Origin of the sequence: Parabacteroides sp. PF5-6, assembly GCF_029504695.1 — a bacterium.
Classification (GTDB): domain Bacteria; phylum Bacteroidota; class Bacteroidia; order Bacteroidales; family Tannerellaceae; genus QVMG01.
Genome location: NZ_JAQFIN010000008.1, coordinates 1 through 115,343, shown reverse-complemented (window position 1 = coordinate 115,343; position 115,343 = coordinate 1). Strand labels below are relative to the sequence as shown.

The 115,343-nt window shown below is 50.8% G+C and carries 75 protein-coding genes and 5 tRNA genes (1 of these 80 running past the window's edge); 46 read left to right on the top strand and 34 right to left on the bottom strand.

What is annotated here, in order from left to right; all coding sequences use genetic code 11:
- Window positions 1-267 carry the 3' end of a VapE domain-containing protein gene (locus tag M2133_RS10885; RefSeq protein WP_277466155.1) on the top strand. 1,902 nt of this gene lie to the left of the window's left edge, so the window shows 267 of its 2,169 coding nt (coding positions 1,903-2,169); its start codon lies beyond the left edge, outside the window; the stop codon is at window positions 265-267.
- Window positions 268-531: 264 nt separating this feature from the next.
- Here M2133_RS10885 and M2133_RS10880 read toward each other — a convergent pair whose 3' ends face one another.
- Window positions 532-729, bottom strand: a complete 198-nt coding sequence (locus M2133_RS10880; protein WP_277466154.1) for a hypothetical protein — start codon at window positions 727-729, stop codon at window positions 532-534.
- A gap of 567 nt (window positions 730-1,296) precedes the next feature.
- Here M2133_RS10880 and M2133_RS10875 point away from each other — a divergent pair.
- Window positions 1,297-4,089: a T9SS type A sorting domain-containing protein gene (locus M2133_RS10875; RefSeq protein WP_277466153.1), complete on the top strand. Its 2,793-nt coding sequence runs from the start codon at window positions 1,297-1,299 to the stop codon at window positions 4,087-4,089.
- Window positions 4,090-4,935: 846 nt separating this feature from the next.
- On the opposite strand, the gene M2133_RS10870 is transcribed toward M2133_RS10875, so the two are convergent.
- Genes M2133_RS10870 through M2133_RS10860 form a run of 3 tightly spaced genes read right to left on the bottom strand, consistent with a single transcriptional unit; the run spans window position 4,936 to window position 7,579 of the window.
- Entirely contained in the window at window positions 4,936-5,964 is a 1,029-nt protein-coding gene (locus M2133_RS10870; protein WP_277466152.1) for an ABC transporter ATP-binding protein, read from the bottom strand.
- A gap of 6 nt (window positions 5,965-5,970) precedes the next feature.
- Window positions 5,971-7,005, bottom strand: coding sequence for an iron ABC transporter permease (locus M2133_RS10865; RefSeq protein WP_277466151.1), 1,035 nt, complete (start codon window positions 7,003-7,005; stop codon window positions 5,971-5,973).
- 10 nt (window positions 7,006-7,015) lie between these two features.
- A complete protein-coding gene (locus M2133_RS10860; protein WP_277466150.1) occupies window positions 7,016-7,579 on the bottom strand; it encodes an RNA polymerase sigma-70 factor in 564 nt (187 codons plus the stop codon).
- Between the two features lie 143 nt (window positions 7,580-7,722).
- Here M2133_RS10860 and M2133_RS10855 point away from each other — a divergent pair, with 143 nt between their 5' ends.
- The 3 genes from M2133_RS10855 to M2133_RS10845 all read left to right on the top strand — a co-directional run bounded on the left by M2133_RS10855 (window position 7,723) and on the right by M2133_RS10845 (window position 13,793).
- A complete protein-coding gene (locus tag M2133_RS10855) occupies window positions 7,723-8,754 on the top strand; it encodes a FecR family protein (RefSeq protein WP_277466149.1) in 1,032 nt (343 codons plus the stop codon).
- A 257-nt stretch (window positions 8,755-9,011) separates the two neighbouring features.
- Window positions 9,012-12,110 (top strand): TonB-dependent receptor, encoded by a 3,099-nt coding sequence (locus M2133_RS10850; RefSeq protein ID WP_277466148.1) that lies wholly within the window; start codon window positions 9,012-9,014, stop codon window positions 12,108-12,110.
- Between the two features lie 21 nt (window positions 12,111-12,131).
- Window positions 12,132-13,793, top strand: coding sequence for a SusD/RagB family nutrient-binding outer membrane lipoprotein (locus M2133_RS10845; RefSeq protein WP_277466147.1), 1,662 nt, complete (start codon window positions 12,132-12,134; stop codon window positions 13,791-13,793).
- A gap of 399 nt (window positions 13,794-14,192) precedes the next feature.
- Here M2133_RS10845 and M2133_RS10840 read toward each other — a convergent pair whose 3' ends face one another.
- Window positions 14,193-14,441: a hypothetical protein gene (locus M2133_RS10840; RefSeq protein WP_277466146.1), complete on the bottom strand. Its 249-nt coding sequence runs from the start codon at window positions 14,439-14,441 to the stop codon at window positions 14,193-14,195.
- A gap of 104 nt (window positions 14,442-14,545) precedes the next feature.
- On the opposite strand from M2133_RS10840, the gene M2133_RS10835 reads away from it, so the two are divergent.
- From M2133_RS10835 to M2133_RS10810, 6 genes are all read left to right on the top strand, one after another.
- Window positions 14,546-17,563: a choice-of-anchor Q domain-containing protein gene (locus tag M2133_RS10835; RefSeq protein ID WP_277466145.1), complete on the top strand. Its 3,018-nt coding sequence runs from the start codon at window positions 14,546-14,548 to the stop codon at window positions 17,561-17,563.
- Window positions 17,564-18,319: 756 nt separating this feature from the next.
- On the top strand, window positions 18,320-18,913 hold the full coding sequence (locus M2133_RS10830; protein WP_277466144.1) for an ORF6N domain-containing protein: 594 nt from the start codon (window positions 18,320-18,322) through the stop codon (window positions 18,911-18,913).
- A gap of 625 nt (window positions 18,914-19,538) precedes the next feature.
- Complete coding sequence (locus M2133_RS10825) at window positions 19,539-22,838, top strand: SusC/RagA family TonB-linked outer membrane protein (protein WP_277466143.1); 3,300 nt, start codon at window positions 19,539-19,541, stop codon at window positions 22,836-22,838.
- A 14-nt stretch (window positions 22,839-22,852) separates the two neighbouring features.
- Complete coding sequence (locus M2133_RS10820) at window positions 22,853-24,442, top strand: SusD/RagB family nutrient-binding outer membrane lipoprotein (protein WP_277466142.1); 1,590 nt, start codon at window positions 22,853-22,855, stop codon at window positions 24,440-24,442.
- Window positions 24,443-24,828: 386 nt separating this feature from the next.
- Window positions 24,829-27,804, top strand: a complete 2,976-nt coding sequence (locus M2133_RS10815) for a TonB-dependent receptor (RefSeq protein ID WP_277466141.1) — start codon at window positions 24,829-24,831, stop codon at window positions 27,802-27,804.
- 19 nt (window positions 27,805-27,823) lie between these two features.
- The gene (locus M2133_RS10810; protein ID WP_277466140.1) at window positions 27,824-29,380 is read left to right on the top strand and encodes a RagB/SusD family nutrient uptake outer membrane protein; all 1,557 of its coding nucleotides are present in this window, start codon (window positions 27,824-27,826) and stop codon (window positions 29,378-29,380) included.
- 84 nt (window positions 29,381-29,464) lie between these two features.
- On the opposite strand, the gene M2133_RS10805 is transcribed toward M2133_RS10810, so the two are convergent.
- Window positions 29,465-30,004 (bottom strand): DUF4468 domain-containing protein, encoded by a 540-nt coding sequence (locus M2133_RS10805; protein ID WP_277466139.1) that lies wholly within the window; start codon window positions 30,002-30,004, stop codon window positions 29,465-29,467.
- Window positions 30,005-30,006: 2 nt separating this feature from the next.
- Window positions 30,007-31,011, bottom strand: coding sequence for a DUF4468 domain-containing protein (locus tag M2133_RS10800; protein ID WP_277466138.1), 1,005 nt, complete (start codon window positions 31,009-31,011; stop codon window positions 30,007-30,009).
- A 208-nt stretch (window positions 31,012-31,219) separates the two neighbouring features.
- On the opposite strand from M2133_RS10800, the gene secDF reads away from it, so the two are divergent.
- The 6 genes from secDF (at window position 31,220) to hutH (ending at window position 41,130) form a co-directional block, all read left to right on the top strand.
- Window positions 31,220-34,246 carry a protein translocase subunit SecDF gene (gene secDF, locus M2133_RS10795; RefSeq protein WP_277466137.1) on the top strand — a complete coding sequence of 1,009 codons (3,027 nt, stop codon included), beginning with the start codon at window positions 31,220-31,222 and terminating at the stop codon, window positions 34,244-34,246.
- A gap of 335 nt (window positions 34,247-34,581) precedes the next feature.
- Window positions 34,582-36,591, top strand: a complete 2,010-nt coding sequence (locus M2133_RS10790) for a urocanate hydratase (RefSeq protein WP_277466136.1) — start codon at window positions 34,582-34,584, stop codon at window positions 36,589-36,591.
- A 33-nt stretch (window positions 36,592-36,624) separates the two neighbouring features.
- Window positions 36,625-37,530, top strand: coding sequence for a glutamate formimidoyltransferase (ftcD, locus tag M2133_RS10785; protein ID WP_277466135.1), 906 nt, complete (start codon window positions 36,625-36,627; stop codon window positions 37,528-37,530).
- 112 nt (window positions 37,531-37,642) lie between these two features.
- A complete protein-coding gene (gene hutI, locus M2133_RS10780) occupies window positions 37,643-38,899 on the top strand; it encodes an imidazolonepropionase (protein ID WP_277466134.1) in 1,257 nt (418 codons plus the stop codon).
- A gap of 30 nt (window positions 38,900-38,929) precedes the next feature.
- Window positions 38,930-39,553: a cyclodeaminase/cyclohydrolase family protein gene (locus M2133_RS10775; protein WP_277466133.1), complete on the top strand. Its 624-nt coding sequence runs from the start codon at window positions 38,930-38,932 to the stop codon at window positions 39,551-39,553.
- Between the two features lie 83 nt (window positions 39,554-39,636).
- Complete coding sequence (gene hutH / locus M2133_RS10770) at window positions 39,637-41,130, top strand: histidine ammonia-lyase (protein WP_277466132.1); 1,494 nt, start codon at window positions 39,637-39,639, stop codon at window positions 41,128-41,130.
- A gap of 177 nt (window positions 41,131-41,307) precedes the next feature.
- On the opposite strand, the gene M2133_RS10765 is transcribed toward hutH, so the two are convergent.
- The gene (locus tag M2133_RS10765) at window positions 41,308-42,414 is read right to left on the bottom strand and encodes an Mrp/NBP35 family ATP-binding protein (protein WP_277466131.1); all 1,107 of its coding nucleotides are present in this window, start codon (window positions 42,412-42,414) and stop codon (window positions 41,308-41,310) included.
- A gap of 16 nt (window positions 42,415-42,430) precedes the next feature.
- Window positions 42,431-43,189, bottom strand: a complete 759-nt coding sequence (trmB, locus tag M2133_RS10760) for a tRNA (guanosine(46)-N7)-methyltransferase TrmB (RefSeq protein ID WP_277466130.1) — start codon at window positions 43,187-43,189, stop codon at window positions 42,431-42,433.
- 258 nt (window positions 43,190-43,447) lie between these two features.
- Between trmB and M2133_RS10755 the strand changes: the two genes are divergently transcribed.
- Window positions 43,448-46,837 carry a GLUG motif-containing protein gene (locus M2133_RS10755; protein ID WP_277466129.1) on the top strand — a complete coding sequence of 1,130 codons (3,390 nt, stop codon included), beginning with the start codon at window positions 43,448-43,450 and terminating at the stop codon, window positions 46,835-46,837.
- 268 nt (window positions 46,838-47,105) lie between these two features.
- Complete coding sequence (locus M2133_RS10750) at window positions 47,106-48,692, top strand: hypothetical protein (RefSeq protein WP_277466128.1); 1,587 nt, start codon at window positions 47,106-47,108, stop codon at window positions 48,690-48,692.
- 101 nt (window positions 48,693-48,793) lie between these two features.
- Here M2133_RS10750 and M2133_RS10745 read toward each other — a convergent pair whose 3' ends face one another.
- A complete protein-coding gene (locus tag M2133_RS10745; protein WP_277466127.1) occupies window positions 48,794-49,177 on the bottom strand; it encodes a hypothetical protein in 384 nt (127 codons plus the stop codon).
- Between the two features lie 138 nt (window positions 49,178-49,315).
- Here M2133_RS10745 and M2133_RS10740 point away from each other — a divergent pair, with 138 nt between their 5' ends.
- Both M2133_RS10740 and M2133_RS10735 read left to right on the top strand, forming a co-directional pair.
- A complete protein-coding gene (locus tag M2133_RS10740) occupies window positions 49,316-49,906 on the top strand; it encodes a LemA family protein (RefSeq protein WP_277466126.1) in 591 nt (196 codons plus the stop codon).
- A complete protein-coding gene (locus M2133_RS10735) occupies window positions 49,906-50,862 on the top strand; it encodes a TPM domain-containing protein (RefSeq protein WP_277466125.1) in 957 nt (318 codons plus the stop codon). Before M2133_RS10740 ends, M2133_RS10735 begins: the two co-directional genes overlap by 1 nt.
- Window positions 50,863-51,476: 614 nt before the next feature.
- Here the strand turns inward: M2133_RS10735 and M2133_RS10730 are convergent.
- Window positions 51,477-52,895 carry an MFS transporter gene (locus tag M2133_RS10730; RefSeq protein WP_277466124.1) on the bottom strand — a complete coding sequence of 473 codons (1,419 nt, stop codon included), beginning with the start codon at window positions 52,893-52,895 and terminating at the stop codon, window positions 51,477-51,479.
- A 162-nt stretch (window positions 52,896-53,057) separates the two neighbouring features.
- Between M2133_RS10730 and M2133_RS10725 the strand changes: the two genes are divergently transcribed.
- The 3 genes from M2133_RS10725 to M2133_RS10715 all read left to right on the top strand — a co-directional run bounded on the left by M2133_RS10725 (window position 53,058) and on the right by M2133_RS10715 (window position 64,882).
- A complete protein-coding gene (locus M2133_RS10725; RefSeq protein ID WP_277466123.1) occupies window positions 53,058-55,757 on the top strand; it encodes a prolyl oligopeptidase family serine peptidase in 2,700 nt (899 codons plus the stop codon).
- Window positions 55,758-55,776: 19 nt separating this feature from the next.
- Entirely contained in the window at window positions 55,777-57,717 is a 1,941-nt protein-coding gene (locus tag M2133_RS10720) for an AraC family transcriptional regulator (RefSeq protein WP_277466122.1), read from the top strand.
- A 172-nt stretch (window positions 57,718-57,889) separates the two neighbouring features.
- Entirely contained in the window at window positions 57,890-64,882 is a 6,993-nt protein-coding gene (locus tag M2133_RS10715) for an Ig-like domain-containing protein (RefSeq protein ID WP_277466121.1), read from the top strand.
- A 73-nt stretch (window positions 64,883-64,955) separates the two neighbouring features.
- Here M2133_RS10715 and M2133_RS10710 read toward each other — a convergent pair whose 3' ends face one another.
- From M2133_RS10710 to M2133_RS10695, 4 genes are all read right to left on the bottom strand, one after another.
- Complete coding sequence (locus M2133_RS10710; protein WP_277466120.1) at window positions 64,956-65,933, bottom strand: HAMP domain-containing sensor histidine kinase; 978 nt, start codon at window positions 65,931-65,933, stop codon at window positions 64,956-64,958.
- Between the two features lie 3 nt (window positions 65,934-65,936).
- Window positions 65,937-66,773 (bottom strand): response regulator, encoded by an 837-nt coding sequence (locus tag M2133_RS10705; protein ID WP_277466119.1) that lies wholly within the window; start codon window positions 66,771-66,773, stop codon window positions 65,937-65,939.
- 249 nt (window positions 66,774-67,022) lie between these two features.
- Window positions 67,023-68,699 carry a S41 family peptidase gene (locus tag M2133_RS10700; protein WP_277466118.1) on the bottom strand — a complete coding sequence of 559 codons (1,677 nt, stop codon included), beginning with the start codon at window positions 68,697-68,699 and terminating at the stop codon, window positions 67,023-67,025.
- Between the two features lie 60 nt (window positions 68,700-68,759).
- Window positions 68,760-69,737, bottom strand: a complete 978-nt coding sequence (locus M2133_RS10695) for an adenosine kinase (protein WP_277466117.1) — start codon at window positions 69,735-69,737, stop codon at window positions 68,760-68,762.
- Window positions 69,738-69,842: 105 nt separating this feature from the next.
- On the opposite strand from M2133_RS10695, the gene M2133_RS10690 reads away from it, so the two are divergent.
- A tRNA-Asn gene (locus M2133_RS10690) sits at window positions 69,843-69,916 on the top strand.
- Window positions 69,917-70,002: 86 nt separating this feature from the next.
- Here M2133_RS10690 and M2133_RS10685 read toward each other — a convergent pair.
- Complete coding sequence (locus tag M2133_RS10685; RefSeq protein ID WP_277466116.1) at window positions 70,003-71,160, bottom strand: metallophosphoesterase family protein; 1,158 nt, start codon at window positions 71,158-71,160, stop codon at window positions 70,003-70,005.
- 160 nt (window positions 71,161-71,320) lie between these two features.
- On the opposite strand from M2133_RS10685, the gene M2133_RS10680 reads away from it, so the two are divergent.
- Window positions 71,321-71,394: transfer RNA gene (locus M2133_RS10680), tRNA-Asn, on the top strand.
- A 77-nt stretch (window positions 71,395-71,471) separates the two neighbouring features.
- Complete coding sequence (locus tag M2133_RS10675; protein ID WP_277466115.1) at window positions 71,472-72,155, top strand: DUF2461 domain-containing protein; 684 nt, start codon at window positions 71,472-71,474, stop codon at window positions 72,153-72,155.
- A 111-nt stretch (window positions 72,156-72,266) separates the two neighbouring features.
- Here M2133_RS10675 and M2133_RS10670 read toward each other — a convergent pair whose 3' ends face one another.
- Together M2133_RS10670 and M2133_RS10665 are read right to left on the bottom strand one after the other, a co-directional pair.
- Window positions 72,267-72,623, bottom strand: coding sequence for an HU family DNA-binding protein (locus M2133_RS10670; RefSeq protein WP_346843243.1), 357 nt, complete (start codon window positions 72,621-72,623; stop codon window positions 72,267-72,269).
- 290 nt (window positions 72,624-72,913) lie between these two features.
- Window positions 72,914-74,275 (bottom strand): TrpB-like pyridoxal phosphate-dependent enzyme, encoded by a 1,362-nt coding sequence (locus tag M2133_RS10665; RefSeq protein WP_277466113.1) that lies wholly within the window; start codon window positions 74,273-74,275, stop codon window positions 72,914-72,916.
- A gap of 152 nt (window positions 74,276-74,427) precedes the next feature.
- Here M2133_RS10665 and M2133_RS10660 point away from each other — a divergent pair, with 152 nt between their 5' ends.
- From M2133_RS10660 to M2133_RS10590, 15 genes are all read left to right on the top strand, one after another.
- Window positions 74,428-75,648 carry a hypothetical protein gene (locus M2133_RS10660; protein ID WP_277466112.1) on the top strand — a complete coding sequence of 407 codons (1,221 nt, stop codon included), beginning with the start codon at window positions 74,428-74,430 and terminating at the stop codon, window positions 75,646-75,648.
- 49 nt (window positions 75,649-75,697) lie between these two features.
- Window positions 75,698-76,912 carry a cysteine desulfurase gene (locus M2133_RS10655; protein ID WP_277466111.1) on the top strand — a complete coding sequence of 405 codons (1,215 nt, stop codon included), beginning with the start codon at window positions 75,698-75,700 and terminating at the stop codon, window positions 76,910-76,912.
- 3 nt (window positions 76,913-76,915) lie between these two features.
- Window positions 76,916-77,308, top strand: coding sequence for a VanZ family protein (locus M2133_RS10650; RefSeq protein ID WP_277466110.1), 393 nt, complete (start codon window positions 76,916-76,918; stop codon window positions 77,306-77,308).
- Between the two features lie 82 nt (window positions 77,309-77,390).
- Complete coding sequence (locus M2133_RS10645) at window positions 77,391-77,990, top strand: ribonuclease HII (RefSeq protein WP_277466109.1); 600 nt, start codon at window positions 77,391-77,393, stop codon at window positions 77,988-77,990.
- Window positions 77,991-78,230: 240 nt separating this feature from the next.
- On the top strand, window positions 78,231-80,096 hold the full coding sequence (locus M2133_RS10640; protein WP_277466108.1) for a hypothetical protein: 1,866 nt from the start codon (window positions 78,231-78,233) through the stop codon (window positions 80,094-80,096).
- 521 nt (window positions 80,097-80,617) lie between these two features.
- Window positions 80,618-81,490: a helix-turn-helix domain-containing protein gene (locus M2133_RS10635; protein WP_277466107.1), complete on the top strand. Its 873-nt coding sequence runs from the start codon at window positions 80,618-80,620 to the stop codon at window positions 81,488-81,490.
- A gap of 139 nt (window positions 81,491-81,629) precedes the next feature.
- Window positions 81,630-82,196, top strand: a complete 567-nt coding sequence (locus M2133_RS10630; protein ID WP_277466106.1) for a DUF3575 domain-containing protein — start codon at window positions 81,630-81,632, stop codon at window positions 82,194-82,196.
- Between the two features lie 22 nt (window positions 82,197-82,218).
- Window positions 82,219-83,679 carry a DUF3868 domain-containing protein gene (locus M2133_RS10625; RefSeq protein ID WP_277466105.1) on the top strand — a complete coding sequence of 487 codons (1,461 nt, stop codon included), beginning with the start codon at window positions 82,219-82,221 and terminating at the stop codon, window positions 83,677-83,679.
- Window positions 83,680-83,708: 29 nt separating this feature from the next.
- Window positions 83,709-85,415, top strand: coding sequence for an Mfa1 family fimbria major subunit (locus M2133_RS10620; protein WP_277466104.1), 1,707 nt, complete (start codon window positions 83,709-83,711; stop codon window positions 85,413-85,415).
- 79 nt (window positions 85,416-85,494) lie between these two features.
- Complete coding sequence (locus M2133_RS10615; protein WP_277466103.1) at window positions 85,495-87,123, top strand: Mfa1 family fimbria major subunit; 1,629 nt, start codon at window positions 85,495-85,497, stop codon at window positions 87,121-87,123.
- A gap of 118 nt (window positions 87,124-87,241) precedes the next feature.
- Window positions 87,242-88,819 carry an Mfa1 family fimbria major subunit gene (locus tag M2133_RS10610; RefSeq protein ID WP_277466102.1) on the top strand — a complete coding sequence of 526 codons (1,578 nt, stop codon included), beginning with the start codon at window positions 87,242-87,244 and terminating at the stop codon, window positions 88,817-88,819.
- A gap of 51 nt (window positions 88,820-88,870) precedes the next feature.
- Window positions 88,871-89,935: a FimB/Mfa2 family fimbrial subunit gene (locus M2133_RS10605; RefSeq protein ID WP_277466101.1), complete on the top strand. Its 1,065-nt coding sequence runs from the start codon at window positions 88,871-88,873 to the stop codon at window positions 89,933-89,935.
- 38 nt (window positions 89,936-89,973) lie between these two features.
- Complete coding sequence (locus M2133_RS10600) at window positions 89,974-91,539, top strand: Mfa1 family fimbria major subunit (protein ID WP_277466100.1); 1,566 nt, start codon at window positions 89,974-89,976, stop codon at window positions 91,537-91,539.
- Window positions 91,540-91,578: 39 nt separating this feature from the next.
- Window positions 91,579-93,852 (top strand): Mfa1 family fimbria major subunit, encoded by a 2,274-nt coding sequence (locus M2133_RS10595; protein ID WP_277466099.1) that lies wholly within the window; start codon window positions 91,579-91,581, stop codon window positions 93,850-93,852.
- A 96-nt stretch (window positions 93,853-93,948) separates the two neighbouring features.
- Window positions 93,949-95,757, top strand: a complete 1,809-nt coding sequence (locus M2133_RS10590; protein ID WP_277466098.1) for a fimbrillin family protein — start codon at window positions 93,949-93,951, stop codon at window positions 95,755-95,757.
- A 648-nt stretch (window positions 95,758-96,405) separates the two neighbouring features.
- On the opposite strand, the gene M2133_RS10585 is transcribed toward M2133_RS10590, so the two are convergent.
- From M2133_RS10585 to gyrB, 5 genes are read right to left on the bottom strand one after another with little or no spacing between them, the layout of a single operon-like run.
- Entirely contained in the window at window positions 96,406-96,828 is a 423-nt protein-coding gene (locus M2133_RS10585) for a SufE family protein (RefSeq protein ID WP_277466097.1), read from the bottom strand.
- Between the two features lie 11 nt (window positions 96,829-96,839).
- Window positions 96,840-97,829 carry a M28 family peptidase gene (locus tag M2133_RS10580; RefSeq protein ID WP_277466096.1) on the bottom strand — a complete coding sequence of 330 codons (990 nt, stop codon included), beginning with the start codon at window positions 97,827-97,829 and terminating at the stop codon, window positions 96,840-96,842.
- Window positions 97,830-97,859: 30 nt separating this feature from the next.
- Window positions 97,860-98,765 carry a gamma-glutamyl-gamma-aminobutyrate hydrolase family protein gene (locus M2133_RS10575; RefSeq protein ID WP_277466095.1) on the bottom strand — a complete coding sequence of 302 codons (906 nt, stop codon included), beginning with the start codon at window positions 98,763-98,765 and terminating at the stop codon, window positions 97,860-97,862.
- A 33-nt stretch (window positions 98,766-98,798) separates the two neighbouring features.
- The gene (locus M2133_RS10570) at window positions 98,799-100,634 is read right to left on the bottom strand and encodes a gamma-glutamyl-gamma-aminobutyrate hydrolase family protein (RefSeq protein ID WP_277466094.1); all 1,836 of its coding nucleotides are present in this window, start codon (window positions 100,632-100,634) and stop codon (window positions 98,799-98,801) included.
- A 12-nt stretch (window positions 100,635-100,646) separates the two neighbouring features.
- A complete protein-coding gene (gene gyrB, locus M2133_RS10565; protein WP_277466093.1) occupies window positions 100,647-102,605 on the bottom strand; it encodes a DNA topoisomerase (ATP-hydrolyzing) subunit B in 1,959 nt (652 codons plus the stop codon).
- Window positions 102,606-102,744: 139 nt separating this feature from the next.
- Here gyrB and M2133_RS10560 point away from each other — a divergent pair, with 139 nt between their 5' ends.
- Window positions 102,745-104,031, top strand: coding sequence for a Gfo/Idh/MocA family oxidoreductase (locus M2133_RS10560; protein WP_277466092.1), 1,287 nt, complete (start codon window positions 102,745-102,747; stop codon window positions 104,029-104,031).
- Window positions 104,032-104,220: 189 nt separating this feature from the next.
- Here the strand turns inward: M2133_RS10560 and M2133_RS10555 are convergent.
- The 4 genes from M2133_RS10555 to M2133_RS10540 form a co-directional block, all read right to left on the bottom strand.
- Window positions 104,221-104,295 (bottom strand) — tRNA-Glu (locus M2133_RS10555).
- Window positions 104,296-104,365: 70 nt separating this feature from the next.
- The gene (gene rpsT, locus M2133_RS10550) at window positions 104,366-104,620 is read right to left on the bottom strand and encodes a 30S ribosomal protein S20 (RefSeq protein WP_277466091.1); all 255 of its coding nucleotides are present in this window, start codon (window positions 104,618-104,620) and stop codon (window positions 104,366-104,368) included.
- Window positions 104,621-104,716: 96 nt separating this feature from the next.
- Window positions 104,717-104,791, bottom strand: a tRNA-Glu gene (locus tag M2133_RS10545).
- Window positions 104,792-104,907: 116 nt separating this feature from the next.
- The gene (locus M2133_RS10540; RefSeq protein WP_277466090.1) at window positions 104,908-105,312 is read right to left on the bottom strand and encodes a DUF2721 domain-containing protein; all 405 of its coding nucleotides are present in this window, start codon (window positions 105,310-105,312) and stop codon (window positions 104,908-104,910) included.
- A 45-nt stretch (window positions 105,313-105,357) separates the two neighbouring features.
- On the opposite strand from M2133_RS10540, the gene recO reads away from it, so the two are divergent.
- Both recO and M2133_RS10530 read left to right on the top strand, forming a co-directional pair.
- Window positions 105,358-106,083 carry a DNA repair protein RecO gene (gene recO / locus M2133_RS10535; protein ID WP_277466089.1) on the top strand — a complete coding sequence of 242 codons (726 nt, stop codon included), beginning with the start codon at window positions 105,358-105,360 and terminating at the stop codon, window positions 106,081-106,083.
- Window positions 106,084-106,188: 105 nt separating this feature from the next.
- Window positions 106,189-106,260: transfer RNA gene (locus M2133_RS10530), tRNA-Arg, on the top strand.
- 162 nt (window positions 106,261-106,422) lie between these two features.
- Here M2133_RS10530 and M2133_RS10525 read toward each other — a convergent pair.
- From M2133_RS10525 to M2133_RS10495, 7 genes are all read right to left on the bottom strand, one after another.
- A complete protein-coding gene (locus M2133_RS10525; RefSeq protein ID WP_277466088.1) occupies window positions 106,423-107,271 on the bottom strand; it encodes a PepSY-like domain-containing protein in 849 nt (282 codons plus the stop codon).
- Window positions 107,272-107,298: 27 nt separating this feature from the next.
- Complete coding sequence (locus M2133_RS10520) at window positions 107,299-107,748, bottom strand: PepSY-like domain-containing protein (protein WP_277466087.1); 450 nt, start codon at window positions 107,746-107,748, stop codon at window positions 107,299-107,301.
- Between the two features lie 110 nt (window positions 107,749-107,858).
- Window positions 107,859-109,127, bottom strand: a complete 1,269-nt coding sequence (locus tag M2133_RS10515; RefSeq protein ID WP_277466086.1) for a HAMP domain-containing sensor histidine kinase — start codon at window positions 109,125-109,127, stop codon at window positions 107,859-107,861.
- A 1-nt stretch (window position 109,128) separates the two neighbouring features.
- Window positions 109,129-109,809: a response regulator transcription factor gene (locus M2133_RS10510; protein ID WP_277466085.1), complete on the bottom strand. Its 681-nt coding sequence runs from the start codon at window positions 109,807-109,809 to the stop codon at window positions 109,129-109,131.
- Window positions 109,810-109,916: 107 nt separating this feature from the next.
- Window positions 109,917-112,676, bottom strand: a complete 2,760-nt coding sequence (locus M2133_RS10505; RefSeq protein ID WP_277466084.1) for an ATP-binding protein — start codon at window positions 112,674-112,676, stop codon at window positions 109,917-109,919.
- Between the two features lie 267 nt (window positions 112,677-112,943).
- On the bottom strand, window positions 112,944-113,321 hold the full coding sequence (locus M2133_RS10500; protein WP_277466083.1) for a winged helix DNA-binding protein: 378 nt from the start codon (window positions 113,319-113,321) through the stop codon (window positions 112,944-112,946).
- Window positions 113,322-113,328: 7 nt separating this feature from the next.
- Window positions 113,329-113,631 carry a rhodanese-like domain-containing protein gene (locus M2133_RS10495; RefSeq protein ID WP_277466082.1) on the bottom strand — a complete coding sequence of 101 codons (303 nt, stop codon included), beginning with the start codon at window positions 113,629-113,631 and terminating at the stop codon, window positions 113,329-113,331.
- Window positions 113,632-113,913: 282 nt separating this feature from the next.
- Between M2133_RS10495 and M2133_RS10490 the strand changes: the two genes are divergently transcribed.
- Entirely contained in the window at window positions 113,914-115,227 is a 1,314-nt protein-coding gene (locus M2133_RS10490; protein ID WP_277466081.1) for a TolC family protein, read from the top strand.
- Window positions 115,228-115,343: the final 116 nt, after the last annotated feature.

Here is a 115,343-nt window from a genome sequence, read left to right as displayed (position 1 = left end):
ACAGCCCAGGATCGCCAGGTATTATTGCTCACCTCCACCCAGATCCTGCAACTGCTCAACCGCAAAGCCCCCATCCTGATCACCCGCCAGGCCGTCAACCACCTGTCGGCCGTCCTGCGCCGCCACGACTTCGAGCAGGTCCGCCTGCGAAACAAACGCGTGTTCCGCGTCATCAAGATCGACGAAGAAGAGATCGACCGGCAAAAAACCGAAACCCTGCCGCCCCCCGACGCTCCCGATCCCCAATCCTACTTCCAATTCGACTGATTGATTGATTTTTGATTGATTATTTGATTATTTGATTTTTGATTGATTATTTGATTATTTGATTATTTGTCGTCCCCCTCCCTCCTTAAACGCCTTAAACGCCTTTCCCTCCTTAATCCCCTTAATCCCCTTAATCCCCTTTCCCCCCTTAATCCCTTTTTTTTAAAACTCTGCCAACCTAGCCACCCCTTTTCCTTACTTCCTTAAAAAAAGGGAGGAAAGAGGAAAATACCCTATAAGAAATCCCCTTTTTCCCCTTTCCCCTCAATTCTTTAGAAAGTTTATTTTTCGCTTGGCATGGTTGGCAGACTTCCCGAAAACTCCGGCAGCCTTTCCGAAAACCCCGGCAGCCTTTTCCCAAACTCCGGCAGCCTTTTCCCAAACCCCGCCGGCCTTTTCCGAAACTCCGGCAGCCTTTTCCGAAACTCCGCCGGCCTTTTCCGATCTTGTGAAACTTCCCATTTCCTTCCATTTGATTTGCGATATCAGTATCCTGGCTGGGGCTGACCCAAAAGTATCAGATATACTATCTCTGTGTCCTCGCCTGGTCAGGCGAGGGGGACCATCGCTTGCGATGGTGGAGTGGTTGTTTACATACATACCGTACTGAAGTACAGATTCTTGACAGAAAAGACAACCACCCCACCGCTGCAAGCAGCGGTCCCCCCCGCCTGACCAGGCGGGGACACTTAGTTCGTATATCTGATACTTTTGAGTCAACCCCAGCCGAGATAGTCCACTTGCTATTACCCTGTACCTTTCCATTCCCTTCCATCTCCCGCTTCGCGCCTACCCACTACCCACTACCCACTACCCACTACCGAAGAAAATCTCCCGATTTTCTTCTCAATTAATCATTATTGCTTTACGCTTCGCTAAGCGAACGTTGTTTCATTAACAATTAACCATTAGAATCCCACTCCCCAAAAAATCTCCCCACCCCCTTCCGAATTAACAATTAATAATTCATAATTAACAATTAACTTCCTATCTTTGTAAAAGCAGTTAAACCCTTTAATAACAACACGTATGAGACGAGAACTACACCTGGCCCTGACCCTGCTGTTCACCCTGACAGCCCTGGCCGCCACCACCCTGCCCGCCAAGGGACAGACACGAATTTATGTGAAGCAAGAAGTTGCCACTCCCGGCAATGGCTCCTCCTGGGACAATGCCTATAAAGAATTAAGAGAGGCGCTGGTAAGCGACGCTGCCCGGTCGGCAACCGCTGCGAACCCTGTCGAGATCTGGGTGGCTCAGGGGGAGTATACACCGACAGATGGCACCGACCGCAACGCCAAATTTACGATCCTAGCCAACGTCTCCGTCTACGGCGGCTTTGCCGGAACGGAAACCTCGCTTTCCGCCCGCGACTGGGTAAAGAACCAAACCACCCTCTCGGGGGATATCAGTCCCGGCAATAACGACGACTGCTACAGCGTGGTATACCTTAGCAGCGGCACGCTCGATGGCTTTCATATCACGGGGGCAAATAGCGAAGACGACGGCATCGACGGCGGCGGAGTCTGTGCCAACGGCGGCACGCTACGGAATAATACGATCTATGGCAATACAGCCACCAACGGCGGCGGAGTCTATGCCTACGGCGGCGCCACCCTGACGGGCAATACGATCTACGGCAATAAAGCCACCTACGGCGGTGGCGGAGTCGTTGCCGACGGCGCTACCCTGACCAACAATACGATCTACGGTAATACAGCCACCTCCGGCGGCGGAGTCGTTGCCGAAGGCGCCACCCTGACGGGCAATACGATCTACGGCAATACAGCCGCCTATAGCGGCGGCGGAGTCCATGCCTTCGCCACCACCCTGACCAATAATATCCTCTGGGGGAATAACATCACGGCTGGCGGTATTCAGGATCTCTACGTTGACACTCCCGCCTCCGGCTCCCATAACCTGGTCGGCGGCGTGATCGGAGGAGATGGTTTTGATGGAGTCTCGATCAACACCAACCCCCGCTTTGTCGACCCCACCAACGGCGACCTCCGCCTGCTCCCCAGTAGCCCGGCCATCGGCACCGGCAAACCCCTGGCTGACGGCACCCCTACCGATATGGGCGCTTTCCCCTATCCTGTCAAGGCCGATAAAAACGGTATCGTCTACGTCAACGCTTCCGTGACGGGTGGCAACGGCGACGGCTCCTCCTGGATTAATGCCCTGACAGACCTAAGCGATGCGCTGGTGACTAACGCCGCCCAGAAAGGCATCCGGGAGATCTGGGTGGCTAAGGGGAAGTATATGCCGAAGTATGACAGGTATGGATACATTCCTGGCGACTACCGCGAAGCCACCTTTGTGATCCCTACCGGTATCGCCCTCTACGGCGGCTTTGCCGGAGGAGAGACCTCGCTCTCCGCCCGCGACTGGATAACGAACCAAACGATCCTTTCGGGGGATATCGATCCCCACGGTGACAACGATTGTTACAATGTGGTATACCTTACTGGCGGCACCCTCGATGCCTTTCATATCACGGGGGCAAAAGACTCGGAAGGCTCCGCCATCCAAGGCGGCGGAGTCTATGCCTTCGGCGGCGCCACCCTGACCAATAATACGATCTACGGCAATACAGCCAACCACGGCGGCGGAGTCTATGCCACCGGCGGCGCCATCCTGACGGGCAATACGATCTACGGCAATACTGCCACCACCGGCGGCGGAGTCTATGGCGCCGAAGGCGCCACCCTGACCCACAATACGATCTACGCCAATACAGCCAGAAACGGCGGCGGAGTCTTTATCTACGACGGCACCGTCACCCTGACCAACAATATCCTCTGGGCAAATACAGCCGGCAAAGACAACGAAGGTGATAATCTGCACATTCTCAATGGCACCCCCTCTATCACCTATAACCTGATCGGGGATGAAAGTATTCAGGATGGACATGAAGGTGTCGGTGAGCGTATAGGCAACCTGATCGGCGCCGACAACGACCCGCTCTTTGTAAAGATCGATACCGAGAGCAATCCGAAAGTGTACGACTTCCACCTGCAAGCCGGTAGCCCCGCTATCGGCACAGGCCTCGACGGTGCCGATATGGGCGCCTATCCCTATATCCCGGCCGACCCCGCCACCTACCACCCCCTTACCCTCGAAGTGGCGCCGGGAATCCTTCTCTACGGCATCAGCGCCGGTGAACATCTGGTGAGCGATCATCTCTTCCTGCAGTTCCTGCCCGAAGACCCGACACTGGGGCCGGAGGATCTTATGCTGGTGATCGATGGCGTCGACACCCCTTTTACCGTGCCCGCCGGCGGAGCCTACTACGGTTATATCCTGCCCATCACCGCCGAACATACGATCCTGATCGCCCAACGGCGCTACAACGTGATCCTGACCCCCACCGAAGGAGTGACCTACACCCCCGGCGCCGGTACCCATCCGGTGGACTATGGCAATCCTTTTAGCTTCACCGTCACGGGAGCGTTCGATCCGGCACAGCTCCAGGTCTTCGCCAACGGCCAGGAGATCCTGCCCGATGGTTTGCGCAGCACCACACTGAGCTACACCATCGACGCCGTCACCGGACCCATCACCGTCACCCTCGAAGGCACCGGCGGGACCACCGGCAACATTGACCTTGCCACCGCCCCGATCCGCGTGATAGTTGAAAGTGGGAAGTTGAAAGTGGAAAATGAAATGTCCACCGCCATCGACGTGGCCATCTACAGCGTCACCGGCCAAAACGTGGTGCAGCTTCGTGGACTTCGAGGTTCGAAAACCATTGCTTTGGCCGCCGGGGTTTACTTTGTTCGGGCAGGACAACAAACGTGGAAAGTAATTGTTAATGATTAATTGCTTTACGCTTCGCTAAGCGAACGTTGTTTGACAATTAGAAGATAGGAGCCAGGGTAGACTATAGCGATAATACGCTGGGGTCTATCCTGGCTCTTCTTCCTGGCTCCCCCGCTGCACGCGCTTTCCAATCTTTTGAAATGTGAAGATCCCATTGTCTGAATCAGGATTATCAGGATTGAATATATTTACAAGATTAGAGGCGAGCGAAGCGAGTGTCACAGGCTTTAATCCTGCCCATTTATTCAATCCTGATAATCCTGATTCAGACAATTGATCTTCCCATTTTTTCCCATTTGAAGATTTGCGATATCAGTATCCAGGCTGGGCCTGACCCAAAAGTATCAGATATACTATCTCTGTGTCCTCGCCTGGTCAGGCGAGGGGGACCATCGCTTGCGATGGTGGAGTGGTTGTTTACACACATACCGTACTGAAGTACAGATTCTTGACAGAAAAGACAACCACCCCACCGCTGCAAGCAGCGGTCCCCCCCGCCTGACCAGGCGGGGACACTTAGTTTGTATATCTGATACTTTTGGGTCAGCCCCAGCCAAGAATGTCCATCTATTATCACCGGCACACCTTCACATCTCCTTCCATTTGATTTTGTGGAGTGCTGAAAGCGCGAAAGATTTGCTTTCGCGCCTTCAGCGCTCCGTTTTTATATGTATCCTTAACCCGGGGTGGCGAACCTCTTCAAGGTTCTGACCCCGGGCTGATGTCTAACGCGCTTTCAGCGCTCATTGTCCTTTCAGGACGATCATACACAAATCCTGACTCATTGTCCTTTCAGGACGATCATACACAAATCCTGACTCATTGTCCATCATTTAATCAGTAGAATCAGAGTTCAGAAATCTCCCGATTTTCTTCTCGTCGAAGACTTTCCAACAATTCGTGGATGCTGTGGAGGTGGATGGGGTTGCTGTTGGGGGAGGTGAGGGTGAGGTGTTGGGGGGTGTGACAGTGGATGTTGATCGTGGAGGGATCTACGGGGGAGGGTTTGTAGCCGTTGCGGATCAGGGCGTTGCCGACCCAGTAGGCGGTGGTGAAGTCGCCTTCGACGCCGATGGGTTTGTCGGGGCGTTGGGTGTTGAGCTTGCCGGTTGCCGGATCGAATACGATGCCGTCTTTTTGGAAGAACGATTCGAACGCACCGGTGAGGATCAGATCTTCGGGGCTGCCACTGGTCAATGCGCGTCCTTTCTCCAAAAGCCATAGGCGGTCGCCCATCTGGATGGCCAGGTCGAGGTCGTGGGTGGATAAGAGGATGGCTTTGTTTTGTCTGACTGCCAGCTGGCGCAAGAGGACCATCGTCTCGATGCGGCTGGTGACATCCAGGAACGCGGTGGGTTCGTCGAGGATAATGATGGGGCACTCCTGTGCCAGGGTCTTGGCAATCATGGCTTTCTGGCGCTCGCCATCGCTGAGCTCCGACACGTACGCCTGGGCTTTGTGGCCGATGCCTACCGCCTGGAGGGCTTCGTGGATGATCCGGTGATCGGTGGCTTTGAGTTGCCCGAAGAACCCGGTATAGGGATGTCGGCCTAACGACACCAGGTCGTAGACGGTGATGCCTCCCGCGTTGGTCTTCTCCGTCAGTACCACGCCCAATAAGAGGGAGAGTTGCAACGGAGAATAAGCGGTTAGCGGTTTGCCCTGGAGATGGATCTCACCCCGCAGGGGGGGCTGGAAACTACAGAGCGTACGCAAGAGGGTGGATTTGCCGGCGCCGTTCAGGCCCAACAGGCAGGTGACTTCTCCGGGCAGTACCTGCAGGTCGAGGCGTTCGTGTACCACCTTCTGCCGCCCGCCTTTCAGGGGGTAACCGATCGCCAGGGCGTTTGTTGTGATCACAGGGGTGAGGTTCATCGCGCGTTAGTTGAAGTATTGGATATTCTTACGGTTGATAATCACATAGATAATCACCGGCGCGCCCAGGATGGGGGTGACGGCATTCAACGGAAGGATCGCATTCGTGCCGGGCACGACCATCAGGACGTTGCACAACAGGGCAATGCCCGATCCGGCGAGCATGGTGACGGGCACCAACATCTTATGGTTGGACGATCCCAACATCAGGCGGGCGATATGGGGCACGGCCAGTCCGATAAACGAGATCGGTCCGCAGAAGGCGGTGGTGATCGCTGTCAACAGGCCGGTACAGATCAGGATCAATGCCCGTGTCTGTTTGACGCGGATCCCCAGGTTGGCCGCGTAGCGCTCGCCCAGGAGCAACGCGTTCAAGGGTTTGATCAATATAACGGCAAAGAACAATCCCACACAAGAGAACGCGGCAAAGCCGGGCAGTTGCTCCATCGATACGCCGGAGAAGTTACCCAGTCCCCACATGACGAAGGTATGCACCTTGTCGGCCGCCGCGTAGTAGTTGAGGATCGAGATCACGGACGAGGCCAGGTAGCCGATCATGATGCCGATGATCAGTAGCATCACATTGTTTTTTACTTTGGAAGAGAAATAGATGATCAGTCCCAACACCAGGCAGGCACCGATGAACGCGGCTAAGATGACGGTGAGGTATCCGCTGACTGCCCAGCCGGTGAGTGGCTTCAGCGACCCGCCCAGGTAGAGCATCACGATGGCCACGCCCAGGTTGGCACCATCGCTAATGCCCAGGATCGATGGGCCTGCCAGGGGATTGCGAAAGAGGGTCTGCAGGAGCAGTCCGCTGGTAGCCAGTGAGGCTCCCGCCAGTAGGGCGGTGATTGCCTGCGGCAGGCGCGCCTGTAATACGATATTCTGCCACGCCATCCGTTCGTGCCCTTTGCCCCACAGGATATCCCAGACATCCCCCGGCGGGATGGAGACCGATCCATACGCCAGGCTGCCGACAAACAAACAGACGATCAGCCCGGCCAGGAAGAGATAAAAGAGAGATGTCTTTTTCTTCATGGATGCAAAGTTACAATTTCAACAGGAATAACAATAACGGCAGGTACTCTTTCATGTCCGTCCGGAGGATCTTCAGGGCTTGGCTGATGCGGTAGGCGACGGTCTTGGAGGAGACTGCCAGGCGGTCGGCGATCTCGTTGTAGGTGAGGTTCTCAAAGCGGTTCAACAGAAATGCTTCGCGGTAGTCGGCCGGCAGGCTCTGGATGGCTTTCTCCAGGCGGTCCATCATCTCACTCTCGATATAGAGGTCGGGATCTTCAAACTGATCTTCAAACTTACGGTAGAGGCTTTCGTGTACCCGGTGTTTGATCTGCTGGTGCGACAGGCTGTTGAGGCATTTGTTCTTCACGATGGTAAACAGGAGTGACTTGACCGACATCTCGGGCACCAACGTCAGGCGGTTTTCCCAAAGCCACATCATGACGTCCTGCACAATCTCTTCGCACTCCTGTGTCTCGGTGACGTATTGCGAAGCAAAAGCGCACAGCCCTTTGTAGTAATCCGTGTATACGCGCTCGAAAGCCTGCTCACTGCCTTCTTTCAACGCGCGTATAAGTATTTCGTTTTGTATCACACTTTGTCCGCTTGGTGTTAAGTTTTGCAAAGCTACATTCTTTTCCTGTTTCTGCAAAATCCTATCGATTCGAAAAAAAAACGCTTTTCCGTTTAGTACATTCGCCGGCTGAACTGTATTACTTATAGAAAGCCCATTGAGGAATGAAAGAGATAGACGAAGAAAGAATCATCAAGTATATAAACGGCAACCTTTCGGCGCACGAGAAGGCTGCGGTAGACGAATGGCTGGCTGTTTCGCCGGAGAACGGGAAGCTGTTGGAACAGTTGTATTTCATGTTAGAGCTTACTGAGCGATTGAAAGTCATGAGAAGCGTAGATGCGGATAAGGCTTTTCTTCAGTTCAGGAAGAAGAAAGAGATTAATAAACAAAAAGAAAAGTTTAGTGGGTTTGTTTTGGGGCAGACGTTCCGCCGCCTTGCCGCCGTATTGATCCTTCCGTTATTGCTGTTGGCGGGTTATATGCTGCTGCGTGCCCCCGAGGGCGAGACGCAGTGGGTCGAGAGGATCACTCAGCGCGGCGAAGTATTGGTTTTCAATCTGCCTGACGGCTCTCGCGTATGGCTCAACGGCGGAAGCTCTTTGCGTTATGCCGATGCTTTCGGGCGGGATGACCGTAGGGTGGAGCTGACGGGTGAGAGTTACTTCGAGGTGACGCCCGATGCTGGCCGTCCTTTCATTGTCAGCGTGGGTGAGACGTATCAGGTCCGGGTATTGGGTACCTCGTTCAATGTATCGGCTTATGCCGCGGATCAGGCGATCGAGACGACCCTGGTCGAAGGGCTTGTCGATATCGAACTCTTATCGGCGAACGGGAACCCGACTGTCTGCCGGCTCGCTCCGGGCGAGAGAGCGGAGTATCAGAAACAAAAGAAGACACTTGACGTCAAAAAGGTGAATACCGCTACCGATACCGGCTGGATCGATGGCGAGATGGTATTCGACCTGGATCCGATGGAGAAGGTACTGAAAACCTTGGAGCGCCATTACAACGTGCAGTTCGACGTGAAGAGTCCCGATATCATGGAAGCCTCGATCAAAGCCCGGTTCAAGAACGAAGAACTGAGCCAGGTGTTGGAATACCTCAAGGTGGCCTCCGGCATCGAGTTCAAGTACAAACCCCTCGATAGCGGAAGCCAAGAGCGGGAGATACCGATCATAGAAATCTACAGATAAGATGTTGAACCCCTAAAAAAATCGAATGCCTATGAGAGAAGAGACCTGAAAAAACACCATACGGAAGGATATTCACATATCCTCCCGTACTCCTATCAAAAGCTATTACCAGTAGCTTCCAATCAAATTAATAACATAATTAATTGCATTACAAAAATATGAATAATAATATAACCTTAAAATTATTCCGCCCGAAAAGTTTCAAGCTTTCCCGGAGGAGAACTATTACTCTGTGCGGTATCGCACTCTTTTCGTTTATGCAACTAACGGTAGCTTACGCTGACCATTCGACTGCTTCTCCCACGAATGCCTCTCCCGCGACGCAACGCCAGCAGCAGGTAAGAACCGTTACCGGAACCGTTGTCGACAACCAGGGCGAACCGATCATCGGCGCCAATGTATTGGTTAAAGGTACGACCAACGGTACAATCACCGACTACGACGGGCACTTCAGCCTGGAAGTGCCTGCCGACGCGGTGTTGAGCTTCTCGTACATCGGCTATATCCCACAGGAAGTGGTGTATACCGGACAGACCACCTTGACGATCACCCTGACGGACGATACGCAGGCTTTGGACGAGGTCGTTGTGACTGCCCTGGGCATCAAGCGCGACCGCAAAGCGTTGGGTTACGCCATGCAGGAAGTGAAAGGCGATCAGTTGACGGAGACACGTGACGCCAACGTAGCCAACGCCCTGGCCGGTAAGATCGCCGGGGTACAGATCAACCAGAGCGGTACGGGTGTCGGTGGAGGTACGCGTATCATCATCCGCGGGAACAACTCGATCTCGGGCAACAACCAACCCTTGATCGTGGTCGACGGTGTGCCTATCGATAACTTCAGCAGTGATACCGGCGACTATTGGGGCAACTCGAAGATCGATAAGGGCTCGGGTATTTCCGATATCTCTCCCGACGATATCGAGAGCATGTCGGTATTGAAAGGTCCTGCCGCCGCGGCGCTTTACGGTAGCCGTGCCGGTAACGGGGTAGTGATGGTGACCACCAAGACCGGTGCGGCCGGCAAGGGGTTGGGCATCAACTTCAACACCAACCTGACCTTCGAAAGCCCGATGATGACGCCCGACTTCCAGAACGTCTACGGACAAGGCTCGAATGGTGCGTTCGACGCCAATATGATCGGTAGCTGGGGTCCGAAGATGGACGGTTCGTCGAGAGAGATGGCTTTGGGTTCGTTCAGCTATGCCGCTCGCAATAACGACCTGTACAGCGACTTCTTGCGTACGGGTACGAGCTGGAACAACAGCCTCGATATCAGCAAGTCGACGGAAGACATGACGTTCCGTGCGTCTGTGTCTCGCCTGGACAATAAATCCGTCGTGCCCAACAGCGGTTTCGAGCGTACCTCGATCAACCTGCGCTCGACGGCAAAGATCGCGGACTGGCTGTCGGCCGACATCAAGATCAACTATGTGAACCAACAGTCGAAGAACCGTATCTCGGTCGCTGCCGACCCGAACAATGTCTTCTACGATTACCTGTTGATGCCGCGTAGCGTGGGCTTCTCCGACTGGGATGCTTACAAAGACAACGACTGGAAACGTGCCGACGGCAAACCGGCTTCCTGGAAGACCGACCACAGTTCGGCTCCGCGCAACCCGTACTGGTCGACCGAACGCAACACCAACTCCGACAAGCGCGACCGTTACATCGGATTCGCCGCCTTAGACTTCACCTTCACCGACTGGCTGAGCCTGAAACTGCGCACCGGGATGGACAACTACACCTTCCTGTACGACTGGACCCGCGCCACCGGTAACCCCTACTGGGAAACCAACGGGAGCTATCGCGTGCAGACCGAACGTTTCAAAGAATTAAATACCGACTTCCTCTTCACCGCACAGAAGAACTGGAACCGCTTCGGCATTGTCGGTACGGTAGGTGGTAACATCATGTATCGCTCGACTTCGTTGAACAACGATTTCTCCGGCGAACTGGTGATCCCCGATTTCTATGCCATCGCCAACGGGAAAAGCCATAACGGCGACTTCTCCAGCTCACGCAAGCAGATCAACTCTTTGTATGCAACGGCTTCTATGTCATGGGATAACTTCCTGTATCTCGACCTGACCGGCCGTAACGACTGGTCGTCGACCTTACCCAAGGACAACAATTCCTATTTCTACCCCTCGGTAGGTGGTAGCTGGGTGTTCTCTCAGATGCTGAATAATATGGATGTGGATACTACTCCATTGACTTTTGGTAAACTGCGTGTTTCCTGGGCACAGGTAGGAAATGATACCGATCCGTATATGCTGCGCGACTACTACAACATCAGCTACGACATCAAAGGCGGTAGCTTCAACGCCAACAAACGCAACTGGATCGCCAACCCGAACCTGAAGAACGAAACGATCGAATCGTGGGAGCTTGGTCTCGAACTGCGGGGCTTCGACAACCGCGTCGGTCTGGATATCTCTTACTACCAAAAGAACGCCAAAGACCAGATCCTGAAGATCTCCGTTCCTTCGGCTACAGGGTATGAATACCAAATGATCAACGCCGGTAACATCCAAAACAAAGGATGGGAAGTAGCCCTGAACGCTACGCCGGTGAGAACCGCCGGTGGCTTCACCTGGGAGACGTTGGTGAACTGGTCGATGAACCGCAACAAGGTGGTTGAACTCACCGAAGGCACCGAACGTCAGATCCTGAGCGCCGACGCCGGCTTGAACTTTATGCAGATCGTTGCCGAGGTAGGTGGCGCTTATGGCGATATGTACGGCTATGGCTTCCTGCGCGACGATGCCGGCAACCGCATTATCGGTGAGAGCGGTCTTCCGTTGCGCACGAGCGAATACGTTAAACTGGGCAACAACCAGCCGAAGTGGATGTTGGGCTGGTCGAACGACTTGAGCTACAAGAACCTCTCGTTGGGCTTCCTGTTCGATATGAACTACGGGGGCGATATCTTTATGGGATCGATCCAGCAGGGTGCCCGTTTCGGTAACCTGGCGATGACACTGGAAGGACGTGACGGTATGGTCGTTCCCGGTGTGACTCAGAGTGGCGCCGCCAATACCACACAGGTAACGGCACAGGAGTATTACACCGAGATCAACGGCATCGCCGAAGCCTATATCTACGACGCGACGAACATTCGCCTGCGCGAAGTGAGCCTGGGTTATTCGCTGCCGAAGAGCCTGTTGGCCAAGACTCCCTTTGCCGGGGTGAAAGCCAGCTTTGTGGCCCGCAACCTGTTTATGATCTATCACAAAACCAAAGGATTTGATCCTGAAGCCGGATTCAGTAATTCAAGCGCGGTACAGGGAGTGGAGTTCGCTTCCATGCCGACCATGCGGAGTCTTGGGTTTAACATCAGTGTATCATTTTAATCATTAAAATAAAGGAAAGATATGAAGACAATCAAAATATTAGCCGCATGTTCCCTTTTATTGTTCGCCTCTTCAGGTTGTGACCTGACGGAGTTGAATGAGAACCCGAACAATCCGACCGCGGATGTGGATTACAATATGAACGACGCCCAATTGGCCGCTTCCCTGCGCCGAGGGATCGCCATGGAGGGCGATGACGAACAACGGGTGAAATCCCTGATGCTCGACTTCTACGCCCAGGTGGCCGATGGGGGCAACTGGAACCTGAAGAACTATTTCATGAACGACGACTGGAACAACCGTATGTTCAAACGCGTACAATCGAATATCGCCGAACTGAACATCGTCATCCGCGACCTGACGGCCAAAGGCGACGAATACCGTCACTCCATCGCCGTAGCGAAGATCTGGCGGGTCTATACCGCGGCCAGCGGCTTCGACTATTTCGGTCCGATCCCTTTGCCCAAGTATTCCGAGGTGGAAGCCAACCCGCCCTATATGTCGGTTAAGGACGGTTACGCCGAGTTCTTCCGCGAACTGGAAGAGGCGGTCAGCCTGTTGGATCAGTCAAGTGTGAACGCGATCTTTCTGGATAACTCATCGGATATCGTTTTTGGCAACAATGCCGCCAAATGGCGTAAGTTCGCCAACTCCCTGCGCCTGCGGTATGCCCTGCGCCTGTCGGAGGTCGATGCGACGACCTCTGCCGCCGAAGCAGCGAAAGCCATCGCTTCGGGTGTGATGGACGATCGTAGCGATGCCGCCAAACTGCCGCCCAAGGCGAATGGCGACTGGGGTGCCGACTACAACTACACCATGTTCCAGATCACCTGGGGAGGCCCGCTCTTGATGACCTCTTCGTTCGAGAAATTGGTGACGGGTATCGGAGGGATCGACTTCCCGACCACGATCGTCAACAAACGCAAAGGACTCACCGATACGCCCACGCCGCTCTCGTCGGTTCATCCCGACAAGGTCGACCCGCGCGCGACGATCATGTTCGACCCCGCCTATAAATCGGGCGACTGGAAAGGTATGCCTTACGGCTTGTCGTCCACCGCTTTTGGTACGGGCGAATACGAAAGTATCTTGTATTCCGAGTTCGGTTACATCATCCATAACGGCGCGCCCTACAAGAGCCGCCCCTACGATGTGTTCCTCTACGAAGAAGTATGCTTCCTCAAAGCCGAAGCGATGCACCGTGGGTTCGTCGCCGGCGATGCCAAGAGCGAATACGAAAAAGGTGTCTATGCCTCGTTTGAGACCTGGGGCGCCCAGGGAGCCGATCAGTATCTGGCCTCTACGCAGAAGAACCTCGCCGGCACAAGCGCCAACTTTGCCGATCTGTCGGGCGAAGGCAATACCGTGCTGGAGAAGATCATCACCCAGAAATACCTGGCTGCCTTCCCCGATGTGGCCCTGGAATCGTGGAACGACAAACGTCGCCTGAACCTGCCGCGTATGGATGTGGCGATCTACCGCGACGAAGCGCTCTATAGCCAGAGCAATACGAATATCAAAGACCCGGCGAACTTCATCAAGCGCATCCAGTATCCGCAGGCTGAAATCGCCAACAACACAACCGAATACAACAAAGGCGTCGGCCTCTTAGGCGGAAAAGACGTGGTCAACACCAACATCTGGTGGGACAACAACGCCAACTATTGCACTTCAGTGAAATAAGAAGCTTGTTTTTTTTGGGGGGGAACGTCCTATAAAGGACGATTGCTTTGAAGAGGTGCCCTTTCGGGGGGGCCTCTTCTTTTTTTTGGGAAAGGGCTAAGGGGTAAGGGGTAAGGGGCTTAAGGGGCTTAAGGGGCTTAAGGGGCTTAAGGGGCTTAAGGGAAGCTGCTAAGCCATTATTCCCCTTAAACCCCTTAAACCCCTTACCTGCCGGCTTTTTCCAAAAGGCCGGCAGCCTTTTGCAAAACTCCGGCGGCCTTTTGCAAAACCCTGCCGGCCTTTTTTTACTCTATTTCTTTATCTTTTTTACGGAGTTTTTGCTGGATTTCTTTGTTGTATGCTTCCCCCCGAGCAACCAGGTATTCGAACATAAGTGTATCGCCTTCTAATAGCCAACCTTCATATTCCCAGCCAGTTTTCCAAGTCTTTGGTCTCTTGTGCGTTCAGGTATTCTTTTCCTTCCGGATCGCTATTTAATAGATGATCGTAGATCACCTTGTCGTCGATTTTTTCAGCTTCCTGGGATAAAAGGTTTTCGATATACCTTTTCAGGTTGGTGCCTTGCTTTGCCGCCATGATCGATAGGGAGCGAAAAGTATTTTCGTTCATCTCTATCAGTTTCTTTTTCTTTAGTGTTGTCGTACTCATCGTTGCAAATATATAAAATATATATGATATATCTCCCCCTTCCCTCCGAACATTCCCCCTCTTTTTTTGTTACCTTTGCAGTAAACCCATAAAAAACAAGACGTATGACACAGAAACTACACCTTATCCTGACCCTATGCCTCCTGGGCCTAACCCTTAGTCTGCCCGCTTTCGCTGCCCCGGCGGCGGATGTGATTTATGTGAAACATAATGCTACGGGCACCCCCCAAAATGGTAAAACCTGGGAGACAGCCTATACGGATTTAGCCGAGGTGCTCAACAACCTCGCCGCCGATGCCGCCCCCGTCGAGATCTGGGTGGCTACGGGCACGTATAAACCAACAGATGGCACCGACCGCTACGCCACCTTTACAATCCCCACAGGCATCACCGTCTATGGCGGCTTTGCCGGAACGGAAACCTCACTCGACGCCCGCGACTGGACAACGAACCCCACCACCCTCTCGGGGGATATCAATCCCACCACTGACGACGATTGCTACCATGTGGTACACCTTACCGGCGGCACGCTCGATGGGTTTTATATCACGGGGGCAAATGCCGGGCGCTCCTCCACCCAAGGCGCCGGAGTCTGGGCCGAAGGCGGTACGCTACGGAATAATACGATCTACGGCAATTCAGCCGGCGGCGGCTCCGGCGGCGGAGTCTATGCCGGAGGCGGCACCATCCTGACGGGCAATACGATCTACGACAATGAAGCCGCCCAAGGCGGCGGAGTCTATGCCCTCGGCGGCGCCACCCTGACGGGCAATACGATCTACGGCAATGAAGCCGCCCTCGGCGGCGGAGTCTATGCCCTCGGCGGCGCCACCCTGACGGGTAATACAATCTACGCTAATACCGCCAGCTACGGCGGCGGAGTCTTTATCTACAACGGCACCCCCACCCTAACCCACAATATCCTCTGGGCAAATACAGCCGAATACGAAGGTGCTAATCTGAGCATTAACAATGGCACCACCCCCGCTATAACCTATAACCTGATTGGGGATGATGAAGATAAGTTGTCCACCTACAAAACGAACGGCAACCTGATCGGCACCACCAAAGCTATCAACCCCCGCTTTGTAAAGATCGATACCCAGAGCGATCCGAAAGTGTACGACTTCCGCCTCACCCCTTATAGCCCCTGTATCGGTACCGGCAGACCCCTGGATGACGGCACCCCTACCGATATGGGCGCTTACCCCTACCAGGCCAAGGCCGATGAAAACGGTATCGTCTATGTGATCTCTGCCGATGCCGTCGATACCGATACGGAAGACTATGCCGGCGACGGCTCCTCCTGGGCCAACGGCACAAACCTGTCGGAAGCCCTCCGCTATGCCGCCGATCCCGACAATGAAGTCTCCCAGATCTGGGTGGCCAAAGGCAGCTACATCCCAAAATACAAACTCGACAACGGCCAACCCCTCTCCGAGCGCGACCGCACCTTTGTGATCCCGCCGGGTGTCAAGGTCTATGGCGGCTTTGCCGGAACGGGAACCTCACTCAACGCCCGCGACTGGGTAACGAACGTCACGATCCTCTCGGGGGAGATTGGCGATCCTGACGATAACACCGACAACTGCTACCACGTGGTGGTTATGGCGTTGCAGCTTGCTGATGTCGATGTCAAAGCTGATGTCGAAGCTGAGACCGCCACCCTCGACGGCTTTAGCGTTACCGGGGGAATGGCAGATGCGAATAATAGTATATTGGTGAACGGAACCGCTATCTCCCGGAATATCGGCGGCGGAGTCTTAGCCTACACCGCCATCCTGACCAACAATACGATCTCTGGCAATACAGCCGGATACGGCGCTGGTGTCTTCGCCTCAGGCACCACCCTAAGCAATAATACAATCTACGACAATACAGCCACCACCAACGGCGGCGGAGTCTATGCCAACTCCGCCATCCTGACCAACAATACGATCTACGGCAATACAGCCGACGAAGCCAACGGCGGCGGAGTCTATTCCATCGACGGCGCCACCCTAAATAATAATATCCTCTGGGGAAATGAGGTTGGGAATGCTGAAGGTGCTAAGGATCTATACGTTAAAAGCTATAGCACCGCCTCCGGCTCCCATAACCTGATCGGCTTCCTGCCCGAGAGGGGAGGTAAATATACGGGCACAGACGACCTGATCGGTGAAGATATCGACCCGCTCTTTGTCGATGCCACTAACGGCGACTTCCGCCTGCAGGAAGGTAGCCCCTTGGTCGACGCGGGAGATAACGCGGCTTATGGATCTACCTATCCCACCACCGACGCCGCCGGTAACCCCCGCTTCAAAGGTGCCCGGATCGATATCGGTGCCTATGAATATCAATCGGCCGACGACCTCACCTACCACCCCCTTACCCTCGAAGTGGCGCCGGGTATCCTCCTCTACGGCATCAGCGCCGGTGAGCATCTGGTGAGCGATCATCTCTTCCTGCAGTTCCTGCCCGAAGATCCGGCACTGGGGCCGGAGGATCTTATGCTGGTGATCGATGGCGTAGACACACCTTTTACCGTGCCGGCCGGCGGAGCGTACTACGGCTATATCCTGCCGATCACCGCCGAACATACGATCCTGATCGCCCAACGGCGCTACAATGTGATCCTGACCCCCACCGAAGGAGTGACCTACACCCCTGCCGCCGGTACCCACTCCGTGCCCTATGGCGAAGCGTTTAGCTTTGCCCTTACGGGTGACTTCGATCCGGCATTGATCCAGGTCTATGCCAACGACCAGGAGATAAGCCCAAACAACAGCCCCCAAAGCCCCACCAACCTCCCCCAAGGGGAGGCGCTGCGAAGCGAAGCGCTTCGGGTGGGGGCTTCCCTTTCCTACACCATCGACCGTGTCACCGGGCCGGTCACTGTCACCCTCGAAGGCTATACCACGTCGAATGCCTCGCTGACGCATGGCATTCGCCTGGCAATTGACAATGGACAATTGACAATTGACAATGAAATGGCTAACGCCGTCGACGTGGCGGTCTACAGCGTCACCGGCCAAAACGTGGCGCAGCTTCGTGGACTTCGGGGTTCGAAAACAGTGGCTTTGGCCGCGGGTGTCTATTTCGTTCGGGCAGGGTCACAAACGTGGAAAGTGGTGGTTAATTGATAATGATTAATGATTAATGGTTAATTGTTAATTGTTAATTTTTAATTGAGAAAGGGCCAGGGTAGACTTAGCGATAATACGCAGGGGGCTATCCTGGCTCTTCTTCCCATTTTTTCCCATTTGAAGATTTGCGATATCAGTATCCTGGCTCGGGGTTGACCCCAAAGTATAAGATATACTATCTCTGTGTCCTCGCCTGGTCAGGCGAGGGGGACCATCGCTTGCGATGGTGGAGTGGTTGTTTACACACATACCGTACTGAAGTACAGATTCTTGACAGAAAAGACAACCACCCCACCGCTGCAAGCAGCGGTCCCCCCCGCCTGACCAGGCGGGGACACTTAGTTCGTATATCTGATACTTTTGAGTCAACCCCGGGGACCACGGCTTGCCGTGGTGGAGCAGTTTGATCTTCTGACAAATGATAAACACCTATCTCATACAAAATTAGGATAAGGATCAAACTGCTCCACCACCGGCTCCGCCGGCGATCCCCCTCTTCTTATCCAAGAAGAGGAGCCAAGATAGTCCACTTGCTATTACCCTGTACCTTCAAATTTTCTTCCATTCCCCGCTTCGCGCCTACTAACTACCAACTACCCACTACTAACTCCCGAAGAAAATCTCCCGATTTTCTTCTCCCTCCCCCCTCTTGAACTTCAACCCGTGCGCATACCCTTATGGAAAAACAAGCCAAATGGCTTGGTTATTAGACTTTTATTCCCTATCTTTAGCCCCACGCAAACGATAAGAACTATGAAACCGCTATTGACCGGCTCCGGCTACTCTTCCATTCAACAGCAGATCTATGAGATCCGCAATCAGCGGGTGATGCTTGATTTTGATCTGGCGGCGATCTATCAGGTGGAAACCCGAACATTGAAGCAGGCCGTCAGACGTAACCTCGACCGTTTCCCCGATGACTTCATGTTTAGATTGTCGAAAGAAGAAGCAAACAGACTGATACACATAGGGGTATCACAAAATGTGATACCTGCCGGATACAATCCCGGTGGGGCAGAGATCTTTGCTTTTTCGGAGCTCGGCGTAGCGATGCTGTCCAGTGTGTTGCGGAGCGGAACGGCTATAAAAATGAATATCTCCATTATGCGTGCCTTTGTCGCCGTGCGTCAACAGCTGACGACCCCGCCGGTCGATCGATACACCGAGCTACAGGCCGACCTTACGGCACTCAAAACCTATATCGAAGAAGTCTTTACCGACTACAATGATATCAACGAAGACACCCGGATACAACTCGAGCTGATCAACGAATCCCTCGCCGAGCTACAGGCCGATCGGAAGCTTACCAGTACCCCTCGGCGCCCGATAGGCTACACGACTCGCTAATCTATGGCGTTGATACTCACTACGCGCGCTTTCTAATCTTCACATCTCCTTCCATTCCCCGCTCCGCGCCTGAGGTTCCTAAAGCTGGGGCTGACCCAAAAGTATAAGATATACTGTCTCTGTGTCCTCGCCTGGTCAGGCGAGGGGGACCATCGCTTGCGATGGTGGAGTGGTTGTTTACACACATACCGTACTGAAGTACAGATTCTTGACAGAAAAGACAACCACCCCACCGCTGCAAGCAGCGGTCCCCCCCGCCTGACCAGGCGGGGACACTTAGTTCGTATATCTGATACTTTTGAGTCAACCCCGGGGACCGCTGCTTGCAGCGGTGGAGTGGTTGTTCCTATTTAGGAATTTATTGGTATATAGCCACCTTACAAAGACAACCTCTCCACCACCGCAAGCGGCGGTCCCCCTCTCCTGTCCAGGAGAGGAGCTTAGATACTACTGGTTAATATGCAAAACCTGACTCATAGCAGATCATTTAATCAGCAAAATCAGAGTTCAGAAATCTTCAAATAGTATTCGATTTGAATTTCTTTCCGAAGAAAATCTTTACCGGTTCAAACGGTGGCGGCAAGAGAAAAAATGTTATTTTTGTCCATGAAAAGACCTGTTACGGATGAGGAGAAACGCCGCCATAGTTGTACTGACGATTTGTCTGGCCTTTGTGTTTAATGCTGTTCATGCTCAAAAGGCATCGTTGACGATCAGCGTTTATAACCGGCCGGTTTCGGAGATCCTGGAGATGATCGAGAAGCAGACCTCTTTTTTGTTTGTGTATGATGCCCAACGGGTGGATGTGAGTTACCGGTTTACCCTGCATGTGCAGGAGAAGAGCCTGTTTGATGTCTTGCACTATTTGTTTTCGGATACGCATATCACGTTTACGGTGATCAATAAGCAGATTATCCTCAGCCGCAAGGAGACGGTCGAGCCCGATCGGCAGGCGATTGTGTTGGGAACGGTCACCGACGACCAGGGCATTCCGGTGATCGGCGCCAATATCGTGATCCGGGGCACCTCCCTGGGTACGACTACGGATGTGTTGGGCAATTTCAAATTGAAGGTGCCGCTCGACTCTACCTTACAGATCTCTTATATCGGATACCATCCGCAGCAACTGCTCTATACGGGGCAACAGGTGTTGAAGATCACATTGATCGAAGATATCTGGAACCTCGACGAGATCGTGGTCACCGCCTTGGGTATCCGCAAGCGGGAGGCTTCGCTGACGTATGCTTCGCAGGCGTTGACCGGCGTGGATATCGCGCGGGTGCGGTCGCAGCACCTGATGAACAGCCTGAGTGGCAAGATCACGGGGGTACAGATCAACCGCAGCTCGGCGGGTCTGGGTGGCTCGGCCCGGGTGATTATCCGCGGCAGCCGGTCGATCAACGGGAACAATCAGCCCCTGTACGTGATCGACGGGGTGCCGACGCTCAATACGAGCAACGAGCAGGCCAACTCCGCCATCGGGGGCACGGCCAATGCCGCCAACCGCGACGGGGGCGATGGCATCTCGAACCTCAACCCCGACGATATCGAGAATATGACGATCCTCAAAGGCGCTTCGGCCTCGGCGCTCTACGGCTCGCAGGCTGCCAACGGGGTGATCCTGATCACGACCAAGAGCGGGAAGGCTGGGGTGAAACGGGTGGAGTACTCCTCGAACCTGTTGATCGACCGGGTGACCCATCTGCCGGCGTTTCAAAACGACTATGGCCGGGCGGAGGGATCGACCCATAGCTGGGGCGACCGGCGCGAGGGACCGGCGTCGGATAACCTGAAAGACTTTTTCCAGACCGGCATAAGCGCCCACAACGCCCTCTCTTTCTCTTCCGGCAATGAGAAGATGCAAGCGTACTTCTCGTATGCCAACCAAACGATCCGCGGCATTATCGACGACAGCCATATCAAGAAGCATAATATCACGTTCCGCGAGAAGACGACCCTGTTCGACGACCGCCTGTCGCTGGACGGCAGTGTGAACCTGGTCGTGCAAAACACGAAAAACAAACCGACCTCGGGCGGGATCTATATGAATCCGTTGTATGGCCTGTACACCTTCCCGCGCGGCGTCGATCTCTCGCCTTACAAGAAACAATACGAGGTGTTCGATCCGGAACGGAATATGGGGGTGCAAAACTGGTTTACCGAGATCAACGACTACGATCAGAATCCCTACTGGCTCACCCACCGGATGCAGAGCAACGATAAGCGCTTCCGTGTCATCGGCTCGCTTACGGCGGCGATCAAGGTGAACGATCACCTGGTCGTGCAGGCCCGCGGCAGTATCGACCATATCGATGACGCGTTCCAGCAGAAGATCTACGCCAGCACCTCGCCGGGCATCGCGGGCACCAACGGGCGTTATATCGACTACAACTACCAGGAGACGCTGATCTACGGCGATATCATGGCTACCTGGAACCGGTCGTGGGGCGATTTCGATCTGCAGGCGGTGGTGGGGTCGACGCTCTCGGACAACCGGGTCTCTTCCTTGCGGTTGGACTCGAAGACCGCCTCTTTGTATTATCCGAATGTCTTTACGATCGCCAATATCCAGATGTCGAGCAGCGCGTTTATCGACGAGCGCAACGACGACCGGCGGCAGCTTCAGTCGGTCTTTGCCACGTTCCTGGCGGGCTACAAAGAGAAGATCTATCTGGATGTCTCGGCGCGCAACGACTGGTCGTCGACCCTGGCGTTTACCCAAAGCCGCAAGACCGGTTATTTCTATCCCTCCGTGGGGCTGGCCTGGATCATGCATCATACGTTCGACCTGCCCGAATGGGTCTCGTTCGGCAAGCTGCGCGCCTCGTGGAGCCAGGTGGGTAATGATATCCCTTTGTTTGTGAGCACCACCGTATCGCATATCGGGGCGGGCGGCTCTTTGTTGCCCAGCGATATCGCTCCTTTCGGCGACCTGAAGCCGGAGATGAGCTCCTCGGTGGAGGTGGGCACGGAGTGGCGGTTGCTGGCCAACCGGCTGTCGTTTGATTTCACCTTTTACCAGACCAATACCCGCAACCAGTTGTTTACCTTGCCTTCGTCGGCCGGGGCGACCCATAAGTATTACGCGGTGAACGCGGGCAATATCCGCAACCGGGGGCTGGAGATCTCGCTGAGCGGCAGCCCGGTGGTGACGAACCGGTTCGTGTGGCGGTCGGCCTTGAACTATTCGAAGAACACAAACCGGGTCAAGGCCTTGCATAAAGATCTACCGGCGTTTGTCTATGGCGATGAGGGTTTCTCGTCGAGCTACTCCATGCGCCTGGTCGAAGGCGGATCGTTCGGAGATATCTATGGGAAAGCTTTCGACCGCGACCCGGTGAATGGGGAGATCAAATACGGGAGCGACGGCATACCGGTGGTGATCGGCGACGGGAATACGATCCGGGTGGGCAACTGCAATCCGGACTTCCTGTTGGGCTGGCATAATGTGTTTTCGTACCGCGATTTCTCTTTCAGCTTCTTGTTGGACGGCCGCTTCGGCGGGAGTATGTTGTCGCAGACCCAGGCGGTCCTCGATCAGAAAGGGGTATCGAAGCGTACGGGTGAGGCTCGCCTGAAAGGCTATGTCGAGCTCGAAGGGCGTAAGATCGAACAGGTGAAAGACTTCTTCGAGCAGATCGGCGGACGGAGCGGTGCGACGGAATACTATATGTACGACGCGACCCATATCCGCTTGCGGGAGCTCTCGATCGGGTACAGCCTGCCCAAGAAGTGGATGGAGAAAACAAAGTACCTGCAGCAGGTACAAATCGCGCTGATCGGGCGTAACCTCTTTTTTCTGTACAAAGACGCGCCGTTCGATCCGGATGTGGTCTTGTCGACAGAGAATAACAACCAGGGGATCGAGGTGTTCGGCATGCCTTCTACCCGGAGTATGGGATTGAATCTGAAAGTCACACTCTAAACACATTGAACGAGATGAAAAGATTATGGGTGGTGGTTTCCGCGGTGGTGCTGGGTGGTCTCTTCCCGGCTTGTACCGGCAAGTTCGAGGAGTATAATAGCGATAAGACCGGCTTTACCAATGAGCAGCAGGAATATGATTTCAACAAATACGGCATCCCGTTGCAGGTCGTGCAGCAAGGGATCTACTTCAACCACGACTGGGGCGGAGGCAAGAACTGGCCGTTTCAGGTGATCCAAAACCTGAACGCGGATATGTTCTCGGGGTATATGCATAGCTACAACCCTTTTGTGGCGGGGTTGAGCAATACGGTGTACAACCTGAACGACGGCTGGAACGGTACCGCCTGGGAATATACCTACGGCTATATCCTGACGGAGGTGAAGAAGGCTGAAGACTTGAACCGGGAAGACCTGCCGGCGTTCTACGCGGTGACGAAGATCCTGAAGGTCGAACTGATGCACCGCATAACCGATTATTACGGGCCGATCATCTACACCACGTTTGGCGAATCGATCACCGGCACGGAGCCCGACTCGCAGCAAGAGGCCTATTACGCGTTCTTCGCCGACCTGGACGAGGCCATCCGCCTGCTGCAGGACTATGCGGCGGAGGATGGCTTTGCCAAATTTGATATCCTGATGCACGAAGACAAACGCAACTACCGGCAATGGATGAAGTTTGCCAACTCCTTGCGCCTGCGCCTGGCCCTGCGCATCTCTATGGCCGATCCGGCTAAGGCACGGCAGGAAGCCCTCAAAGCGTATCAATCCGGCCAGGGCGGTTTCCTCGAAGAGGAGAACGACCGGGTGGCCGTCTCTACCGTAGGCACCGGCTATTCCAACCCGCTGGGCGAGATCAATAAGGCGTGGAAAGAAGCTTCGATGAACGCTTCGATGGAATCGATCCTGACGGGTTATGGCGATCCCCGCATCTCCCGCTTTTTCGAACCGGCCACGGGCGAAGGTTATGCCGGTGAGTACCGGGGCATCCGGCAAGGCACAGGCTTTAATCATACCAAGTATATCAACCATTCGCGGTTGACCATCAAGCAGAGTACGGAGGCGGTATTGATGACCGCCGCCGAGGTCTGGTTCCTGCGCGCGGAGGCGGCCCTGCGCGGCTGGTCGACCGAAGGGGTGGAGAGCTGCTACCGCAAAGGCGTGGAGTCGTCGTTCATCCAATGGGGCGTAGGCGATGTGGCGGAGTATCTGGCGAATGAGAATACCGCCGCCGACTATATCGATACCTTTACACCGGAATACAATATCAAAGCCCGCTGCCGGGTCTCCCCCCGTTGGGACGCGACAGCTTCGGCGGAAGAACAACTGGAACGGATCATCACCCAGAAATGGATCGCCATGTTTCCCGAAGGCTGCGAAGCCTGGGCCGAACAACGGCGTACGGGCTATCCGCGCCTCTTCCCCGTGATGATCAATAAAAGCGAAGGAACCATCGATAGCGAAATCATGATCCGCCGCCTGAACTTCCCCGTCGGCATCAAAACATCCAACCCCACCCAGTACGACACCCTCTGCCGCAAGCTGGGCGGCCCCGATCACGGCGGTACCCGCCTGTGGTGGGATACCGGACGGAATTTTTAGGGAAGAATCCACCCGCCCCTTCCGCGAATGTCTAAATTAATAGACCGATTTAAGTAGACAGAGGGGTTTCGGTTTTGTTCTGTTCTCGGCGTGTTTCAGGCAGAAGAAATAGATTTTCGAAAAGAAATGAAACTAAACGTTGTAGATTCGGAATAATTATTTACCTTTGCGATGACGTGATTATCGGTCGTTTTTTGTTAACTAAAAGAAGATTGAATCTAATAATGAGTAAAATAAAGTCATTGTAGTTTTTCCTTGATAGATAACGTTTTACTGCGTTGAGGCGGCGAAGCCGTCGAGATGGAGTGAAACGCTGGTGTATAAGCTATAGTGAATAATCCTTTTGTGAATTGTTTAATTTATTTGTAACCTTAAATGTTATTGTTATGCAAAGAAAGAAAATGTTTTCTTCTTTCAGGCACTGTAGATTAGCTCTACTTACGGTGCTGATGTCTTTTAGCATTGCAGCTGCCCACGCGCAATCGGGCACTGTTGTCGGAAAAATCCTCGACGAACTGGGTGAGCCCATCATTGGGGCGAATGTAATGGAGAAGGGTACGACCAATGGTACCGTTACGAATCTCGACGGAGATTTCTCTCTGAATGTGAGCAATACGCAACGCGCGGTATTGCAGATCTCTTTTATCGGGTATAACACCGTAGAAGAAGCTTTGCGCGGACGCGGTACGATCAGCGTCACGCTGGAGCCTTCGGTGGTGAACCTGGGTGAGGTAGTGGCTATCGGTTACGGTACGCAAACCCGGCGCGAGATCACCGGATCCATTGCTAACGTATCCGAAGAAGATTTCAACAAAGGGATTACCCGCGACGCTTCCGACCTGTTGCAAGGTAAGGTAGCCGGTTTGGTGATTACCTCCGGTTCGGGTGATGTATCCCGCGAGAGCCAGATCCGTCTGCGTGGTACCTCCACGTTGCAGAACGATATGGGTCCGCTGGTGGTTATCGACGGTATCCCCGGTGGGGAAATGTCGTCGGTTGCTCCGAACGATATCGAATCGATCTCGGTATTGAAAGATGCTTCTTCGGCAGCGATCTACGGGTCGCGTGGTGCCGGTGGGGTTATCCTGATCACTACCAAGAGAGGTTCAGGCTCACGCACGCAGATCAACTACAACGGGTATGTGTCTGCCGACGTGATGGCCAACAAACCTAAACTGATGGATGCTTCCAAATGGCGCGAGTATGCTAAAGCTTCGGGACAAGACTATGCGGTTTACGATCAGTATGGCGCCGATACCGACTGGTTCGACGAACTGACGCGTACGGGTATTTCCCAGAACCATGGATTGTCGATGTCGGGTGGTACGTCGAAGAGTAACTACCGGGCTTCTTATAACTTCCTGGATCGTACGGGTATCATGCGCGACAACGACATGACACGCCATAGCTTCCGCTTCCAGTTCCAACAGCGCGCGATCAACGACCGCCTGCGTATTGGTTTGACCGGATCGGCTACGATCACCGAAATGAACCTGCCTCGCGGACAAAACTTCGTATTGGCTTACAGTATGCTTCCGGTTTATCCGGTATTCAATGCTGACGGCAGCTACTTTACGAAGGTGAACTCGGAATACGACCAGGGTAACCCGGTGCAGAACCAGGACCTGAACCAGGATGTGCGTAACAACGTATTCTTCTATGGTGCCGGTGATATCCAATTCGAAATCCTGCAGGGATTATTGATCAAATCTACTTTGTACACCCACCGCGCTTCGAATGAAAGAGGCCAGTTCAATAACTCCGCAACGGAACAGGGACAAGGCGATTCCGGTTGGGCAAGAAAGACCAGTAACTCTAACAACCGTAACCTGATGGAATGGATGTTGGATTACAATACCGAATTCGGTGCTGAAGGCAAACATAAACTCAACGCGATGCTGGGTTATTCTTGGGAAGAAAACGTAAGCACCAGTTTCTATGCCACCAACCGTGGCTTCCTGGTGAACGACCTTTCGTACAACAGCTTGCAGTCGGGAACAGGTCTGAAGACCGGCGACGTGAACTCCAGCAAGAACATGAACCGTATGATCTCTACCTTCGCCCGCGCGCACTATAGCTTTGATGAACGCTATATGGTGACGGCAACGGTTCGTCGCGACGGTTCGTCCAAGTTCGGTAAGAACCACAAATGGGGGACGTTCCCCTCTGTTTCTGCCGCATGGGGTATCTCTCAGGAAAGCTTTATGAAGGATATTACCTGGATCAACGACCTGAAACTGCGTGCCGGTTACGGTGTTACCGGTAACCAGAACGGTTTGGGAGCGTACAAGAGCTTGGAACTTTACGGGGAATACGGCGTGTATTACGATAGCGGCTCCTGGCTGACCTCTTACCGGATCAACCAGAACGCGAACCCTGACCTGAAATGGGAATCTACGGCGATGTTGAATATCGGTTTGGACTTCTCTTTATTCAAAGGCCGCGTTGGGGGTACGATCGAATGGTACGACAAGAAAACCTCGGATATGCTTTACCGCTACCAGGTGCCGACTCCTCCGTACGTGTACGACCGTATGATGGCCAACGTAGGGGATATGAGCAATAAAGGGATTGAATTGTTATTGAATATCGACGTGGTACGTAACAAGACTTTCAGTTATAATACCTCTATCAACCTGTCGCACAACAAGAACAAGATCACTAAATTGTCGAACGACGTGTACACAACCGATGAGTTGTACGTGGGTGACCCCTGGTTGCGTGGTGGTTCGGGTGTAATCTCTCACATCGTGAAAGAAGGTTATCCGGTAGGTACGTTCTATCTGTTGGAATGTAACGAGATTGTAGATGGTAAATATGTGATTATCGACCAAAATGAAGATGGCAAGATTACGGACGACGACCGTAAGATCGTAGGCAACGCGCAACCCGACCTGACTTTCGGCTGGAACAACAACCTGCGCTGGAACAATTTCGATATGAGCCTCTTCTTCCGCGGAACGATCGGTAACAAGGTGTTCAATAACCCGCGTGCGGCTTATGCGAACAATACGTATCTGATCGGTACCAACGCGTTGGATGATCCATTAACGTATACGATGAAGGAATCTTCCCGTATTTGTTCATACTATCTGGAAGACGCTTCTCATATCCGTCTGGATAATATGTCTATCGGTTATACATTCAATACGAAGAATATCGGTTGGTTGGACAAGGCTCGCATCTATGTGGCCGGACAGAACCTGTTCGTGATTACGGGCTATAAAGGGACTGACCCTGAAGTGGAATTGTATAGAGGTGCAGCTACGGACGACGACGCCGGACTTTCTCCGGGTATCGAGAACCGTCAGTTCTTCCCCAAATCCCGTTCCTTTACTTTTGGTGTTAACTTAACTTTCTAAATTCAAAAACAGATATATTATGAAAAAGAAATCTATCATATCGCTTATTCTTGGCGCGTGTGTATTGCTCTCTTTGCCATCCTGTTTCAATCTGGATGAGGAGGTCTATGGCACCATCCCGGCGGATAACTTCGGGAAAAACGAAGGGGAGATCAACGCGATTATCGGGCCGGTGTACAACACACTAAAGAAATATTACAACAACTTCCAGTATGTATCCGACCTGGGCGGTGAGATGTCAATCGTGCCGACCCGTCGTGGAGGTGACTGGTGGGACGGTGGACGCTACCGTGAGATGCACTTCCAGAACTGGACGAATGTGACCGGTGTTTTGGTGAGTGGATGGAATGCGGCTACTCAGTCGGTCTCTTCCTGTAACCTGGTGTATGAAACGATCAACAATTCAGAAAGCTTGACACCGGAAGCCAAAGCCAGTGCATTGGCGGAAATCCGGGGTGTGCGTGCTTTCTGGATCTACGCGCTTTGCGAATACTGGGGGAATGTACCTTTGGTGGTCGACTTTAAGGATACCGACCTTCCGACTAACAAACCACGCCAGGAAGTGTACAACTGGCTGGTAAAGGAACTCAATGAGATCAAAGACTTGTGCCGTTCGGATGTGTCTGCGGCAAGTTATGGTAAATTCACTAAGGGAGCAGCTTATACATTGTTGGCTAAGATTTATCTCAACGCGGAAGCTTGGGGTGTAGACTCCGGTAAATGGCAACAGGCAGCCGACGCTTGCGACGTGGTCATGGGATTGGATTATGTTCTGGAACCGAACTGGAAAACCAATTTCCAGGTGCATAACGAATCGTCCAAAGAAGCGATCCTGGCTGCTTGTTATAGCGCGCAAGATACGCAAGACCGTCACCAGATGCACTACCGTACGTTGCACTACAAAGACAATATCGCTTTGGGCGGTACCTGGTCGTCTTGGAACGGTACCTGTGCTTTGCCCGACTACGTGAAACGTTTCGATACCGAAGACCCGCGTTACCATGGTTCATTCCTGTTGGGTGAGATGATCGACCCGGCTACCGGACAAGTATTGATCACCGCTCACGACCGTCCGTTGATCCATACGGTTGATGTAACGATTATTCCGGGTACCGAGCGCGACGGAACCGTTTGGGGTGACGTGCAGCAGGAAGATGGTGGACGTTGCAACAAGTGGGATTACGACAAAGCGACCTTGAACGCGATGGAGAACGACTTCCATATCTTCCGCCTGGCCGACGTGTACCTGATGAAAGCCGAAGCTTTGGTGCGCATGGGTAAAGACCTGGGTGAAGCGACCCGTTTGGTGAATGCCGTTCGCGAGCGTGGTTATGGCCATTCCGGCAAGAACTACGACAGTGTAGACCTTGAAAAGATACAGTTGGAACGTAAGTTTGAGTTTGCCTGGGAATGTCATGCTCACCAGGATGATATCCGCTTCGGCACCTTCTGGGATGCCCGTTGGCTGAAAGAAAGTACGAAAGGTAAGGATTACCTGGCGATCTATCCGGTGCCGTTGGCTGCCTGGCAGACCAATCAGAATCTGAAACAGAATCCGGGATATCCGTCCTTCTAATCCATTCTCAATTCTTAATAGACAAACAAAGCCTGCTTCCCCGTTGGGAGGCAGGCTTTTATTGTTTTGTATCGCACTGTGGGTTTATCTTTTTTTGGTCGCGTCGAAGATTTCGCCCAGGAGCTTCTCGGCGAAGTCGTGCGTGGCTTCGCAGAATAGGCGCGGATCCTGGATGAGGGCTACCGTATTTCCTTTCCCTTCGTTGAGGATCACATTCTCTGCCGGGTAGGTCTTGACGCGTTTGTCGTTGTATGGATCGTATTGATAAACGATATCCGTCATCTCGGCGGTATAACGCTTGTCGTAGCAGCAGATCCGCAGGCGGAACTTGACAAAGGTCTTCTCGGTCTCACTCAGCAGCAGCTCCACCTTGGAGCTGACCAGGATCGTTCCCCGGTTCTTGTTGGCGGAGACGTTGGAGAAGAAGATATCCGTTCCGTACGCGTTCGTTGCCCATTTGCTGATCGACTCGAACAGGCGGTCTTTGGTGTACGTGGCGGCTTCCACCTCGTCATTGTAACAGATCTTTCCGTTTTTGACCGGCGAGCAGGTTGTTTTCCCCTGGCCCTGGGCTGCCAGCCAGGCCGGCAGCAACAGACATAATAAAAAGATTCGATGTTTCATCGCTATTTGATCCAGATGTGTAAGATCTCTCCGAGTAGGGTTTTCTCCGTTCCGTCGGTCGTTTCACCCTGTTTGTTGCATTCGATGATCATCCAGGGGCTCTGGCTGTCTTCTTTGGTGAAAGCGATCGTGAACTTGTCTTTGATCTGCCGGTAGACCGGGCTGGACTCCTGCATACTGATCGTTGCCACGTCCTTGCCGAACATCGTACTGAGGCCTTTCCAGGTGGCGTTCTTTTCGACCGGCGCTTTCGTGTCGCCGGCGGTGATCCGCATCGGCGAATCGGGCAGCATCATCCGGATGGCCTGGGGTACCTTGTCTGCTTCGAAAGCCATATAGCCCTCTTTCGCCTCGGCGGGCTGAACGATACTCAGGGGTGTCTCGGCGATCTCCCGCACGGTCGGCGCCACAGCCGGCGGCGGAGTCACCGCGGTGATGACCGGCGTCTGTCGGCCCGTAAGCTGGTCGATCTCGCTGAATACCTGGTCTACGAAGTCGACCGTCGCTTTGCGGAATTTGCCGTTGATCCGGTTCAGTTTGTTTTTCTTTGTCAAGGCGTATTTATCCGTGATCACCTCTTCGGCCACCAGCCGTTGGGTTTCTCGCTCGTAGCTTACGTTGTACTTATAGCTGATATGGGTGATTTGAATGGTTGCCGTGTTTCCTTTCGTCTGCACAACCAGGTGATAAGACATCTCCGACGTATCCAATGAGAGGGCGTTACTGGCGAAGATCAGCTTCTCTGTCCCGGTCACGGCGAATTCACTCTTTTCTTTGTCGGCATAGGCTACCCGGTTGTTCTCCTCCTTGAACCGGCTTTCGGCCCACGCCAATAGTTTGTCGTACCATTGGCTTTGCGAAAGCGAAGGATCGGTCACTTCTTTGGTGAATACCACTTTGCCTTCTTCCACCGGAACCGCGCCGGGGAGGTAGCGTTCATCTTCTTCCTGTGCAATCAGGATGGAAGGAATCCACAGCATTCCTAATAACAATAATTGCTTCATCATACGCTCTACTCATTTAATTGTTCGTGTCTTATCTTGCATCCTATCTTCTGCAAAGATATACAAATGCTTGGGGAAATAAACTAATGGTGAGATAAATAATTGAGGGAATTGCGTTTTGAGAAAGAAAAAAACTCTATATTTGCACCCTGTGAAAAAACGAGTTATCACAATTAAGATAAATAATTAAATAACATAAATGTAAGTTCAAATGCAAAACAAAGGATTTGTAAAGGTCTTCGCTGTATTGCTTACGCTTGTTTGTGTCTTTTATCTGTCGTTCTCTTTTGTGACCAGATATTATAACAATCAAGCGGTTAAGTATGCTGCTGGAGATCCTGCTTTAGAGAGTCAGTATATCGACTCCTTATCTACTCAGAAGGTATGGCTGGGCTATACGTTGAAGCAATGCCGTGAGATGGAGATTTCTTTAGGTCTTGACCTGAAAGGCGGTATGAATGTGGTACTGGAATTGAATGTGCCGGACGTGATGCGTTCGCTTTCGAACAACAATCAGGACCCGAAGTTCAACCAGGCGTTAGAAAATGCCTATACCCGTCAGGCCACCAGCAACCGGGATTATATCGATTTGTTCGCAGAGGAATATAAGAAGTTAGACGAAGGGGCTCGCCTGTCGGCTATCTTCAGTACGTTCGAATTGAAAGAGAAGATCACTCCGCAAAGCACGGACGCACAGGTGATTGCCGTTTTGAAAGAAGAACTGAAAAGTGCTATTGATAACTCGTTCAACGTATTGCGTACGCGTATCGACCGCTTCGGGGTCGTTTCGCCTAACATCCAACGTTTGGAGACTGCCGGCCGTATCCTGGTCGAGCTGCCGGGCGTGAAAGAACCGGAACGTGTGCGTAAGCTGTTGCAAGGAAGTGCCAACCTGGAGTTCTGGGAAACTTATCGTTTGCCGGAGATCTATCAGCAGTTGGTGGCTGTCGATAACTTATTGGCTACCCTGAAGAATACGGAATCTGCCGGTGCCACGTCATCTGCCGAGACTACCGAGTCGGCTGCTGCTGCCGCAACGGATGCTCCGGCTGCCGAAGGCGAAGCTGCTCCGGCTGAAACGGATGAGGCCGACGAACTCTTGTCGCAGCTTCAGCAGAACCAGGACGAAGCGCAAGCCGATTTGTCGATGGAAGAATTTGCCAAACAACACCCGTTCTTTGCCCTGTTGCAGTTGAACCAGTACAACGGTCAGTTGACTAACGGTTCGGCTATCGGTATCGCTCACGCGAACGACCGGGCGAAGATCGATGAATACCTGGCGATGCGTCAGGTAAAAGATATTTTGCCGCGTAACCTCTCGTTGAAGTGGGGCGTTAAGGCAATCGACGAGAAAGAACAGTATTACGAACTGTATGCCCTGAAGATCACTAACCGCGACGGCTCGCCTGCCTTGGGTGGCGACGTGGTGACGGATGCGGTGGCCGACTTCCAGCAAACCGGTGGCCGGACGGAACAGATCGTAAGCATGGCCATGAACGCCGAAGGTGCCAAAGCCTGGGCGCGTCTGACCAAAGAGAATATCGGTAAGCAGATCGCCATCGTATTGGACGAGTTGGTATATTCCGCTCCGAACGTAAACGATGAGATTACCGGTGGACGTTCGCAGATCTCCGGTCACTTCACTCCGGAAGAGGCGAAGGACTTAGCCAACGTATTGAAATCGGGTAAGATGGCCGCTTCGATCCATATCGTACAGGAAGACGTAGTGGGTCCGTCTCTCGGACAGGAAGCAATCAACGCCGGTGCGATCTCGTTCGCGATAGCGTTGGTACTGTTGATGCTTTATATGTGTGCTTTCTACGGAATCCTTCCGGGTTTGATCGTCGACGGTGCCTTGTTATTGAATATCTTCTTCACATTTGGTGTCTTGGCTTCGTTCCAGGCCGTACTGACTTTGCCGGGTATTGCCGGTATGGTGTTGACCTTGGGTATGGCTGTCGACGCGAATGTGTTGGTTTACGAACGTACAAAAGAAGAATTACGTGCCGGTAAGTCACTGGGCAAAGCCATCTCGGATGGTTATAAGAACGCCTTCTCGGCGATCTTTGATGCCAACCTGACTACGGTTATTACGGGGGTTGTATTGTTCTACTTCGGAACCGGACCGATCCGTGGGTTTGCTACGACTTTGATCATTGGTCTGGTGGCTTCGTTCCTGACAGCCGTGTTCCTGACCCGTATCGTTTACGAAGCATTGATTAAGAAAGATAAACTGAAGAACCTGACGTTCACCACTTCACTTTCGAAAGACCTATTGGTCAACCCGAAGATCAACTTCCTGGGTATGCGCAAGGTGGGTTATCTGATCCCCATGGTGATTATCGTCCTGGGTGCCATCTCTATGGCAACGATCGGATTGAACAACGGGATCGACTTTACGGGTGGACGTAACTACATCGTTCGCTTCGATCAATCGGTAAGTACCGAAGAGGTGCGCGACCTGTTGGACGAACAACTGGAAGGTGCCGTAAGTGTGATCACTATCGGTAGCGCCGACCAGGTACGTATCTCGACCAACTACCGTATCGCCGAGAACGATCCGGCAGTCGACGATGATATCGACAACCGCCTGTACACCGGCTTGAAGTCGCTCTTGCCGGCCGACGTCACCAAAGACGCGTTTATCACCAGCTATATCCAGAGCTCACAAAAGGTGGGTCCGAGCATGGCCGACGATATCAAGAACGCGGCCATCCTGGCGGTTATCTTCGCGATGATCTGTATGGCCTTGTATATCCTGGTGCGTTTCCGCGACATCGCGTTCTCTGTCGGTACGTTTGTTTCCGTAGCCGTGACTACGTTCTGTATCATCGCGTTCTATAGTATGTTGTGGAAGATCCTTCCGTTCTCTATGGAGATCGACCAGACCTTTATCGCGGCGATCCTGACGGTAATCGGGTACTCGATCAATGATACCGTGGTGGTATTCGACCGTATCCGTGAGACGATCGGCTTGTATCCGAAGCGCGATCGCTACCAGGTGATCAACGACTCGTTGAACTCTACCCTGTCGCGTACGTTCAATACGACCTTCAGTACGCTGTTGGTGGTCTTGTGTATCTTCCTGTTGGGCGGTAGCACGATCCGTAGCTTTACCTTCGCGATCCTCCTGGGGGTTGTGGTCGGTACCTACTCTACGCTCTTCGTGGCCACTCCGATCGCTTACGAAATCCAGAAGCGTAAGATCAACAAGAAAGCGGAAGCTGAAAAGAAATAACAACGAATAAAAAATAAGAAGGGCCGGAAGTGTTATACTCCCGGCCTTTCTTTTTGCCCGCCGGGCAGATTAAATGGTTTGAGGTACCTCTAAATCATTTTTGACGTACCTCAAAACAGATTATGAGGTACCTCAAAATCATTTTTGACGTACCTCAAAACTGAAATATCCGGCGGACTCCTTGATGACTCTGGCTCCTTGACTGCCTGACTCCTCTGACTCCTGTTTATAAAGGCCGAAGTATTTACAATATGCTTCTAAACATTCGGCGTTTCTTGGTTGTCAGGCGTAAAAAGACTAACTTGCGCACCGTTTTAAATGATAAAACTAACAAAATGAATCTAAACAGCGCCATTCCGGAGTCTTTGTTCGACTTTCCGGACTATCCTGAATTTGTTCCGGGCATTCGTCGTGCGCCGGACCGGGGATATACGTTGACCCCCGCCCAGACCGAGGTCGCCCTCAAGAATGCTCTTCGTTATATTCCGCCTGCATTGCACAAAAAATTAGCTCCCGAGTTTATGGAGGAATTGCGTACGCGCGGACGTATCTACGGGTATCGCTATCGCCCGGCGGGTGATCTGAAAGCCCGGCCGATCGATCAGTACAAAGGAAACTGTATCGAAGGGAAAGCTTTCCAGGTGATGATCGATAATAACTTATGCTTTGATATAGCCCTCTATCCTTACGAGTTGGTGACCTATGGCGAGACGGGACAGGTGTGCCAGAACTGGATGCAATACCGGTTGATCATGCATTACCTGGAGCAACTGACGCAAGATCAGACATTGGTGATCGAATCCGGACATCCGTTGGGTCTGTTTAAATCCAAACCCGAAGCGCCCCGGGTGATTATCACCAATTCGATGATGATCGGTATGTTCGACAACCAGAAAGACTGGCACGTGGCAGCACAGATGGGCGTAGCCAACTACGGACAGATGACCGCCGGGGGCTGGATGTATATCGGGCCGCAAGGCATTGTGCACGGCACGTTCAATACGTTGCTGAATGCCGGGCGTAAGAAACTCGCGATTCCCCAGGATCAAGACCTGCGGGGTTACCTCTTTGTGTCGTCCGGCTTGGGTGGCATGAGTGGGGCTCAACCCAAAGCGGCAGTGATCGCCGGTGCCGCGTCGATCGTGGCCGAAGTAGACTATTCCCGGATCCAAACGCGCTACGCCCAGGGATGGGTTGAACATGTAACCGATCAAATGCCCGAAGCTTTCCGCCTGGCGGAAGAAGCGATAGCGGCAAAGCAACCGGTATCCATTGCTTATCATGGGAATATCGTCGATCTCCTCGAATATGCGGAGCAACACCAGAAAACGATACACCTGTTGAGCGACCAGACTTCCTGCCATGCCGTGTACGAAGGCGGTTATTGCCCGGTCGGATATACTTTTGAAGAGCGCACAGCCTTGTTGGCCGGCGATCGCGACACCTTCTGCAAAGCTGTCGACGCGACCCTGATCCGTCACTACGAGGTGATCCGGAAGCTGGTGAACAAAGGCACGTACTTCTTCGATTATGGCAATTCGTTTATGAAGGCCATCTATGACGCAGGCGTGCAAGCGATCTCGCGCAACGGCATCGACGATAAAGACGGTTTTATCTGGCCTTCGTATGTGGAAGATATTATGGGACCGGAATTGTTCGATTACGGTTATGGTCCTTTCCGCTGGGTTTGCCTTAGCGGACGCCATGAAGATCTGATCCTCACCGACCGGGCAGCCATGGATTGCATCGATCCGGACCGACGCGGACAAGACCGCGACAACTACAACTGGATCCGCGACGCGGAAAAGAACCAACTGGTGGTCGGCACCCAGGCACGTATCCTCTATCAGGATGCCGAAGGGCGCATGAATATCGCGTTGCGCTTCAATGAGATGGTGCGCAACGGCGAAGTGGGCCCGATCATGCTGGGTCGCGACCATCACGACGTGAGTGGCACCGATTCGCCTTTCCGGGAAACGGCAAATATATACGACGGCAGCAATGTGATGGCCGATATGGCTGTGCAATGCTTTGCCGGCAACGCGGCGCGGGGCATGAGTCTGATCGCTTTGCACAACGGCGGCGGCGTCGGTATCGGCAAATCGATCAATGGCGGCTTCGGCATGGTGTTGGACGGTAGCCAGCGGGTGGATGAGATCCTTCGCTCGGCGATGCTGTGGGATGTGATGGGCGGTGTAGCCCGCCGTTCCTGGGCGCGCAATGCCAACGCGATGGAAACCAGCGCCCTCTTCAACGCCAACTACCCGGCCGATTACCATATCACCCTGCCTTACCTGGCAGACGATGCCTTGATCAAAGAAACAGTTAAATCAGTTGAAAATTGAAAGTTTCAACTTTCAACTATAAATATAAATAACATGAGCACTTGGAGTAAAATAATGGAATGCGTCCCCAATTTCAGCGAAGGACGCGATCGGGATAAGATAGAAAAGATCGTTTCTCCTTTCCGCGGGAAGGCAGGCGTGAAGCTGTTGGACTACAGCAACGACGAAGATCATAACCGCCTGGTGGTAACTACCGTCGGCGAACCGGAAGCCTTGAAGGCCGCGGTGATCGAAGCCATTGGTATTGCGGTTGAACTGATCGACCTGACACAGCATAGTGGGCAACACCCGCGTATGGGAGCGGTCGATGTGGTTCCTTTCATTCCCATCCGGGGATGTACGATGGAAGAGGCAATTGCCCTGTCGAAAGAAGTAGGCAAGGAAGTGGCCGAACGCTACAACCTGCCGGTCTTCTTGTACGAGAAATCGGCTTCGGCGCCCCACCGCGAGAACCTGGCCGCCGTGCGCAAAGGTGAATTCGAAGGCATGGCCGAGAAGATCCGCCAACCCGAATGGGCGCCCGACTTCGGCCCGGCCGAACGTCATGCCACTGCCGGAACGGTTGCCATCGGCGCCCGTATGCCGCTTGTTGCTTATAATGTAAACCTGGGAACTGATAAGTTGGAGATCGCTTCCGATATCGCCAAAAAGATCCGTTTCATCGGCGGAGGCCTGCGCTATTGCAAGGCGATGGGCGTGGAACTGACCGATCGCGGCATCACGCAGGTATCGATCAATATGACCGACTTCAGTAAGACCGCCATCTATCGCGCTTTCGAACTCGTCAAGATCGAAGCCCGTCGCTACGGCGTGCCCGTAGTCGGCAGTGAGATCGTCGGCCTCGTTCCGATGGAAGCCTTGATCGACTGTGCCTCTTACTATCTCGGCTTGGAGAACTTCTCGTTGGATCAGGTATTAGAGTATAAACTAAATGGCTAAAAGAGTATAAGGCGCTTAAGGAGTTTAAGGGGAGTAAGGGGTCTAAGGTAAAGCCTTTCCCTCCCTTAATCCCCTTAAACCCCTTAGACCCCTTAAACCCCTTACCCCCTTTATGAAAGAAGGCAAATTATTAATAAGAAACATCTCCCAACTCGTCACCTGCTCCGGCTTTGCGGCTAAGAAAGGCAGGGAAATGTCCGACTTGGGCATTATCGAAGACGGGGCGGTGGCTATCGATAACGGCCGGATCACCCATGTGGGCCCGACCGAAGAAGTCGTTAGTCAGCTGGAAGATTATTACCCCGAGATCGATGCCCGCGGCAAAGCGTTACTGCCCGGTTTCGTCGACAGTCATACGCATTTTGTCTTCGGCGGCTACCGGGAAGAGGAATTCTCCTGGCGCCTGCGGGGCGATAGTTATATGTCGATCATGGAACGCGGCGGCGGAATCGTCAATACGATGAAGGCCACCCGCGGCAGTAGCTTCGATGCACTCTATGCCGCTGCCCGTCCCCGCCTGGATGAGTTTCTGCAGATGGGCGTCACCACCGTAGAAGGCAAGAGCGGTTATGGCTTAGACCTGGAAACGGAAGCCCTGCAACTGCAAGTGATGGCGGCCTTGCGCAAAGACCATCCGATCGATATCGTCTCGACCTACCTCGGGCCGCATGCCGTGCCTCCCGAGTTTGCCGGACGGACGGATGCGTTTATCGACTTCCTGATCCGCGAGGCCCTGCCGAATATCCATCCCGACTGGCAAGTGAGCTTCTGTGATATCTTCTGTGAGAAAGGGGTGTTCTCGATCGAGCAGAGCGAACGCTTCCTGCAGGCGGCACGCGAACAGGGTTTTGCCTTGAAACTGCATGCCGATGAGATCGTTCCCCTGGGTGGAGCCGAACTGGCGGCACGCCTCAAAGCCACCAGCGCCGATCACCTCTTGCACGCTTCGGATGAAGGCATCCGGCAGATGGCGGAGAACGATGTCGTGGCTACCTTATTGCCACTGACCGCTTTCTCCCTGAAAGAACCGTATGCCCGCGGACGGGAGATGATCGATGCCGGATGCGCTGTCGCATTGGCTTCCGACCTCAATCCGGGCAGTTGCTTCTCTTCATCGATCCCGATGTTGATCGCCATTGCCTGTATCTATATGAAATTATCACCCGAAGAGACCGTAACGGCATTGACCCTCAACGGGGCCGCTGCCTTGGGACGCGCCGACCGGATCGGCAGTATCGACGTAGGCAAACAAGCCGATATGATCCTGTTGCAATACCCGTCGTACAAGTTCCTGCCCTATCACTTCGGCATGAACATCGTCGACACAGTCATCAAGCGAGGGGAAGTCCTCTCTTCAATTAATCATTAAACATTAATAATTAATCATTATAAAAAGACCATGTTAGTAGACTTGACAATCAAAGACTTTCTGGCTGAAACAGCCTCGAACACTCCTGTCCCGGGCGGGGGAAGTATCGCCGCCCTGAATGGCGCTATCGCAACCGCATTGACGGAGATGGTGGCCAACCTGACGATCGGCAAGAAGAAGTACGCCGAATACGAAGGGCAGATGCAGGCTATCGCCGTGGAAGCGGCAGCCATCCGGCAGAAGTTCATTACCTATATCGATAAGGATAGTGATGCCTACAACCGGGTATTCAATGCCTTCAAGCTTCCCAAGGAGACCGAGGAAGAAATCGCCCGGCGCAGCCAGGAGATCCAGGATGCCACCAAAGAAGCTGCCGACGTGCCCATGCGCGTAGCCGAAGAGATGGCCGAGGTGATGGAAACGGTGATTTACGTCGCCCATAAAGGCAACCAGAATGCCGTGACCGATGCCTGCGTGGCGATGATGTCTGCCCGTAACTGCGTCCTGGGCGCTCTGTTGAACGTGCGCATCAACCTGTCCTCCATCAAAGACGAGGCCTACGTGAAGCGCATGACCGAGAAGGCCGACCACCTCGAAGCCGAAGCTATCCGGATTGAAAAGAAACTACTGGATTGGGTTAAAACACAACTTTAAATTAATTATGAATGATGAATTATGAGAAGAAGGAGATAACCCTGTTCTCATAATTCATAATTCATAATTCATAATTCAAGAAAATGAGAAATAACGTGTATTACGTCGGCTCGGAGCCGCTTACCTTTGAAGGGATAGAGCGGATCCTGAGCTCAAATATGAAGTTAGAACTGAGTCAGGAAGTGCAGGAACGCATCCAGCGTTGCCGCAACTACCTGGATCAGAAGATCGAGCAGGCAGACCGTCCGCTCTATGGCATTACGACCGGGTTCGGTTCGCTTTGCAATAAAAGTATCTCGCCGGATGAATTGAGTACGTTGCAGGAGAACCTGGTGAAGAGCCATGCCTGCAGTGTGGGCGATGAAGTAAGTCCGGTGATTGTTCGCCTGATGATGCTGTTGAAAGCGCAGGCCTTGTCTTTGGGACATAGCGGCGTGCAGGTGATCACCGTACAGCGGATCCTGGATTTCTTCAATAACGATATCCTGCCGATCGTGTACGACCGTGGCTCGTTAGGGGCATCGGGTGATCTGGCGCCGCTGGCGAACCTGTTCCTGCCACTGATCGGAGTAGGGGATGTGTATTACAAAGGAAAGAAACGGGAGGCGATCGCCGTATTGGATGAGTTCGCCTGGAAACCGGTGAAGCTAAAGAGTAAAGAAGGGCTGGCACTCCTGAACGGCACACAGTTTATGAGTGCTAACGGGGTATTTGCTTTGCTTCGCGCCTTCAATATCTCCAAGCGCGCCGACCTGATCGCTGCGTTATCGCTGGAAGCTTTCGACGGCTTGCTCGATCCGTTTATGGATTGCCTGCAACAGATCCGTCCGCATCAGGGACAGATCGAGACCGGCGCGGAGTTCCGTCGCCTGTTGGAAGGCAGCGAATTGATCGCCCGGAAGAAAGAGCATGTACAGGATCCCTATTCGTTCCGTTGTATCCCGCAGGTGCACGGCGCGACCAAGGATGCGATCCGGTATGTCTCCGGTGTCTTACTGACCGAGATCAATTCGGTGACCGACAACCCGACGATCTTCCCCGAAGAAGACAAGATCCTCTCCGGAGGAAACTTCCATGGCCAACCTTTGGCACTGGCGTATGATTATCTGGCGATTGCTCTGGCCGAGCTGGGTAATATCTCCGAACGCCGCGTGGCACAGTTGATCATGGGCTTGCGTGGCTTGCCCGAGTTCCTGGTGGCCAATCCGGGCTTGAACTCCGGCTTTATGATCCCGCAATACGCTTCGGCAAGCATGGTGAGCCAGAATAAGATGTATTGCTTCCCGGCGAGTTGCGATTCGATCGTGTCGAGCAACGGGCAGGAAGACCATGTCAGCATGGGCGCCAATGCCGCCACGAAGCTATTCAAGATCATGGATAACCTGGATCATATCCTGGCCGTCGAGTTGATGAATGCCGCACAGGGCATCGACTTCCGCCGTCCGGCAAAGACCTCCCCGATCCTGGAGAAATTCCTCAAAGACTTCCGCAAAGAAGTCCCTTTCGTTGAAGACGACATCATCATGTACACGGAGATTCACAGGGCGGTGGCGTTTTTACGGAGGTATATGATTTAAGGAGCTTAAAGAGCCTAAGGGGCTTAAGGCTTAAAGCTTAAGGAGCCTAAGGGCTTAAGGGCCAAGGGGCTTAAAGGACTTAAGGGGTTTAAGGGGAATAAGGCATTAAACCCCTTAAGCCCCTTAGACCCCTTAAGCCCCTTAGACCCCTTAAGCCCCTTAGACCCCTTACTCCCCTTAGCCCTTAATCTGTACCCTCGCCGTCGGGGGGAGTTCTTCTTCTCTCTTTTGGATCTGAAGGGTGACAGCTTCTGCCAGAGACCGGAAGGCTTGTCCGGTGATTGAGTCGGGGTTGAGGGCGACGGGGGCGCCGTTGTCGCCGCCTTCGCAGATACTTTGAACGATGGGGATTTGTCCCAGAAGAGGGACTTGCAGTTCTTCTGCCAGGCGCTTGCCACCTTCTTTGCCGAAGAGGTAATACTTATTTTGCGGCAGTTCGGCAGGGGTGAACCACGCCATATTCTCGATCAAGCCCAGGACGGGTACGTTGATCTTATCGCTCTGGAACATACTGATTCCTTTGCGGGCATCGGCCAGGGCGACTTCCTGGGGCGTGGTGACGACCACCGCGCCGGTGATTGCCAACGTCTGTACCATTGTCAGGTGGATATCGCTCGTGCCGGGCGGGAGGTCGATCAGGAAATAATCCAGTTCGCCCCAGTTGGCATCCGCAATCAGTTGCTTCAAGGCGTTGCTCGCCATCGCTCCGCGCCAGAGTACGGCATCTTCTTTGTTGACAAAGAAGCCGATGGAGAGCAGTTTGACACCATAGTTCTCCGCCGGTTCGATCAGTTCACGGCCGCCGACTTCCACCATCGTCGGGCGGGCCTCTTCGACACGGAACATCTTCGGCTGCGAAGGACCGAAGATATCAGCATCCAACAACCCGACCTGATAACCCAGACCGGCCAAAGCCACCGCCAGGTTTGCCGCCACGGTGCTCTTGCCGACTCCCCCTTTACCGGAAGAGACAGCGATGATATGTTTCACCTGCGGCAGGAGCTTGTCCGGCTCCGGCCGCGGCGCCTGCTTGCTGACGGCCCGGATATTGCCTTTGATCTCCACTTCGGGACCTACATAGGTGAGGATCGCCGTTTCGGCCGCCTTAACGACCGACTTGATAAACGGATCGTTCGGCTTCTCAAAGAGCAAGGAGAAACTTACTTTATTACCGTCGATACGGATATCGTCTTCTACCATGCCGGCGGATACCAGGTCTTTGCCTGTGCCGGGATAACGCACTTTCGATAGTGCTTCTTCTATAAGTTTGGGATATATTGCCATATTGTTAACGTTTGTTCTATTTTCCTGAGGCTAACGCGCTTCTCTTACTGCGATTGAAACTCCGGTAGGCATCGTATTCGATCTCTACTTCGGGTTCGATCAGCGTTTCTCTTTCTTCACAAACAAATTTGATGTACTTAATGTTTAAGCCGCGCTCCAGCCACTGCTGTTCGTAATAGGTCTGGATGGAGAGGATCTCGTCCACCAGGTCGGAATGATAGAGATCGTCGGTCTCGAAGAGCACAGGGTAAGCGTTGGCTTTCACCATCTCCCGCGTATAGGTGTACATGAAATTACTGTCGCTCTTCAGGTGGATGATGCCCTCGGGAACGAGGATCTGGCGGTAGAGCTGCATGAAACGGGTAGAGGTCAGGCGTTTGTTTACCTTCTTCATCTGCGGATCGGGGAAGGTCAGCCAGATCTCACTCACCTCGCCGGGCGCGAAGAACCGGTTGATCAGTTCGATACTCGTGCGCAGGAACGCCACATTGTTCATGCCCTTTTCTTGCGATTCTTTGGCACCGCTCCACATCCGCGCGCCTTTGATATCTACTCCGATAAAATTCTTTTCCGGGAACAGCTTCCCCAGCCCGACGGTGTACTCCCCTTTGCCGCAGCCCAGCTCCAATACGATCGGATGGTCGTTCTTAAAGAACTGTTCACCCCAATACCCTTTCATCTCAAACCCCTTTTCTTCTAAGGCCGCGAAAGGATATTGAAAGACATGCGGATACTCCTCCATGTCTGCAAACTTGGATAATTTATTCTTTCCCATACTGCAAAGGTAATGGCTTTCACTCGCTTTGTTGGCATGAAAAGGGAGCTTTTTGACTTTTTGCCGTTCTTCGCCCCTCCTTGCCGAGGATTGATACATTCTTGCCGAGGATTGGAACATCTTTGCCGAGGATTGAGACAATATTCTGCGGTTGATCCCTTACTTTTGCCGCCCAAGAAAAGAATCAGGGATGACCCTCCTGCAATCCGGACTCCTCCCGAGTCGCGCCAAATGACTAATAGACAAAAGAAGTAACAAATGAATGTAAAGAATATGACGCAAAAACTATTATTTATCGCAATCGCCTGGATGGCGATCAGTATGCAATTATCCGCGCAGTTCGCCGGAGGAAAAGGGATCGAAGGTGATCCTTTCCTGATCGAGAATGCCTCCCAACTCCATCAAGTGCGCGAAGACCTGACGGCTCATTATAAGCTGAACAGCGATATCGATCTCGAAGAATTCCTCTCGCCGGCCGGTGCTGGGTATAACGCCGGCCAGGGCTGGGAGCCTATCGGCAAGGGTTGGAGGACAGGTTTCAAAGGTCTCTTCGACGGGGGCGCGCATAAAATCTTAAACCTTTGGATCAACCGGCCGGGAGATGAGAATATCGGTCTTTTCGGTGCCATTGATTCCGGGGGAGGGGTTCTGGATCTGACCCTCGAATTAGCCGCATCGGAAGATCAACCGGCCATAAGGGGTGAAAAATATGTCGGTGGCTTGGCAGGGGCGAACTATGGAGAGATCACGGCTTGCCATGTCTCCGGCACGCTGACGGCAGGGATATATCTCGGTGGCGTCGTAGGGAGTAACGCTGGCCGCATGACTACGACTACGTTCTCCGGAACAGTGATGTCTACCGATCTGTATGTCGGCGGGCTGGCCGGATCAAACAGCTTTTCTATTTCCTCTTGTAGCGCCCAGGGACAAGTAATAACAAATGGGGAATCCCCAATCATCGGCGGTTTAGTCGGTGCGAATGGAACAAATGCTGAAATTACCCACAGCTATGCCTCCACTACGGTAGAGACCGACAGCAACTCCGCCCGGGCAGGCGGTCTGGTCGGACGCAATGATGGCATACTCACCTCTTGTTACGCCACCGGCGCGGTCACAGCCACCGGCAACCATAGCTATGTCGGCGGTTTGATCGGAAACGATGAAGAGAATGGCGTGCTCACGACCTGTTACGCCACCGGCGCGGTGACGGCCAATGGACCGAGTAGCTCTGCCGGCGGTTTGATCGGGGTATCCGAAGGTACAATCTCCAATTGTTATTCCACCGGAGCGGTGACGGCGGAGAATAAATATTGCCAGGTGGGCGGTTTGATCGGTTTTATGAGTGGTATGCTTACGGATTCATACAGTCTTTCACTGGTAAAAGGGAACGCGGAGGCTTATGTCGGGGGATTAGTGGGTGTATTGTATAAACAATCAAACCAACCCGCCCCCATACCCACCGGCTGTTTCTACTTTAAGGAAGAGCGGACCAACAAAGGCTTATGGGGTATTGCCACCATCAAAGAAATTCCGGTGAATCACGGTGTGTACACTCCTTTTACGGACGAAGCGCCCGGTCTGTCTCCGTTGACCGCTGCCGAGATGACCGACAAAACGCATTTCGCGGATTGGGACTTCTCTACGGTATGGACCCTGTACTCCGAAGAGAACTCTCCTTCTTTTATCGGACAGCAGGAGAACTTCCCGGTGCCGGTAGTTCTCCCCTGGTTTCCCAATAAAGGCTCGGATACAGATCCTTACCTGATCTATACCGCCGAGGACCTGGCGGCGTTACGGTATTACCTGAACGAGAAAGGCGAAGACAAGTATTTCTCTCTGGAGGAAGATATCGACCTCGAAGAATTCCTGTCGGAGAACGGTGACGGTTATAACGCCGGCCAGGGTTGGGCACCCATCGGTCCCCAGTCTGACAACTGCTTTCGAGGCACCTTCCGGGGGAATGGGAGAACCATCCGTAACCTTTGGATCAACCGGCCGGAAGAGAATCAAATCGGTCTTTTTGGCGTGATCGCTTTAGAGGGAAAGATTGAAGAGCTGACCCTCGAACTGGCCGTGTCGGCCGACAACGCAGCCCTCACAGGCAAACAGTATGTCGGCGGGTTGGTCGGAACGAATGAGGGCACAATCACCTCCTGCCGCGTGTCCGGGGTGTTGGCGGCAAAGAAGTATATCGGTGGGCTGGCCGGAACGAATGAGGGCACCCTCCTCTCCGGTTCTTTCTCCGGAACAGTGAAGGCTGCGGGTATGTATGCCGGTGGACTGGCCGGCGTAAATGCGGGCGCGATGATCGCGTGTGTTGCCGAAGGCAAGGTGACGGCAGATGGGATACAACCGATTATCGGTGGCTTAGCCGGTTCGAATGAAAAGGAGAGTGTGATTACAAAGAGTGCGGCTACCGTAACGGTAGAGACCGAAAATGTCACGGCTAAGGCAGGAGGTTTGATCGGGCGTAACTACGGGACAATAACCTCGAGCTACGCCATGGGCCCGGTCACGGCGAACGGTGAAGACAGCATGGTGGGCGGCCTGATCGGCTACGACACGGGTGCCGTCAGCTCTTGTTACGCCATGGGGGCGGTTGCCGCAAACGGTGCAGGCAGCTCGGTTGGTGGTCTGATCGGGCTATCCCAAGGCATCCTCTCCACCTGTTATGCCACGGGCACGGTCACGGCAGAAGGGACTGGAAGCCAGGTGGGCGGTTTGATCGGTTTCCTGGACGGAAAGATCAGGGATTCATACAGCCTTTCGCTTGTGGCGGGAAATGCGGACGCGGGTTCTTCTATCGGTGGTTTGATCGGTGTGTTATTTGAAAACGCCGACCAACCCGTACCGGCCGCCGGCTGTTTCTATCTCAAGCAAGAAGGGGCGAACAAGAGATTATGGGGCATTGCTGCCACCATGCAAATCGAGGAGGAAGGGATGGCGGATCTTTATACGCTTTTGACGGACGAATATGCCGGCGTCTCTCCGTTGAACAGCTCCCGGATGCTCAGCCAAAAGAGCTTCACGCACTGGAATTTCGAGAATGTATGGACCATTGCCGGAGGGCAGACCGCTCCTTACTTCCCCTGGCAACCGGAACCTTATCCGGTGCCGGCCGGAGAGGAAGAGAAAGAGAACCAGGTTACGCATACGATCACGCTGGTGGTGGATCCTGCCATCGCGTGCAACTACGCCGCGGGCCTATTCACCGTTGCCGAAGGGGATCATCTCTTCCTGCAATTCGCACCCGAAGATCTGACGCGGACAGCGACCGATCTGCTTTTATTGATCGACGGCATAGAGACCCCGTTTCAAGCCTCTGCCGACGGACATGGCGGTAGCTATATCTTAAGCCCCATCACGCGTGATCATACGATCGAGATCCGCCTGCGGGAAGACCTCGAGCCGGTCGAGCCGACCGATCCGACGGGTACGTTCACGCCCGAAGCGGCCGTACGCGTCTACGCCCGCGACGGACGGCTGACGATCGAAACGCCCCACCGGGTGTCCGCGGCGGTATATGCCCTGACCGGCCAATGTTTACACCGCCAGAAGGTATGCGGCACAGCCACCTTTGCCTGCCCGGCCGGCGTTTATGTGGTGCGCCTGGGCCAAACGACTTATAAGGTAAGTATCGGCAGATAGAAAAACAGGGTTATACAAACCTTGTTTTTCTTCCCCGTCGAAATCTGTGACATCTTTTTCGAGATTTGAGACACCCCCGTCGAGATCTGTGACATCTCTCTCTTTTTTTGTCTCTACTTTTGCTCTTCAGCAGGGGGGAGCATACCTATCGGATTGTATCCCCCGGGGAGTAGAGAGAGGCAAAAAATGATATAGAAACATATAACCGTTATATAGGTCATGTGCTGTCGGGAGTGAAGCACGTATTCATTAATTAAAATGTCAACAGATGAAAAGAGTATTATTTTATGTATTCATGCCCCTGTTCTTGTGCGGCTTCGCGATGGAAGCCTTAGGGGAGACGCGGGAATATATCGCGAGCGAAAAAGCGGTGTTGGAAACCTTCTTGAACTACGAGGAGATAAATAAAACCAACTATGCGCGTTTGGGATATAGTTACATCGAAGCGTTTTGGGATGACCCCAAGAACGGGATAGTCACCGATGAGAACAACTATATCATCGAGATAAACTGGAATTATGAAGACTACGACCCCAGTGTGAAATTGCGTGGAGAGATCGATCTTACCGGGTTTGTGGAACTGCAAAAGCTCTACCTTCACAGCAATGAGATTCATGCGCTGGAAGTGAATGGCCTGGCAAATCTTCAGGAACTCTATTGCGGCGACAATCAACTGCAAACACTGGATCTGTCGGGGCTGAGCGAACTGCTGAAGCTCTACTGTTTCGGTAACCCACTGCAAACGCTGGACCTGTCGCACTTGTCCCGGTTGACAGAATTATCCTGTAGCGACAACCAGCTCTCCACACTGGATGTATCGCCACTTACCCGGCTGGAAAAACTCTATTGCGGCGACAACCAACTGCAAACACTGGATCTGTCAGGCTTAGCCCATTTGGAAGTGCTCAGTTGCGGTGCGAACGAAATCGAAACCCTCATTTTCCCGGAGGCAACGGTATTGAAAGAACTTCAATGCGAGGACAATAAACTGCAAACGCTGGACCCTTCGGTCTGTGCCGGCTTAACCTATTTTTATTGTGTCCGCAACTATATCCCTTTCTCCCATCTGACGCAGTTGTTGGATGCCTTACCCGAAAACTGTATGACGAATTATTCCGGCCAGCGGATGTCGATGGAAGTCTGGCCCGGTCAGCGGCTTACGCTTGCCGACCTGGGGCTTTCGCTTGGCCAGGGCGTAAAATACGGCCAGGCGGCATGGCCTACGGAAGATTGGCCCGGCGCATACACCGTGCCGACGGATGAAGACGAGGTCGAACTGCGGTTTACCTTCAGTAATTACGCTGACTTTGACCTTGGCCCCCTTTCCTATACCCTTTTGGCCACGCTGCCTGTACCTCCGGTTACCTCTGTCTATCACACCATCGACCTGACGGTAGGCGAAGGAATTGACGCGAGCTACCCTACGGGCCTTTACACGGTCGCCCAGGGCGACCACTTCTTCTTGCAGTTCCTGCCCCAAGACCGGAAGCTGACGGCGCGAAACGTGATATTGCTTGTTGATGGAGTCGATACCGCGTTTAAAGCCTCGGGCAGTGGCTTCTATTATAGCTATATCCTAAACCCCATTGAAAAAGATCACAACCTGGAGGTGCGTCTGCGGAAGACTCACCCGACCACCGGTATGTCGACACTCGATGCCGCCGTACGCGTCTACACCCGTGACGGCCAGCTGGCGATCGAAACACCTACCCGGATGCCCGCGACAGTCTACACCCTGACCGGCCAGTTGTTGCGCCACCAGATGATACAGGGAACAGCCACCTTCGCTTTGCCCGCCGGTATATATATGGTACATGTGGGCGAAACGACCTACAAAGTTAGCGTCGGCAGATAGCCCCTATTTAAGCATAAAAAAGCCGGCGGCCTTTCCCAAAAGGCTGCCGGCTTTTCCCAAAAGGCCGCCGGCCTTTTTCAAAAGGCTGCCGGCCTTTTCTTTTATTTGACGCGCGTCATCTCGATGGGAAATTCGAACGAGTCGGTTTCGACCGTGCAGATGATCTTGTCGCCCTCTAATTCAAAGGCGAGGCCGAAGCCATAGCCCTCTAAATCCATGTCGGCATAAAACTTACCGTTGGCATTCGGGCGGAAAGCCGAGCTACTCACTCCGGGGTTGTCGCCTACCTGCATCAAGGCTTTCACCTGATTGTCTTTTTCGGCGATGGTGCAGATCCCATCATAACTTTCCCCCGTATTGGGGTTCTCCAAAACATAACTCCATTTGCCCAGGATTTCTTTGGGCACGGTTTTCTCCTGTGCGAACAGAGTTGTACTACAAGCCATGAATAATATGGCGCAAACAAACTTAATGGTGGTTTTCATGCGTTTAACTATTAAATTAGTGAATACGCGGTAAAGATAAAAAAGTATTGCAATCATTCGAATGAATGCGACAGAAATGTGTCGTGAATTGTTTTTTTCGTAGTTTTGTCTGATCGTTTAATTTAACAGCCATAGAAAATGTCGAAGAAACTTTTATGGATCGCAATACCGATTATTCTGGTCGTTGTGGTTTTTGTGTGGGTCAAAGGAGTGTACAATGCGATGGTCACGCAGGACGAGCAGGTGAAGACTGCCTGGAGCCAGGTGGAGAACCAATACCAGCGCCGGTTGGATCTGATCCCCAACCTGGTGAATACCGTCAAAGGTTATGCCACCCATGAACAGTCTACCTTGCAAGGCGTGATCGAAGCCCGGTCGAAAGCTTCGCAAACGAATATCAATCCGGAGAACCTGACGCCGGAAGCGCTGCAGCAGTTTCAGTCGACCCAGTCGGAACTGAGCTCTGCCCTTTCCCGCCTGATGGTGGTGGTCGAGCGTTATCCCGACCTGAAAGCCAACCAGAACTTCCTGGAGCTGCAGGCGCAACTGGAGGGTACGGAAAACCGGATCGCTGTCGAGCGTCAGCGTTTCAACGAGACGGCACAAGGTTATAACACCTATATCCGCCGTTTCCCCAACAATATCTTTTCCGGCATGTTCGGCTTCTTCCCCAAAGCCTATTTCACGGCAGAGAGCGGAGCGGAACGCGCGCCAAAGGTGGAGTTCTAATGCATCAAACGAAGGTACTACTCTGGCTTTTATTTCTTCTGTTGTTGCCCGTCAATCGGGCGACCGGGGCGGAGTACAAGCTGAAGACCATTCCCAACACCCGCCTTACGGATCGGAATAACCACGTGAGCAATCCCGACGGGATCCTGCTCCCGGCGGATGTGTTGTATATCAATCAGGCGCTTCAGCTACTGGAAGACAGCCTGGGCATCGAGGTGGCGGTGGTCGCTGTCGAGAGTATCGGGCAGAACGATGCCCGCCAGTTTGCCACCGACTTATTCCAACTTTGGGGACTGGGCAAAGCGAAAGAAGACAACGGCTTACTGATCCAATTGATCACCGAACCCACGCAGCGATCCATTGTGTTCGAAACGGGCTACGGCCTGGAAGGGGTATTGCCCGACGCGATCTGTTACCGCATCCAGCAAAACTATATGATCGCCGAGCTGCGCGCGGGAAACTATAGCGCGGGCCTGTTGAACGGCGTGATGGCCGTAAAGGATTACCTGTTGGCCAGTGATTACGAACGGGTGCAGATGGTCGGTGCGGAGGAAGGAGAGGATGCGGTTCCTTTTTATATCTTTCTACTGATCACGGCCGGTTTCCCGTTATTGATCCTGGTGGTTTCCGTCTGGGCTTACAAATACAAACACCGGAAAAGGATCTGTCCGAACTGCGGGCAGAAAACGTTCGCCTACGTCCGGCGCGAGATCGTGACGCAAGCCTCCTACCGGGCGGAAGGCCTGGCGGTCGATATCTACCGATGCACCCACTGCGGCCATACCGACCGCAAAAACCATATCCTCAGTAAGCTACACCAAAGTACCGGCCCGGTCATCATCGGCTCCGGCGGCAGCTTCGGTAGTGGTGGTGGCGGCAGCTTCGGCGGCGGCTTCGGCGGCGGCTCCTGGGGCGGCGGCAGCTCCGGCGGGGGTGGGTCGATTAGTCGGTTTTAGGCTTTGACGTCCTTATTCAATATTCCGCACATTGCACTTTCAAATCGTTTGAAATGTGAAGATTTTTGAAGCCGCGGATCACACGGATTATGTATTTTGTTTGTGGATACTAAAACTATCCTGGCTCCTTGCCTGGCCCTCCCACCACCCCGTCACGCCTTTGGCGCGCCACCCCTCCTCAGGCAGGAGGGGAGTTGGGGACCGCTGCTTGCAGCGGTGGAGTGGTTGTTCCTATTTAGGAATTTTTGGTATATAGCCACCTTACAAAGACAACCTCTCCACCACCGCAAGCGGCGGTCCCCCTCTCCTGTCCAGGAGAGGAGCTTAGATACTACTGGTTAATATGCAAAACCTGACTCATAGCAGATCATTTAATCAGCAAAATCAGAGTTCAGAAACCTTCAAATCTTCTTCCATACAAATGGATTTCGCGGATTTGTAACCCATTGAAAATAAGTCGTTAATATTTTCTTCAGAAACTACCGGTAGTTTGCGAACAAAATACCGGTAGTTTGTCGACAAAATATTAGTAGTTCGCGCGCAAACTACCGGTAGTTTGAAAAAGGGAGCTGTGGTAGGTTGCAAATCGAGTGAGATGGGAAGATCCTTCCCCCTTAATCCGACAACATCCGATCATAGAAATAAAGCGCTACAGCAGCAGCCATGCCGATGGCGAAGAGCACCATCCAGAGGTCGGAGGGGCTGTAGGTCTCCCATAAGAGGTTGGTCAGTTCGCGGGGGGTGAGGCTGACCTGGCGGGCCACTTCATCGAAGTAGGCGCTGGTGGATAGGCCTTCCTGTATCTGCAAACCTTTCTCGGAAACGAAACGTTCGGTGATCGTTACCTTATCCGACATCCGTTGATAGACAACCCCGGAGATGATACCGGCCAGGATGTTCCCGATAAAGACCGGGATAAACGAATAACCCATATAGAGCGCTTTCTTATCGGCAGGTGCGATGCGTCCGATATATTCCGTGATCTTGGGCGATCCGGCCATCTCGCCCAAAGCGAAGATCAGGATCGCAACGATCGTGAACAATACATTCTGGGAAACCAAAGTCAGCGACATGCCGATCGAGCAAACCAAGAAACCCGACATCATCGACTTCAACGGCTTCAGGCGCATGACGATCGAAGAGACAATAACCTGGAACAGGATGATATACATCGCGTCGAAGTTGGTCACAAACTCCGCGTCGAGCTCGCCGGGCGCCGGACTGTAGTTCGCGCTGATAAACGGAATATACTGATCGAAGAAATAGTACAACACGCTGGTATCCACCCATTGCGCGATAAAGACCGGAAGGGTGAAGAACAGTTGGTGATACATCGTCCAGAAACCGGCGACGATCAGGAGGAACACCAAGAACTTCAGGTCGGCGAAGATGCTGACCATATTCTTGAATATCGTACCGAATGTTTGCCACAGCGAACTTTCTTTTTCCACCTCTTTCCGCCCGGGTTCCTTGTAGAACAACAAGAGAATGAAATTGATCATAATGATACCCGCCGACACATAAAAGATCAGGTGGGAAGTGCCTTTGAACAACAGGGTCACCATCGGGCCGAAGAAAGCGCCGATATTCACCATCATATAAAAGATACCGAAGCCGATCGACGAAGTCTCGTCGGTCGTCGTCTTGGCAATCGTTGCGGAGATGACCGGTTTGAACAATGCCGCCCCCACAGCGAGGTAAAGATAGATCAGGAATACGGCGGTGAAGGTCGAGAACAACGGGAACAGGATAAACGCCGAAGCATAGATAATAAACGCCAGGGAGAGCACTTTCTTGTACCCGTAACGGTCGGCGATGGCGCCCGTCAGTACCGGCAGGAAGTAGAGGATGCCTGTGCCGACCCCCATGATAATCCCTTTTTGACTTTGTGAAAACTCCAATCCTCCCATATCGGAAGATCCGGTCAGATAATTGGCAAACAGCATAAAGAAGCCGTACCAGGCCCACCGCTCGAACAGTTCGATGGTGTTCGCCACCCAAAAGGTGCGCGGGAATTTATTAAATATGCTCATTCGAATGAAGTAATTAGATTTAATTAGTGTGGTAAAGATACACGATCTGGCTTTAATAACAAATGCTGCCCTGCTTTTTTGCGGAAAGAACCGGTTTTGTTAGGCTATTTGGGCAGAAAATGCTAAAATTGCACTTTCATTCCATTACTAAATGCTAAAGATATGACACTTCTTCGAAAAATCACTCTGTTTGTTTGTTTGGGCTTGCTTTTCCCTGTTTTCCTGGTTGCGCAACGAAGTTTTACGGTAGACGATCTGGTCCAATGGAAACGGATCACCGAACGGGCGCTTTCGAACGACGGGAAATGGGTGGTGGCGACCGTTGCTCCCTGGGAAGGCGATATGACGGTCCGCCTGTATAATGCCAAAGGGGAAGAGGTTGGCACGTATGCACCGGCCGAGAAACCGGCGTTCAGCTTTTCTTCTGCCTATTTATTGGTGACGAAAACGACACCGAAAACGGTGTTAGACTCGTTGAAGATCGCCAAGACCAAAAAAGACAAGATGCCATTGAACAGCCTCGTCATTCGGCATTTGGCAGGTGGTGAAGAGGTGATCGACTCCGTGAAGTCATATCGCCTGGCGGAAGAGGCAGATTGGATCGCTTACCAGCGGGGACAGAAAGATTCGACCTTGATCGTTCGTTCACTCGATGGACATCAATCGTACACCTATCCGGCCGTATCGGAATTCCAGTTTGCCCGGAAGAGCGGCGTGTTATATTATGTATCGAAAGGCGACACGCTGGGTGTCAAAGCCGGGATCTATACCTTTGATCCGCAGGCGGGTATTTCGCATTTGGTGAAAGAAGGAGAAGGCGTGTTCAAGCAGATGGCGCTTACCGAAAAAGGCGATCGCCTGGCTTTCCTCTATGCCGCGGAGAAAGATTCCACTTGGCATGCCATGGACCTGTGGATGGCGGAAGGCGGCCGTCCGGCGGAACGGCTTGCCGACCGTTCGAACCCGGCGTTTCCCGCCGGTTGGGTGATCAGTGAAAACGGGAGACTCAGTTTCTCGAAAGCAGGCGACCGCCTTTTCTTCGGTACGGCTCCCGAACCGAAACAGAAAGATACGACCCGATTGGCCGACGACTGGCCCCATGTGCAGGTGTGGAGCTGGAACGAACCGGTGCAGTACACCGTGCAAAACTTCAATAAAGAGCGCGACCTGAAGAAAAGCTTTCAGGCCGTCTACAACCTGAACCATCGGAGAATCATCCAACTGGCGAATGAAGAGACACCGGATATCGCTCTGCCCGAAAAAGGAGATATCGCTCTGCTCTTTAACTCCCGGCCGTATTCGCTCTCTTCGATGTGGGAATACCGCAGCCGCCAGGATATTTATACGGTCTCGTTGGAGACCGGCGAACGCAAGCTGTTGAAAGAAGCGGATTTTGCCATGCCGCGGATCTCGCCGGCCGGTAAGTATGCCGCCTGGTATCAATCGACCGATAGCTGCTGGTACACGATGGATCTGGCCAAAGGCGAGACCTATCGGCTGACCACGCCCCAGTCGTTCCCCGCCTGGGATGAAGATAACGATACACCCGATTACCCCCGTGCGCATGGCCTGGCCGGTTGGACGGAAGAGGATAAACAATTACTTATCTATGACCGTTATGATATCTGGCGCTTTGACCCGCAAGGGAAAGCGGCTCCGGTGAACCTGACAGTCAACGGACGGAAAGAACAGACGCAGTATCGTCTGTTGCGGCTCGATCCGGAAGAGCGATTTATCGATACGTCCAAGAATCAGCTATTGAGCGGATTCAACGAAACGACGAAAGGCTCGGGGTATTATGAGGTGAAACTTACTTCGCCTGCAACTCCGAAGACCTTGCTTGCCGGTAACTTTATGTTGCGTATGCCAACAAAAGCAAAGAATGCGGATGCGATCGTGTACACTACGGAAACATTCGAACAGTATCCCGAACTGTACCTGACCAACCGTTCGTTCAAGAAAGCGATACAGCTGACCCACGAAGGCGAACAGCAGAAAGCGTTCAAATGGGGGACGGCCGAATTGGTTTCCTGGATCTCTATGGATGGCAAACGGCTCGAAGGCGTGGTGTATAAACCGGCCGACTTCGATCCGAACAAGAAATACCCGTTGATCGTCAATTTCTATGAGCGCAATGCGGAGACATATTACAATTACCGGATGCCGGATGCGCATCGCTCGACGATCGACTACCGTTTGTACAACAGCCACGACTATATCATCTTTAACCCGGATGTGGTCTATAGTGTTGGTCAACCGGGCGCGGACTGCTATAACGCGGTCATGCCGGGCATCTCTGCCTTGCTTCAACAGGGCTATATCGACGAGAAAGCGATCGGCGCGCAAGGACATAGCTGGGGCGCCTATCAGGTGGCTTACCTGGCGACGCGCACCAATCTCTTTGCCGCCATCGAATCGGGTGCGCCGGTAGTCAATATGTTCAGTGCGTATGGCGGGATCCGTTGGGGAACGGGGCTGGCGCGTTCGTTCCAGTACGAACATACGCAGAGCCGTATTGGCGGAACGCCCTGGACGGCCTACCGGGAGTTTGTCGAAAGCTCTCCGCTCTTTGCCATGGACAAAGTCGAGACCCCGATCCTGATTATGCATAACGATAACGACGGCCATGTGCCCTGGTACCAGGGAATCGAATACTTCGTGGCGTTGAAACGTTTGCAGAAACCCGCTTGGCTGTTGAACTACCCGGGCGAGATCCACTGGCCGATGAAGATGGCCAACCGGATCGACTTCCAGAAACGTATGTTCCAGTTCTTCGATCACTACCTCAAAGGCTCGCCTATGCCCCGCTGGATGGAAGAAGGACTGCCGGCGGTCGAGCAGGATTTTGAGCTGGGGTATTAGGGTTTGAATCGAAAAAAATATGTTTGGAAAAATTACTTTACACGTCCTGTTTTATGTAATCATTCTCTGGGTTTGCACTCCATTGTCGGCCGAGACCTCTATTCCTCCCGTACCGGAACGTTTCTCCGATCGGTATTGGGAAGATGAGAAGCGCTTGTGGCTGAACAGTGAAGGCGAAGGAGCCGACTCTGTGTTTTATGCCCATGATGGAGTGATGTATTATTATAATCTGGATTCACTCTGCTACCGGATAGCTACCTGTAAGCCGGAGGAAATTGCCGAGGAACTCTGGTTTTTCTATTTTATCGTGGATTTCTATGGACCGGCCAGGCGGGAGATCGACCGGGTAAAAATCGTAAAAGCAATCGACCGCTATCATAGTGAAGCGCTAAAAGCCGAATTGGATGTGTTCGATTTGTATATCTTCTTTCGCTCTCCACTTACCGAAGAGACCTGGGAGAGGGCTTGGGCGCTTATCGAGAAGTACGAACACAAACACGACCTGCAGACGAAGCTCCGCCTGATGCAACGGGTATTATACTTCTGCAGTGGATTCCCGACCAACCTGGTGTCGGAACGGATCGGGAAAGATAAACTACCAGTGATCAAACTATTCACTGAGATTCTGGCAACAGTGGGGCGCCTGGAAGCGAAAGGCGAATATTATTTGATTGAGCCCGGTCACTTCTACCGGCATATCGGACTGATTTATTATAATTTCCGGTTCTACGACAAAGCGGTTCCGCTGTTATGGAAAACCTTGGATCGGCCTGTCGGACATTTCTACAACCGAAATATCATGATTGCCCGGGATTACCTGGGCGATTATTACCGGAATGTGGGCGACTACGCACTCTCCGATTCGCTTTACCTCTCCATGCTCGAAAGCCCGGAGAATGTATTGGCCCGGAATACATACGACGCGGTGGCGATCGGCGGCTTGGCCGCCAACGCCAACCTGCGCGAAGAGAAAAACCGGGCAATGGACTTGTATGCCCAGGCGTTGTCGCTTGCCCTACGGGTGAAAGACTTCCCCCTGGCAGGCGGATATGCCGTTCAGTTGGCCCGCCTCTTCCTGGAAAAGGAAGAATTGCAACGCACCCGCGAACTGCTCGAACAGGCACGCGACTATCTGACCGCCGGCGGACTACCCATCCGGAACTGGGAGGTGTATTATACCTTGAACCGCGATTATTACCTGAAAACAAAACAGGCGGATATCGCTTCCCTTTATATCGATTCCATCGCTACTATACAGGCGGAGAAAGAAGAGATCTACAACTCCCAACTCCTGAACTACGCGGAGCAAAAGAACTATGAAGAAGAGAATGGAAAGAAAGAAGAGCAATTGCAAAAGCAAAAGACCTGGATAATGCATATCTCGCGAGGCTTATTCTGCTCGTTTCTGCTGCTGGCGATCGTCCTGATTCTTTACCACCGGCAACGAAGGAAAAACTACGCCCTCTTCCAGAAAATCATGGAGCAGGATGCCGAAAAGCGGGAAAAGGAAAAAGCCTTTATTGCGGATGATATACAGCAACTCCTGCCGGATACTGCCGAAGGGGATCCGACTGCGCTAACCGAGGAAGGGCCTACCCAGCTGGCCCGTCAACGTAAGTTATTCATCTCCCTGCGCGATTACTTACTGACCGACCGTAACTTTGCCCGGGCCGATATCGATGTGCCAACGCTTATCACCGAACTGTCGACCAACCGAAGCTATCTTTTCGGAGCGATCAAAACACTTACCGGTAATACCTTGCAGGAGTACATCAATCACCTCCGGCTCGAGGAAGCCAAAAAACTACTTGAAAATACCGATGATTCGATTGAAGAAATCGCACTGATGTGCGGATACAATACCGTGCGCACATTCTACCGCCTATTCCATTCCCATTACAACATAAGCCCCGCCGCTTATCGCCGAATGTTTCATCAACAGAAGGAATTGATCGGATAAACCGCTCTTTTTTACTATTTGTCATATCAAATATACGATTTGTCATCTTTGGCTTTGAAGGGCAATGTTATATTTGCTCCCGACAGGAATCTCCGTATACCAGAAGAAGATTCGGAAGAAATAACCGTGAGTGAATATTACTGCATTTATACATCCTTTAAATACGATTTATATGAAACAATCTTTTACACGATGGAGCTTACTCCTTGTTTTATTCGTGTTGAGTAAATCCATAGCTTTTGCTCAACTGGAACCCAATCCTCATCTGGTCGCAGAGGATATCATTACTTTTGCAGAAGGCGCAGTCGACCCGAACAATCCCGATATCTGGGTGATTGATATGGGAGATCCGGCGGAGCTCGGTGGTAAAATCTCTATTCAGCTGAAACGGGAGAAAGGATTGGGAGCGGATTACGCGGTAACCTTGGACGCGCATCTTCGTTGTGGCAATGATGGATCTTTTCGTGAGGTCGGTAGGAGGGCTGATAAAGAAATCCGATTTGGCGCCGGCGAGACAACTGCTACGTTAGAATTAGATATTCCGAACTCTAACATAGATGGAGCTTTGGAGGTTGCTTTTGTCTATTTCTCATCCTGTAATCGAACGAAAATAGCTCAATCACTTCTTCAACTCAATTTCACCCCTACTGGTTCAGTAGCGGCGGCGCGCACAAGCGAAAACGTTAGTGCTACTGTCGCCCCCGCATTGGTCGTTGGGCAATATCTTATATTCCGTACCTCCTTCAGCGGGCATGTTGCGATTGAAAGCGATCAAACGCTTCGACTGAAAGAATGGCGTGGAACGACTTTGGATGATGCGGTGGAGAGCGATGAGATCGCATTGACACCGATCCGGGTGGGGAAAACGAGTAGGAAGAGTTTCTACCTGCATAAATTGACGGAAGAAATGACGCTTGCCGGTAAGAACACCGAGGGTGGCAGGCCTGCTCCCTCTTATAACTATCAGCTTATCGGAATAGATAAGCTGAAAGATGCAGTTAAAAATGATACTTATACGGGAGTATTTCCAGAATACATTCTTGAGAAAGATGCCCTTTTACTTTCGGATTCAGGTACTCTTTTCTTCCAGGCTCCTCCCCGGATTGAAAGCGTGGAGGTGTCCAAAAGTTCTTACTTAGGCTACGAACTGGGAAAGATCACAGTCCATATTCCCAATATGGACTATTACATCAGGCATAATCTTCGGGCTAGCCTGCAAGACGCATTAGATAATATCAGCATAACCCTGTTTGGGATGGAATATACCTTTAAAGAAGAAGGCTGGAATCCGGACACCAAAGAAGCAACGCTTCTCTTCGATGTGCCGGTGAATACCAGTGAGGCCGATTCGACTGTCTTCGCGGAGATTAAAGTATGGACACTCAAACGGGTGGAAGGCCTGTATTATGGCGACTATGTCTATCCTTACGGTGCTTATACCTCTTTTACCCATGCCCGGGGAACAGTGGATTTTGAACACCCGATAGAATCGATCGAAGTGAGAGGATTGCCGGAAAATAATCTGATTTTCAAAGCGAACGACTATTCGGATTACCCTACCTACCAGTTAAGAGCCGTTGTCTCTCCCGAAGGAGCCATGTGTGGAGGGAAATGGACAAGCTCGAATACGGAAGTGGCGACGATTGATGAAAATACAGGATTACTGCAACCGAACAACAAAGCGACTGGAGTAACGACTATCCGATTTACCAGTAACGAAGTGGCCCGGCGCGCCGAATTGAAATTAGACCCCAACGATGAGGTCTTGATCCGGGAGTTTCGTGTTGTTGTCGGAGGGGTTGCGCCCAAGATTAGTGTTTCACCCAAGAATCATCCGTACGAAGAGAAGACAGTGATCGACTTTTATCATAACTTCCAGGTTGCGGGCTGGAGCCCTACTAAAGCAGAAATAATTATTTATGATGAAGATGATAATGAGAAAAAGAAAGTGACCATAGGGGCAGACGATGAAGGCTTTTCGGGCAGAGTTTTCCAATATGACTTTCCGTATGATGGCGATTTACTCAAAAAATATTCTTCTAAGGATGAAAACGGCAATTACAAACCGGTGTATAAGGTGTCTTTTGAGGTTGAGTTGGAGAATAATCAAAAAATAATGCCAAATAGAACACGTTCTGCTGTATATCCGGTTTATGTCTTATACCCGGTTAAGCCAAGGATCCGAATCGCTGAAGAAAATTTGCAGGAGTTTTATGGTGAAGGCAAAAACAGCGTTACTTATGAGGTCGGCTGGTTGGATTCGAAAGGCGATTTCGAATTTGAATATATTGTAACTGGCTATACAGCAAGTAACGTAAATGAATTTGGAGTTGTAACCTCTTGGTCGTCATCGGAAATCGGTGAAGGAAAGATCAATGGATCTGAAGCAACGACAGAGCCTGAAGCCGATGGCTTGTCCCGAATCGGAATGTTCACTGTAGAGTATTCCCCTAATGAGCCTTCGACCGAATACGATTATACGGAGATTCAAATCAAAGTGACTAATCCGAAGGGTTATATCCTGTATTCCCATACCACGCAGATAAAGAGTAAAAAGACCGAGCAGTTGCTTGAATCCTTTAAATCCTTCAACTCAAACGAATTTAAAAACAATTGGGATGACGTAGCTGGCGGGATTGATGCCAGTCAATTGAGCACTTATCTGGAGGATAACTATGATAGCGATGCTCTTTATGACTATCTCGCGAAAAACTGGCCCTCCAAGATGTTCCATTTCTCTTATCCGAAATCTTGGGGAATGGCCACGTTGACTTTGGACGACGGCAGTGACACGCCTTACTCTTATGGGGTGAATCATGTCAGTACTTTCCGTGTGGATTATCCGTTAAAGGGAGGCGAGCAAACGTTGACACTCAGCTGGGAAGGCAAAGATTCCAAGAGTTATAAATATAATTTTGCTGATATTGAGAACAAGCTTTATGGTTATTACCTTACCGGATACAACTCCAACAACTTCGTATACGTGGAATATACAAACGGCAAAGGAGAGACGAAAAGCCGTGAGGTGACTTGTGGAAACGGTTATCTCTGCCTCTATGAGCCGGATGGCGTGCAAGGATCCATTGCTCTTTGGGGAGTAATCACGGGAGATGATTTAGTTTACGCCACCATCACGGATGTCAAGCCACTTGGGCACGGAAGCGTTTTCAAATCGACCGGCTCATTCGATAAGATGATCAGTAATTCCAAAACGCTAGTGAGACGTCCCGACTATGTTATCCGGTTGTATGATGCTTCGGGAAAAGTGATAACCTCTCCGGCAACGATCCATTATATGACTCTCGATAAAAATGGCGAGGTTGTTGGGGAACCCGGAACGGTTGATTCCTCCAAAGATAATAAATACTCGTTTTTCTTGGACTTACATAAATCCATACCATACAACAGCACTTTTACGCAGTATGTGGAAATCCTGGTAGACGGTTATCAGCCTCAGTTGTTGGTTGTCAAACGGTCGGATGGCTATCGAGCGAATGTGATATTGAAAGGAACAGAACGCTTAGACAAGCATGCCAATGCGATACTGACTGAAAACAATGAAAAGAAATCCCTGCAAAACTACTCGCTGGATGATGTGGTTAGCTATACCGACGAAGCGAAGAATACCTTCTTGACAGCCTGGCTCCCATTAACAAAAGGAGGAACGACTAATCTTACCAGCTATAGATTGTCCAATACTAAAAATTTGCTCAATAACCAAAAGTCCGTAGCGATTAGCCGAATAATTGAAAGCGAAAATTTTAAATATGATTATGCGGAATTAACCTTCAATATAGATAATTATATCAATCGCCAAGGTCAAGCTCAGCTTGCCGTTTGGAATAATTCGAATTTTAATAGTAAAACTATCCTTCCCATCCTGAAGAACACGACTTTCGATCCTAACGCTTTAGCCAAACAGCTGGCCTTGCCTTTGGACGAAGGCGGATCGATCGATGACCTGAGCGATGTCGATGCCGGTGAGGACTTCAAGGAATCGTTCGATAATTTTGATATGACTATGCCTTCTACACTACCCGTTACTTTACAAATCGTTAAAGAAGGCGATGAATTCATCGTCAGAGGTATTTACAGTCACAATTTTATTCCCGGAGGTAAGGTTGCTGATCAAATCGCATTGGCAGCCGACTTTGAAGCTTTGTTTAATGAAATCAGCAGCCAGCTCAGTGAAGGAAAGAGCTACGAGGGGACAAACAGCTACTTCTCCGCCGGTGCTTTTCTTGGATTCAAAGGATTCCTGGCAGGAAAAGCCGTGTATAACCCGAATAACTCAGAAGCCTCGTTGCAACTTGATTTTGTAGATATCGGAGTTAAGGCGGAAATGTCGGCCAGCTTCCACTCCACATTCTCTCTCATTGTAGTGTTTGGAGTTGGCGTTGACGGCGAATTGTCAGCCGAACTGAAGTTGGCCAAACCCTCTGCGCAGGAAATGCAGGATGCTGCGAATCCTATCAAGGTCAATCTGGTATTGACCAATAAGCTGGAGTTGGATCTCTACGCGAAGTTGGGTTTCGGTGTGAATTTATTAATTGCGGAGGCTTCTGCCGGTGTGCAAGGCGGGGGTGGAGGATCCCACGTACAACAAATCATCTTTAAACCGTATAACGCAGGTAAATCTCAGGTAGGCTTCAAAACCAATCTACGCGCTTACATTATCCTGTGGGCTCAGAAGCGTTTCCTTTTCTGGACGGATAGAAAGGTAAAGGAGTTAGCCAACTGGAATAAAGAATTCTATTTCCCGGACAACGCGAACAATCCGCTGAAAACCGCCACCAGGTCTTTCTCTCGTGTAGGAGACGTGTTTACTCGTGCCGAGATACAGGGACTTACCTCTCTTGTCGAGGATGTCGAGTCAAATGCAAACCCGCAATATGTCGGTACAGATGGAACGTTTGTCTATACTGCGATTAATGATCCGAAAGACTACAACGACGATCGGATTATGGTGTATTCTAATAATTCTGCCAAGGAATTCGATGAAGACGATGAAGACGTGGATACTCCGGCCTATAACTTATCCGCGGCTTCTCAGGGGACGAACTCTCTGGTCGCTTACGAAGAGTTGAGCGGTCTCTTCGACCCGAATGATCTGGAAGACATGACCGATAGAGAACTGATCCAGATCTATACTTCGCAGATCGATATTATCGCATCGCTGAATGGAGACAAATTCAATTTATCAGAAAACGATATGGCGAATATGAAACCTAAGGCGGCGATAAATGGGACGCATGCCGGTGTGGTCTGGTCGAGAGGTTCGTTGGATGTCGATGACGAGATGGAGATCTCCCTAAACGGGCATCTGGTGATGTCGCGCTATGACGGTACGGAATGGAAGAAATACGAATTGTTGCCGATCAATGAATTGAATAAGGTAGGAGCTTACTCGATTGCGATGGCAGCGAATGGAATAGCCCTGATCGCCATTGAAAAGATTGAAAATGAAGAAGCATACATTCAGTTGATTTCCGTAACACCGGAAGGAGAGGTTACAGTTGTCGATACCGGTAAAAAAGGACATGGTCCGAATATCAAAACATTAGGCGAGAACTTTATCCTTTCTTACCTCACGGCCAAAAGTGCGGAGACGGCGGAAGAAGATATCTACTTCGCCCTGATCGGCAAAGATGGAAAGCCTGCCGGAATCTCCGGATTTGGCGGATTATCAAATAAGATCCCGCAGAACTATCAGTTGATTGTGGCTGAAAACGCAACTAAGCTCTCGGATGTCTCTGTGCTTTGGAATGAATCAAAAATCAACCAGCAAACAGATCAGATCGAATCGGCTATCTTTGCCGCGAAGTTGGGAACAAATAATGAGCAATTCTACACCTCTCAACCGACTAAGGTGTTCGATATCCCCAAAGATGTACGGGTACATTCGTACGACGGATACGTAGAGGATAATACCCTCAAAGCGGTTGCCTGCCTGGGTAATGATAATCTGGGTGCTTCGATTGTGGAAGCTGAAATTGACTATGCCAATAGTGTAACCCTGCTGGCAGAGCATTTCCCATACTCGAATATCCTTCCCGAAGCAGCAGTGAAGGTTGGCTTTAGTATCGGTAACGACGGATACCTGCCGGTTAAGGCCGTAAAGGTGAAGATTGGCGAAGCTGATGAACAGGTAGTGGAAGCGATGGCTATGCCCCGCTATTCCAGTGATCTTCAGGTCGGCTATACGATTCCGGCTTCTTTAGGAACAGTCGATTATGCGATTATTCCGGTGTTTGACGATGGAACAGATAGTGGTTTAGAGGGAGAATCCTGTACGGGAAGCTTTGACCTGAGTACAATCGATCTGGGAGTGAAACGGCTGAGTACGAATACGCTGGCAGATAAAACAACCGTACTATTGGAAGTGGCCAATAATACTCCGTTCCCACTGACGGGTGATGAAGAGATAACCCTCGGCTTGTATACCGATATCCGGGGCGAAGAGCTTTATTCGGGGACAAGTGTACAAGTGCTTTCCGCTGAGGAGTTATATGCTGACAATGAAAATCTAAGCGTAGTTATTCCCCTGACGTTTGACCAACCCAAAGAATCGCTCTCGCTCTACGCCATCGTGAAGACCGCGGAGGTGAGAGATCTGAATACCCTGGACAACAGCGCCATTATTCCTCTCTTTGTCGATACGAAGTCGGATCCGGACGCGACCTATTATACGGTGAGCATTCCCGAAGTGGAAGGGGTGAAGATCGATCCGTCGAAGGATGCGGTGGTGCAGGAGAACGGTTCGCTGACGGTGACTGTCACTGCGCTGGAAGGCTATAATCTTCAGAATATGGTGTTCTATGTCAACGGCGTAGAGAAGGCACCGGATAAGGTGTTGGCGGATGGAAGTATGCAGTTCACGATCAGTCCGATCACCGGCGATGTGACCCTTACGATCACCGGAGTCAACAAAGGAACGGTGAGCAATATCGTATTGATCGACGGCCTGAAGATGTACACGGAACCCGGCTATCTGGTGATCGAGAATACGCTGGTGAGCGACAGTCCGGAGAATATCGTGATCTACAATGTGCAAGGGAAACTGCTGGTCAAACAGGACCTGCCGACGGGTGTCAGTCGTATCCCGATGGATAGCGGTGTCTACCTGATTGTTATAAAGGATAAGTCGTACAAAGTATATATCTAATTCCTGATAACCCTTCCCCCTATATGAATGCGTGAGTTCGGCGGCTGGTCTGCCGGACTCGCGTTTTTTTAGGTTAGAACCAGAGCGTGCACACGGTCTTTTTCCGGGGATCGGAGATGACCGTAAGTTCGCCGCCGTGCATCTGCATGATGCGTTGGGAGAGGGGGATACCGATACCGCTTCCGCCGTCTTTGGTGGAATAGAAAGGGATAAAGATATCGGATAGTTTGTCGGCAGGGATGCCGGGCCCGTTGTCGGTGATGGTGATCCTTGTTCTTCCTTCGTATATCAGCGCTTCCACGCCGATCCGGGCGTCGCTTTGCCCGGCGACGGCTTGCAGGGCGTTGCGGATCAGGTTGATCAGTGCCAGGGTAATCAGGTTGGGATCGGCCTGGACGACCAGGTCTTCCTCTGCCCGGTAGGCAATGCGTTGGCTTCCCGGCTCGGCGGCCAATAGGCGTTCCAGCTTGATAAACAAAGCGGATACCGCGATTGCTTTTCTCTCCGGATCGGGCAGGTGGGTCAACCGGTGGTACGAATCCAGAAAGCTACTCAGGTTGCGCGCCTGGTTGTTGATCACTTCCAGCCCTTCCGTCAGTTGTTCCGGGCTGTAACTTTCGGTATGCGCCAATAGATCCGCCGATAAAGAAGAGATAGGCGTGAGCGAATTGCGTATCTCATGGGTCAATACCCGCAGGATACTCTCGTAGTACAACCGTTTTTCTTCGATCTCACTGCGGCTTTCGCCCAACAGGTGGATCACCTTATTCATCTCCGCATACATATTTTGCAAAAAAGGATCATCAGCCTGATGCGGGAAATGCTGGCTGGCGTCTTTGTTGCGCAGGGAGTCGAAGAAGAGGGAGAGCTGCCGGTTCGTCCGGTTTATCAATCGGATCATATACAGGCTTATCCATAGGATAACCATCAGGCAGGCAAAAGCCAGGAAGTAAGAGGTCTTACTGATCAACAGCCCTGCCCCCAAGAGAGAAAAGCATACGATGGCAGTGATGCCCGCAATGATTTTCAGGTAGAGGCGACGACTATACATGGCTTATTCCTGTGAGAGTTCGTACTTGCGCATTTTGTTGTAGAGGGTTTGCCTACTGATATCCAACTGTTGCGCGGTGAGTGTGAGGTTGCCGTTCTTCTCTTGAAGAACCTCCCGGATAAATTGCTTTTCCATCTCTTCCAGGGTCAGTGTCGGTTCCATCGTGTCGGGCGGAGTTTCCGTATAGAAATCGTCGGCCGTTAAGGTGGTGTCTTCTTTCAACAGCAGTGCCCGCTCGATACTCTGCTCGAGCATTTGCATATTGCCTTGCCACACGAGTGTGTTCAACTTCTTCCGCGCTTCGGGTGTTAGCCGGGGCAGGGGTTTACCGTAATGGGTGGCATGTTTGTGCAAGAGGAAATCGATGAGTGGATTGATCAACTGGTCGGAGGAGTTCACCGAAACTTCACTCCGCTCATTTTTGACGGATTCACCGGTGTTTTCCGGCCTTTTCAGGCGCCTTTTCCGCCAGGCGGAAACAACTGCCTGGATCAGATTCTCGTTGTCCCAGGGTTTGACGATAAAATCCGAAGCGCCCTTTTTGAGCGAGGCCACCGCCAGGTTGATATCGCCGAAGGCGGTGATCAATACAACCGCCGGCGGGTGCTTACGCTCCAGGATCCGGTCGAGCCAGAACAGCCCTTCCCCTCCGGTCTGCTTGCCCGTCCCGAAATTCATATCCAACAGAACCACATCCACATCCTCTTCGCGCAACAGTGCCGGCAATAGTGTCGGATCGGATATGCCGACCACCGTCTGGAACTCGCGCGAAAGAATAATCCGCAACGCTTTCCACACCGCCTCATTATCATCTACTATAATAATCTTTCCGTTTCGCATATCCGTCTCGATTTCTAAAAACAAACATACGAAAATATTCTTCTTGTCCGGTCGTTGGCGGATAACGAAGTCGGCCAACTGTCTAAGAATTGGACGTTTTTTCTTTTCGGCGATCCTTTTTCTTTGTTTGGCGGCTATCAAACACGTGTTTGATAGCTGTCGAACAGCTGTTCGATAGCTGTGAAACAGTTGTTCGACAGCTGTCAAACAACAAAAAGGTACCGGTTTCTGACCGAAAACGGACGCGGATTATAAAGCTTCTTCTTCCGGTTTGTTTAATGTCTGGTGGTAGAGCTTGGGATCGGCGAGTACTTCGATGGCTTTTTGCAGCGTTTCGTCGTCTTTGAGGTTCTCGATCATCTGGCCACGTTGGTAGTAGTAGCGTTTGACGATCTCGCCGGCCAGGAGTTTCTTGACTTCCGGGCGGAAACGGTCGAAGTCTCTTTCCAGGTCGGGCGTCAATTTGGTTTCGAGGGCATTGAAGATGGTGGAGTCTTCTTTGAGGTAGCCTTCAAACTCGGCGATCTCTTTCAATTGGCTTAACACCCGGGTGCTCTGGCGGTCGTAAGTGAAGTTTTTCTCTTTGGCATACGCTTTGAGGGCTTCAAAATCTTCATCGCTCACTTCAAACGCCTCGACCGGGGGGATGGTGGGGTGCTGGATGGTCCAGTCGGTGACAAAATCGAAAAGGATATTGTCGTTCATCAGGTAATAGAGCATGGTGGGCAGGTCTTTTTCTTCCACTTCGAAGTCGGGACGCACGCCTCCACCGTCGCGTACCGGACGGCCATTGGCGGTGTGAAACACATTCGTCAGGCTATCGGGGATGGCGGCCACCGTGCCGTCGGCCCGGCGGTGGGTATAGTCGAGCTGTTGGATACATCGGCCGCTGGGGATGTAATATTTGCTGATGGTCACCTTGAGTTTACCGTCGTAAGGCAGGTCGCGGGTGGATTGCACCAGCCCTTTGCCGTACGAACGTTGTCCCACCAATACGGCGCGGTCGAGATCCTGCAACGCACCGGCGGTGATCTCGGCCGAAGAGGCTGATCCGCCGTTAATCAATACGGCGATAGGCATAACCGTGTCGAGCGGTTCGGTCGATGTGCGGTAGGTACGGTCCCACTGCCGTTGCTTGCCTTTGGTCGAGAGGATCTCTTCGCCTTTGGGCACGAACATACCGACAATCTGAATGGCTGTCTCCATCACTCCGCCGGGATTGCCGCGCAGGTCGAGGATAAGGGATTCAATCTGATGGTTGTTTTTCAGGTCTTCGAAGGCTGCTTTCACCTCGGCGCCGCTCTTATCGGTATAACCGGTCAGGTGGATATAACCGGTCTTATCCGCACGCACACCGTAGTAGGAGATCTGATCCATCACGATCTGACGGCGCACGATCTCGAACGTACGTGGTTTCTTTTCACCCGGCCGTTGGATGGTGACTTTCATCTTCGTGTTCGGAATGCCTTTGAGCAAAGAGCTGACCCGGTCGGAAGTGGCTTTCGACACGTCTTCGCCATCGATCGTCAGGAAGATATCACCGGCTTTCAGTCCGGCCAGTGCTGCCGGTTTGCCTTCGTAAGGTTCGGCCACGATCACGCCGCCTTCGGGTCCGCGTTGCCGGATCAAAGCGCCCATACCCCCGTATTCACCGGTGGTGATCAGCTTCAATTCTTCCATTTCATCTTCCGGAATGTATTCGGTATAGGGATCGAGGCCGGAGAGCATGGCGTTGATGCCGCGACGCACGGTTTTGTTCACGTCCAGGGAGTCGACATAGAACATTTCGACTTCTTTCACTAACGCATTAAAAACATCCAGGTTCTTACTTATCTCAAAACGATTATCCGTCTGTGTCTGTCCGTTGATTGTATGACTTATCAGTAGTGAAAGGACCAGCAGTCCCGTGATTATTCTTTTTTGCATTGTCTACCTATTGATCTGATTTTCATTAAAAGAGGGGTAAAAGTAAGGAAAATGTCAGGTTTACCCCAATATGTCATTTACTTTTAACTTTATTTGTTCCCAATGCCTGTCGGGGATGACCGGTCCGATGGCGTCGATCACGTAACCGGCCAATAAAGAGCCGATGCGCCCGGATTGTTCGAGGCTGGCGTTGCGTGTTTGTCCGTAGAGGAATCCGGCGGCGAAGTGATCGCCGGCGCCGGTGGTGTCGACCGGCTTGCCGCCTTCGGCATCGACGTGAACGACCGTGTCGCCACGGGCGATCAACGCGCCGTTCTTGCCCAGGGTGACCATGGCGATATCGACCATCGAGGCCAGGGTGCGTACGGCCTCTTGTGCCTGCTGCCCGGTAAAGGCCTCCGCTTCGCTCTCGTTCGAGAACAGGATATCGACGTAGTTGGGGATGATATCGTCCAGTAGCCCTTTGAAGGCATTGACGATGTTGAAATTCGAGAGGTCGAGGGCGATCTTCAAGCCCGCCTGCTTCGCTTTTTGCATCGTGGCGCGCATCAGGGGCTCGTTGACCAGCAAGTAACCTTCTATATAAATGCAGTGATAATTCTCTAATGCCTCCACCCGGATTTCGTCGGGCACCATCGTGGCGGCCGGGCCCAGGAAAGTGCCCATCGTCCGCTCGCCATCGGGCGAGATCAAGACGGTGCAACTGCCCGAAACGCCTTCAGTCCGGATAAAGTGCGGGTTTACCCCGGCTTTTTTTACTTCCTCTTCATAGTAGGCGCCTACTTCGTCGGAGCCGATCTTGCCGATAAAGCCGGTTCTTGCGCCCAGGCGCGACATCGCCCGCATCGTGTTGCAGACCGAGCCGCCCGGTGTCTGGCTTCTTTTCAATCCTTCCTGATTTTTGCGGATCCGGATCATCTGCTCTTCGCTGATCATATCCATGGCTCCTTTCTGAATGCCGATCTCCGGTAGCACCCGGTCGGATTCGAGTTGCAGCAATACATCCACCAACGCGTTGCCCATGCCTATTGTGTTCATCTTTCTATTTTTTTTCGCAAAGATATTGCATATTTCGAAAATAGCTTTTACTTTTGCAGAGCATTTTCGGAAGGGGTTCGGCGGAGCCTTTGAAAGGGCATAAATTCTTCCTTAGCTCAGTTGGTTAGAGCATCTGACTGTTAATCAGAGGGTCCTTGGTTCAAGTCCAAGAGGAAGAGCAAAAAGAAAGGGATAAATCGAAAGATTTATCCCTTTTTTCTTTGTGTGCCGGCTGATCGCCGCGTATCCGTTTAACCGGATCCCCTTAAAAACTAAATTGCCTGGTTTGCTTTCCGGTTTTGTCTTTGAGGGTCACTTCGATATTTTTTCCGTCGACGGCGACTTCCACGATCTCCTGGTTGGAGTTGGTCAGGATGGGGAAGTTATTGCCGTTTTTTCCTTTGGCCTGGAGGGAGTAGCGATGGGTATGGCCGCACAGCATCAGGTCGACGCCCGCCCGGTTGAGTATGGGGACAAAGAGTTCGCCCACCTGCAACGTGCCGTGCCAGGTGGAGGTGAATGGCGGCACATGGATCACGACAATCTTCACCGTTGCGTTTTTGAATTCCTCCGATGCCACGACCGTTTTCAGCCATTCCGCCTGTTCCTTCCGGTAGGGGTCGAAAGCGGAAAGGCCTCCATATTCAATGTCTGAATCCGGCTTGTCTTCTCCGCCGTCCAATACGATAAAGAGGGCGGGTCCGTGGCGGAAGGTGTAATAAGGCTTACCGGTAGGGGTGGGGAAGTAGTCCATAAAACGGGTGGAGAAAGGACCGCGTGTCTCATGGTTGCCCCGGGCGTAAAAGAACGGGATATTCGAGGCGAACAATTCGGTCGATTTGTTCAGAAAACCGTCGAACATCAGTTCCTCGGAATTGAGATGGCTCATCATATCGCCATTGAAGAAGATGAAATCCTGCTGGTCGAGCTTTATGCCGCTGATCAGGGAGTCCAGAAACTCACTTCGGGCATGGATATCATTGACAACGGCAAAGTGGAACGCCTCTTTCGAGCGATCGAGCGTCGTAAAGGCGAACAAACGGTTGGGATTCGTCGCCGCGATCCTTCCGAAAGAAGTATCCCAGCCCGTGTTGTCCAATACCTCACGCGAATAAACCCGGTAGCGGTAGCGGGTTCCTTTTTTCAAACCTTTGATCGTCACCCGGTGGAGCGTCCCGACCAGCTTCCGGCCGTTTTCCGTCTGGAAGAACTGCGGCCGTTCTTCGGCATAGAAATGCGTCTCGTCGTCCGGCGCCAGTTCGACCCAACCCAGGGCCTGCTGATTCGTTACCCAGACTACCGTTACTTCGTTTTCGCCCATGTTCTGCAGGTAGGGGCCATACTTGATCTCGAAAGGATATTGCGCAAACAAACTCCATTGTACCAACAGCCCGATAAGGACCAACCCAGTCTTTTTATACATAGATTCTTCTTTTAGGTGTTTCTTCTTTCTCTTCGATGGATTACAAAGGTAAAGATTTTCAGCTTACAACCGGGACCGGCTTGTTTTTTTTGGATAAAAATTTGCATATTGAAAAATAAGATTTACCTTTGCAACGCTTTTACGGAAAAGTAAGCAACATTCTTCCTTAGCTCAGTTGGTTAGAGCATCTGACTGTTAATCAGAGGGTCCTTGGTTCAAGTCCAAGAGGAAGAGCAACGAAAGAGAGTTACACGGGTTGTAGCTCTCTTTTTTTGTGTGGCGTTGATTTTTTTCCGTAACTTTGTGTACGTATGAAAACGAATAGAAACAAAGAGATCTTTCAATTCCTGCGGGAGTTGACGGTGAACAATAACCGCGAGTGGTTTCAGGCAAATAAAGAATGGTTTGATGCCTTGCGGAGTGCGTATCTGCAGCAGGTGCAGGAGTTAATCAACCGGATTGCGCTGTTTGATCCGGAGCTGACGGGCTTGGAGGCGAAAGATTGTATTTTCCGGATCTACCGGGATATACGTTTCTCTCCCAACAAAGTGCCCTACAAGACCTATCTGGGCGCTTACATGGCCAAAGGCGGCCGTAAGAGTATGTATGCCGGATACTACCTGCATCTGGAGCCAGGCAATTGCCTGCTTTCCGGAGGGATCTATATGCCGCCCAATGATTTGCTCAAGCGGCTGCGCCAGGATATCTACGATCAGATCGATGAATTTGAAGAAATCCTTGAAGCGCCGTCGTTCAAAGCGACCTATCCGGAGTTGACCGGTGAGACGCTGACCCGTATGCCTGTCGGTTTCCCGGCCGATTCACCTTATGGGCATATCTTGAAACACAAAGACTTCTCAGTCTATGCCGCTAAACCGGATACTTTCTTCGACGCGGAGGATTGGATCGATCAGGCAGTGGTCGACTACAAAACCCTGCAACCCTTTAACCGCTTCCTCAACTATACGGTGGAAGAGTATCTGGGAAGGGTGTAAAACAGATAAAGCGCAGATTGTCGCCGATCATTCATCGTGATGAATAGTCTGGGCGACCATCTGCGCTTTCGTCTGTGTTGCCGGCGTGCCGGAGTACCCGGTTGAGTATCTCTATTCTACCCGATCCGAATCCTTTTTCTCGTTGATTGATTCAAGCAGGTATTTGCCGGGTTTGAACTTCACCGACGTACGGGGCTGGATCATCACGGGCGTTCCCGTTTTGGGATTGCGTGCCAGGCGGCTTGTCTGCGGCCGGGGTTGCAAGGTACCGAACCCGGAGAAAACGATTTCTTCCCGGTTGCACATACACTCTGTAACGATCTCTATGCAAGCGTTTAATACTTTCTTTGAATCATTCTTCGACAGCATGCTTTTGCTGGCTAACGTTTCGATAAACTGCGCTTTATTCATGTAGTTAAATGTGTTAAATTGTTTGTACTTTTTTGTTGGGCATTTACTTCTATCTATTAGTTTTCAAGTGCGAAGTTACGGTTATTTAGAAAAAAAACGGAAGAAAAAAGTGTGGTCAAAACCTTTAAAATAGCGGAAAAGAGGGTTTGTTTTTGAATGAGTGCAAGGAATCGTGAATATTTAGCGTATGAAAGTCAAAGCGTGATAATTGAGCCCAACGCCAAGGATTCGTTGATGTAAATTAACACTTCAGTACTTTTGATTTATTTTATTTAACACAAAAAGCGGCGTCTTTTCCTGGATGGAAAGACGCCGCCTTTTTTGTTTCAATGGGTTTATATTATTCCTTAAAGGATCTGCTCGAGGGTGTCCAGGCTTTTATTGAGTTCTTCATCCGTCAGTTCGTGATTTCTCAGGTCGCCGGAGATGTATTGATCGTACGCTGCCATATCGATCAGGCCGTGGCCGGAGAGGTTGAAGAGGATGGTGCGCGATTTCCCTTCTTCTTTCGCGTCGAGGGCTTCTTTGATGGCGGCGGCGATCGCGTGCGACGATTCGGGCGCGGGAATAATACCTTCGGTGCGGGCAAAGAGGCTGGCGGCTTCGAACGTATCCAGTTGTTTGATATCTACCGCTTCCATCAATCCGTCGCGCATGATCTGGCTGACGATCGAACCGGCACCGTGGTAGCGCAATCCGCCGGCATGGATATGGGCGGGCGAGAAGTTATGCCCCAATGTGAACATGGGCAATAGCGGCGTGTAACCGGCTTCGTCGCCGAAGTCGTATTCGAACTTGCCGCGTGTCAGTTTTGGGCAGGATGCCGGTTCGGCCGCCACGATCCGAATGTCTTTGCCTTCCGTCAGTTTGTGGCGAAGGAAAGGGAAAGAGATACCCGAGAAGTTGGATCCGCCGCCAAAGCAACCGATCACCACGTCGGGATATTCACCGGCCATCTCCATCTGCTTTTCCGCTTCCAGCCCGATCACGGTCTGGTGCAACATCACATGGTTCAATACACTGCCCAGGGTGTATTTACAGTTCGGCGTTTGCATCGCCAGTTCGACCGCTTCCGAGATCGCCGTGCCCAGGCTGCCCTGGTAGTTCGGGTTGTCCGTCAGGATCTTGCGCCCGGCTTTCGTACTCATACTGGGCGAAGCGATCACCTGCGCGCCGAAGGTCTGCATGATCGACCGGCGATAGGGTTTCTGGTGGTAGCTGATCTTTACCATATAAACGGCCAGTTCGAGGCCAAACGCTTTGGCTGCATACGAAAGGGCGGCTCCCCACTGTCCGGCTCCCGTTTCCGTGGTGATATTGGTCACGCCCTCTTTCTTGCAGAAGTAAGCCTGCGCGAGTGCCGAGTTCAGTTTGTGTGAACCGATCGGGCTGACGCTCTCGTTCTTGAAATAGATATGCGCCGGCGTGTCCAATGCCTTCTCCAGTCCGTACGCGCGGACCAACGGGGTGGGGCGGTAGTTCTTATAGAGTTCGCGCACCTCCTCCGGAATCTCAATCCAACGATCGGTATAGTTCAGTTCCTGATGCGCCAGTTCCTTGGCAAACAGCGGATAAAGATCTTCCGGCTTCATCGGCTCCCGGGTTCCCGGATGCAGGGGAAGAAGTGGTTTGTTTTCCATATCGGCGATGATGTTGTACCATGCCATAGGGATATCCTTCTCTTCCAATAAGAATTTTTTTGTACTCATAATTATGTTGTTTCTTTACAGGTTTAATCAAATGGGTGGTTTTAGTTTACAATTTGGAAGCAAAGGAACAAATAATATTTCTAACCTCAATGGGATAACTAAAAATATGTACCTTTGTACGCGGATTGACAAACGATAAATAAAGAGAAAGAATGAAGCGAGCGTTACTCGGATTACTATGTGTTTTCCCTTTTGTATCCCTTCTTGCCCAGAAAAAAGATTTCACCTATCGTTTTTATGGTTTTGTCCGGGGTGACCTGTTCTACAATAGCCGGGCGAATGTAGCCCCCGTCGACGGGAACTTTTATATGTATCCGCTCGATCACGATTACGATACGGACGGAAAGGATATCAACGCGACCCCGAACGGGAGCTTTTATACGTTCACCACCCGCCTGGGGCTCGACCTGACCGGACCGATGGTGGGCAGTGCCCGTACGTCGGCCAAGATCGAGACCGACTTCGGCGGTTTCTCTTCAAGCACCACCATGCTGCGTATCCGCCAGGCGTATGTCGCATTGGATTGGGAGAAGACACAAGTCTTGATCGGGCAGACCTGGCATCCGCTTTCGGGTGTCTTGCCGGATGTGTTGAACCTGTCGAGCGGGGCGCCGTTTAATCCTTTCAACCGCAGCCCGTTATTGCGCGTGCAACGGCAGGTCGATAAGGTAAAACTGACCTTGGCTACCGTATGGCAGTTGCAATATACTTCCCAGGGCCCTGCCGGCGGAAGCGAAGATTATATAAAGAATAGCGGAATCCCGGAAATCGCGCTCGGGTTCGATTATGTACCGGCTAAAGGCTGGCTTTTGGGTGCCGGTGGGTATATGATCTCCCTGAAGCCGCGCACGGTCAGTGAGATGGAAAGCGGAAGATACAAAGTCAGTGAGCGCATGACCGCCTTCTCTGCCGAAGCCCACCTGAAATATACCGGTGCGAATTATACCTTTGCGGCTAAGACCATGCTCGCTTCGGCGCTCGATCATACGGCGGTGCTTGGCGGATATGGCATCTCCCATATCGATCCGCGTACCGGGGAGCAGGAGTACACCCCGTTCAAACATTCCACTTCGTGGGTCAACCTGACGGTCGGCACGAAGTGGAAAGGAAGCTTCTTCGCCGGTTATTCCAAAAACCTGGGCACGGGTGACGCCCTTGTCGCTCCGGCTGTTTACGGCAAAGGGCTGAATATCGATCGGTTGGTTATGGTCAATCCGAGTCTTTCTTATAACCTGGCGCACTGGAAGATGGGCGTGGAATATTGCCTGTCGAATGCCCAGTACGGGACGATCGAGTGGGAGTCGGGCAAGGTGAAAGATGCCCACGGGGTGACCAATCACCGCATCCTGGGACTGATGGTTTATACTTTCTGATAAACATCCGATTGTTGTCGGTTGTTCTTTATACTAAAAGAGATTCTCTATGTTTAATGTACAAGATATACGGGCCGACTTCCCGATTTTAAGTCAAAAGATCTACGACAAGCCGCTTATCTATTTCGATAACGCGGCAACAACACAGAAACCCCGGGCGGTGGTCGAGAAGATCGAAAGTGGGTATTATAATGTAAACGCGAATGTGCACCGGGGGGTGCATTTCCTGAGCCAGGCGGCGACGGAAGCCCATGAAGAGGCACGTCGGACCGTGCAACGTTTCCTTCATGCCTCCTCTCCCAACGAGATTGTTTTTACCCGCGGCACGACCGAAGCGATCAACCTGGTGGCTTCGAGCTTCGTCGACGAATATATGCAGGCCGGCGATGAGGTGATTATCTCTACGATGGAACACCATTCGAATATTGTGCCCTGGCAGATGCAGGCCGCGCGCAAAGGCATTGCGATCCGGGTGATCCCGATCGCTGACAATGGCGAATTGGATCTGGAGGCCTACAAAAAGCTCTTTTCCGAAAAGACCCGCCTGGTCTCCGTCGTTCATGTATCCAATGTATTGGGCACGGTCAATCCGGTCCGCGAGATGGTGGCCTATGCCCATGCGCAGGGCGTACCGGTTCTGGTCGACGGCGCCCAGGCAGTGCCCCACCTGGCTGTCGACGTGCAGGCGTTGGATGCCGATTTCTATACCTTCTCCGCCCATAAGATCTATGGCCCCACGGGCATGGGGGTGTTGTACGGGAAAGAAGAATGGCTGGATCGTCTGCCCCCGTATCAGGGAGGCGGCGAGATGATCGAAACGGTCACCTTCGAGAAAACGGTCTTCAACGAATTGCCTTATAAGTTCGAAGCCGGCACACCCGATTATATCGGAAGCACGGCGTTGGCTACCGCCCTCGACTATGTCTCCGCCCTGGGCATGGACCGGATCGCGGCCTACGAAGAGGAGCTCTTGCGTTATGCCACCGAAAAGATGCAGGCGATCGAAGGCATGCGTATCTTCGGCGAGGCGGCGCATAAAGGCAGTGTGATCTCTTTCCTAGTCGGGGATATCCATCATTACGATATGGGCATGTTGCTCGACCGTCTGGGTATCGCCGTGCGTACGGGCCATCATTGCGCCCAGCCCCTGATGCAACGGTTCGGCATTGAAGGCACGGTGCGCGCTTCTTTTTCTTTTTATAATACGAAAGAGGAGATCGATACGTTTATAATAGGTATAGAACGTGTGCGTAAAATGTTTTAATCGATGTGGTATTACCTGAAGAAATATCCTTTCTCCTGGATCGTTATCCTGGCGGTGATTTATCTTTCCTTTTTCAATCCGCCTGCTGTTGATGCGCCTCTTTTTCCTTATATGGATAAGGTTGCCCATTTCTGTATGTACGGCGGCCTGTCGGGCGTGCTCTGGCTTGAACATATCTGGAATCACCGCAAAGAAAACGAACGTTTGGTGCGCGGATTGACCGGCGCCACCCTCTTGCCCATCCTTTTCGGCGGCCTGATCGAACTCGCTCAGCACTACCTGACCACCAACCGCCAGGGCGATTTCGACGATTTCTTCGCCAATACCGCCGGAGTGATTGTGGCTACCTTGATTGCGTGGTTTCTGATTTGGCCCCTTATCAGAATTAAGAATTAAAAATTACGAATTACGAATGAAAGGCAGTAACTTCGCAGCTTCATTCGTAATTTTTAATTCGTAATTCGTAATTGCAAAGCGTATGCTTTTATCCTGTATTGACCCCAATCGTTATGAAGCCGGCTGTGATGAGGCCGGAAGAGGCTGTCTGGCCGGATCGGTCTTTGCGGCGGCGGTGATTCTGCCGGCGGACTTTACTCACCCGGATCTGAATGACAGCAAACAACTGAGCGAGAAGAAGCGTTATGCGCTCCGTCCGGTGATCGAACAGGAAGCCCTGGCCTGGGCGGTGGGTATCGTGACGCCGGAAGAGATCGACCGGATCAATATCCTGCGCGCCTCTTTCCTGGCCATGCACCGGGCGATCGAACAATTAAAGATCCAACCCGATCATCTGTTGATCGACGGCAACCGCTTCGATCCCTATCCCGGCATCCCGCATACCACGGTGGTCAAGGGCGACGGCAAATATTATTCCATTGCCGCTGCTTCCGTCCTCGCCAAAACCTACCGCGATGATTATATGGATGAACTGGCCGCGCAATACCCCGACTATGAATGGACAAAAAACAAAGGCTATCCCACCCGTGCCCACCGGGAAGCCATCCGCCGTGTGGGCATCACCCCTTTCCACCGGAAAACATTCACCCTTTTGCCCGAACAACTGACACTGGAGTTTTGAATTTATGACCGTCCCTATCAGAATCCGAATCGGCAGAACTATTTTGTCTTTTTCGAGGGAGTATTTGTTTGTTGATAACCGTCAACACATTTGTTGACAATTGTCAACAAATAACTACTCCCGGCAATAGGTTGATTTACTGCTTCTTATACTTGTTGAAAAAACAGGGAAAAAATCGCCTCTTTTTCGGTGCGTCATTTTATTTTGTAAATTGCTGCGCAAACTATAAATCTATTATCCATGTGTACTCCGAAATTTTATGTATTCCTGTTTGTGAGTGTCTTGTTGTTCGCGTGTAATCCTGCGCCTCAGCCGTTGCAGATGACTTTTTCTTCTGCGGAAGAGGTGTCGACGTATTCCTGGACGTTGGAGGAGTTGGCGGCGGATTTGCCCGACGACTGGTCTGCGTACAACTACCTGATCCTGGAGATGAAAGCGTCTTCGCCCCAGCGTTTCCAGACCGGCCCGATCACGCCTGAAGGGTGGGTGATGAAGAATATCCAACCTTTCCCGGGCGCCTGGCTGCGTTTCTGTATCCCGCTGGATTTCTACCGCGAACTGCCTGCTTCAGCGGTCGATATGGCGGCTACCTATAATAAGGCCCGCGATCTGGGGCAGATCAATATCCATAACGATGACCTGAATGCGTTGCGTCAGGTGACGGGGCTTGGCTTCCGCATGCATGCGCCGATCAATAATCCGACGTTGGAGATCCGTTCGGTTGCCCTGGCGATGGAGAGTCCGGGTGATACCTTGTTGCAAGAGGGATTCCTGGTGGATCGTTTCGGGCAGTGGGCCACCAAAGACTGGCCGGGGAAGGTCAAGACGATGGATGAATTACAAAAAGCCTGGGGAAAGGAAGACCAGGAATTGGCTCCGCTGTCGGACGACTTCTCCCGGTATGGCGGCTATAAATCTCAGCCGCAGCGCAAGGCGACCGGCTTTTTCCGGACGGAGAAGATCGACGATCGCTGGTGGTTTGTCGACCCCGAAGGTTATCTGTTTCTTTCCGTTGGCGTGGATTGCATGAATGCGTCGGTCAGTACCCGCATCAAAGGGCGCGAATATATCTATGAATACCTGAAAGAGGGTGCCGAACGTGCCGATTTTTATCGCTGGAATATCGAACAGCGGTATGGCGCCGACCGGGTATCGACCGCCTGGGTTGATAAAGCCGTCGAACGCATGCACGCCTGGGGATTGAATACGGTGGCCAACTGGTCGTCGCGCGATATGATCCGTTCCGACCGGATGCCTTTCGTGCTCTCGCTGCCCGGCCTGCGTTTGGAACGGGGCATTATGGGATTGCCTGATATTTATGACCCGGCTTATGCCGCGGCAATCGACGAATCGATCGGCGCTATGGCGCGGGAGTATAAGGACAACCCTTGGCTGTTGGGTTATTTCGTGGGGAACGAACAGCCTTGGCCGGGACAGGAATCGATCCTGTGCGACCGGATTCTGGCTACCGATGATACGCCGATCAAAAAGGAACTGACGGCTTTCCTGCAAAAAGAGGGCGACTCGACAGACAATCGTCGCGCCTTTATCTATCACACCTTCGACCGGTTCCTGGCGCTTGTCAATCAAACCTTGAAGAAACATGATCCGAACCACCTGAACCTGGGTATGCGCTTTGGCGGACATACGACCGACGAGCTCCTGGCGATCACCGGCAAACACTTCGATGTGTTCAGCTTCAACTGCTACGAGATGCAACCCTCGCTTGCTTTTATGCAGCGGATCGACCGGCAAACCGGCCTGCCGATCATCATTGGGGAATACCATTTCGGTGTGCCCGACCGGGGCATGGCAGCCGGTATTGTGCAGGTGGCCGACTACCGGGAGCGAGGCAATGCTTACCGTTTCTATAACGAGCAGGGTTATGCCCATCCGTCGTTGATCGGCGCCCACTGGTTTCAATGGATCGACCAGGCGAATACCGGCCGGATGGACGGCGAGAACTACAATATCGGATTATTGGACATCACCGACCGTCCTTATCCCGAGATGGTAGAGGCGATGCAGACCACGCACCGCCGTCTGTTCGACATCCACACCGGCGAGGTCTCTCCTTATAATACCCTGCCGCGCAAATCGAATTAATCAAGGAAATAGCCGGCAGCCTTTTCGAAAAAGCCGGCAGCCTTTTGGGAATAGCCGGCAGCCTTTTCGAAAAGGCTGCCGGCTTTTTATTGATAAATATGAACGTGATGAGCGGAACCGTTTTTTTGCAATTCATGAATAACAAGGCTCCATTTTGTGGAATAATGAAAAAATAGAGGTGTTAGGTATTGCGTATTAAATGATTTTGTGTTTTCTTTGTCGCGTAAACCCACTAAGTAGTAAAAACGCCAATAATAGAGAATAAGTATGAGAGTAATTGTTAACAGGCTAAGTATAGATGCTGTTATTATTCAAAAACAAGTAAAAATCTGAATTTTTTTACGGCAATTGTGAATAGAAGTATTCCAAAAGGGAATACCTTTGTTTGTGATAGCAAACTAAATTAGCGAAGTTAAATCAGCCATAGTGTCGGAATATTTTTAAAGTATATCCGTAATATTACTCTAAAGAGATAATCGTTTTACAATTAAAACAAAGTCAAATCACTAAGATTTAAGGTTATGGAATTATTGTATGCCCATGAACATCTTATTTGCGAAAATTATGAGCGAGGAAGTAATCCTTTATTTGAGAGTTTCCACTTAAAAAAGGGGAGTGTATTCGAGAAATATATTGAAGAAGCAGAAATTCTTTTTGTCATGCAAGGGGCTATGCAAGCTTTCTTCAATACGACTGAAAATTTTTATCCGGAAGACCATGTTGTGTTATTGCCTCCGGCAAGTAATCTGAAAATAGTGGCGGTGGAATCCCTGCATCTGGTAATTCTGAGAATAAAATCTTCGATCCATTTATGCAATATACAGCCCCTGGGCAAGCTTTTTTCCGAAAATGGCAAGAAAGAAAGCGCTTCAGGTACTCTTGCAATTAATGAGAGAATGAAGGACTTTTTGACCTTACTTTCTCAATGTCTTGAGGATGGATTGCGGTGTAAATGTTTCATAGAATTGAAAACGAAGGAGGTGTTTTATTATTTTCGTGCTTATTATCAGAAAGAATTGTTGGTTGCTTTTTTCTCTCCATTACTGAATAAGAATTACACTTTTACTGTGTTCGTTTTGCAGAATTATAGGAAGGTAAAAACGGTTCAGCAATTCGCCGATCTTTACGGATCTAGTCTTTCAAGCTTTGAAAAACAATTCAAATCGATTTTCAGGATGTCGACGTATCAGTGGATGACGGAGCAAAAATCGAAAGCAATATATAATGATCTTATTTATACTAATCAAACTTTAACTGAATTGACAGATGAATATGATTTTTCATCTCTTTCTCAATTTTGTGATTTCTGTAAACGGGTATTTGGCATTTCTCCGGGGAAAATACGAAGCGGGCAGAAGTGTCTTAATAATTTTCCGGGAATGATGAATAAATAGAATACTTTAGTGAATAAGTACTGTGTGAATAGTCTTTAAATTTGTCTTAAAATAAACAACAAGTAAAAAGGACGAAAAAGTGGTGCGATATTAGCCCTATTTTATTATATAGACTATTGTTAAATAAATACAGTATTTGATGAAGAAGTTATTAACTGTTTTTTGTATATTATTGAGTACTACATCGTTGTTTGGTCAGAGTGTTGCATTGAAGAATAATCTCTTGTACGATGCGACGTTGACCCCCAATTTGGGACTGGAGATCGGGTTGTCCAAACAATCCACACTCAATATTTCCGGTGGTTATAACCCGTTTAATCTGGGTGATTACAAGCGGTTTAAACATTGGTTGGTACAGCCGGAGTATCGCTATTGGTTTTGCGAGAAGTTTAATGGCACGTTTGTGGGTTTGCATCTGCATGGAGGTGAGTTCAGTGTGGCGGATTTGAAGTTGCCGTTTGGCTTTATGTCTCAGTTGCAGGATCATAAGTACGAAGGGTTCTTCTATGGGGGGGGTGTCAATTTCGGCCATCAATGGATACTGAGTAAACATTGGAGCATAGAAGCCGTTATCGGAGCCGGATATGCCCGGATTGATGCCGACAAGTACAAATGCGCTGTTTGTGGAGAGAAGATAAAATCAAAGAAATACAATTATTTCGGCCCGACTCAGGCGGCCATCTCCATTATTTATATCATTCGGTAAACTTTTAAAAATACTACGCTCTATGAACAAGCTCTACTTATATAGAAGCCTATCCGTATTCTTTTCCCTTTTTTGCCTCTTTTCCGTAGCAAAAAGCCAGAATAGCTATTCCGGGGAAATCCAATATAAAGATATTCAGTCATTCCGGCAAGGCGAAAAATTGATGATCCAGTTGTATATGGATATCAGTTCGATCAATCTGCCGAAGCAGTTAATCATCTCTCAGGTTCCGGTGATCGTATCGACAGAACCCGCGCAGGAGTATGTTTTTGATCCGATCATCCTCACCGGTGCCGTGCGCAGTAAGGTTTACCAGCGTCAAAAGGAAGATTATCTGCCTCAAGGCAAGGACCCTCTACTATATGCGACCCGGAAAAATGGGGAGAAACAATTATATCCTGTGCTGTTGACAGCTCCTTACGCGGAGTGGATGCGAAATGCGAACCTCATTTTCCGGGAAGAGGTCAGTGGCTGTGCCCATTGTGACCTGGGCAAGAAAGAGATTGTCGTGGCCGATCCTATTTTAGCACCGGTACATACGCCCACTTATGCGTTGCAATATGTTATGCCTGAGGCCGAGCCGGTGAAACACCGGAGCGAGACCTATGCCGCGCATCTGAACTTCAAAGTTGGTAAATATGAGCTGCTTCGGGATTTTGAAAACAATGCCAATGTGTTGGCGCAGGTCGACCGGATTGTCTCTGAAATCAGAGAAGATGAGAATCTGGCGATTCAAGCTTTAGAGATTGTCGGTTATGCTTCGCCGGAAGGCAATTACAATGCGAACCTCGAATTATCCAAGAACCGGACGTACGCTTTTGTGAATTATCTGGTTCGTTTCCAGCAGCTCAGTGAATCGATGATGAAAACCAATTGGAAAGGCGAAGACTGGGAAGGACTGCGTAAAAGTGTGCTTGCCTCATCCTTGCCCGACAAAGAGGCGGTGATCAGCCTGATCGATCGGAATGAGGATATCAGTAAACGCAAGGAACAGCTCAAAGCGTTGAATGGAGGCAATACGTACCGCACTTTGCTGAATACCTATTACCCTCCTCTCCGCCGGATTGAATATACGTTCGCGTATGTTGCCCGGGCGTTCGATCTGGAGGAAGCGAAAGAAGTGATCAAGTCGAAGCCCCAGCACCTGAGCCTGAATGAAATGTTCCTGGTAGCCAATTCGTATGCCAAAGGCAGTGAAGACTTCAACCGTATATTTGATATCGCCGTCCGCCTCTTCCCCGAAGATCCGATTGCCAATCTGAATGCGGCAGTACAGGAAATCGAGATGGGCGCTTTAGACCGGGCAATCGAAAGGCTTCAGCAGATCGATTGCGCGGAAGCGAAGAACAACCTGGGAGTGGCTTATGCCCGGAAAGGCGATTACATACAAGCCGGTGCGTGCTTTAAAAGGGCGGCTGAACAAGGCAATGAAGTAGCCGCTTCCAACCGGCAGGAACTGGATAAGTTTTTAGAAAACAGATAAGGAACAGTGTTTTCAGTAATAAAGACAAAATGAAAAAGATAAATTATAACATAGTCGGCTATTTGTTTGTTGCTCTCTGCATACTCTTTAATGCCTGCACGGACAATAACCAGACGATCGACCCTCCGGTGATCGCCGAAGAGGGAGAGGGTTTTCTCTCGATCAACTTAACGACGGGTCAGTCTGCGGCAACGAAAGCGCCGGTCGAAGCGATCGATCCCTGGGAACACCGGGTGAATCAGGTTTGGATCCTGCTTTATAACGAAAAGAATACACTGGATTATAAATACGTGCTCGACGTGCAGAACTACACTGCCGGGCCTTCCGTGAAACTGGAGAAATTCACGAACGTGAGTGATGAAGTCATACGCACCGAGAATGCCGAGACCTTGCGGTTTCAGAGCATTGCCCAGAGTGTAAAGAGACAGCAGTATAAGATGGTCGTCTTGGCCAATCCGCCGGCGGCGATCTTTAATTCGCTGAACATTAGTAAAGATTCCGAATTGTCGCTTCTGACCACTGCCATCACGGGTTTGCAAGCCTCAGCGATCAATAAGTTCGGCGGATACGAAGGTGATGCGGATGCCCCTTTGTTCTTTATGAGCAATGCCAATGGCTTGGTGACCGTTCCGGTTACGAAGTTATATCCGACGAAAGATGAAGCGCATGCAAGCCCGGTTCAGGTGAATATCGACCGGCTGTTGGCGAAAGTATCCGTCAAGGAGCGCGAAGGGGGAGTGAACATTACCACCAAAGATGTGGTATTGGATAAAGACCGTCCGTTGCGCTGGTATACGGATGTGACGAATAAAAGTACTTACCTGATCCGTCAATTTGCTCCGCTGGCCGGTGGTACGGAGATGGAAACGGAAGAGAACAGTCCGAAAGACCGGGAAAATGTATATGCCCGGGATCCGAATTTCGTGTTGTCGGAGAACAATGCAAACGCTTTCAATACCTGGAATAAAAACGAAGAGGTGCCTTATGCCACCTGGATATCCGATAAAGCGGCGGATAAGAAGCTCCGGACATTCCAATATGTGATGGAGAATACGTTCGATAAAGAAACGCAAAAAGATGCCGACTGGACGAAGTTTGCGACCAGGGTCGTCTTGAAGGTGCATCTGATATACAAAAATCTGCTTCTGGATCCGAACGATATCGAAAATGAAGACGATCCGAACCGGAATTATTACTCCTGTCTATTGGACGACGGCGAAGGGAAAACACAATGGCGTGTCTTTACGCAGGAACAGGCTGCGCATTGGTTAGACCGCGGATTCCCTGCTGTGGAAAAGAAAGAGGAAGAGTCGGCAGAAGAGGAAGCCGCGCGGATAGAAGAAGAGAAGTGGTTGAATCTTTTGGAGGCAAAGATCAAAAAGATACAAGGTGAGTATGGAACAGTGGCAGGCGCGTTCAATTTTGCGAACACCCAACCGCCCGGAACCGTGGAAACGCTTTACCGCTCATACGATGGCGTGACCTATCATCCGCTGGGATTGAATTATTATAGTATCCCTATCCGGCATTTCGGAAAGGCGGAAAGCGGAAGTGATGCCCGGGAGAACTATGGGTATTACGGGGTGGTACGCAACAATATGTACACGGTGACGATCAATTCCATCACCGGTCCGGGCAACGGCATATACGATTGGGAGAACCGCTTTATATCCACAGATATATCCATCACCAAATGGTATAAGCGCACGCAGTCGGTCGATCTGGAATACGACTGATCAGAGAAAAAACAAGTAATAGTGAGTGAACAAATTATTTTTAAACAATTAACTATTTATTAATTAAAAATTCTACAGTATGAAAATGAAATGGAAAAACGCGTTATTGGCCCTATTTATCGGGGGAGTAACACTGACAGCATGTTCTGACAAAGGAGATGTGATCGATCCGGATATAACACCGGTGGAACAGGAAGGGGATGCTTTCTTCTCCTTTGATATGGGTATGGCAAACAAACTGCTGAAAACTAAGGCTACACTGGCTGGTGACAAGGCAGAGCAGGCCGTACGGGATGGTGTTATGGCTCTTTATGATCCGACGACCAAGGTGTGTAAATATGTGTTTGATCTTGAAGCTACAACCGACGGGAGTGCAGATTTTAGCGGGGCGAGTGTTATTTCGTCAACTGCCGATGTGTCTTCTTTCCGGACTGTGGCGCAACGGGTTGATAAACAGGCTTACCAATTACTGGTTGTCTTGAATCCTACGACTAACATGAAAGATGCCATTGCTAAAAACAAGTATTATGCAGAGTTTGAAGATGTAAAAGAAGAAGCGGCTGAAAACATGAAAGACGGTGTGGATCTTACTGATAATACCATTTACAAACATATCCCGATGACAAATGCTTCGGGACTTGTAGATGTAGCGGAAGACCAGTTACATCCGACAAAGGATGCTGCCGAAGCGGCTGGCAATGCACCGAAAGTGCAAGTCGATCGTATATTGACTAAGGTTTATTTTAAATTGGATGATGCAATGACTGTTGCTTATGGGGGTTCGTTTGTAAATGCTACCTGGCAATTGGATATCACCAATAAGAAAACGTATTGGGTAAGAAGACTTACTTATGTGGCTCCGGCAACTAATAGAAATGGTGACGGTATTACCAGCAATGCAGGTACAACTACTTGGGAACTTGAAAAAGATTACTCTTCGATTTTCCGGGAATATGTCTACGCCGAAGACCCCAACTGGGATAATGTAAGTTTAGACCGGAAAGAAACTACCGGAGACTTAAGTGGTGAATTCAAGTATTTGGCGCCTGGAACAACCTCAACCGGTTTCTTGCACGACTTAACTACCGACCAAGGTTTTGGAACCCGTGAATATGCATTGGAAAACACAATGGCTCCGGAAGAGCAATGGGAAGATGTAACGACCCGTGCTTTGGTTAGAGCTAATTTTGTGCCGAGCAACAAAGATATTGAAGCGGGTGATAGCTATTACTTCTATGGAGGTGCAGCATTTACTTATGGACAGCTTGAAGCGATGTATAACGGAACTATGCTCTGGCCGACGGCTCCGAGTGGGTTAAAAGAAGTGGTTACTAAAGCGGTTGGAGAAGGTTTCTTTGGTGGAACAGCAAATGCAATGACTGCCCGTTCGACTTCAGGAGAAACGAGCGACGGACAATTAGGATACTATCAAAACGGTATAAGCTATTACGCGGTGAAGATCCGTCACTTTGATGATGCTTTGTCTTCTAATGAACCGGAAGTTAATACCAATCCTGATTTTATGAACTTCGGCCGTTGGGGTGTTGTACGTAACAATATGTACCAACTGACACTGAAGAATGTCAATGGTCCTGGTAAACCGACTATCCCCGATCCGGAAGGTCCGGATGACAAAAAGCAATATTGGTTATCAGTAGATATCCAGGTATTGCCATGGGTAGTACGCACACAAGATATTGACTTATAATTAAGTAAACCTCTCTTCCCGGAATTCGTCCCCTTTGAATTCCGGGAAGATATAAACATACTGACAAACAAATAACAAGCTACTTATATATCTTTTTTAAAGATTCAAACTTTGCGATATGAATATCCGGAATAAAATAGGGCTATTGGCATTATGCGTGTGCCTGATAGGCGCGTTCACTGCCTGCAGTGACGACGATAATGACTTCTCATTATACGGCAATAAGAAAAGAGGAGATGTTTTTCTGTCGCTTCAGATGGAAACCGATCCGTCTTTATCCACACGGGCCACCGGTACGGATTACGGCACGAAGGAAGAAAAGGCCGTAGTTTCCGTTCATGCCTTATTTTATGAAGCGGCAGGGGAAAACAGCAAACTACTCTACAACTTCAACATTGAAGCCAAAACAAACGGAGAAGAAAATTTTAATGGAAATCATGTGCATAGTGGTAACCAGAGTCAATTTGTTTCTAAAGCGATCGACCTGAAGAAACAGGATTATCAACTGGTTGTACTGGTCAATGCATCCGACGCCCTTCTCTCTTCCATCGGCAAAGCGGAAGAAAACTTCCCGTCGGGTTACAACACCTTGAAAGACTTGCAGACGGCTATAATCGGAACCTCGGCTGAAACATTTTATGACACAGACAAAAAAAGCTATTTCCTGATGAGCAATGCCGGAGGTATTATTTACGTACCACAATCGATGCTTAAGAACAGAGATAGCGAAGCCACAGCTGCTCCGGCCTATATCCCGGTCGAACGCATCGTGGCTAAAGTATCCGTGCACAAAGGATTTGCTAAAGACGAAGTGGAGTTTGGCGGAAAGATCGGAAATGTGAGCTGGGATGTGGATGTGACCAACAAACAAACGTATCTGATGCGTCAGGCCGATTATCTGATTACCGGTGTGCAGGAAAGCGGTTTCCATAACCCGCGTAATGAAGTCTACGCCAAAGACCCTAACTTTGATACGAACGAGATATTCCTAACCGATGAAACCAAGAAAAAAGAACATTTCACCCTTCTGGGATTGAACCAGACTGATCGTTACCTGGATTGGAATCCGACCACGGCGACAACCACATATTATCGCTATGTCTTGGAAAATACGATGGCGAAAGCGGATCAGAACAAAGACAAAACGGATCCGAAAACCTATACGACCCAAATCCTACTGAAGGTGCAGATCACCGAACCCAAAGGACTGAAAGACATTCATTCGTACTATTCTTTTGAAGACAAAACCGAACCTGAGGGCAAACAATGGAAGGTATTCAGCCATGCCCAGGCGGTTGAATGGTATAATGGTACGTACCCATCCGACATGGCCGCCTTGAAGGCTGTATTGGAAAGTGCGCAGAAAATGGAGAACTCTCCTTTCAATTTCAATAAAGAAGGAAATGCAGAGCCTACCGAGTTCGTGACTACTTCCTTGAATAAGCTGACGTATCATAAAGACGGACTGAATGTCTACCGGATCCCAATCATGCATTTCGGCGTGGACGACCGGATTAAAGCGGAAGAAGATTACGGCTACTACGGAGTGGTCCGAAACAATATATATAAAATCGTGATCAAATCGATCAAAGGCCCCGGTGTCGACTCTTCCAACGAAGGCTATGTCTCTGCCGATATCACCATCAACCCCTGGTATGGCAGGGAGTGGGAGGAAGACCTGAAACCGGGCGAATAAAGTGAGCTTTCATAAATCAATATACAGCATATAAAACAATAAAATAAAAGGATGAACAGATTAAACAAATACCTATGTTATGGTTGTATAGGCCTGACTTTGTTCATGTCATCATGTATTCGTGACGGTCAGGATCCCTGTCCTCCGTCGGAGCCGAATGAGTATTATTCTTATATACGTTTCGTGTATGATTATAATATGGCCTTTGAAGACCTTTTCCACAAACAGGTTTCCAAAATTGATCTTTATCTGTTTGATGAAGATGGAGTTTATATTGAGAAACTGGCGGATGAAAGCCCTGCCGGCACCACCTTCCCCAAGGGGTATATCATGGGCTTGCCCGAGGCGTATAAAGCGGCTACTCAGTTTGTGGCGTTTCCCGGCATCCACAGCGATCACGGATATGCCACGCGTATGACTCCGGGCATCTCGACCATACGCGACCTGAAAGTGCAGTTGCATGAACGGGATAAAAATATCCTGGATACCTCGCTGAAACCTTTATGGCATGGTGCGATCACCCAGTATCACACGCGGGTAAACCGGGATGATACCACGACCATCTCTTTGACAAAGAATACGAATAGCCTGCGTATCGTGCTTCAGTCTACTGCCGATACGACAAAGTTCGATATCAATGAGTTCACGTTTAGCTTGGAGGCTGTCAACAACACGTATGATGCCTATAATATGCCGGGCAATGAGAAATGGAGTTATCAACCGTTCCTGAAAGAGAATAACGGGAAAAATACCGGTGGAGTGGTCGAGTTGCATACCTTGCGTCTGTTCGACGACCGGGAAAACCGATTGATCATCCGGCATTTCCCCACGCTGTCGACCGTGTTGAATATCAATCTGAATGATTATCTGGATGCCTTAAAGCTACAGGAATATAAGCGGCTTTCTCTCCAGGAGTATATGGACCGGGAGTGTGAGTATAAATTATTGATTTTTCTGACTCCGGGACCGGTAAATCCGGATCCGGATCCTAATCCCGACCCGGACCCTGACCCCGATCCCGATCCGGATCCGGACCCTGAAGTCAAGATGGGATGGATTGCGACCCAGATCAGTATCAACGAATGGGTGGTCAGAGATCAACCGAATGAATTCTAAGCCGGAGAGTTGTAGACAAATAATAGAAAAAGCAAAAGATGAAACACAAACTCATACATAGGGTGTCTCAACTATTGGAAAATGTTTGGATCCATGTCCTGATGTTAAGTCTCTTAACCTTGGGGGCATGTACCAATGACAGTATATTGACCACACCCGACCCCGTCATACCTGCGACGACGGATACGGCTTACCTCGCTTTGGCTATAGATTTCAAATCATATCTGATAACCAAAGGATATGAGGGCGAATCGTCTGCCGGTGAGTCGGAAGAAGACTATGTGAAGAAGGTCAGGCTGGTATTGTATGATGGGGAATTGGCTACATCCAAGGTGGTGAAAGCCTTTAGTTTCAATATTGAAACCGATAATAGCAGTAGCGGACAGGCCTGGAAGGATAATTCCGAGGATAAAAGAGACCTGGCCAATACCGTCGATCAAAAAGATAAGTGGCATTTTATTACCTATGCCCGTAAGGTTCCTTTGATGGATTATAAGATGTTGGTTATCGTGAACCCGAACGACTATCTGGAGCAGCATACGCGGGAGGGGGATACGTATAATCAGGTGAGTGCGGCTCATAAATTGGAAGAAGGAGAGGGTAAGTCGGTCAATGTCAGTGGCCTGGCAAAAGCAAACTACTTCCTGATGACCAGTGGCCCGGGATTGATCGATGTCCCGGCAGACGAACTGTCGGCAACTGTCCGTGCAGCGCATAATTCTCCGTTTAGAGCAACCGTCGGACGGGTGGTCGGCAAGGTAACCCTTGCACCTCCTGTGGGGGAAACGACGATCCCAACAGCCACTAGCGGTGCGGAAGTTAGCAATGTGAGATGGGAGCTGGATATCACCAACCGGTATACCTTCTGGATTAAACGGTTCAGTAGTACTGACCGGGAGAATGAATATGGCGAAGATCCGAACTATACCGGTTTTAAGAAGACCAATAATTTCGTGCTTGAAGATAATTTCATTTATGTGATAAACTCAGGCGGCCTGATGCCTGTATTGAATAACGCGCTCAACGGCTCCGAGTATTGCCTGGAGAACACAATGGATCTTACGGATCAGACCGAAAAGAATGTGATCACGCGCGCGTTGATCAGTTGTACGTATAAACCGGCCAATGTGGAAACTGCCGGAGAGGGCTTTTATGTTTACGACAACTCTACCTTTAGCTTCCGGGAGATGAATGAGTTTGCGAAAAAAGCAGAGAATACCCCTGCCGGTTCGCGCCCGGCTCTGAGCGAAGCCATCCTTCGGGCGAAGAGTTCCGGCTATACATTCATTGGCGGGAGACCTTATCATAATGATGAATTGTGTAATGAATCTTTTTCCGGTGTGGCGGGGATCACCTACTATCATAATGGGATCAATTATTATGCTGTCAAGATCTTACACTTAGGCGATTCCGACGATGCAGCTCTCGTCCATGGGCATTATGGCGTTTTGCGTAATACCCACTATACGATCCATATCAATAAGATAGAAGGACCGGGTAGTCCATATATCTTCCCGCACCTCACAATGGTCAGGTCAGGTTTCCCGGAGGAGGATATGCCCGATTTATATAAGAACATTGAAACAGGTATAAATATCCGGTAACCGGCGATTGATCTTCTAATTGTAAAAAAAACAGGCAAGATGAGATTCAAGAATATATTAAATATAATAGGTATTGTAGTGGCCTTGGGCTTATGGGGTACTTCTTGTGTGGAAGAATCCGGTGTGGAAGGGAGTGGTCAGCCGGCTCCGGAAGGGGAGGCTTACCTTTCCCTGAAGGTGAAGACCGGTGATCTCTCCGCTTTTACCCGGGGAGAAGAGGTATTGGGTAGTGCGGATGAACTGGCCGTTCATAGTGTCCGGGTGGTCTTGTACGATGGCAATGAAAATTCAGCGACAAAATGTAAGGTTGAATATGTGTTTGAATATAATCTGGAGACACCCGAAGGCTGGACGGACACGAGCGATCCCACCCTCTGGATTGATGAGAAGGAGGATGCCGATGAGGTCGATCCCAAAGGCCTCTTTATTATCCCTTCCGGCAATCATCTGTCGCCGGAATACCGGGAGGGGTATGAGTTTGCCACTTTTGCCCAGCGGGTGAAAGACAAACCTTATAAGATGCTGGTGATCCTGAACGGGCAGGATAAAGATAACTCGTTCGAGTCGGCCGTGTATAAAGCGACCAACAAAGGAAACTTCCTGTATAACTTCACGACTGCTGTTGCTGCGACCATTGATCCGCAGACCGGAGTGTTGATAGATGGCAAAGGTATCCTGATGACCAATCACCAGGGTTTGGTGGAAGTGACAAAAGATCAGCTTACCCGGACGGCAACCGAGTCGCATAAGGCTCCGATCGCGGTCAGTGTCGACCGGTTGGTGGCGAAGGTCACCGTTAAACATGCGGATGGTTTTCAGTTTCCTCCGGGCATCGATGAAAATTCGGTCACCTGGGGACTGGATATCACCAATAACTTTACGCACTGGATGAGAAAAGAGACGACCGGCGAGAGCTACGATCCCACGATGGAAACGCTCTATGCCCAGGATCCGAATTACGGTATGTTTACTGAAGACAAAGACAAGGCCGATCATTTCAACAGCCTCTTTGTGAACGATAAGGGTGCTCTGCACCTTCCCTCGGCCCATGTCGGTCATTCGCTTGGTGAGTATAAATATGTACTTGAAAATACAATCGACGCGAAAGGAGAGAGTCTATCCGAATATGCCGATCAGATCACCCGCCTGATTGTCGGTTATAAATATAAACCGATGGGTTATAATGGTACGGAGAATTATTATATCTATCAGAATACCGTGATCAGTCAGGAAGAACTGAACAGAATCCTGACCGATCCTACGTTTACTCTGCCGGGCCTGACCAATTTCAAAGAGACGTTAGCACTGATCGAAGAAGAAGGTAAATACAAGCTGGACGGAAAAGGAACGGATTATTTTGAAACCTACGGACTGCGTTATTGCCCGCAGGGACAACTCTATTATATTATCCCCATCCAGCATTTCGGCGGTTCGGGAACCGCCTTGGGCTGTTATGGCGTGGTGCGGAATAATATTTATGAGATCACCATCAACAAACTGACGCCTCCGGAAGTGGCCGGCCCGCATTTGTCGGCTGATATCCATATCCAACCCTGGGCGCAACGTAGCCAGGGCAATACGATCGGCAGCACGGATATCTATGAGGTGAAATGGCATCCGGTGAAGGTGTACCATTGGTTCATACGCGACTATTCCAATTTGTATCAGCAATGGATCAGTCGGAAAATATCCGGACGCAATGATGAATATGAAATCATCATGGTAAAAGAAGGCCGGAAAGTACAGGAAACGATGATCAACAGGCAGGCTGATTTCAACGCTGACTTGCCCAATCATTCCCAATTGTTGTTTATCTACAGCGTTCCGGCATTGGATTATACGGTCACGGGAGACCCGGAAAAAGATGTGCTGCATGCGTTTTACATCGAAGGATATGTCACCGGTTTTCTCAATGTTCCTGTTAACGTCTGTTTCACAAAAGCGGATGGTACCATTCTGCGCATAGAAGGAAGACATCCGAGTGATGGGACTGCACATTACGCAAATCCATATACATACCATATGACTTATCTGCGTGTTCCGACAGATGAGACCAAAGGATATGCCTTTGTCAAGCAATTGGTAAGCAAATATGAGATCTCCATCTTTGACGAATACAATAGAGAGTATGTGGTTACCTCCAATGAGATTTGCAATTACTATTACAAAATACCCATAACAAGCAGCACGCATGTGGAATGGGATCCTAACCATCCGGCATCCGGGGAACCCGCCTTTGTCGCGTCGGGAAGTGGAGGCAATATAAGCGGGAATGGGAATTTAGGCGTAGCCCTTATATGTGTACCTAAATAATAATATGAAAACAAAATGAAGAAAGCGAATTTATTCTTATGCTTACTCACGCTCCTGATACTGGGGGCTTGTGAGAGTCAAAATGAAAGAACTCAAATGGAAGAGTTGACCGGAAAAGCCGGGCAGATCAACGTCTTTCCACTCGATCCGCAAACGCGGGCAAGTAATTATACGCCTTACTGGGCGGTAGGGGAAAAGGTCGGCTTGTATGTCCGGACAGCCAATACGCTGGATGGCCCTATCCCCCTGACCATCTCCAGGATTAACGGAGGCATACAATTTGTCGAAGCGCTCCCTTTTGTCGACAAGTCATCGAAGCATACCTTTTATGCTTACCATCCGTATGAAATCAATACATCGACCAACCCGGAAAGGGTGAAGGTCGCACCCATTGGTGCCCTGCAGGTGCAGAAAGGGAATGATTCGGAAGAGCATGTTAATCCCTATAAGTTTAATGTTGCCGCGCCGGCGTCGATTTACCCGGATGAGAACTTGAACCTCTATTTCACCTCTACCTGTAGCTTCTTCCGGTTCCAGATCCATTCGAATGTAAATGGACTGGTGGTGAACAGTATTAAGGTGGAAGCGCCAACCGGCAAGTTGATCAACTTTACGGATGCGAAGATCAATCTGACCTTGCCGGAAAGCGATCCGAATTTCGCACGGTATTTCGACCTGGTTGGCGGATCTTCGGCTACGACGTTACGAATAGAAGAGGGCGGACTGCCTGTTCCGAACGCCACATCAGACTATGCATTCGGACATCTGGCGTTCAATCCGGTGAACTGCTCGGGACAAACCCTGAAGATCACCGTAAGCACGGAAGATGGGCAGGTGTTTACTTTCGAGAAAAGCGGCTTGAACTACATCCATGGCCAGCATTATGCCCTTACGCTTTATATTGAAGTGAATACCCCCAAACCTCAGCCGAAGAATATCCGGGTGTTGAGCCTGGATGATAACTACCTGTGTTATGGCTATAGCACGGCCGGCAGCCTGGGGAATTACGATAATACTAAAGTATGGAACAGCTTCTTCGGTGCGATGGAACTGCGCGGCAGAGATATGCGCCGCTTGCTTCAGCAACATTTCGGACCGGGAAAGACCGTCGAAACGGGAGTGATCACATTTGAAACGACCGATGTGCATGACAAACTGAACAAGTTGACGGATAGTTACCTGGAAACTTTCGATATCATCTTCCTCAATGAAAGAAGCCGTCCGACCGCACAAACGGCTCAGCGCGTCATGAACTGGCTGAACCGTTCGCAAAACCGGGTGTTGATCCTTTCGTACGACTGGAAAGATCCGACAATCACGCCGACCATGGCGCAAAATACGCTCTTGGGAAAGACTTCGACCAATTACCTGATGTTCCGCGATCAGGTTCGCGGAGTCACACCGCATTGGTATAATGTGAAGAAAGGGGGCAGCGCTAACGTTTCGATTGGCAACTGGGGGACTTATCGCACCGGCATGCTGGTTCCGTTCGAATTGAACGAGCGTACGAGCTATTTCTGGAAAGACGGTCCTTTCAAAACGAACCTGACGGCCAACTCCGATATCCGCCACTGGATCGAAAATGAATTATGGGGCGCAGCCGTTGTGACCGATCCCAATGTGATTCAGCTGATCACCTACCGCGATGCGCGGAAAGACCAGAATAAAAACACGATGCATGCCAACGGAGGCGGTGATGGCGGCATGATCCTGGGTGTCGATCCGGTGAAACGTATTGTCTATATGGGTGATACCGAAGTGTTCTCGGCATATAACGTGCCCTCTTACGCCACGGATGCCCGGCTGACGGAGGCGTATAAGAATCCGAACGAAATCAACAATTATACCAAGATCGTCGGTAACCTTTGGGCCTGGATGATCAATGAGGTAGTACAAAAGAATTGAAGTCTCAGTTTTAGAAATAAATTTTGAAAATACAGTTGATAAAAGATTTAGCAAAGCCTTATTTCCAAAACTCCACTTCCTCCCGGTTTCGGGAGGAGTGGAGTTTTTTCATTTGATACCTTACCACATAAAACTTTTCACCCCGGTCTTCACCTTTCACCCATTCGCCAGATCCCTGTATTGATCAGCCTTTCAGGTGAAAGGTAGCGGGCTACTTTAAAAAACGACAGACCTTCCCGGAAAAGGCCGGCAGCCTTTTAGAAAACTCCGGCAGCCTTTTGGAAAACCCTGCCGGCCTTTTGGAAAACTCCGGCGGCCTTTTTCGGGAAGCCGCCAGCTTTGATACACCTGTCTCGGCGAGTCAGTCGGATTTCCGGGATGATCCCGGTTTGTCTCCCCAAGCCTTCACCCAAAACGCTGATCAATACAGGGATCTGGCAACCGGGTGAAAGGTGAAAGGGGGGGACGAAACTTTTATGTGTGGCTCTGTCCAAAATAAACATCGCACTTTGGTCGCCCAAAGCGCAATGTTTTTTTCACCAAAGCGCAATGTTTTTCCGCCCAAAGTGCAATGTTTTGGAAAAGGGGGTTCTGGCGGGATTGAATAAACCTGTTCGGGGCCAACAACCGGCAGGCTGACCGTGCCCTTTATTGTTCTTTGGTCTTGAAGGCTAAGGCGTAAAGACGCATTTGCTTGACCATGGAGACCAGGCCGTTGGAGCGGGTGGGGGACAGATGCTCTTTCAGACCGATCCGATCGATAAAGTAAAGTTCGGCATCGAGGATCTCCTGGGGGGTATGGCCAGATAATACATGGATCAGGAGGGATACAATGCCTTTGACGATCACGGCGTCGCTCTCGCCCTCAAACCAGATCTGCCCCTCCCGGTATTCCGCGTGCAGCCAGACCCGGCTTTGGCAACCTTCGATCAGGTTGCTCTCGGTTTTGTATTTGTCGTCCAATACCGGCAGGGCATTACCCAGGTCGATCAGTAGGGCGTATTTGTCCATCCAGTCCTCAAATTCGGAGAACTCTTCGATGATTCGGTCTTGTGTTTCGTTTATTGTCATGGGTGTTTGTTTTATCTGTTATAAATCATTTCCAATACGGTCTGTCCGGCGGCTTTGAGGGTGGCGGGCTCGATATTGTCCATCGTGTCGTTCAGTGTATGCCAGTGGTCGCCGAAACCGTTGCGGCTCTCCGTACTGGTGTAGATGATATCGACGCAGGGGATGTTACGTCCCTGCTTCACGTAGATGTGATCGTCGACATAGGATCCACCGGTGGCCTGGATAAAGAAGCGGCCATACCCCATCTCGCGGGCTTTGTTCCATATCTTTTCCACCATAGGGGCGGCATACTGCATCGAATATCCTTCTTTGTAGAAGGTGGCCTCTTTGTGGCCGACCATATCCAAGAGGATACCATATTCTGCCCGGTAGTTCTTCACGTGTGGGTTCTTTGCCCAGAACTGGGAGCCGAGGCACCAGGTGTCTGGTTTGGCTGTTCGGGCAAAGGCCGGTTCGCCATAGTCTTCCGCATCGAAGAAGATGATATCGATACCGATACCCGGATCGTTCTGGTTGATCTGGCGGGCGATCTCCAACAGGGCGCCCACGCCGCTGGCTCCGTCGTCGGCTCCGTCGATCGGCGTATGGTGCTTCGTCGCGTCCGTTTCCTGATCGGCATAAGGACGGGTATCCCAGTGCGCAAACAATAGGATGCGTTTGGGATTCTCCGGGTTATAGGCACCGATGATATTGCGCGATTCTAGGCGGTCACCGTTATAGGCGGTCAGGGTCGTTTCCTGCACGTAGAGCTGGGCGCCGAAGCGGGTGAGCTCGGCGATCAGGTAGTCGCCACAGGCTTTGTGAGCTGTGGTATTAGGCACCCGCGGACCGAAATCCACTTGCCGGGCGACGAAGTGATACGCACTGTCGGCATTGAATTCAGGTGTTGCGGTTGAGGAGATTACCGGCTGGGCAGGTGTTGTGGATTTCGCTTCTTCTTTATTTCCTTTCCCACCACAGGAAAGGAGGCAGAAAGCCAGTATGACGGACAGAATGGTCATGGGGTGCATAGACTGATTACGAATTACGAATTAAAAATTAGGATACAAAGATAAAGAATTTTTACCGGACGGCGGCAGTTCTTTATTTGAGCGGTAGATATCGGCTTTGTCGATCAGGAAACGGAAGATGCGCAACATGGTCGTATCTCCTCCGGCAACATGTCCTTCGGGATGCCATTGCACGCCGAGAATGGGGCGGTCGGGCCAGGCTTCGATCGCTTCGATCACACTGTCGCGTGAGTAGGCGGCGACGCGGAAGCCGGGAGCCAGCTCTTTCACGGCCTGGTGGTGGAAGGAATTTACGGCGTACGACGATTGACCCAGGATCGCGGACAGTTGGGTCTGAGGTTGTATATCAATGGTATGGGCGCCAAAGGTCTTGGGCATCTGTTGCACGTGTTTGACCGGTTTGTTCGGGTGCTGCGAAGGGAGATCCTGGTAGAGGGTGCCGCCGAAAGCGACATTGATCAGTTGCTCTCCCCGGCAGATGCCCAGGATAGGGATATTCCGGTCGGACGCCAGCTTGATCAACATCAGGTCATAGGTATCCCGCACGGGATCGACTGCCTGCAATTGCTGCACCGGCTCTTCGTTGTACCACAAAGGATTCACATCTTCTCCGCCGGTCATCACCAGCCCGTCCAATGTCGATAAGATTTGCCGTAACGCGGCTTCGTCTTCGATCACCGGGATGATCACAGGCGCCCCACCGGCTTTCACTACCGCCTGTACGTAAGCGCCGCCGATAGTCGAACCGCCCGATTGCTGCGTGGCGGAGATGCCGATCAGGGGCGGGCGCTGGTTGCGCAGGTTTGCCTCGCAGGAATCCATCCGTGCGTGGAACGTTTGTAACTTCGTTTGTTGAGAGCGTATGCCCGGCGCTTGCAAGAGCAGCAAAAAGAGAAAAATGCCGGCTGTAGATAGGGAATTTTTCATGCGAAATAGTATTTAGTGTTTACTGTGTCGTTGTCAGCAGCATCCCTGTACGGCACGCATCACCCGCATCAGGTTACCGCCCCAGATCTTTCGGATATCGTCTTCCGAATAGCCTTCGTCGAGTAGGCGAACGGTGATGTTTATCAGTTCGTTGGCAGCGGAGCAACCGATCAGTTCACCTCCTCCGTCGAAGTCGGAACCAATACCGACATGGTCGATGCCGACCCGATCGACGATATGATTGATATGGCGGATGGCATCACTCAGCGATGCCTTTGTTTCTTCTTTATTGATAAATCCTTTGTAGAGGCAGACTTGCACGACGCCATCCTTTTCGGCCAACAGTTTGATCTGCTCGTCGGTCAGGTTTCGCCGGTGATCGCAGAGCGCGCGGGCGGAAGAGTGGGAGGCGATGATCGGCATTTGGCTTACCTCCAACACATCGAAGAAGGTTTTCTCCGCGGCATGCGACACATCGATCATCAGGCCCAAGCGGTTCATCTCTTTCACCACTTCCCGTCCGAAAGGACTCAAGCCGTTCCATTGGGGCGTGCCTGCCGCCGAGTCGCAAATGGCATTATGTCCGTTATGGCAGAGGGTCATATATACGATGCCCATTTCTTTGAACCGGCTCAACCGGGAAAGGTCGGTGCCGATGGCGTATCCGTTTTCGACGCCCAGCATAATCGCTTTTTTCTTCTCCTGCTTCAGGCGAAGCAGGTCGTCGACACTACGGGCAATGCCCATGCGCGCCGGGTAGAGTTCTTCCTGGCGAATGACTTGCGAGAGGCGCTCGGCCGCGTAGTCGTAAGCCGCCTGATGTGCCGTGTCGGTCAGTTCGCCCTGCGGGATATAGGCGACCATGCAGGCGGCGTCCAGCCGTCCTTCTTCCATCAAGGGGAGATTGACTTTGCCTGGGATGTCGATCAATGTTTGTGTTTGGTACTGCTCGGGCTCGACAACTGCCAGGTCTACCTGAGCAATGCCTTTGATGCCCAGATCGATTGTTCCGGGAAAGAGCATGGGGGTGTCGGTATGCGAGTCGATCGTGAGTATCCGTTCATGCATCTCTTTGGCTTTGCGGAATTGCAAGGCCCTTGCCGTCTGGTATTGAAACAGGAGTTGCATCGTGCGATCACCTTCGGGCGCCATGGCTTCGGGATGCCACTGCACACTGAAAATATCTTTCTCCGGATGTTCCATCGCTTCGTTGATCCCGTCGGGGGCTGTCGCCGTAGCGATAAACTCCGGTGCCGGTTCTTTGATGGCCTGGTGGTGGAACGAGTTGACGTAAACTGTTTCCTCTTTCAATAAGGCGCGCAGGCGGGAAGGAATAGCTTCGATCCGCACGGTATGGGAAGGTAATTCCCGCGTTTGCGTCTGGCTGTGTTTCAGTAGTGGACGGTCGTTCTGCACATGGATGTCCTGATACATGCCTCCGCCGAACGCCACATTCAAGAGTTGGTGCCCGCGGCAAATGCCCATGATAGGAATCTGCCGGTGCATGGCCAGGCGAAGGAGGATCAGGTCGTATTCATCGCGCAAGGTATCGACATCCTGCAGTTGCGGGATGGGTTCTTCCGAAAGATAAAGCGGATTGATATCGCCTCCGCCGCTGAGGATCAGACCGTCGAGGTCGTCGACAAGAACCGACAGGGCTTTGATATCCGTAATGACCGGGAGAAGCACCGGCGCTCCGCCGGCCTCGACCACCGAGCGCACATACGTCTCGGCGATACAAGAAAGTCCGTCTTTCCGGTTAGCGGATAAGCCTATGCGGGGAGGTTGACAGCTTTCTGCAGCCGGTATGTAATGATCAACCTCCCTGTACAGGTCCTCTAAACTCGGACGACGGACTTGGGTGTTCATATATGCTTTTGTTTAAGCGTCGATATTCGCGTATGTCGCGTTCTCTTCGATAAACTCACGGCGCGGCGCTACCTCTTCACCCATCAACATGGAGAAGATATTGTCCGCGTCGATCGCGTTCTCGATGGTGATCTGCTTCAGTGTCCGGTTTTCCGGGTTCATCGTCGTATCCCACAACTGATGGTCGTTCATCTCTCCCAAACCTTTGTAGCGCTGGGTGTGTACCTGGCTCTCGTTTCCGTCGGCATAGCGGTCGATGAACAGCTGACGTTGTTGTTCGGTCCAGCAATACTCTTCGTTTTTCCCTTTCTTGCAAAGGTACAAAGGAGGGGTTGCCAGATAGACATAACCGTTATCGATCAACGCGCGCATCTTGCGGAAGAAGAACGTAAGGATCAAGGTGGCAATGTGGCTTCCGTCCACATCGGCATCGGTCATGATGATTACTTTATGATAACGCAGCTTCTCGAGATTCAAAGCTTTCGGATCTTCTTCCGTGCCGATGGTCACACCCATCGCGCGGTAGATATTCTGGATCTCATCGCTGTCGAAGACTTTGTGTTCCATTGCTTTCTCTACGTTCAGGATCTTACCGCGCAATGGGAGGATCGCCTGAAACATACGGTCGCGCCCTTGTTTGGCCGTACCGCCTGCCGAGTCCCCTTCGACGAGGAAGAGTTCGCATTCGGCGGCATCACGCGAGGAACAGTCGGCCAGCTTACCTGGCAGTCCGCCACCGGAAAGCGGCGATTTGCGTTGTACCAACTCACGAGCTTTACGGGCAGCCTGGCGTGCCTGTGCGGCAAGGATCACTTTGTCGACAATAATCTTCGCTTCTTTCGGATGCTCTTCGAGGAAATAACCCAGAGCTTCACCGATCGCCTGGTCGACAGCACCGGTCACCTCGCTATTCCCCAATTTGGTCTTGGTCTGTCCTTCGAACTGAGGTTCTGCCACTTTGATAGAGATCACGGCAGTCAACCCCTCGCGGAAGTCATCACCTTGGATTTCCACCTTTGCTTTTTCCAGCAATTTGGAATCTTCGGCATATTTCTTCAATGTACGGGTCAACCCGCGGCGGAAACCGGCCAGGTGTGTACCCCCTTCAATGGTGTTGATATCGTTGACATACGAAAAGACATTCTCGTTGTAAGAGGTATTGTAAGTCATCGCCACCTCAACGGGTATTCCCTGTTTCTCGGTTACGATATGGATAATATCCGGCACCAGCCCTTCTTTGGAACGGTCGATATAACGGACAAACTCCTTCAATCCTTCTTCCGAGCGGAATATTTCAGCTTTAGGGTTACCCTCCGGATTTACTTCCCGCTTGTCGGTCAGCCGCAGCGTAATTCCGGCGTTCAGGAATGCCAGCTCACGCAAACGATTGGCCAGGATCTCATATTTGTATTCCAATACGGTAAAGATCGAAGCGTCCGGTTTGAACGTAATCGTCGTACCCGTTGTGTCGGATTCTCCCACTACCCGTATGTCATTCAACGCTTTCCCGCAAGAGAATTCCTGCATGTAGATCTTACCGTCGCGGCGAACTTCCGCTTTCAGGTAAGTCGATAACGCGTTTACACAAGAGACACCTACCCCGTGCAAACCGCCGGAAACCTTATAGGAGTCTTTGTTGAACTTGCCACCGGCATGCAGTACGGTCAGTACGACCTCTAATGCCGATTTGCCTTCTTTCTCATGATAATCAACCGGGATCCCGCGGCCGTTATCTGTCACTTCTATTGAATTGTCTTCGTTGATCACGACATCGATATCCGTACAATAGCCGGCCAACGCTTCGTCAATAGAGTTGTCGACAACTTCGTAAACTAAATGATGGAGTCCTTTTTCACTGATGTCGCCAATATACATGGCGGGTCTTTTGCGCACTGCTTCTAACCCTTCGAGTACCTGAATACTGTCTGCTGAATAGTCATTATTCGACGTATTCTTCAATTCTTCACTCATGCGTTTTTTATCTTCGTTTAATCAATTAAATTTCTTGTCTTAAAAATCCAACAAATGTACTAAAAATAATCGAGATACTATAGCTTTTTTCTTAGCTTTGTGACGTATCCATTTGCGTTATTCTTAAATCCGATATGATATGAACAGACGAAATTTTCTGAAGAGTGGAGCCCTGACTATCGCTGGCTTTACGATTATCCCCCGACACGTACTGGGAGGTGTGCATTTTACCGCTCCGAGCGACCAGATCAACCTGGGCTTGATCGGTTGTGGCGCGCAAGGCCGTTGGACGCTGGGTCCTGAGTTTGCAAAACGTGCGAATCTGATTGCTGCTGCCGACTGTGAGTCGCGTCAGTTGCAGGCATTCCAGGAGATTGTGGACAAGGTGACGCAGGAGGCGAAAGGCCAGGCGTATAAAGGCTTCAAGCAGTATGCTGATTATCACGAATTACTGGCGCGTACCGATATCGATGGTGTTATTATCGCTACGCCCGACCATTGGCATGCGGTGCAAACCATCGAAGCCTGTCGCGCCGGCAAGGATGTGTATGTCGAAAAGCCGATGGCGCACAGTATCGCCGAAGGGCGCGCGATGGCGGATGCGGTGAAGAAGTACGACCGTGTCTTGCAGGTGGGTAATATGCAACGCTCCTGGCGTAACTTCCGTCATGCCTGTGAGTTGGTGCGCAATGGGTATATTGGTGAGATCAAAGAGATCAAAGTGTCTGTCGGGCCTCCCCCGATCGCTTACGACCTGGCTGCGCAGCCGGTGCCCAAGACGTTGAACTGGGAAATGTGGATCGGTCCGGCACCGATGAATCCCTATAATGAAGAGCTGGCGCCTCCGATGGAGAGGAAAGTATTTCCGAATTGGCGGAACTACAAAGAGTATGGCGGCGGAATGGTTTGCGACTGGGGAACCCATATGTTTGATATCGCGCAATGGGCGATGGGTATGGACGACTCCGGTCCGATCGAATTCACGCCACCCAACCCGCACGAGCGTAAGCCGCTGACGATGCATTATGCCAACGGCACAACAATGACGCACGAGCGGTTCCGGAAAGACGATGGCAATGCTGTTCGCTTTATCGGCGATAACGGAGTGATCGATATCAGCCGTAGCTTCCTCGATACGCTTCCGGCGAAGTTGCAAGACCATGTGATCGGTGAGAATGAGATCCGCTTGTATAAGAGTGACGATCATTATGCCGATTTCCTGCAGGCAATGAAATCGCGGAAGCAGCCGTTGAGCACGGTCGAGGTGGGCCATCGCACGGTTTCCCTCTGCCATATCATCAATCTCTGCTACGAATTCGACCGTCCGCTGAACTGGAATCCGGAAAAAGAAGAGTTCTTTATGGATGACGAGGCAAACAAACGCCGCTCCAATCCGATCCGTGCTCCTTACAGTATAGAAGTCTGATCTCCGGTTTGCCTTTCCAAAATGCTTTATTTGGGGGGGTGAATCGGCCAATCCAAAACTACCGGTAGTTTGCGAACAAACTACCGGTAGTTTGTCGACAAAATATTAGTAGTTTGCGCGCAAAGTACCGGTAGTTTGAAAAAAGGAACTGTGGTAGGTCCCCGTTCTTTGGAAAAGGCGAGTTGAGTCTGGTAGCCCATAGGGGAATCGAACCCCTCTTTCAAGAATGAAAATCTTGCGTCCTAACCGATAGACGAATGGGCCGTAAGGCGGTAAAAAAGCCGGGCTTATTGAGTCCGGCTGATACTTATAGTAAGTAATTACCTTTTCCTTCTTAGGCTAATTTGCTAATGTGCTTAGCTAATTTCGATTTCAGATTGCCTGCCTTGTTCTTGTGGATAATGCTTTTCTTTGCCAGTTTATCCAACATAGAACATACTTTCGGATACAATGCCTGAGCTTCGCTCTTATCCTCCAGCGCACGCAATTTGCGCATTGCATTACGAGCCGTTTTTGCATAATAGCGATTATGCAAACGTTTGGTGTTCGTCTGTCTGATTCTTTTCAGTGATGACTTGTGATTTGCCATGTTTTATCTAATTCTAATCTTTATTTCTCTTATTTCTAATTGTCAAACAACGTTCGCTTAGCGAAGCGTAAAGCAATTGTTAATTGTCAATTAGTCTGGTAGCCCATAGGGGAATCGAACCCCTCTTTCAAGAATGAAAATCTTGCGTCCTAACCGATAGACGAATGGGCCAACGTGTCAAAGTTCTCACTTTTAGCAATCTAAGGAATGCTTTTCCGAATTGCGACTGCAAAGATAGATCATCCGGGCAAACTACCAAAGGAATTCATAAGAAAAATAAATAAAATTTATCGTTTTAACTTCTCTTTAGAACCGATATCCTGCAGATGGATCTCCAATGCTTTGACGGAAATATTTATCTCCCAGGCACATACGCAGAGTGATGCGGCAAGCAGAAGCAGGGCGATGCCGAAGATCCAGGCCGCTACGATCTGGAGTGAAACGTAAATAAAGAACATGGAAAAGACACAAAGGATGAAACTTCCGATGCCCAGCATCTGCATCGAGCGAATCAGGTAAAGCCGTTTGCGCAGGTTGGCTATTTGCGCCGCGTCTCTGGGGTCGTTCGTCTGTTCGTGCTTCTCTTTCAGGGCGCGTACAAGGGCGGCGTACGAGACAAACCGGTTGGTATAAGCCAGCAGAATAAGGGAGATCGCAGCAAAAAGCAGGGAAGGAGTCGTCAAGTCTAACATAGGAATCACTATCTTTGTCTAACAATTAGGCAAAGGTAAAGAATTATGTTGAGTAAAACACGTGGGATTGTCCTTCATTCTATTCCGTACAACGATAAATATGCGATCGTTTATATGTATACGGAGGACTTTGGGCGCGTTTCTTATATGATCGGGCGCAACCGGGGCAAGAACAATAGGGTGTCGAAAGCGTTGTTTATGCCTCTTTCCCTTCTGGAGATGGAGGTCGACCATTTGCCGAAAAGGGATATCCAGCGCATCAAGGAGACTAAGGTTTGTTTCCCTTTGTCCGAGATCTGTTCGGATCCGGTGAAAAACATATTGGCGCTATTTGTAGCAGAAGTCCTTTACCGGGTGATCAAAGAGACGGAACCCGATCCCCGCCTGTTCAGCTACCTCTATCAATCGATCCATTTATTGGAAAATACCACGCAGGGAATCGCCAATTATCACTTGGTTTTTCTGATGGGACTATTACGCTACCTGGGCGTCTTTCCCCATATCGAGACACAGAAGGAAGGGTATTACTTCGATATGTTGAACGGTGTCTTTAGTGAAAAGGTTCCGATGCATCAACATTTTCTTAGTAAAGAAGAAAGTGCGGTGTTTGCCCGTTTGTTGAAGATCAGTTTCGAAAATATGTCCCTGTATGCCTTCTCCCGGCATGACCGGGTGAATATCATCCATCGCATCCTGGAATACTACCGTCTTCATCTTCCCGAATTTCCCGAAATCAAGTCGATCGCCGTGATGCAAAGTCTCTTCGACTGAACAGTTTACAGCCTGTTTGTTTGCCCAATTAAGGAAAAGATTATACTTTTGCACACCTTTCCCCAAGTTGGTCTTGTCGTTCAATGTGATTTGGGAAGAGAATAAGCCCTTGTAGTTCAACGGATAGAACGGCGGTTTCCTAAACCGTAAATACAGGTTCGATTCCTGTCAGGGGTACAAAAAAGATCTTACCTTTAGCGGGTAAGATCTTTTTGCGTTGTACTGTTGCGAAAAAGGCCGCCGGAGTTTTCCAAAAGGCTGCCGGCCTTTTCCAAAAGGCTGCCGGAGTTTTTCAAAAGGCTGCCGGCCTTTTCTGAGAGGTCGGCAACCTTTTGTTTATCAATATGCTATCGCCGGCACTTCGGCGGGGGTACCGTCTTCACTGAACATGCAGTAGTAGTCTTTGTCGGCTTTTTCCATTTCGAAGAGGTAATAAAGGCCGGCGGGGGAGTGGAAGATCTCTACATCGTCGAGTTTGTAGCTGCCGTACGCGGAGGCGTTCAGGGCGTTCATTACGGTAGTCGGCACGTCGGCACGTCGGATTTCCCATTTGCTGCACGCCCATTCTTCATCGGTGTCGAAATAGACTTCTTTGAAGGTCTTGCCGTCTTTGATTTCGACTTCGAGGTAGGTGCCTTTGCGTTCGAACTCCAGGAAAGCGGTGGTTCCCGGATAGAGTTCGCGGATCTTATCCATCACTTTCTGTGAGATGGTCAGGGGCAGGTGACCGCGATTGTCGGTGTCTTGCACGGCTTTGATAAAGGTGCCGTCCTCGCCATAGTAGAGGTCGTATTCCTGTTTGCCGCTCTCGACCTCGATCACATAGACGGTTTCGGAATCCAGCCGTTCGATCTTATCCACATCATCCACCCGCCAGGCAGCATATTCGCTGGCTTCGAAAGCCGTGCGGATCGCGGCCGGAAGATCGGCATAACGCAGATCGGTTTCCGTCATCAGCCATTTGGCCGAGAGGTCGAACCAGGCTTCTGTCTCTTTGTTCTGCAGATGGAAGTCGGCCACTTTGAAGCCTTGCTTCGTTTCCCATTCCACGCGCGAGGCTTCCGGATACTTCTGCTGGAAAGCCTGGAGGTAGATATCCTCCGGCGTGTAGTTGTCGTCGTCACAAGCGGTCGTCATGACCGCCAATCCCGTAGCCAATAGGGCTACCATCAATCGATTTGTTTTCATATTTTTATGTATTAAGTGAGTAAATATTTAGTCTGCATCCTGTTCGACCAGCCGTCCCCGCCGGTCGAAAGCGAGCTCCATCCGGTTGTCGAGCTTGATCTCCCATTTGCGGCTCTCGCGTTCGATCGCCAGAATCGTTTTGCCGGAGAAGTATTGCGCAACATACTGCGCGATCTCGCGGGGGATGAGTGCCGGTGGGACCGCGTTTTTTTGACGTTCGACCTCCGTCCATTCGCCTTTGCGGCTGAAGCAGATCTCGGTGCCGTCGATCAGGATCACTTCGTACCCCCTGATCCACATCAGGTCTTTCTCCACTTCGACATACGAGATCTCCATCTCCCGGAAATGGGTCTGGAGGAAATCCCGGCTGTTCGCCGGCAGCTTGTCGACGGTGATCCTCGCGTCCTGCCCTTTGGCCAGCAAAGCCATCGAGGCACTCAACGCCAACAAAACACATAAGTTGATTATTTTTCTCATTGCATTATCCTTTTGATAAGGCAAAGGAAAGGAGGGATTTGGGAAAGAATTGGGAAAAAAATTATGAATTATGAATTATGAGAAGAAGGAGACAACCCAGTTCTCATAATTCATAATTCAAACGTCAGTGCGAACTGATGCTTGCCATTGTAGTTGTAGGAGACTTCTATTCCATAGAGGTCGGCGATGGACTTGACGACGGCCAGGCCCAGGCCGGTGGAGTCGGGGCGGTTGCTTTGTTTGCCGAAGCGTTGGAAGAGGCGCTCGCGGTTCAGTTCCGTATTTTCGCTGGTATTGGAGAGGATGAGTTGGCGGTCGGTGGTCTCGAGGTAGATCTCGCCGCCGTTGAGGTTGTGCACAAAGGCATTCTTCACCAGGTTGGTGATCATCGTCACGGCCAACGACTCGTTCATCTGCCGGATCAATGGCGATTCTTTCATCGTATAGACACGGATCTCCCGGGCGGCAAATACTTCGGCGAAGTCGGCAACGACCTCTTCGGCGATCCGCGCCAGTGAGACTTCCTGTGTTTCGGGAAACTGATTGTTCTCGATGCGCGACAGGAGCAGGAGTGATTTGTTCATCTTGATCAGTCCGCGCAGGGTGCGGCGGATATCGGTGATCTCGGTCAGTTGCGCTTCCGTGCAGTCGGGATCTTCGCTCAGGAGTTCCAGTTTGTTCATGCTCACGGCCAATGGCGTTTGCAATTCATGCGAGGCGAGTTCGACAAATTGCTTCTGCTGGTTGTAGATCGCCGCTCCGCGTTGGGCGGCTTGGCTAAAGGCTTCGTTCAGGGTATTGAACTCATCGATCGTCGTGGCGTTCAGGAGCGGTTCGGGTTTGGTCGGGTGATAGCTCCTCAGCCAGTCCAGAATGGAATACAAGGGACGGAAGCTTTTGCGGAAGACATAGTGGGTCACCAACAGGATGGCGGCAAGCAACAAGAGGTAAAGGCCGAGTATGCTCCAGAGGATCGTTTCTTTGAGGTCTTCTTCTTCGAGCGTTGAGATCTCGATGGTCAGTTCATAGAACTTCCCGTTCGATGCCAGGAAGTGCGTGCGCAAGACGCGGATCGGCTCGTTCTCGCGTTCGATCTCGATATACTTCGTCGCGTCGAAAAAGACATCTTTCGACAGATCGGCCTGCTCGGCGGGGATCTCCCGGATAAAGTAACTGTTCATCAATCCCACATCGTCTTTCAAGAGCGTGGTATCCGCCAGGGCGTGTTTGATGATAATTTCTTTGTAGTTCAACAAGGTATCTTCCGTTTCGTCATTGACCTCGTGCAACACCAGGGAATAAAAACCCAAGGCCCATACCGCCATAATCAGCAATAAGGGCAACAAGAGGTTACGCAAAGTATATTGATTGAGTTTCATCTTATTCTTCGTTGATCATTTTGTATCCGAAACCATAGACTGCTTTGATCTCCGGCTGGGCACCGGCCGTTTTCAGTTTCTTGCGCAGGTTCTTCACCTGGCTGTAGATAAAGTCGAAGCTATCCGCCTGATCGATATAATCGCCCCAGACCGATTCGGCCAGGGTGTCTTTGCTCAATAAGCGCTCGGGGTTAGCCACGAAGTAATACAAGAGAGCGAACTCCTTCCGGTTCAGGGGCAATTCCACGCCATCGATATACACGGCATGCCGGTCGGGGTAGACCGTGATGTTGGCGTACGAAAGATCCATCTCGCCATCCTGCTGCTTGCGCCGGATGATCGATTTGATGCGCGCGTTCAACTCCGCCAGGTGAAAGGGTTTGGTCAGGTAATCGTCAGCTCCCAGATCCAGCCCACGCACCTTATCGTCGATCGAATCTTTGGCCGAAACAATGATCACACTATCCCGCTTGCGCATGTTCTTCAACTCTTCCAACAGGGAAAGGCCATTTCCTCCGGGCAGCATGATATCGAGCACAATGCAATCGTACTGGTAATCATTGATCTTCCAGAGCGCAGCCGGATAGTCGGCCGCCCATTCCACCCGGTAACGTTCCTTCTCCAACGAGCGAACCATCACCTCCCGCAAGGAATCCTCATCTTCTATCACTAAGATTTTCATAGGTGCAATATGTATTCAAATACAAATGTAATGAAAAGATTCTGGCAAGATCCTGGAAAGAAGCATGCTTTTTAGTCCGCTTTACTCAAGCTCGGAGACTTGTCCGGTCAATTCATGGGCAGTGTAAACCAGAAGCAAGAGCCCTTACCCAGTTCGGAATCCACACCGATCTTTCCTCCCATCTCTTTGATTAGGCTTTTACAGATCGGCAGTCCCAGGCCTGTTCCCTGTGCAAAAGAATCGAGCTTTACAAAACGGTCGAACACGGCATCATGATGTTCGGGCGAAATGCCGATACCGGTATCTCTCACATAGAATTTCAGGTTATTCTCATCTATCCGTTCACAACCGATACTGATGGTTCCTTCTTGGGTAAACTTCAATGCATTGGTTATGAAATTATACAACACCTGCTTCACGCTGTTCGCATCCATATATATATGATAATCGGCAACTAAAGGATCCATCTTGATTTTTACATCCGGATTGGTAATCCGATGATTAAACGAATGCATTACCTCACCGAAAAGTTTGCACACATGTTCGTTACTTTTTTCAAACACATAGGTGCCTGATTCTATTTTCGACAGATCCAAGATGTCGGACATCAACTTCAGCAATAGGTCATTGTTGCGTTGAATGATAGAGAGGTAACTCTTTTGCTCTTCGTCTTCGATAATTTCAGCCAATATATCCGAAAAACCGATAATGGAATTGAGCGGAGTACGTATCTCGTGGCTCATGTTTGCCATGAACTCAGATTTGAGCTTATTCAATTCCTCTGCCCGGTCCTTGGCAAAAGTCATTCGCTTGAGATCTGTAATATCTTCGCTTATCGCGAATAGGTCCATTTGATCATTGGACGGATTCAATTTAGAGGTAAACGTGCACTTCAGCCATTTATCGACTTCGCCCTCCTTCATTATCCGTATTTCGCGCTCGAAGTTCATCGCGATTCCCTGCTTGGCATTCGTATAGAAGTCTTCAACAATAAGGAAATCATCGGGATGCAGGTTGCTGAAGCGCTCAGCGAAGACAAACGTCAGGCCTGTCTCTACCGGTTTCCCCAGGTTAGCAAACCATTGAGCTGTCCGATATCCTTCCTCGGCAGTCACGTTCAATCGGCAATAACCGATCTTGGCCAAATTGGCTACCGCTGAGAAGTAGTCTTCATAGTCCTGTATACGCCGGTAGGCATTGGTGGTCTCTGTGTTGTCGATCGACATGAATAGATAGTTCTGAATGGCTTGCGTCTCGTCAAATATGGGGACAACCTTCACCATCATGTCTTTCACTGCAGAGGGGAGCGTTTTGCGGTAATAGTTGCCCGTTGTACTCATATCATACTTAAGGCTAAGGTCGAGGCTTTCGCCTTGGCTGGCCTTTTGCATGATCTCTTTGGAGAGGGAGGGATGATCATATATATTAATGCCCAAGACTGAACTTATATTGTCGATGCCCAGGAACTTTTGATCCGCTTCATTGAGATAGATCAGGTAGCCGTCTTTGTCGTACAGCTCCACATTAACGGGCATATTGGAGTAGATCGTCTTCTCGAGCGCTTTATGTGCCTCGTGTATATCGGTTATATCCATCACCAACGAGGTCACCTCGTCTTTATGTATGGAGAAACGAACGACCCGGCAATATTTGCCATATTGCGGCAACGGAACATCTATCTCGATAGGGCTGTCCGCATTGACCATCTCACGCAGCAACTCAAAGTCTCCAAAGGTACCTGTCTCCGATCCCTTTCGTCCAACCATATGGCTCAAGGGTTTCCCTACTATCTTTTCCATCTCCTTATTGAAATCAAGATAGACGAAATCGACCGGTTCACCCGCTTCGTTATAGATTATCCGCTCGGAAACGTAACCGATGGGCATATACTTATGGAGCTTTTCCAGGTATTTCTTATCGGCTTCGATCTCTATCTTTGACTTCTGCAATTCGATACAGATATTGATAATATTCATCAATGCTGAAAACCACTGGATATCTTCCGCTGTCCAATTGCGCTGCGTATCGACCAGGTCGATGCCCGCAAATCCCCATACTTCTTTATCCGACGAGACAAGGGGGACAACCAGGAGCGACTGAATATGTTGTGCACTCAACAGTTCCCGGTAGGATTCGCTTTCATCCGGCATATCATCAACCACCGAGATGGCGACCGGACGAAGGGCGAAGAGTTGCCCGAACCACCAGTCGTCGGCTTCATAAGGCACATCCGCCAGCGTATCTATCTCTTCCAGACCCGGACGGCTGACCACTTCGTAGACGCAGGTCGATGTCTTTTTTTTCCGATCTAAGGTCATCAGATAACTTCTTTCGGCATTGAAGTGGGTCATAAAAGAATGGAGTATGTGGTTGACCATCTGGTCAAAACTTTCTCTCTCGAGGAACGAGAACAAAGAGCTGGAGACGCCATTCAATTGATAAATGAAATTCTTTACCATGCCTTGCACCTTCTTTTGCAACAGCTCCTTTTCAGATTCCGTGGCAATGGTCAGCATTCCCATTATCTTTTGATCGGCAACCACCTGAAAGCGCATGGAAAGCCAAATAATCTCTTCACCCACTTTCGCAGGGAAGGTGTATTGTTCTGTTTTATCCGCTACTGCATTCAATACCAAATCCATGATCCGCTGACGATAGTCTTCCCGGATCGTGTGGAAAATGTCGGCCACACTAACCGTAGTTTCATCCAACTTCAATAGATGAGCGACAGAGGCAGAGCAGGAAAAAATATCCTCAGACAGGTCGATTTCCCACCATCCGAGCTGAAACGCGTCCGAAATCATCTGATATTTGGCATAGTCAACCAGAGGGTTTGCCGGTTGAAGGGTTTTTCTTTTTTTCATCATACTTTTTCTCTTTATTGCAGGTTAATACATTTCTTATATAGTCCAAAAAACAGCGAAGAGATACGCTACAAAGACTAAAGGTTACTCAATAATGGATAATACAAACGCTATTAGGGTTATTAGTCTACACCACTCTACACAATCATGGATAATCCCTGCAACAAAAATAATGAATCGTAAATTATTTCCAAATTATTACGGACAAATTATTCGACTGAATGTCATTTTTTTAAATTATCGGATCGCTCCGGAAGAGGCAATCAAGTTCTACCTCTTAACGACATCCTGTAACGTTTCCGGGAGCGTGAACTCGGCACATTTGATCGATTCGAGCTTCTTGCGTCCCTGTTCGGTCAAGGTGAAATACATCTGACGCTTGTCGTCTTTGCCGACAATACGTTTGATCAGTTTTTTGTTTTCGACCGACTTGATCACCTTCGAGGTGTTCGAGTTGCTCAGTCCCAGGACGCCGGCCAGTTCGTTGGATGAATATTTCCGGTCGTTCAACGAACACAACAACATCCCTTCGTTCAGACCAAGGCCATACTGTTGTTGAAAATTCAATTCAAACTCATAAATCGCCCGGTACACATCCCGGATCTGACAGAGCGTACTCACTTGCATATTATTTACATTGTCCATCATTTCTTTATTAAAAATTAGACCAACTCCCTCCATTATATACTTCCGAGAAACCTTTAGCCCTTAAAATCGCCACCGCGCTGCGGCTACGCATGCCACTGGCGCATACGGCAATAATCGGTTTGTCGGTCTTTAGTCTGGACAAGTTATTATTCAAACTATCCAGCGGGATATTAATCGAATGAGCCACCGCCGCCTGCCGATACTCCTCTTTGGTGCGTACATCCAGTAGTATTGCACCATTTGCTAAAAGCATTTTGAAATCGGCCTTCTCTTCCAATCCGAATAGCCTACTAAAAAAACCTGCCATCATATTTACTTTTTATAATTGTCGCACTCACTTATTGCTCTGTTCACGCTGCAAAGATATAATTTATTTCTTATGGAAATTACTTCAAAGGGAAGTATTTTCATGAAAAATTCCTAAATACTGTAAATCATGCGCTTAGTGGATGCAAAGAAAAGAATCTGTTTATCATCTAAATTATTTTCCCTTGGAAATTTGTTTCTTTGGAATAGTTTGCTTTCCTTTGCAATCTATTTCCAATGGAAACTAAACGAAACAGGCAATAAATAAGAATAGAATACAGTAAAAATGAGAAGAACAACGATCCTTACATTAAGCGCAATCGCCTTTACTCTTTCGGTACAGGCGCAAAACAATCGACATATTACGGCTGATCAGGCGGTAAGCGTTGCGATTGAAAACAACAGCCATATAAAGATGTCGGATATGGACCGGAGAATTGCCAATGCTGATTTTCATCAGACAGATGCTGTTTTCCTGCCTCAGGTCACCTTGGGGTATACGGCATTGACGACAAACAATCCCTTGAACGCTTTCGGATTCCTGTTACAGCAGGAATCGGTTACGGCGATGGATTTCGATCCGGCGAAATTGAATCATCCGGGAGCGACACAAAACTACGGTACCCAGGCGGAAGCGAAGCTGCCCCTTTTAAACCTGGATATGATCTACGCCCGCAAAGGTGCCCGGGCGCAGGAGGAGATGTACCAATACAAGGCCGAACGCACGAAAGAATACATCGCGTTCGAAGTACAAAAAACATATACCGGCTTGCAAATGGCTTATCAGGCGCGCGATATTCTCCGGGAATCGCTCGAAGACGTGAAGCAGATACACCGGTCGGTGACGAACTTCTACGATCAGGGCTTGGTACAGAAATCGGATGTATTGAACGCCCAGGTACAGGTCAACACCATCGAAAGTGCTTTGGCGAAGGCGGAAAGCAATATCCATAACGCATCCAACGGACTTCGTTTGTTGATGGGACTGGAGATCAGTGATGAAGCGTATACGACTGACTCGTTGGTGCAGAAGAAAAAAATATATCCTGAAACGACGCTATCCCTCTTTCGCCCGGATATCCTGGCGCTCCAGAAAGCCGTGGATGCAACGGATATGATGGTCAAGTCTTCCCGCATGGCTTTTCTGCCACGTATCAATGCTTTTGCCTCGTACAATCTGAACGATTCACAGGCTTTTAAGTTCAGAAACGATTCGTATCTGGCCGGTATTAACCTGAGCTGGGAGATCTTCTCGGGCAACCAGAACCGTAGTAAGATGAAATCGGCGCAATACCAAAAAAACCGGATGCAGGAAGAATTGAACCTACATATTAAAAAGGAACAACTCGAATTGGACAAGGCCCGGCGCGACCTGAACGACTCGCAAACGGAGATCAACAAACAACAGATAAATGTGGAACAAGCGGAAGAAGCTTTGCGCATCCTGGCCGACCGCCACAACGAAGGACTGGCGAATACGACCGATCTCTTGATGGCACAAGCCCAGTTCTCCCAGCAGAAACTTCTGCTCTCGCAGGCCATTATGTCGTACAACGTGATCGAAGCGTACTTTCGGTTTTTGACAAAAATCGAAAATTAAGAATTACTACTGATGCGTTAATTTTTTAATTTCAACCGTAACAGGTTGATTATATATAAGATACAAGCGTTCTTTGATTTTTTGATTTGAATTGACCGTAGCTTTGCATCCTTACA

Bases quoted from the DNA above. Each gene is read 5' to 3' on its own strand.
- M2133_RS10880 (WP_277466154.1), bottom strand. From the start codon at position 729: ATGGGAAGTTTCACAAGATCGGAAAAGGCCGGCGGAGTTTCGGAAAAG.
- M2133_RS10875 (WP_277466153.1), top strand. From the start codon at position 1,297: ATGAGACGAGAACTACACCTGGCCCTGACCCTGCTGTTCACCCTGACA.
- M2133_RS10870 (WP_277466152.1), bottom strand. From the start codon at position 5,964: ATGAACCTCACCCCTGTGATCACAACAAACGCCCTGGCGATCGGTTAC.
- M2133_RS10865 (WP_277466151.1), bottom strand. From the start codon at position 7,005: ATGAAGAAAAAGACATCTCTCTTTTATCTCTTCCTGGCCGGGCTGATC.
- M2133_RS10855 (WP_277466149.1), top strand. From the start codon at position 7,723: ATGAAAGAGATAGACGAAGAAAGAATCATCAAGTATATAAACGGCAAC.
- M2133_RS10850 (WP_277466148.1), top strand. From the start codon at position 9,012: ATGCAACTAACGGTAGCTTACGCTGACCATTCGACTGCTTCTCCCACG.
- M2133_RS10845 (WP_277466147.1), top strand. From the start codon at position 12,132: ATGAAGACAATCAAAATATTAGCCGCATGTTCCCTTTTATTGTTCGCC.
- M2133_RS10840 (WP_277466146.1), bottom strand. From the start codon at position 14,441: ATGAGTACGACAACACTAAAGAAAAAGAAACTGATAGAGATGAACGAA.
- M2133_RS10835 (WP_277466145.1), top strand. From the start codon at position 14,546: ATGACACAGAAACTACACCTTATCCTGACCCTATGCCTCCTGGGCCTA.
- M2133_RS10830 (WP_277466144.1), top strand. From the start codon at position 18,320: ATGAAACCGCTATTGACCGGCTCCGGCTACTCTTCCATTCAACAGCAG.
- M2133_RS10825 (WP_277466143.1), top strand. From the start codon at position 19,539: ATGAGGAGAAACGCCGCCATAGTTGTACTGACGATTTGTCTGGCCTTT.
- M2133_RS10820 (WP_277466142.1), top strand. From the start codon at position 22,853: ATGAAAAGATTATGGGTGGTGGTTTCCGCGGTGGTGCTGGGTGGTCTC.
- M2133_RS10815 (WP_277466141.1), top strand. From the start codon at position 24,829: ATGCAAAGAAAGAAAATGTTTTCTTCTTTCAGGCACTGTAGATTAGCT.
- M2133_RS10810 (WP_277466140.1), top strand. From the start codon at position 27,824: ATGAAAAAGAAATCTATCATATCGCTTATTCTTGGCGCGTGTGTATTG.
- M2133_RS10805 (WP_277466139.1), bottom strand. From the start codon at position 30,004: ATGAAACATCGAATCTTTTTATTATGTCTGTTGCTGCCGGCCTGGCTG.
- M2133_RS10800 (WP_277466138.1), bottom strand. From the start codon at position 31,011: ATGATGAAGCAATTATTGTTATTAGGAATGCTGTGGATTCCTTCCATC.
- secDF (WP_277466137.1), top strand. From the start codon at position 31,220: ATGCAAAACAAAGGATTTGTAAAGGTCTTCGCTGTATTGCTTACGCTT.
- M2133_RS10790 (WP_277466136.1), top strand. From the start codon at position 34,582: ATGAATCTAAACAGCGCCATTCCGGAGTCTTTGTTCGACTTTCCGGAC.
- ftcD (WP_277466135.1), top strand. From the start codon at position 36,625: ATGAGCACTTGGAGTAAAATAATGGAATGCGTCCCCAATTTCAGCGAA.
- hutI (WP_277466134.1), top strand. From the start codon at position 37,643: ATGAAAGAAGGCAAATTATTAATAAGAAACATCTCCCAACTCGTCACC.
- M2133_RS10775 (WP_277466133.1), top strand. From the start codon at position 38,930: ATGTTAGTAGACTTGACAATCAAAGACTTTCTGGCTGAAACAGCCTCG.
- hutH (WP_277466132.1), top strand. From the start codon at position 39,637: ATGAGAAATAACGTGTATTACGTCGGCTCGGAGCCGCTTACCTTTGAA.
- M2133_RS10765 (WP_277466131.1), bottom strand. From the start codon at position 42,414: ATGGCAATATATCCCAAACTTATAGAAGAAGCACTATCGAAAGTGCGT.
- trmB (WP_277466130.1), bottom strand. From the start codon at position 43,189: ATGGGAAAGAATAAATTATCCAAGTTTGCAGACATGGAGGAGTATCCG.
- M2133_RS10755 (WP_277466129.1), top strand. From the start codon at position 43,448: ATGAATGTAAAGAATATGACGCAAAAACTATTATTTATCGCAATCGCC.
- M2133_RS10750 (WP_277466128.1), top strand. From the start codon at position 47,106: ATGAAAAGAGTATTATTTTATGTATTCATGCCCCTGTTCTTGTGCGGC.
- M2133_RS10745 (WP_277466127.1), bottom strand. From the start codon at position 49,177: ATGAAAACCACCATTAAGTTTGTTTGCGCCATATTATTCATGGCTTGT.
- M2133_RS10740 (WP_277466126.1), top strand. From the start codon at position 49,316: ATGTCGAAGAAACTTTTATGGATCGCAATACCGATTATTCTGGTCGTT.
- M2133_RS10735 (WP_277466125.1), top strand. From the start codon at position 49,906: ATGCATCAAACGAAGGTACTACTCTGGCTTTTATTTCTTCTGTTGTTG.
- M2133_RS10730 (WP_277466124.1), bottom strand. From the start codon at position 52,895: ATGAGCATATTTAATAAATTCCCGCGCACCTTTTGGGTGGCGAACACC.
- M2133_RS10725 (WP_277466123.1), top strand. From the start codon at position 53,058: ATGACACTTCTTCGAAAAATCACTCTGTTTGTTTGTTTGGGCTTGCTT.
- M2133_RS10720 (WP_277466122.1), top strand. From the start codon at position 55,777: ATGTTTGGAAAAATTACTTTACACGTCCTGTTTTATGTAATCATTCTC.
- M2133_RS10715 (WP_277466121.1), top strand. From the start codon at position 57,890: ATGAAACAATCTTTTACACGATGGAGCTTACTCCTTGTTTTATTCGTG.
- M2133_RS10710 (WP_277466120.1), bottom strand. From the start codon at position 65,933: ATGTATAGTCGTCGCCTCTACCTGAAAATCATTGCGGGCATCACTGCC.
- M2133_RS10705 (WP_277466119.1), bottom strand. From the start codon at position 66,773: ATGCGAAACGGAAAGATTATTATAGTAGATGATAATGAGGCGGTGTGG.
- M2133_RS10700 (WP_277466118.1), bottom strand. From the start codon at position 68,699: ATGCAAAAAAGAATAATCACGGGACTGCTGGTCCTTTCACTACTGATA.
- M2133_RS10695 (WP_277466117.1), bottom strand. From the start codon at position 69,737: ATGAACACAATAGGCATGGGCAACGCGTTGGTGGATGTATTGCTGCAA.
- M2133_RS10685 (WP_277466116.1), bottom strand. From the start codon at position 71,160: ATGTATAAAAAGACTGGGTTGGTCCTTATCGGGCTGTTGGTACAATGG.
- M2133_RS10675 (WP_277466115.1), top strand. From the start codon at position 71,472: ATGAAAACGAATAGAAACAAAGAGATCTTTCAATTCCTGCGGGAGTTG.
- M2133_RS10665 (WP_277466113.1), bottom strand. From the start codon at position 74,275: ATGAGTACAAAAAAATTCTTATTGGAAGAGAAGGATATCCCTATGGCA.
- M2133_RS10660 (WP_277466112.1), top strand. From the start codon at position 74,428: ATGAAGCGAGCGTTACTCGGATTACTATGTGTTTTCCCTTTTGTATCC.
- M2133_RS10655 (WP_277466111.1), top strand. From the start codon at position 75,698: ATGTTTAATGTACAAGATATACGGGCCGACTTCCCGATTTTAAGTCAA.
- M2133_RS10650 (WP_277466110.1), top strand. From the start codon at position 76,916: ATGTGGTATTACCTGAAGAAATATCCTTTCTCCTGGATCGTTATCCTG.
- M2133_RS10645 (WP_277466109.1), top strand. From the start codon at position 77,391: ATGCTTTTATCCTGTATTGACCCCAATCGTTATGAAGCCGGCTGTGAT.
- M2133_RS10640 (WP_277466108.1), top strand. From the start codon at position 78,231: ATGTGTACTCCGAAATTTTATGTATTCCTGTTTGTGAGTGTCTTGTTG.
- M2133_RS10635 (WP_277466107.1), top strand. From the start codon at position 80,618: ATGGAATTATTGTATGCCCATGAACATCTTATTTGCGAAAATTATGAG.
- M2133_RS10630 (WP_277466106.1), top strand. From the start codon at position 81,630: ATGAAGAAGTTATTAACTGTTTTTTGTATATTATTGAGTACTACATCG.
- M2133_RS10625 (WP_277466105.1), top strand. From the start codon at position 82,219: ATGAACAAGCTCTACTTATATAGAAGCCTATCCGTATTCTTTTCCCTT.
- M2133_RS10620 (WP_277466104.1), top strand. From the start codon at position 83,709: ATGAAAAAGATAAATTATAACATAGTCGGCTATTTGTTTGTTGCTCTC.
- M2133_RS10615 (WP_277466103.1), top strand. From the start codon at position 85,495: ATGAAAATGAAATGGAAAAACGCGTTATTGGCCCTATTTATCGGGGGA.
- M2133_RS10610 (WP_277466102.1), top strand. From the start codon at position 87,242: ATGAATATCCGGAATAAAATAGGGCTATTGGCATTATGCGTGTGCCTG.
- M2133_RS10605 (WP_277466101.1), top strand. From the start codon at position 88,871: ATGAACAGATTAAACAAATACCTATGTTATGGTTGTATAGGCCTGACT.
- M2133_RS10600 (WP_277466100.1), top strand. From the start codon at position 89,974: ATGAAACACAAACTCATACATAGGGTGTCTCAACTATTGGAAAATGTT.
- M2133_RS10595 (WP_277466099.1), top strand. From the start codon at position 91,579: ATGAGATTCAAGAATATATTAAATATAATAGGTATTGTAGTGGCCTTG.
- M2133_RS10590 (WP_277466098.1), top strand. From the start codon at position 93,949: ATGGAAGAGTTGACCGGAAAAGCCGGGCAGATCAACGTCTTTCCACTC.
- M2133_RS10585 (WP_277466097.1), bottom strand. From the start codon at position 96,828: ATGACAATAAACGAAACACAAGACCGAATCATCGAAGAGTTCTCCGAA.
- M2133_RS10580 (WP_277466096.1), bottom strand. From the start codon at position 97,829: ATGACCATTCTGTCCGTCATACTGGCTTTCTGCCTCCTTTCCTGTGGT.
- M2133_RS10575 (WP_277466095.1), bottom strand. From the start codon at position 98,765: ATGAAAAATTCCCTATCTACAGCCGGCATTTTTCTCTTTTTGCTGCTC.
- M2133_RS10570 (WP_277466094.1), bottom strand. From the start codon at position 100,634: ATGAACACCCAAGTCCGTCGTCCGAGTTTAGAGGACCTGTACAGGGAG.
- gyrB (WP_277466093.1), bottom strand. From the start codon at position 102,605: ATGAGTGAAGAATTGAAGAATACGTCGAATAATGACTATTCAGCAGAC.
- M2133_RS10560 (WP_277466092.1), top strand. From the start codon at position 102,745: ATGAACAGACGAAATTTTCTGAAGAGTGGAGCCCTGACTATCGCTGGC.
- rpsT (WP_277466091.1), bottom strand. From the start codon at position 104,620: ATGGCAAATCACAAGTCATCACTGAAAAGAATCAGACAGACGAACACC.
- M2133_RS10540 (WP_277466090.1), bottom strand. From the start codon at position 105,312: ATGTTAGACTTGACGACTCCTTCCCTGCTTTTTGCTGCGATCTCCCTT.
- recO (WP_277466089.1), top strand. From the start codon at position 105,358: ATGTTGAGTAAAACACGTGGGATTGTCCTTCATTCTATTCCGTACAAC.
- M2133_RS10525 (WP_277466088.1), bottom strand. From the start codon at position 107,271: ATGAAAACAAATCGATTGATGGTAGCCCTATTGGCTACGGGATTGGCG.
- M2133_RS10520 (WP_277466087.1), bottom strand. From the start codon at position 107,748: ATGAGAAAAATAATCAACTTATGTGTTTTGTTGGCGTTGAGTGCCTCG.
- M2133_RS10515 (WP_277466086.1), bottom strand. From the start codon at position 109,127: ATGAAACTCAATCAATATACTTTGCGTAACCTCTTGTTGCCCTTATTG.
- M2133_RS10510 (WP_277466085.1), bottom strand. From the start codon at position 109,809: ATGAAAATCTTAGTGATAGAAGATGAGGATTCCTTGCGGGAGGTGATG.
- M2133_RS10505 (WP_277466084.1), bottom strand. From the start codon at position 112,676: ATGATGAAAAAAAGAAAAACCCTTCAACCGGCAAACCCTCTGGTTGAC.
- M2133_RS10500 (WP_277466083.1), bottom strand. From the start codon at position 113,321: ATGATGGACAATGTAAATAATATGCAAGTGAGTACGCTCTGTCAGATC.
- M2133_RS10495 (WP_277466082.1), bottom strand. From the start codon at position 113,631: ATGATGGCAGGTTTTTTTAGTAGGCTATTCGGATTGGAAGAGAAGGCC.
- M2133_RS10490 (WP_277466081.1), top strand. From the start codon at position 113,914: ATGAGAAGAACAACGATCCTTACATTAAGCGCAATCGCCTTTACTCTT.